132 protein-coding genes, 1 pseudogene, 4 riboswitches and 1 other annotated feature (1 of these 138 running past the window's edge) are annotated in these 115,343 nt (G+C 35.4%); of the genes and pseudogenes, 47 read left to right on the top strand and 86 right to left on the bottom strand.

Annotated elements, in window-relative coordinates; genetic code table 11:
* A protein-coding gene (locus AC2CGR_RS18085; protein WP_000804871.1) for a YkyB family protein crosses the window boundary here: on the top strand, positions 1-231 show its 3' portion. Its footprint begins 228 nt before the window's first position; the window shows 231 of its 459 coding nt (coding positions 229-459); the start codon falls outside the window, past its left edge; it ends in the stop codon at positions 229-231.
* Positions 232-262: 31 nt separating this feature from the next.
* Here AC2CGR_RS18085 and AC2CGR_RS18080 read toward each other — a convergent pair whose 3' ends face one another.
* Entirely contained in the window at positions 263-925 is a 663-nt protein-coding gene (locus AC2CGR_RS18080; RefSeq protein WP_000922488.1) for a YkyA family protein, read from the bottom strand.
* A gap of 654 nt (positions 926-1,579) precedes the next feature.
* On the bottom strand, positions 1,580-2,221 hold the full coding sequence (locus AC2CGR_RS18075) for a diguanylate cyclase domain-containing protein (protein ID WP_087966219.1): 642 nt from the start codon (positions 2,219-2,221) through the stop codon (positions 1,580-1,582).
* A gap of 164 nt (positions 2,222-2,385) precedes the next feature.
* Between AC2CGR_RS18075 and AC2CGR_RS18070 the strand changes: the two genes are divergently transcribed.
* Positions 2,386-2,619, top strand: coding sequence for an SPP1 phage holin family protein (locus AC2CGR_RS18070; protein ID WP_033691462.1), 234 nt, complete (start codon positions 2,386-2,388; stop codon positions 2,617-2,619).
* Positions 2,620-2,650: 31 nt separating this feature from the next.
* Here the strand turns inward: AC2CGR_RS18070 and AC2CGR_RS18065 are convergent, their stop codons facing one another.
* On the bottom strand, positions 2,651-3,151 hold the full coding sequence (locus tag AC2CGR_RS18065; RefSeq protein ID WP_000708182.1) for a hypothetical protein: 501 nt from the start codon (positions 3,149-3,151) through the stop codon (positions 2,651-2,653).
* Between the two features lie 427 nt (positions 3,152-3,578).
* Here AC2CGR_RS18065 and AC2CGR_RS18060 point away from each other — a divergent pair, with 427 nt between their 5' ends.
* The 3 genes from AC2CGR_RS18060 to metE all read left to right on the top strand — a co-directional run bounded on the left by AC2CGR_RS18060 (position 3,579) and on the right by metE (position 8,725).
* Positions 3,579-5,120 carry an MDR family MFS transporter gene (locus tag AC2CGR_RS18060; RefSeq protein WP_087966216.1) on the top strand — a complete coding sequence of 514 codons (1,542 nt, stop codon included), beginning with the start codon at positions 3,579-3,581 and terminating at the stop codon, positions 5,118-5,120.
* A 91-nt stretch (positions 5,121-5,211) separates the two neighbouring features.
* Positions 5,212-5,769: a PadR family transcriptional regulator gene (locus AC2CGR_RS18055; RefSeq protein WP_087966214.1), complete on the top strand. Its 558-nt coding sequence runs from the start codon at positions 5,212-5,214 to the stop codon at positions 5,767-5,769.
* 351 nt (positions 5,770-6,120) lie between these two features.
* Positions 6,121-6,308: riboswitch (cobalamin riboswitch) on the top strand.
* A 128-nt stretch (positions 6,309-6,436) separates the two neighbouring features.
* A complete protein-coding gene (metE, locus tag AC2CGR_RS18050) occupies positions 6,437-8,725 on the top strand; it encodes a 5-methyltetrahydropteroyltriglutamate--homocysteine S-methyltransferase (protein WP_087966212.1) in 2,289 nt (762 codons plus the stop codon).
* A gap of 37 nt (positions 8,726-8,762) precedes the next feature.
* Here the strand turns inward: metE and comJ are convergent, their stop codons facing one another.
* Together comJ and nucA are read right to left on the bottom strand one after the other, a co-directional pair.
* The gene (comJ, locus tag AC2CGR_RS18045) at positions 8,763-9,152 is read right to left on the bottom strand and encodes a competence protein ComJ (protein ID WP_087966210.1); all 390 of its coding nucleotides are present in this window, start codon (positions 9,150-9,152) and stop codon (positions 8,763-8,765) included.
* 36 nt (positions 9,153-9,188) lie between these two features.
* Entirely contained in the window at positions 9,189-9,623 is a 435-nt protein-coding gene (gene nucA / locus AC2CGR_RS18040) for a DNA-entry nuclease (RefSeq protein WP_000811502.1), read from the bottom strand.
* A gap of 236 nt (positions 9,624-9,859) precedes the next feature.
* Between nucA and AC2CGR_RS18035 the strand changes: the two genes are divergently transcribed.
* Positions 9,860-10,609 carry a DUF3967 domain-containing protein gene (locus AC2CGR_RS18035; protein WP_000388464.1) on the top strand — a complete coding sequence of 250 codons (750 nt, stop codon included), beginning with the start codon at positions 9,860-9,862 and terminating at the stop codon, positions 10,607-10,609.
* 53 nt (positions 10,610-10,662) lie between these two features.
* On the opposite strand, the gene kinB is transcribed toward AC2CGR_RS18035, so the two are convergent.
* Positions 10,663-11,937 carry a sporulation sensor histidine kinase KinB gene (kinB, locus tag AC2CGR_RS18030; protein ID WP_000420393.1) on the bottom strand — a complete coding sequence of 425 codons (1,275 nt, stop codon included), beginning with the start codon at positions 11,935-11,937 and terminating at the stop codon, positions 10,663-10,665.
* Positions 11,938-12,246: 309 nt separating this feature from the next.
* On the opposite strand from kinB, the gene AC2CGR_RS18025 reads away from it, so the two are divergent.
* The gene (locus tag AC2CGR_RS18025) at positions 12,247-12,447 is read left to right on the top strand and encodes a hypothetical protein (RefSeq protein ID WP_000929285.1); all 201 of its coding nucleotides are present in this window, start codon (positions 12,247-12,249) and stop codon (positions 12,445-12,447) included.
* A gap of 123 nt (positions 12,448-12,570) precedes the next feature.
* Positions 12,571-13,728, top strand: a complete 1,158-nt coding sequence (locus AC2CGR_RS18020) for an aminotransferase A (RefSeq protein ID WP_087966208.1) — start codon at positions 12,571-12,573, stop codon at positions 13,726-13,728.
* 19 nt (positions 13,729-13,747) lie between these two features.
* Here AC2CGR_RS18020 and malR read toward each other — a convergent pair whose 3' ends face one another.
* The 4 genes from malR to AC2CGR_RS18000 form a co-directional block, all read right to left on the bottom strand.
* Complete coding sequence (malR, locus tag AC2CGR_RS18015; protein ID WP_484481042.1) at positions 13,748-14,770, bottom strand: maltose operon transcriptional repressor MalR; 1,023 nt, start codon at positions 14,768-14,770, stop codon at positions 13,748-13,750.
* A 279-nt stretch (positions 14,771-15,049) separates the two neighbouring features.
* On the bottom strand, positions 15,050-15,892 hold the full coding sequence (malD, locus tag AC2CGR_RS18010; RefSeq protein WP_001022608.1) for a maltosaccharide ABC transporter permease MalD: 843 nt from the start codon (positions 15,890-15,892) through the stop codon (positions 15,050-15,052).
* The gene (gene malC / locus AC2CGR_RS18005; RefSeq protein ID WP_001194989.1) at positions 15,893-17,194 is read right to left on the bottom strand and encodes a maltosaccharide ABC transporter permease MalC; all 1,302 of its coding nucleotides are present in this window, start codon (positions 17,192-17,194) and stop codon (positions 15,893-15,895) included.
* A gap of 65 nt (positions 17,195-17,259) precedes the next feature.
* Entirely contained in the window at positions 17,260-18,519 is a 1,260-nt protein-coding gene (locus AC2CGR_RS18000; RefSeq protein ID WP_000709918.1) for an extracellular solute-binding protein, read from the bottom strand.
* A 324-nt stretch (positions 18,520-18,843) separates the two neighbouring features.
* Between AC2CGR_RS18000 and AC2CGR_RS17995 the strand changes: the two genes are divergently transcribed.
* On the top strand, positions 18,844-20,604 hold the full coding sequence (locus tag AC2CGR_RS17995; protein WP_087966204.1) for an alpha-glycosidase: 1,761 nt from the start codon (positions 18,844-18,846) through the stop codon (positions 20,602-20,604).
* 40 nt (positions 20,605-20,644) lie between these two features.
* Here the strand turns inward: AC2CGR_RS17995 and malL are convergent, their stop codons facing one another.
* Complete coding sequence (gene malL, locus AC2CGR_RS17990; protein ID WP_087966202.1) at positions 20,645-22,321, bottom strand: oligo-1,6-glucosidase; 1,677 nt, start codon at positions 22,319-22,321, stop codon at positions 20,645-20,647.
* Between the two features lie 262 nt (positions 22,322-22,583).
* On the opposite strand from malL, the gene AC2CGR_RS17985 reads away from it, so the two are divergent.
* Entirely contained in the window at positions 22,584-23,684 is a 1,101-nt protein-coding gene (locus AC2CGR_RS17985) for an ABC transporter ATP-binding protein (protein ID WP_087966200.1), read from the top strand.
* A gap of 55 nt (positions 23,685-23,739) precedes the next feature.
* Here the strand turns inward: AC2CGR_RS17985 and AC2CGR_RS17980 are convergent, their stop codons facing one another.
* From AC2CGR_RS17980 to AC2CGR_RS17970, 3 genes are all read right to left on the bottom strand, one after another.
* Entirely contained in the window at positions 23,740-24,249 is a 510-nt protein-coding gene (locus AC2CGR_RS17980) for an SDR family NAD(P)-dependent oxidoreductase (protein WP_000218421.1), read from the bottom strand.
* Positions 24,250-24,313: 64 nt separating this feature from the next.
* A complete protein-coding gene (locus tag AC2CGR_RS17975; RefSeq protein ID WP_000145657.1) occupies positions 24,314-24,412 on the bottom strand; it encodes a hypothetical protein in 99 nt (32 codons plus the stop codon).
* 174 nt (positions 24,413-24,586) lie between these two features.
* Positions 24,587-25,042, bottom strand: a complete 456-nt coding sequence (locus tag AC2CGR_RS17970) for an RDD family protein (RefSeq protein ID WP_000769094.1) — start codon at positions 25,040-25,042, stop codon at positions 24,587-24,589.
* A 131-nt stretch (positions 25,043-25,173) separates the two neighbouring features.
* Between AC2CGR_RS17970 and AC2CGR_RS17965 the strand changes: the two genes are divergently transcribed.
* A complete protein-coding gene (locus AC2CGR_RS17965; RefSeq protein WP_087966198.1) occupies positions 25,174-25,605 on the top strand; it encodes a DUF3997 domain-containing protein in 432 nt (143 codons plus the stop codon).
* A gap of 46 nt (positions 25,606-25,651) precedes the next feature.
* Here the strand turns inward: AC2CGR_RS17965 and AC2CGR_RS17960 are convergent, their stop codons facing one another.
* Complete coding sequence (locus AC2CGR_RS17960) at positions 25,652-26,416, bottom strand: hypothetical protein (RefSeq protein WP_270184831.1); 765 nt, start codon at positions 26,414-26,416, stop codon at positions 25,652-25,654.
* Positions 26,417-26,453: 37 nt separating this feature from the next.
* On the bottom strand, positions 26,454-27,182 hold the full coding sequence (locus AC2CGR_RS17955) for a DUF4184 family protein (protein ID WP_087966196.1): 729 nt from the start codon (positions 27,180-27,182) through the stop codon (positions 26,454-26,456).
* A 148-nt stretch (positions 27,183-27,330) separates the two neighbouring features.
* Between AC2CGR_RS17955 and AC2CGR_RS17950 the strand changes: the two genes are divergently transcribed.
* Positions 27,331-27,600: a hypothetical protein gene (locus tag AC2CGR_RS17950; protein WP_484481041.1), complete on the top strand. Its 270-nt coding sequence runs from the start codon at positions 27,331-27,333 to the stop codon at positions 27,598-27,600.
* Positions 27,601-27,610: 10 nt separating this feature from the next.
* A complete protein-coding gene (locus tag AC2CGR_RS17945; protein WP_484481040.1) occupies positions 27,611-28,363 on the top strand; it encodes an AAA family ATPase in 753 nt (250 codons plus the stop codon).
* Positions 28,364-28,392: 29 nt separating this feature from the next.
* Here AC2CGR_RS17945 and AC2CGR_RS17940 read toward each other — a convergent pair whose 3' ends face one another.
* From AC2CGR_RS17940 to AC2CGR_RS17930, 3 genes are all read right to left on the bottom strand, one after another.
* On the bottom strand, positions 28,393-29,568 hold the full coding sequence (locus AC2CGR_RS17940) for an acetyl-CoA C-acetyltransferase (RefSeq protein WP_002194058.1): 1,176 nt from the start codon (positions 29,566-29,568) through the stop codon (positions 28,393-28,395).
* Positions 29,569-29,707: 139 nt separating this feature from the next.
* Entirely contained in the window at positions 29,708-30,157 is a 450-nt protein-coding gene (locus tag AC2CGR_RS17935) for an NUDIX hydrolase (protein WP_484481039.1), read from the bottom strand.
* 108 nt (positions 30,158-30,265) lie between these two features.
* Positions 30,266-30,559 (bottom strand): DUF3928 family protein, encoded by a 294-nt coding sequence (locus AC2CGR_RS17930; protein ID WP_484481038.1) that lies wholly within the window; start codon positions 30,557-30,559, stop codon positions 30,266-30,268.
* 174 nt (positions 30,560-30,733) lie between these two features.
* On the opposite strand from AC2CGR_RS17930, the gene AC2CGR_RS17925 reads away from it, so the two are divergent.
* Complete coding sequence (locus AC2CGR_RS17925; RefSeq protein WP_029439798.1) at positions 30,734-31,351, top strand: ImmA/IrrE family metallo-endopeptidase; 618 nt, start codon at positions 30,734-30,736, stop codon at positions 31,349-31,351.
* 15 nt (positions 31,352-31,366) lie between these two features.
* On the opposite strand, the pseudogene AC2CGR_RS17920 reads toward AC2CGR_RS17925, so the two are convergent.
* The 4 genes and pseudogenes from AC2CGR_RS17920 to AC2CGR_RS17905 form a co-directional block, all read right to left on the bottom strand.
* A pseudogene (locus AC2CGR_RS17920) lies at positions 31,367-31,577 on the bottom strand (DNA-binding protein).
* 55 nt (positions 31,578-31,632) lie between these two features.
* Positions 31,633-32,394, bottom strand: a complete 762-nt coding sequence (locus AC2CGR_RS17915) for a DUF1129 domain-containing protein (protein ID WP_484481037.1) — start codon at positions 32,392-32,394, stop codon at positions 31,633-31,635.
* Between the two features lie 16 nt (positions 32,395-32,410).
* Positions 32,411-33,175: a DUF1129 domain-containing protein gene (locus tag AC2CGR_RS17910; RefSeq protein ID WP_484481036.1), complete on the bottom strand. Its 765-nt coding sequence runs from the start codon at positions 33,173-33,175 to the stop codon at positions 32,411-32,413.
* On the bottom strand, positions 33,175-33,507 hold the full coding sequence (locus AC2CGR_RS17905; protein WP_000107970.1) for a PadR family transcriptional regulator: 333 nt from the start codon (positions 33,505-33,507) through the stop codon (positions 33,175-33,177). Before AC2CGR_RS17905 ends, AC2CGR_RS17910 begins: the two co-directional genes overlap by 1 nt.
* A gap of 195 nt (positions 33,508-33,702) precedes the next feature.
* On the opposite strand from AC2CGR_RS17905, the gene AC2CGR_RS17900 reads away from it, so the two are divergent.
* Positions 33,703-34,479: a 3-hydroxybutyrate dehydrogenase gene (locus tag AC2CGR_RS17900; protein WP_029439801.1), complete on the top strand. Its 777-nt coding sequence runs from the start codon at positions 33,703-33,705 to the stop codon at positions 34,477-34,479.
* 30 nt (positions 34,480-34,509) lie between these two features.
* Here the strand turns inward: AC2CGR_RS17900 and AC2CGR_RS17895 are convergent, their stop codons facing one another.
* The 4 genes from AC2CGR_RS17895 to AC2CGR_RS17880 all read right to left on the bottom strand — a co-directional run bounded on the left by AC2CGR_RS17895 (position 34,510) and on the right by AC2CGR_RS17880 (position 38,148).
* The gene (locus AC2CGR_RS17895) at positions 34,510-34,671 is read right to left on the bottom strand and encodes a YvrJ family protein (protein ID WP_000393331.1); all 162 of its coding nucleotides are present in this window, start codon (positions 34,669-34,671) and stop codon (positions 34,510-34,512) included.
* Between the two features lie 74 nt (positions 34,672-34,745).
* Positions 34,746-35,801: an S-methyl-5-thioribose-1-phosphate isomerase gene (gene mtnA / locus AC2CGR_RS17890; RefSeq protein WP_087966188.1), complete on the bottom strand. Its 1,056-nt coding sequence runs from the start codon at positions 35,799-35,801 to the stop codon at positions 34,746-34,748.
* Positions 35,798-36,979: an S-methyl-5-thioribose kinase gene (gene mtnK / locus AC2CGR_RS17885; protein WP_484481035.1), complete on the bottom strand. Its 1,182-nt coding sequence runs from the start codon at positions 36,977-36,979 to the stop codon at positions 35,798-35,800. Before mtnK ends, mtnA begins: the two co-directional genes overlap by 4 nt.
* Positions 36,980-37,070: 91 nt before the next feature.
* A riboswitch (SAM riboswitch) is annotated at positions 37,071-37,212 on the bottom strand.
* A 72-nt stretch (positions 37,213-37,284) separates the two neighbouring features.
* Positions 37,285-38,148 (bottom strand): carbon-nitrogen family hydrolase, encoded by an 864-nt coding sequence (locus AC2CGR_RS17880; protein ID WP_029439804.1) that lies wholly within the window; start codon positions 38,146-38,148, stop codon positions 37,285-37,287.
* Between the two features lie 14 nt (positions 38,149-38,162).
* Between AC2CGR_RS17880 and AC2CGR_RS17875 the strand changes: the two genes are divergently transcribed.
* The 6 genes from AC2CGR_RS17875 (at position 38,163) to AC2CGR_RS17850 (ending at position 43,181) form a co-directional block, all read left to right on the top strand.
* On the top strand, positions 38,163-39,341 hold the full coding sequence (locus tag AC2CGR_RS17875) for a pyridoxal phosphate-dependent aminotransferase (protein ID WP_270184825.1): 1,179 nt from the start codon (positions 38,163-38,165) through the stop codon (positions 39,339-39,341).
* A gap of 64 nt (positions 39,342-39,405) precedes the next feature.
* A riboswitch (SAM riboswitch) is annotated at positions 39,406-39,511 on the top strand.
* 64 nt (positions 39,512-39,575) lie between these two features.
* A complete protein-coding gene (gene mtnW / locus AC2CGR_RS17870; RefSeq protein ID WP_087966184.1) occupies positions 39,576-40,820 on the top strand; it encodes a 2,3-diketo-5-methylthiopentyl-1-phosphate enolase in 1,245 nt (414 codons plus the stop codon).
* Complete coding sequence (gene mtnX, locus AC2CGR_RS17865; RefSeq protein WP_087966182.1) at positions 40,817-41,476, top strand: 2-hydroxy-3-keto-5-methylthiopentenyl-1-phosphate phosphatase; 660 nt, start codon at positions 40,817-40,819, stop codon at positions 41,474-41,476. Before mtnW ends, mtnX begins: the two co-directional genes overlap by 4 nt.
* Positions 41,473-42,111, top strand: a complete 639-nt coding sequence (locus tag AC2CGR_RS17860) for a methylthioribulose 1-phosphate dehydratase (protein ID WP_000811331.1) — start codon at positions 41,473-41,475, stop codon at positions 42,109-42,111. The genes mtnX and AC2CGR_RS17860 overlap by 4 nt, the downstream gene beginning before the upstream one ends.
* Positions 42,089-42,601 carry a 1,2-dihydroxy-3-keto-5-methylthiopentene dioxygenase gene (locus AC2CGR_RS17855; RefSeq protein ID WP_000057309.1) on the top strand — a complete coding sequence of 171 codons (513 nt, stop codon included), beginning with the start codon at positions 42,089-42,091 and terminating at the stop codon, positions 42,599-42,601. Before AC2CGR_RS17860 ends, AC2CGR_RS17855 begins: the two co-directional genes overlap by 23 nt.
* Before the next feature lie 304 nt (positions 42,602-42,905).
* On the top strand, positions 42,906-43,181 hold the full coding sequence (locus tag AC2CGR_RS17850; RefSeq protein WP_000054653.1) for a hypothetical protein: 276 nt from the start codon (positions 42,906-42,908) through the stop codon (positions 43,179-43,181).
* 50 nt (positions 43,182-43,231) lie between these two features.
* Here the strand turns inward: AC2CGR_RS17850 and AC2CGR_RS17845 are convergent, their stop codons facing one another.
* The 4 genes from AC2CGR_RS17845 to AC2CGR_RS17830 all read right to left on the bottom strand — a co-directional run bounded on the left by AC2CGR_RS17845 (position 43,232) and on the right by AC2CGR_RS17830 (position 46,972).
* On the bottom strand, positions 43,232-43,564 hold the full coding sequence (locus tag AC2CGR_RS17845; RefSeq protein ID WP_000365614.1) for a DUF3909 family protein: 333 nt from the start codon (positions 43,562-43,564) through the stop codon (positions 43,232-43,234).
* A gap of 5 nt (positions 43,565-43,569) precedes the next feature.
* Complete coding sequence (locus tag AC2CGR_RS17840) at positions 43,570-44,448, bottom strand: NAD(P)-dependent oxidoreductase (protein ID WP_087966180.1); 879 nt, start codon at positions 44,446-44,448, stop codon at positions 43,570-43,572.
* Between the two features lie 4 nt (positions 44,449-44,452).
* A complete protein-coding gene (locus AC2CGR_RS17835; protein WP_484481077.1) occupies positions 44,453-45,574 on the bottom strand; it encodes a serine hydrolase domain-containing protein in 1,122 nt (373 codons plus the stop codon).
* 105 nt (positions 45,575-45,679) lie between these two features.
* Positions 45,680-46,972: a GGDEF domain-containing protein gene (locus tag AC2CGR_RS17830; protein ID WP_131100687.1), complete on the bottom strand. Its 1,293-nt coding sequence runs from the start codon at positions 46,970-46,972 to the stop codon at positions 45,680-45,682.
* Between the two features lie 329 nt (positions 46,973-47,301).
* On the opposite strand from AC2CGR_RS17830, the gene AC2CGR_RS17825 reads away from it, so the two are divergent.
* The 3 genes from AC2CGR_RS17825 to AC2CGR_RS17815 all read left to right on the top strand — a co-directional run bounded on the left by AC2CGR_RS17825 (position 47,302) and on the right by AC2CGR_RS17815 (position 48,935).
* A complete protein-coding gene (locus tag AC2CGR_RS17825) occupies positions 47,302-47,919 on the top strand; it encodes a nitroreductase family protein (protein ID WP_000180385.1) in 618 nt (205 codons plus the stop codon).
* 235 nt (positions 47,920-48,154) lie between these two features.
* Complete coding sequence (locus AC2CGR_RS17820; protein WP_000100487.1) at positions 48,155-48,373, top strand: hypothetical protein; 219 nt, start codon at positions 48,155-48,157, stop codon at positions 48,371-48,373.
* A gap of 196 nt (positions 48,374-48,569) precedes the next feature.
* On the top strand, positions 48,570-48,935 hold the full coding sequence (locus tag AC2CGR_RS17815; protein ID WP_042514713.1) for a DUF3915 domain-containing protein: 366 nt from the start codon (positions 48,570-48,572) through the stop codon (positions 48,933-48,935).
* A gap of 97 nt (positions 48,936-49,032) precedes the next feature.
* On the opposite strand, the gene ptsP is transcribed toward AC2CGR_RS17815, so the two are convergent.
* The 4 genes from ptsP to glcT all read right to left on the bottom strand — a co-directional run bounded on the left by ptsP (position 49,033) and on the right by glcT (position 54,395).
* Complete coding sequence (gene ptsP / locus AC2CGR_RS17810) at positions 49,033-50,745, bottom strand: phosphoenolpyruvate--protein phosphotransferase (protein WP_000174221.1); 1,713 nt, start codon at positions 50,743-50,745, stop codon at positions 49,033-49,035.
* Positions 50,745-51,008: a phosphocarrier protein HPr gene (gene ptsH / locus AC2CGR_RS17805; protein ID WP_000411079.1), complete on the bottom strand. Its 264-nt coding sequence runs from the start codon at positions 51,006-51,008 to the stop codon at positions 50,745-50,747. The genes ptsP and ptsH overlap by 1 nt, the downstream gene beginning before the upstream one ends.
* A gap of 135 nt (positions 51,009-51,143) precedes the next feature.
* Positions 51,144-53,207: a PTS glucose transporter subunit IIABC gene (gene ptsG, locus AC2CGR_RS17800; protein ID WP_131100689.1), complete on the bottom strand. Its 2,064-nt coding sequence runs from the start codon at positions 53,205-53,207 to the stop codon at positions 51,144-51,146.
* Positions 53,208-53,546: 339 nt separating this feature from the next.
* On the bottom strand, positions 53,547-54,395 hold the full coding sequence (gene glcT / locus AC2CGR_RS17795; RefSeq protein ID WP_000073866.1) for a glucose PTS transporter transcription antiterminator GlcT: 849 nt from the start codon (positions 54,393-54,395) through the stop codon (positions 53,547-53,549).
* 165 nt (positions 54,396-54,560) lie between these two features.
* Here glcT and AC2CGR_RS17790 point away from each other — a divergent pair, with 165 nt between their 5' ends.
* A complete protein-coding gene (locus AC2CGR_RS17790) occupies positions 54,561-55,367 on the top strand; it encodes a Cof-type HAD-IIB family hydrolase (RefSeq protein WP_042875481.1) in 807 nt (268 codons plus the stop codon).
* Positions 55,368-55,437: 70 nt separating this feature from the next.
* On the opposite strand, the gene phnF is transcribed toward AC2CGR_RS17790, so the two are convergent.
* The 6 genes from phnF to scpA all read right to left on the bottom strand — a co-directional run bounded on the left by phnF (position 55,438) and on the right by scpA (position 60,698).
* Positions 55,438-56,169: a phosphonate metabolism transcriptional regulator PhnF gene (phnF, locus tag AC2CGR_RS17785; protein WP_002194085.1), complete on the bottom strand. Its 732-nt coding sequence runs from the start codon at positions 56,167-56,169 to the stop codon at positions 55,438-55,440.
* Positions 56,099-56,887: a glucosamine-6-phosphate deaminase gene (nagB, locus tag AC2CGR_RS17780; RefSeq protein ID WP_001024206.1), complete on the bottom strand. Its 789-nt coding sequence runs from the start codon at positions 56,885-56,887 to the stop codon at positions 56,099-56,101. The genes phnF and nagB overlap by 71 nt, the downstream gene beginning before the upstream one ends.
* A gap of 4 nt (positions 56,888-56,891) precedes the next feature.
* Positions 56,892-58,034: an N-acetylglucosamine-6-phosphate deacetylase gene (gene nagA / locus AC2CGR_RS17775; protein WP_087966479.1), complete on the bottom strand. Its 1,143-nt coding sequence runs from the start codon at positions 58,032-58,034 to the stop codon at positions 56,892-56,894.
* A 208-nt stretch (positions 58,035-58,242) separates the two neighbouring features.
* On the bottom strand, positions 58,243-59,145 hold the full coding sequence (locus AC2CGR_RS17770; RefSeq protein WP_087966172.1) for a ComEC/Rec2 family competence protein: 903 nt from the start codon (positions 59,143-59,145) through the stop codon (positions 58,243-58,245).
* 78 nt (positions 59,146-59,223) lie between these two features.
* On the bottom strand, positions 59,224-59,796 hold the full coding sequence (scpB, locus tag AC2CGR_RS17765) for a segregation/condensation protein ScpB (RefSeq protein WP_087966169.1): 573 nt from the start codon (positions 59,794-59,796) through the stop codon (positions 59,224-59,226).
* Positions 59,797-59,954: 158 nt separating this feature from the next.
* Positions 59,955-60,698 (bottom strand): segregation/condensation protein A, encoded by a 744-nt coding sequence (scpA, locus tag AC2CGR_RS17760; RefSeq protein ID WP_001199758.1) that lies wholly within the window; start codon positions 60,696-60,698, stop codon positions 59,955-59,957.
* 169 nt (positions 60,699-60,867) lie between these two features.
* Here scpA and AC2CGR_RS17755 point away from each other — a divergent pair, with 169 nt between their 5' ends.
* Together AC2CGR_RS17755 and AC2CGR_RS17750 are read left to right on the top strand one after the other, a co-directional pair.
* The gene (locus AC2CGR_RS17755; protein WP_000510194.1) at positions 60,868-60,963 is read left to right on the top strand and encodes a YjcZ family sporulation protein; all 96 of its coding nucleotides are present in this window, start codon (positions 60,868-60,870) and stop codon (positions 60,961-60,963) included.
* A gap of 98 nt (positions 60,964-61,061) precedes the next feature.
* Positions 61,062-61,580 carry a DUF309 domain-containing protein gene (locus tag AC2CGR_RS17750; RefSeq protein ID WP_087966167.1) on the top strand — a complete coding sequence of 173 codons (519 nt, stop codon included), beginning with the start codon at positions 61,062-61,064 and terminating at the stop codon, positions 61,578-61,580.
* A 20-nt stretch (positions 61,581-61,600) separates the two neighbouring features.
* Here AC2CGR_RS17750 and ribT read toward each other — a convergent pair whose 3' ends face one another.
* The 3 genes from ribT to AC2CGR_RS17735 form a co-directional block, all read right to left on the bottom strand.
* A complete protein-coding gene (gene ribT / locus AC2CGR_RS17745; RefSeq protein ID WP_000908397.1) occupies positions 61,601-61,969 on the bottom strand; it encodes a GNAT family N-acetyltransferase RibT in 369 nt (122 codons plus the stop codon).
* 68 nt (positions 61,970-62,037) lie between these two features.
* A complete protein-coding gene (locus AC2CGR_RS17740; RefSeq protein WP_033677996.1) occupies positions 62,038-62,220 on the bottom strand; it encodes a hypothetical protein in 183 nt (60 codons plus the stop codon).
* Positions 62,221-62,438: 218 nt separating this feature from the next.
* On the bottom strand, positions 62,439-62,876 hold the full coding sequence (locus AC2CGR_RS17735) for a peptidylprolyl isomerase (RefSeq protein ID WP_000853783.1): 438 nt from the start codon (positions 62,874-62,876) through the stop codon (positions 62,439-62,441).
* A 187-nt stretch (positions 62,877-63,063) separates the two neighbouring features.
* Between AC2CGR_RS17735 and AC2CGR_RS17730 the strand changes: the two genes are divergently transcribed.
* Positions 63,064-63,930, top strand: a complete 867-nt coding sequence (locus tag AC2CGR_RS17730) for a DUF1002 domain-containing protein (protein ID WP_000850502.1) — start codon at positions 63,064-63,066, stop codon at positions 63,928-63,930.
* Positions 63,931-63,961: 31 nt separating this feature from the next.
* On the opposite strand, the gene AC2CGR_RS17725 is transcribed toward AC2CGR_RS17730, so the two are convergent.
* The 14 genes from AC2CGR_RS17725 to dacF form a co-directional block, all read right to left on the bottom strand.
* The gene (locus AC2CGR_RS17725; protein ID WP_131100691.1) at positions 63,962-64,765 is read right to left on the bottom strand and encodes a Cof-type HAD-IIB family hydrolase; all 804 of its coding nucleotides are present in this window, start codon (positions 64,763-64,765) and stop codon (positions 63,962-63,964) included.
* Positions 64,766-64,862: 97 nt separating this feature from the next.
* A complete protein-coding gene (gene spoVAF / locus AC2CGR_RS17720) occupies positions 64,863-66,335 on the bottom strand; it encodes a spore germination protein SpoVAF (RefSeq protein WP_087966164.1) in 1,473 nt (490 codons plus the stop codon).
* A complete protein-coding gene (spoVAEA, locus tag AC2CGR_RS17715; protein WP_029439814.1) occupies positions 66,322-66,891 on the bottom strand; it encodes a stage V sporulation protein SpoVABEA in 570 nt (189 codons plus the stop codon). Before spoVAEA ends, spoVAF begins: the two co-directional genes overlap by 14 nt.
* Positions 66,892-66,896: 5 nt before the next feature.
* Complete coding sequence (spoVAE, locus tag AC2CGR_RS17710; RefSeq protein ID WP_029439815.1) at positions 66,897-67,247, bottom strand: stage V sporulation protein AE; 351 nt, start codon at positions 67,245-67,247, stop codon at positions 66,897-66,899.
* Positions 67,248-67,250: 3 nt separating this feature from the next.
* Positions 67,251-68,267: a stage V sporulation protein AD gene (spoVAD, locus tag AC2CGR_RS17705; protein ID WP_087966162.1), complete on the bottom strand. Its 1,017-nt coding sequence runs from the start codon at positions 68,265-68,267 to the stop codon at positions 67,251-67,253.
* A 13-nt stretch (positions 68,268-68,280) separates the two neighbouring features.
* Entirely contained in the window at positions 68,281-68,739 is a 459-nt protein-coding gene (spoVAC, locus tag AC2CGR_RS17700; protein WP_061658850.1) for a stage V sporulation protein AC, read from the bottom strand.
* A 14-nt stretch (positions 68,740-68,753) separates the two neighbouring features.
* Positions 68,754-69,170: a stage V sporulation protein SpoVAB gene (gene spoVAB, locus AC2CGR_RS17695; RefSeq protein ID WP_000572939.1), complete on the bottom strand. Its 417-nt coding sequence runs from the start codon at positions 69,168-69,170 to the stop codon at positions 68,754-68,756.
* Positions 69,163-69,783 (bottom strand): stage V sporulation protein SpoVAA, encoded by a 621-nt coding sequence (gene spoVAA, locus AC2CGR_RS17690; RefSeq protein WP_087966158.1) that lies wholly within the window; start codon positions 69,781-69,783, stop codon positions 69,163-69,165. The genes spoVAB and spoVAA overlap by 8 nt, the downstream gene beginning before the upstream one ends.
* A gap of 116 nt (positions 69,784-69,899) precedes the next feature.
* Positions 69,900-69,998, bottom strand: a complete 99-nt coding sequence (locus tag AC2CGR_RS17685) for a methionine/alanine import family NSS transporter small subunit (RefSeq protein ID WP_000016827.1) — start codon at positions 69,996-69,998, stop codon at positions 69,900-69,902.
* Entirely contained in the window at positions 69,998-71,524 is a 1,527-nt protein-coding gene (locus AC2CGR_RS17680; protein ID WP_087966156.1) for a sodium-dependent transporter, read from the bottom strand. The genes AC2CGR_RS17685 and AC2CGR_RS17680 overlap by 1 nt, the downstream gene beginning before the upstream one ends.
* Before the next feature lie 133 nt (positions 71,525-71,657).
* On the bottom strand, positions 71,658-72,416 hold the full coding sequence (gene sigF, locus AC2CGR_RS17675; RefSeq protein ID WP_087966154.1) for an RNA polymerase sporulation sigma factor SigF: 759 nt from the start codon (positions 72,414-72,416) through the stop codon (positions 71,658-71,660).
* Between the two features lie 12 nt (positions 72,417-72,428).
* The gene (gene spoIIAB / locus AC2CGR_RS17670; protein WP_001243399.1) at positions 72,429-72,869 is read right to left on the bottom strand and encodes an anti-sigma F factor; all 441 of its coding nucleotides are present in this window, start codon (positions 72,867-72,869) and stop codon (positions 72,429-72,431) included.
* On the bottom strand, positions 72,870-73,220 hold the full coding sequence (gene spoIIAA / locus AC2CGR_RS17665) for an anti-sigma F factor antagonist (RefSeq protein WP_000059133.1): 351 nt from the start codon (positions 73,218-73,220) through the stop codon (positions 72,870-72,872).
* 170 nt (positions 73,221-73,390) lie between these two features.
* Positions 73,391-74,581 carry a serine-type D-Ala-D-Ala carboxypeptidase DacF gene (gene dacF / locus AC2CGR_RS17660; RefSeq protein ID WP_000831992.1) on the bottom strand — a complete coding sequence of 397 codons (1,191 nt, stop codon included), beginning with the start codon at positions 74,579-74,581 and terminating at the stop codon, positions 73,391-73,393.
* 166 nt (positions 74,582-74,747) lie between these two features.
* Between dacF and AC2CGR_RS17655 the strand changes: the two genes are divergently transcribed.
* Genes AC2CGR_RS17655 through AC2CGR_RS17640 form a run of 4 tightly spaced genes read left to right on the top strand, consistent with a single transcriptional unit; the run spans position 74,748 to position 78,145 of the window.
* Positions 74,748-75,167 (top strand): GntR family transcriptional regulator, encoded by a 420-nt coding sequence (locus tag AC2CGR_RS17655; RefSeq protein WP_087966152.1) that lies wholly within the window; start codon positions 74,748-74,750, stop codon positions 75,165-75,167.
* Positions 75,133-76,014: an ABC transporter ATP-binding protein gene (locus tag AC2CGR_RS17650; protein ID WP_087966151.1), complete on the top strand. Its 882-nt coding sequence runs from the start codon at positions 75,133-75,135 to the stop codon at positions 76,012-76,014. Before AC2CGR_RS17655 ends, AC2CGR_RS17650 begins: the two co-directional genes overlap by 35 nt.
* Positions 76,004-77,068, top strand: coding sequence for an ABC transporter permease subunit (locus AC2CGR_RS17645; protein ID WP_087966149.1), 1,065 nt, complete (start codon positions 76,004-76,006; stop codon positions 77,066-77,068). The genes AC2CGR_RS17650 and AC2CGR_RS17645 overlap by 11 nt, the downstream gene beginning before the upstream one ends.
* Before the next feature lie 12 nt (positions 77,069-77,080).
* A complete protein-coding gene (locus AC2CGR_RS17640) occupies positions 77,081-78,145 on the top strand; it encodes an ABC transporter permease subunit (protein WP_131100695.1) in 1,065 nt (354 codons plus the stop codon).
* Positions 78,146-78,169: 24 nt separating this feature from the next.
* Here AC2CGR_RS17640 and AC2CGR_RS17635 read toward each other — a convergent pair whose 3' ends face one another.
* Both AC2CGR_RS17635 and AC2CGR_RS17630 read right to left on the bottom strand, forming a co-directional pair.
* Positions 78,170-78,715 carry a hypothetical protein gene (locus tag AC2CGR_RS17635; RefSeq protein WP_073543118.1) on the bottom strand — a complete coding sequence of 182 codons (546 nt, stop codon included), beginning with the start codon at positions 78,713-78,715 and terminating at the stop codon, positions 78,170-78,172.
* A 102-nt stretch (positions 78,716-78,817) separates the two neighbouring features.
* The gene (locus AC2CGR_RS17630; RefSeq protein WP_001003315.1) at positions 78,818-79,237 is read right to left on the bottom strand and encodes a MarR family winged helix-turn-helix transcriptional regulator; all 420 of its coding nucleotides are present in this window, start codon (positions 79,235-79,237) and stop codon (positions 78,818-78,820) included.
* Between the two features lie 159 nt (positions 79,238-79,396).
* On the opposite strand from AC2CGR_RS17630, the gene AC2CGR_RS17625 reads away from it, so the two are divergent.
* Positions 79,397-80,068, top strand: coding sequence for an SIMPL domain-containing protein (locus AC2CGR_RS17625; RefSeq protein ID WP_131100697.1), 672 nt, complete (start codon positions 79,397-79,399; stop codon positions 80,066-80,068).
* Positions 80,069-80,202: 134 nt separating this feature from the next.
* Positions 80,203-81,492 (top strand): NCS2 family permease, encoded by a 1,290-nt coding sequence (locus AC2CGR_RS17620; RefSeq protein ID WP_000676248.1) that lies wholly within the window; start codon positions 80,203-80,205, stop codon positions 81,490-81,492.
* 36 nt (positions 81,493-81,528) lie between these two features.
* Here the strand turns inward: AC2CGR_RS17620 and corA are convergent, their stop codons facing one another.
* From corA to spoIIM, 9 genes are all read right to left on the bottom strand, one after another.
* Entirely contained in the window at positions 81,529-82,491 is a 963-nt protein-coding gene (gene corA, locus AC2CGR_RS17615; protein ID WP_001976329.1) for a magnesium/cobalt transporter CorA, read from the bottom strand.
* A gap of 62 nt (positions 82,492-82,553) precedes the next feature.
* A complete protein-coding gene (locus AC2CGR_RS17610; RefSeq protein ID WP_001243082.1) occupies positions 82,554-83,858 on the bottom strand; it encodes a pyrimidine-nucleoside phosphorylase in 1,305 nt (434 codons plus the stop codon).
* A gap of 7 nt (positions 83,859-83,865) precedes the next feature.
* Entirely contained in the window at positions 83,866-84,687 is an 822-nt protein-coding gene (locus AC2CGR_RS17605) for a purine-nucleoside phosphorylase (protein WP_001078446.1), read from the bottom strand.
* Positions 84,688-84,699: 12 nt separating this feature from the next.
* Positions 84,700-85,884 carry a phosphopentomutase gene (gene deoB, locus AC2CGR_RS17600; protein ID WP_001046083.1) on the bottom strand — a complete coding sequence of 395 codons (1,185 nt, stop codon included), beginning with the start codon at positions 85,882-85,884 and terminating at the stop codon, positions 84,700-84,702.
* Between the two features lie 427 nt (positions 85,885-86,311).
* Positions 86,312-87,055 carry a FixH family protein gene (locus AC2CGR_RS17595; protein ID WP_001993299.1) on the bottom strand — a complete coding sequence of 248 codons (744 nt, stop codon included), beginning with the start codon at positions 87,053-87,055 and terminating at the stop codon, positions 86,312-86,314.
* Positions 87,056-87,199: 144 nt separating this feature from the next.
* On the bottom strand, positions 87,200-88,090 hold the full coding sequence (gene xerD, locus AC2CGR_RS17590) for a site-specific tyrosine recombinase XerD (RefSeq protein WP_000390084.1): 891 nt from the start codon (positions 88,088-88,090) through the stop codon (positions 87,200-87,202).
* A 6-nt stretch (positions 88,091-88,096) separates the two neighbouring features.
* Entirely contained in the window at positions 88,097-88,327 is a 231-nt protein-coding gene (locus AC2CGR_RS17585) for a YqzK family protein (protein WP_001250432.1), read from the bottom strand.
* A gap of 103 nt (positions 88,328-88,430) precedes the next feature.
* The gene (gene fur, locus AC2CGR_RS17580) at positions 88,431-88,886 is read right to left on the bottom strand and encodes a ferric iron uptake transcriptional regulator (RefSeq protein ID WP_000392655.1); all 456 of its coding nucleotides are present in this window, start codon (positions 88,884-88,886) and stop codon (positions 88,431-88,433) included.
* A 106-nt stretch (positions 88,887-88,992) separates the two neighbouring features.
* On the bottom strand, positions 88,993-89,610 hold the full coding sequence (gene spoIIM, locus AC2CGR_RS17575; protein WP_223290733.1) for a stage II sporulation protein M: 618 nt from the start codon (positions 89,608-89,610) through the stop codon (positions 88,993-88,995).
* A gap of 155 nt (positions 89,611-89,765) precedes the next feature.
* Between spoIIM and AC2CGR_RS17570 the strand changes: the two genes are divergently transcribed.
* On the top strand, positions 89,766-90,317 hold the full coding sequence (locus AC2CGR_RS17570; RefSeq protein WP_000803488.1) for a GNAT family N-acetyltransferase: 552 nt from the start codon (positions 89,766-89,768) through the stop codon (positions 90,315-90,317).
* Positions 90,318-90,341: 24 nt separating this feature from the next.
* Here AC2CGR_RS17570 and AC2CGR_RS17565 read toward each other — a convergent pair whose 3' ends face one another.
* On the bottom strand, positions 90,342-90,881 hold the full coding sequence (locus tag AC2CGR_RS17565; protein WP_000067036.1) for an NUDIX hydrolase: 540 nt from the start codon (positions 90,879-90,881) through the stop codon (positions 90,342-90,344).
* A 74-nt stretch (positions 90,882-90,955) separates the two neighbouring features.
* Between AC2CGR_RS17565 and mciZ the strand changes: the two genes are divergently transcribed.
* Positions 90,956-91,090 (top strand): Z-ring formation inhibitor MciZ, encoded by a 135-nt coding sequence (gene mciZ / locus AC2CGR_RS17560; RefSeq protein ID WP_000870297.1) that lies wholly within the window; start codon positions 90,956-90,958, stop codon positions 91,088-91,090.
* A 200-nt stretch (positions 91,091-91,290) separates the two neighbouring features.
* Positions 91,291-92,205: an aldo/keto reductase gene (gene lolS / locus AC2CGR_RS17555; protein WP_484481034.1), complete on the top strand. Its 915-nt coding sequence runs from the start codon at positions 91,291-91,293 to the stop codon at positions 92,203-92,205.
* Between the two features lie 29 nt (positions 92,206-92,234).
* Here the strand turns inward: lolS and AC2CGR_RS17550 are convergent, their stop codons facing one another.
* The 3 genes from AC2CGR_RS17550 to AC2CGR_RS17540 form a co-directional block, all read right to left on the bottom strand.
* Positions 92,235-93,062 carry an aldo/keto reductase gene (locus AC2CGR_RS17550; protein ID WP_484481033.1) on the bottom strand — a complete coding sequence of 276 codons (828 nt, stop codon included), beginning with the start codon at positions 93,060-93,062 and terminating at the stop codon, positions 92,235-92,237.
* A gap of 132 nt (positions 93,063-93,194) precedes the next feature.
* Positions 93,195-93,719, bottom strand: coding sequence for a GrpB family protein (locus AC2CGR_RS17545; protein ID WP_061401500.1), 525 nt, complete (start codon positions 93,717-93,719; stop codon positions 93,195-93,197).
* 69 nt (positions 93,720-93,788) lie between these two features.
* The gene (locus AC2CGR_RS17540) at positions 93,789-94,052 is read right to left on the bottom strand and encodes a YqkE family protein (protein WP_000727551.1); all 264 of its coding nucleotides are present in this window, start codon (positions 94,050-94,052) and stop codon (positions 93,789-93,791) included.
* A 201-nt stretch (positions 94,053-94,253) separates the two neighbouring features.
* Here AC2CGR_RS17540 and AC2CGR_RS17535 point away from each other — a divergent pair, with 201 nt between their 5' ends.
* On the top strand, positions 94,254-95,843 hold the full coding sequence (locus tag AC2CGR_RS17535; RefSeq protein ID WP_484481032.1) for a bifunctional metallophosphatase/5'-nucleotidase: 1,590 nt from the start codon (positions 94,254-94,256) through the stop codon (positions 95,841-95,843).
* Positions 95,844-95,971: 128 nt separating this feature from the next.
* Here AC2CGR_RS17535 and AC2CGR_RS17530 read toward each other — a convergent pair whose 3' ends face one another.
* Positions 95,972-96,448 (bottom strand): ribbon-helix-helix domain-containing protein, encoded by a 477-nt coding sequence (locus AC2CGR_RS17530; RefSeq protein ID WP_000151912.1) that lies wholly within the window; start codon positions 96,446-96,448, stop codon positions 95,972-95,974.
* 121 nt (positions 96,449-96,569) lie between these two features.
* On the opposite strand from AC2CGR_RS17530, the gene AC2CGR_RS17525 reads away from it, so the two are divergent.
* Complete coding sequence (locus AC2CGR_RS17525) at positions 96,570-97,568, top strand: alpha/beta fold hydrolase (RefSeq protein ID WP_484481031.1); 999 nt, start codon at positions 96,570-96,572, stop codon at positions 97,566-97,568.
* Between the two features lie 131 nt (positions 97,569-97,699).
* The gene (locus AC2CGR_RS17520) at positions 97,700-99,019 is read left to right on the top strand and encodes a Na+/H+ antiporter family protein (protein WP_000994832.1); all 1,320 of its coding nucleotides are present in this window, start codon (positions 97,700-97,702) and stop codon (positions 99,017-99,019) included.
* A 23-nt stretch (positions 99,020-99,042) separates the two neighbouring features.
* On the opposite strand, the gene AC2CGR_RS17515 is transcribed toward AC2CGR_RS17520, so the two are convergent.
* Complete coding sequence (locus tag AC2CGR_RS17515) at positions 99,043-99,906, bottom strand: LacI family DNA-binding transcriptional regulator (RefSeq protein ID WP_087966138.1); 864 nt, start codon at positions 99,904-99,906, stop codon at positions 99,043-99,045.
* Positions 99,907-100,005: 99 nt separating this feature from the next.
* Positions 100,006-100,488 (bottom strand): GNAT family N-acetyltransferase, encoded by a 483-nt coding sequence (locus AC2CGR_RS17510; protein ID WP_087966137.1) that lies wholly within the window; start codon positions 100,486-100,488, stop codon positions 100,006-100,008.
* 81 nt (positions 100,489-100,569) lie between these two features.
* Here AC2CGR_RS17510 and AC2CGR_RS17505 point away from each other — a divergent pair, with 81 nt between their 5' ends.
* Complete coding sequence (locus AC2CGR_RS17505) at positions 100,570-101,493, top strand: alpha/beta hydrolase (protein ID WP_029439839.1); 924 nt, start codon at positions 100,570-100,572, stop codon at positions 101,491-101,493.
* 10 nt (positions 101,494-101,503) lie between these two features.
* Here the strand turns inward: AC2CGR_RS17505 and AC2CGR_RS17500 are convergent, their stop codons facing one another.
* Entirely contained in the window at positions 101,504-101,749 is a 246-nt protein-coding gene (locus AC2CGR_RS17500; protein WP_000360810.1) for a DUF2552 family protein, read from the bottom strand.
* A gap of 139 nt (positions 101,750-101,888) precedes the next feature.
* On the opposite strand from AC2CGR_RS17500, the gene AC2CGR_RS17495 reads away from it, so the two are divergent.
* The 5 genes from AC2CGR_RS17495 (at position 101,889) to ribH (ending at position 106,162) form a co-directional block, all read left to right on the top strand.
* Complete coding sequence (locus AC2CGR_RS17495) at positions 101,889-102,095, top strand: CDGSH iron-sulfur domain-containing protein (protein ID WP_001151582.1); 207 nt, start codon at positions 101,889-101,891, stop codon at positions 102,093-102,095.
* A 190-nt stretch (positions 102,096-102,285) separates the two neighbouring features.
* A riboswitch (FMN riboswitch) is annotated at positions 102,286-102,429 on the top strand.
* Positions 102,430-102,737: 308 nt separating this feature from the next.
* Positions 102,738-103,850, top strand: coding sequence for a bifunctional diaminohydroxyphosphoribosylaminopyrimidine deaminase/5-amino-6-(5-phosphoribosylamino)uracil reductase RibD (gene ribD / locus AC2CGR_RS17490; protein WP_087966133.1), 1,113 nt, complete (start codon positions 102,738-102,740; stop codon positions 103,848-103,850).
* The gene (gene ribE, locus AC2CGR_RS17485; RefSeq protein ID WP_087966131.1) at positions 103,832-104,476 is read left to right on the top strand and encodes a riboflavin synthase subunit alpha; all 645 of its coding nucleotides are present in this window, start codon (positions 103,832-103,834) and stop codon (positions 104,474-104,476) included. Before ribD ends, ribE begins: the two co-directional genes overlap by 19 nt.
* Before the next feature lie 12 nt (positions 104,477-104,488).
* Positions 104,489-105,682, top strand: coding sequence for a bifunctional 3,4-dihydroxy-2-butanone 4-phosphate synthase/GTP cyclohydrolase II (gene ribBA / locus AC2CGR_RS17480; protein ID WP_087966128.1), 1,194 nt, complete (start codon positions 104,489-104,491; stop codon positions 105,680-105,682).
* 18 nt (positions 105,683-105,700) lie between these two features.
* Positions 105,701-106,162 carry a 6,7-dimethyl-8-ribityllumazine synthase gene (ribH, locus tag AC2CGR_RS17475; RefSeq protein ID WP_029439843.1) on the top strand — a complete coding sequence of 154 codons (462 nt, stop codon included), beginning with the start codon at positions 105,701-105,703 and terminating at the stop codon, positions 106,160-106,162.
* Positions 106,163-106,187: 25 nt separating this feature from the next.
* Here the strand turns inward: ribH and AC2CGR_RS17470 are convergent, their stop codons facing one another.
* The 8 genes from AC2CGR_RS17470 to AC2CGR_RS17435 form a co-directional block, all read right to left on the bottom strand.
* A complete protein-coding gene (locus AC2CGR_RS17470; RefSeq protein ID WP_000549778.1) occupies positions 106,188-106,508 on the bottom strand; it encodes a hypothetical protein in 321 nt (106 codons plus the stop codon).
* A gap of 180 nt (positions 106,509-106,688) precedes the next feature.
* The gene (bioB, locus tag AC2CGR_RS17465; RefSeq protein ID WP_087966125.1) at positions 106,689-107,687 is read right to left on the bottom strand and encodes a biotin synthase; all 999 of its coding nucleotides are present in this window, start codon (positions 107,685-107,687) and stop codon (positions 106,689-106,691) included.
* Position 107,688: 1 nt separating this feature from the next.
* Positions 107,689-108,498, bottom strand: coding sequence for a malonyl-ACP O-methyltransferase BioC (gene bioC / locus AC2CGR_RS17460; RefSeq protein WP_087966123.1), 810 nt, complete (start codon positions 108,496-108,498; stop codon positions 107,689-107,691).
* Entirely contained in the window at positions 108,464-109,204 is a 741-nt protein-coding gene (locus AC2CGR_RS17455; protein WP_087966122.1) for an alpha/beta fold hydrolase, read from the bottom strand. The genes bioC and AC2CGR_RS17455 overlap by 35 nt, the downstream gene beginning before the upstream one ends.
* On the bottom strand, positions 109,201-110,388 hold the full coding sequence (gene bioF / locus AC2CGR_RS17450) for an 8-amino-7-oxononanoate synthase (protein ID WP_484481030.1): 1,188 nt from the start codon (positions 110,386-110,388) through the stop codon (positions 109,201-109,203). Before bioF ends, AC2CGR_RS17455 begins: the two co-directional genes overlap by 4 nt.
* Positions 110,354-111,082, bottom strand: coding sequence for an ATP-dependent dethiobiotin synthetase BioD (gene bioD / locus AC2CGR_RS17445; RefSeq protein ID WP_484481029.1), 729 nt, complete (start codon positions 111,080-111,082; stop codon positions 110,354-110,356). The genes bioF and bioD overlap by 35 nt, the downstream gene beginning before the upstream one ends.
* A complete protein-coding gene (gene bioA / locus AC2CGR_RS17440; RefSeq protein WP_087966116.1) occupies positions 111,082-112,470 on the bottom strand; it encodes an adenosylmethionine--8-amino-7-oxononanoate transaminase in 1,389 nt (462 codons plus the stop codon). Before bioA ends, bioD begins: the two co-directional genes overlap by 1 nt.
* A gap of 122 nt (positions 112,471-112,592) precedes the next feature.
* Positions 112,593-112,949: a hypothetical protein gene (locus AC2CGR_RS17435; protein WP_131100701.1), complete on the bottom strand. Its 357-nt coding sequence runs from the start codon at positions 112,947-112,949 to the stop codon at positions 112,593-112,595.
* Between the two features lie 140 nt (positions 112,950-113,089).
* Positions 113,090-113,310, top strand: a binding site (T-box leader).
* Positions 113,311-113,587: 277 nt separating this feature from the next.
* Here AC2CGR_RS17435 and nhaC point away from each other — a divergent pair.
* The gene (gene nhaC / locus AC2CGR_RS17430) at positions 113,588-114,961 is read left to right on the top strand and encodes a Na+/H+ antiporter NhaC (protein WP_131100703.1); all 1,374 of its coding nucleotides are present in this window, start codon (positions 113,588-113,590) and stop codon (positions 114,959-114,961) included.
* 49 nt (positions 114,962-115,010) lie between these two features.
* Here the strand turns inward: nhaC and AC2CGR_RS17425 are convergent.
* Positions 115,011-115,343, bottom strand: a 333-nt coding sequence (locus tag AC2CGR_RS17425) for an LPXTG cell wall anchor domain-containing protein (RefSeq protein ID WP_484481028.1), incomplete at its 5' end; no start/stop codon positions are given.

Genomic DNA, 115,343 nt, shown 5'->3' with positions numbered 1-115,343 from the left:
CTTATACGTTTAGGTGATTACTTTTTCCATATTCCTCCTACAAAAGAAGATTTTCGAATCCTACCACATCTTGGTCATCTTGAATCCTCCTATCGAAACCCGAAAACAACCTTATCTTTAACAGTAGCAAAAAAAACACTTCAAGATTATATTGGTCCTGAAGCGCTAAAACAAGAAAAAAAATTAAGTGAACCTGTCCCATGGTATAGTCGTACTTATACAAAAAAATAAAACAGTTTGGCCAATTGTAGGCCAAACTGTTTTATTTTTTCTCTTCTTTAATTTTAATATTTGCTTGTTTATAAAAAGCTATTTTTTCTGTATTATAAGATTTCGTAAATTCATTAAACTTGTCTTTTTCTGATTCAATATCCTTATAAGACTGATTTACTACTTTTACTTTTTCACTAATATCTTTTAATTTTGTACCTTTATCTTGTAACATTGTATATAATTCTTTTTCTTGTTTTAACGATTTATTATAGCTGTCATACATTTTGTTAAATGAATCATGTCGTTTCTCATATGTGCTTTTCACTTTATCTGCTTGATCTTTTAATTTGTTATCTTCAATTTTCTTCACATATTTATCTGCTGATTTCACTTCTTCTTGTGCCTTATTTAAAGATTCTTTTTCTTTTTTAAGCACTTTTTCTCGTTCATCTGTATTTTTCATTGCTTGGTTCAGTTTTTCCTTAACAGTTTGATTATTATCTTTTCCTTCTTGAACAATCTGGTTATATAATTCTTGTCCCTCTTTCTCTAGAGTTTCAAGTTTTTTTGCATCTTCAAACATTGTTTTTTCTTGCTTTGCAGCATTTTCAAATGCAACATATAATTCCTCTTCTGGTTTCGGTCCGAAACAACCAGCTAGTAATGTCATTGATAATGCAGTTACAATTGCTAATTTACTATATTTCAACATCTTTTTCCTCCTACTTATATACGATCATCGTGTAAAAAGCTATGAAATTATATATCCTTCTATAAACTAAACTCCACACTCGCACCTTTTTTACGAAAATCATTCATATTGTTTATAATGCTTGTACAAATTGTATTACTTGAAATTACATTTTCCGTTTTTGAACTAAATAGCAGTTTCATATCCATCTGTTACTTGGCATTTTTTAAAACCTATTCATACTATGTATTACATAAAAGTACAACGGAATTCATCACAACCATAATAATTTGAAAAACAACAGTAATCATTCACCTGATAAAAGATGTTCGTTGTTCTCTCACGTCTATCATTCTATCATTCCCTTTCCCGCTTTCTATCAAATAATCTCTTTGTTCATTTTACACAGTATAAATGCTATCTTGCAACAACTTACAATTATTCTTGCCATTCCCTAAAAAGGAAAAGTGTAGAGTATGCTTTCCTCTACACTTTTAAAATGAAACACATTGTGCAAAATGCATTGACACATCCATCATAATTATATGCCTATTTCATATATTTTTAAAGACTTTTATTACAAAAGAAGTTCTTTTTGTAATAAAAGTCAAAAAAATGTTACAATCAAAACTTCTTCATATCATATTTCTTCAAATCAAAGTTTTACTTATTTCCTTACGAATTTCTATGCTGGTACAATTGATTTTGTGCCTTTCTTAACAATTCTTCAAACGTTTTTCCTTCTATTGGATAACTAGCAGCTCCAAATAATAGAGTCATACTTAACAAGCCATTTTCTATTTCACTTTCAATATTTTTCATTAATCTGTTTGTTATTGTCGACTTTTCATGTCCGTTATCAATCGCCACAATAACATACTTATTTTCATCCCACTTCGTAACGACATCACCTTTACGAACTGTCTTTACAATCGTACTCTCCAATTTTTGTACTAACACCTCCATTTTTTTTTCCTGCACTGTTTCTTTTAGTCCTTTCCATTCTTTCACAGAAAGAATATACACTGTAATATTATGAGAATCCCGTTCTGATAAAGCAGCTACTTTCTCAAAAAAATCAACTACAAAATCATTACTTGCCATTCCTCCTACTTCCGTATCCATACGCCCACTCGCTCTTTTATCATACCAATGTCCAAAATAATAGCTGAGTATCATTTGCAATATATAAATAATAAAGACGGTATAAAATGATCGCGAATCCAGTTTTGTAATTACATCCTGAAGCGCAATCCATTCTGTAACTGCCACTGTATTCCCAAGTAATAATCCACTAATTTTTCCTTTATGTTTCATACTTTTCCTCCCTTCTATACCAATATATGTTTCTATAACAATTATGTTTTTCTACAAAATAAAAAATGTACATATTGAGTGTACATTTCTACTTAAGCTTGTCTACCATTTCTATTCTATTTCATATATATACTATATATCGTTTTAGAAAGGTGGTGACCTATATGCTACAAAAAGAGAATCTATCAGATATTATACGTTTACTAGCGGGGTTTCTGTTATCGTTAAAATTACTATTTAATTCTTTCGGAGTGAACTTTATTTCAAACGATCAAATTGACGCTATTGTAAATGTTGTTTCCTTTCTTTTCATTCTATATTTTGGTTATAAAAATAATTATGTAGGAAAAAAAGGAATCGAGCAAAAAAAAGTACTCAAAAAGCACAATCTTCACTAAAAAAGGAACCTTTCATACAGGTTCCTTTTTATCATTGTCGCACCACAACTTCATTTGTTTGCAGTGGACCATATGATACTCCGTTATATTGAAATGTATATGTAGCCTGAAATAATGCGTTTTTAAGTGCTTTATCTTTATTCGCTTTTATTTTACAAATTAATTCTACCTTCTCATCCGGTAATAAATTATCGATTCTCCACCTTACAAGCTGAAACAGAAACTCGCTCATCCCCTTATCAGCCTTTAATGAATTTGGGATATAGGCAAAATAATCTCGAATCATATGACTTACTACAACTCGTGAAATCATTTCCATTCCTTTGTTTTCAACTTCAATTCGAATAATAAGTATGTCGTTTACATCATAGGTCAGTTCATATGAAAATTTTTCTTTATACATACTACGGATTTGTAATGTAACTGCTACGTTAGGACATTCGTTTTCCTTTTTTGAGCCATCAATCCATAATACCGGTTGTAGCGGTATTGAACGCCTTCCTTGATCCGAAATTCGTTTCCATATTTTCATAATAATATTCACCCCATTTCAGATGCATCATATCCATACGACCTTATTCTGCCTCTCTACACAATATTAATAAAGCTTGTTACAAAACGATATATAGTTATTACTCTTCCTTTTATCCTATTCGACAATAGAAAGAAAAAACCATTTTTCATCTGTTAACAGACGGTATTCTTACTGAAATATTTTTTTACAATTTCCTTCTTTGACTTTATACCAATACTAAGTATCACTCACTCTTTCGCTGTCCATACAACAGAATATTTTGACGGAAGAAAAAGTTTGCCTTTTAGTCAAATTTGACTATAATATTCTTTATGGCTTTGTCAGTGCACTTGTGTAAATTGATTTAAAAAAACTATACTTTTAATTTTTATGCTCTGCACTCAAAACTTAATATAGTTTACTTATTATTAAAGGAGGGTTATCTTTGGAATCTCAATTATTAAAAAAAGACTCCAACAAGACAAAATTTGTTGTTGCTGGTTTACTACTCGGTATTTTAATGGCGGCAATGGATAATACAATCGTTGCAACGGCAATGGCAACAATCGTTGGAGACCTAGGAGGATTTGACAAGTTCGTTTGGGTCACGTCTGCATATATGGTAGCAACAATGGCAGGGATGCCTATCTTCGGAAAACTTTCTGATATGTACGGACGGAAACGCTTTTATATTGGTGGCCTTATTCTTTTCTTGTTCGGTTCTGCACTTTGCGGAACAGCATCTAGTATTGAGCAGCTAAGTATTTATAGAGCAATTCAAGGAATTGGTGGCGGAGCTCTTATGCCTATCGCCTTCACAATTATGTACGATATATTCCCACCAGAAAAGCGCGGAAAAATGACAGGGCTATTCGGTGCTGTTTTCGGGACATCTAGTGTATTTGGTCCTTTATTAGGTGCGTATATTACAGACTATATAAGTTGGCACTGGGTCTTCTATATTAATATTCCATTAGGACTTATCTCCTTCTTCTTCATTACGAAATACTACAGTGAATCTCTAGAATTTAGAAAACAAAAAATTGATTGGGCTGGCGCTATTACACTTGTTATTAGTATCGTTTGCTTAATGTTCGCCTTAGAACTTGGTGGTAAAGAATACGCATGGAATTCCACTGTAATTATCGGCTTATTTACAACAGTTGTTATTATGCTTATTATTTTCTTCTTCGTAGAACGAAAAGCAACCGAGCCTATCATTTCTTTCCATCTATTTAAAAAACCTTTATTCGCAGCTAGCCAAGGCGTTGCCTTTTTCTATGGTGCCGCTTTTATCATCTGTACAGTTTATATCCCAATCTTCGTTCAAGGTGTTCTCGGCGGTTCAGCCTCAAATGCTGGATTAATTTTAACACCTATGATGGTTGGCTCTGTAATTGGAAGTCAAACAGGTGGACAGTTAGCTTCTCGAACAAGTTATCGTAACATTATGATGGCATCTGGAGTTTTCTTCGTTCTTGGTATTTATTTACTAAGCACTTTAACAATGGACACACCACGCCTACTCGTAACACTATTTATGGTTCTCGCTGGACTTGGTGTTGGTTTCTCGTTCTCAGTTTTAAGTATGTCTTCGATTCACAAATTAGAAATGAGAGACCGTGGTTCAGCTACATCAACAAACTCATTTTTCCGTTCACTCGGTATGACTCTTGGTGTAACGATTTTCGGTACCATTCAAAATCACATTTTTACAGATAAACTAAACACTCTCTTCCCTCCTGAACTAGCAAAATTAGCTCCAAAGGGTGGAGACACAAGTTTCTTATTATCACCAGGTGCTACCGATAAAATACCAGCTGAAATATTAACTGGTATTAAAGAAGCTCTAGCTACCTCTATTGCCAGTACATTCTTCTGGGCACTGATCCCAGCTGTACTAAGTATTATTTGCATTTTACTTATGGGAAATGAGCGTCTTTTTACAGGACCAAAAACGAAACAAAAACAAAAGCAGGTAAGCTAATATATAGAAAAGAAACGGCATATCCCTTTATGAAAACGGATATGCCGTTTATAATATGTATAAAGTTTTTATATATAGGAGTTGAGACAGCATGAGCATGAAATTAGTCATTCTCGGCTTGCTACTCGAAGGAGATAAACATCCATATGAAGTGCAACACATCATGAAAGAACGACAAATGGACTGTTACATTAAATATGCAAAAGGATCACTTTACTATGCCTTCGAGCAATTAGAGAAACAAGGGGCAATTCGTGTTACAACTATTGTTCGAGATACAAATAGACCAGATAAAACAATTTTTCATATAACAGATGAAGGTAAACGGTTATTTCACACGTTACTATTAAAACAATTCGAGGCAAAAAATCAAATATATAAACCAATTTATTCGGCACTCTCTTTCGCGCATTTTGGTGATAATCAAGAGTTAATTCCCATTTTAGAAAAAAAGAAAAATGATACCGTTCAATATTTACATAAAATGCAAACTATTTATGATTGTAGCAAAGGACAAATTCCACGTGCACAACTATATATTTTACAAAGCGTTATTGAACATATTACAGTTGAATTGCAATGGTTAAACACCCTTCTTACAGATGCAGTTGCAGGGCGACTTTCAGAAATTGATATAGATGAGGATTAAACTTACAAAAAAGAAACTGTAAAATGACAATATAGTTATTTTATTTCAAAGTCTAAAACAAGTATAACCCCATTCTAATTTAGGATGGGGTTATACTTGTTTAATTTTCTATATAAGATGAACCGATTATTTAATAACATAACTGGCGTCTTATCTATGACAGGTACTCTTTTCTTTGTAAATTTATTCGCACTTTATTTCAATTCCCCTCATTTTTCTTCGTTTTATAAAAGTTAGAAAAATCAAAAAAATCAAAATAAAAAACTTTAGAATTTTCTTATTTTAAAACAGTAGACAAAATTCCAAAAATTGTGTTAGAATTTGTTTCAATATCATATCGCTTGTTAAATTCCTTTCAAAAGGAAAATGGGTACACGGACATTATGTTTCGTGTTTAAAAGGGAAGCTTGGTGAAACTCCAACACGGTCCCGCCACTGTAAATGCTGAGATTTCTTTTTGATGCCACTGTGAAAACGGGAAGGTGAAAGAAATTATATGAAGCACAAGTCAGGAGACCTGCCTGTTTTAACAACACTGATAGATTCACGGATGATGATGAGGTGTTAAAACAAAAAGGAAGGCTTATTTTCTATGCCTTTATACTTTTTGTTATAGGTATTTCCTAGTAAACGGAAATGCTTACTTTCAATTAGGGAGGAATTTGAAATGGCAATTCAAACAAGTAACTTAGGTTATCCACGTATCGGACTACAACGAGAGTGGAAAAAAACATTGGAAGCTTTTTGGTCCAATAAAATCAATGAAGAACAATTTTTAACAACAATGAAAGAGATTCGCCTTCAACACGTTAAAGCACAGCAAGAAAAAGGGATTGAACTTATTCCAATTGGCGACTTTACATATTATGATCACGTTTTGGATACTGCTTATATGCTAGGATTTATCCCATCACGTTTTTCTCAGTTTACATCTTACCTTGATGTATATTTCGCAATGGCGCGTGGCTCTAAAGATCACGTAGCTTCCGAAATGACAAAATGGTTTAACACAAACTATCATTATATCGTTCCTGAATATGAAGAGGGATTACAAATCTCTTTAAAAGATAATCGTCCACTTCGCTTATACGAAGAGGCAAAACAAGAATTAGGAGTAGATGGAAAACCTGTTATTTTAGGACCATATACTTTCTTGAAATTAGCTAAAGGCTATACACAAGAACAATTTGCTACGATTTTAAAACAGTTAGTTGCACCTTACGTACAACTGCTTTCAGAACTACATGCTGCGGGTGCACAAGTCATTCAAGTTGATGAACCGATTTTCGCTTCTTTAACGAAAGAAGAAGTTCAACAAGCAAAAGAAATTTATGAAGCTATTCGTAAAGAAGTTCCACATGCGACTCTTCTTTTACAAACATATTTTGATAGTGTAGAAGAAAACTATGAAGATATTATTACATTCCCAGTATCAGGTATTGGATTAGATTTCATTCATGGTAAAGAAGGTAATCTACATGCTATTTCAAAACATGGATTCCCAGCTGATAAAACTTTAGCTGTTGGTTGTATAGATGGCCGTAACATTTGGAGAGCCGATCTTGATGAAGTTCTTACGTTATTTACAACGTTACAAAAACAAGTCCAAACGAAAGATTTCATCGTTCAGCCTTCTTGTAGCTTATTGCATACGCCAATCGATAAAACAGAAGAAACTCACTTATCGACTGAGCTATTTGATGCGTTGGCATTTGCAAATCAAAAATTGGAAGAGTTAGTTCTTATTCATTCCGCTCTAACTCAAGGTACAGAAAGCATTCGTAATGAGCTGGAAACATATCGAAACGTACATCATACAATTCGTTCATCTGCTGCACGTAACCGAGAAGATGTCAAAGCAGCACGAACAGCACTAAAAGAAGAAGATTTTTCACGTCCTCTTCCATTTGAAAAACGATATGAATTACAACAAGTTGCCCTGAAGTTACCGTTGTTACCAACAACGACTATCGGTAGCTTCCCGCAAACAACTGAAGTTCGCCAAACGCGAAAAGAATGGCGTAACGGTGTTATTTCAAATGAACAATATGAACAATTTATTGAAAAAGAGACAGAAAAATGGATTCGTTACCAAGAAGAAATCGGTCTCGATGTTCTTGTGCATGGTGAATTTGAAAGAACTGACATGGTTGAATATTTTGGTGAGCGCCTTGCTGGTTTCTCATTCACTAAAAACGGTTGGGTACAATCATACGGTTCCCGCTGCGTAAAACCACCTGTTATTTATGGTGATGTAGCCTTTATTAACGGAATGACTATTAAAGAAACTGTTTATGCACAAAGCTTAACAGAGAAAGTTGTAAAAGGAATGTTAACTGGACCTGTTACGATTTTAAATTGGTCCTTCGTTCGAAATGACATTCCAAGAAAAGAAGTTTCATATCAAATTGCATTAGCTCTTCGTCATGAAATTGAACTACTTGAATCTTCTGGAATTCGAGTAATTCAAGTCGATGAACCAGCACTTCGTGAAGGAATGCCACTAAAAGAAAAAGATTGGGACGCTTATATTGAATGGGCAGTACAATCCTTCCTTTTAGCAACTTCTTCTGTAGCAAATGAAACACAAATTCATACTCATATGTGTTACAGTAACTTCGAAGATATTGTTGATGCGATTCGCGCATTAGATGCAGATGTGATTTCTATCGAAACATCAAGAAGTCACGGTGAATTTATTGATACATTAAAACATACAACATATGAAAAAGGCATCGGTCTAGGTGTATATGATATTCATAGCCCACGTGTACCGAGTAAAGATGAAATGTATAAAATCGTAGAACAATCTTTAGAAGTATGCGATCCTAAATATTTCTGGATTAATCCTGATTGTGGTTTAAAAACGAGAAGAACAGAAGAAGTTATTCCAGCTTTAGAGCACATGGTGCAAGCGGCAAAAGACGCTCGTTCCCTACTAAAAACAAACGCATAACAAAAATGGGTTATCCTCAAAAAGGATAGCCCATTTTTTATTCTTTACTTTCAAAAAAGAATTCGTATTGTATTTTATATAATTCATCATCCGTTGGTTCTTCAAGAGGCGTTGCTTGTAAGACAACTGTATACTCACCATTTGGAATAGGGATTTGAAATTTATTTGAAAGAATACTTGTTACAACGATACATTCATTTTCAACTGTAAAAGGAACTGTAACCGTTCTAACCACTTCTTCTTTCTCAATATGTTTCCCGCAAGTTACTTTTATTTCACAAGTATAATCAGAAAGTGCTTCAAAAATAACAGTTCCATCCGCCTTCGCATAACCTCTTTCAAAATCTTCATCCGTCCAGTCAACGTAAGGCTGGTCACCATCATAGTTCATCAACATTAATTGCGAATACGAAATTGTTAACTCCATCGTTCCCCTTCTCCTTCATTATGAAATATACAACTACTACTTTACGTCAAATTTCACACGCGTACCATCCGGGTATTTATCTAGCTTATTTCCTACCCAAGACCCTGCTCCACGGTTATCTGCTGGACTTATATATTCAATGTGTGCTCCTTTTCCGCCTTCTTTACACATCGCCATTGGCCATTCATCACGATCATACCCTTTTTTTGATGGGTATGGAGCTAACGATAATTTTCTTCTATCCGCAGCACCACCACGGTCGATTGTACACACTTCCGAATGTCCTTCTTTTATAGCATCCGTAATATGTTTCCCTGTCTCTGGATATCGCTCTTTCGGAAATTCTAGAACTTGATCATATGCATTTGTTTTTTTAATACTTGTTTCCTCTGGAACAAGTACTTCATAAACCGCTACTACAATAGAAAGAATTGCAATAATTGAAATGATAATACCTTTTAATTGCTTCATGTATACCTCCATGCTTCTACCAGTTTCTTTTCCTCAGTTATTATAACAAACTTCTCCTGTATATGTTTTCAGACATTATTTTAGTTCTTCTTCGCTATTCCGCCAAAAACTCTCATTTTTCTTCACCTTTTCACTAATGCTGTAGAAAACTAATAACCTTCCGACATTCTTTTTCAAAGGAAGTCCTCATAAAAGATTGAAATGATATATACGATACTTTTTGGGGAGGAAATATCATGGAAGCTACCTATAAAACGAAAGATGTCACGAATAAAACAGGCATCCCAAAACATATAGTCCGCAAATATAGTCAACTGTTAGAGGAACATGGTTATATGATTTCCAAAACAGCTGATGCTCGTATTTATAAACTTGATGATTTAAAACTATTGAAATCTATACATGAAAGAGCTGCTACATTGCAGGAAGATATTTCAGAAACAATACCAATCATTTTAAAAGAAAAAGAAGCCCCACCTGTACCAGTTATACAAGATAAGCAAGAAATACAACCGAAAGAAAAAGAAGATGGGCGTAACTTCGAGGAATTCATGTTAAAACTTGAAATGCTCGCTCAATTAAATGAAGCCATTATTCATCAAAATTCTACCCTTATTACCCAAAATCGTTTAAAAGATGAAAAGCTAGATGAGTTGATGCAACAAGTTTATGTAAAAGAAGGCTCCCAAGAAAAAATGCTACAAGAGTTAGTAGATCATGCCGCTCAAACAGATGCCCTGCAAAAAGAAAAGATGGACTTATTAATGAATCATATGTATAAACGAGAATCTAAGCAAGAAGAAAAAATGAATAAACTCGTAAATCAAATTTATAATAAAGATAGCAACCGTGATGCACAACTTATGCAAGTAATTCGCGAAATTCAAGAAACAAAAAGATTAGTCGCCGCTTCAAAAGAACAAAGCTTTTTCCAATCATTTAGAAGTTTATTTAGCCGAACAAAACAAGAAAAAACAACTGAATAACATAATATATTTTTTCTAATATAAAATAAAAAGTTACCTTCTATCGGTAACTTTTATTCCTTATTTCTTACAGCTGGCAATATAATAATCGCTTCAGTTCCTTTCCCACTTTCGCTTTTATATTCCAGCGTACCATTATGCGCTTGTAAAATACTAAATGTTACCATTAGCCCTAATCCTGTCCCTTTTTCTTTTAAAGAATAATACGGTTGTCCGAGCCTTGCTAACTGTTCTTTCGTCATCCCAACACCACTATCTTTAACTCTTATTACAATCGTTTCATCTTTTTGCATAGCAGTTACTTTTAAATATCCTTTATTTCCTTGAATTGCTTCAATACCATTTTTAACAACATTCATAATAGCTTGCTTCAATTTCGTTTTATCACCGATCGTATAAAGACTTTCAGAAATCTCAACTTGCAAATATACACCTTGCATCGCTGCAAATGATGACATAAGAGTTGTCATTTCTATTAATTGAGCGGATAAGCAAATATGTTCTTTTTTCTCAATTTGTGGTCTTGCTAAATTTAAATAATCTGAAATAATTTGTTCTGCCCGGTCCAATTCAGCTAATACGAGACGCATATAATCCTTATTCTTCACATCTTCCGTACTTTCTAGCAATTGAATAAAACCACGAACAACAGTGAGCGGATTTCGAACTTCATGTGCAACACTTGCTGCTAACTCACTTACAATATTAAGTTTCTCTGACTTTTGCATCTCTGTACGTAGTATTGCATTTTCATTTAAATATTCTGTTAAGTACACCTGAAATACCATTGTCATAACCATAATAAGCGAAGCAAATATATATCCGCTATATAAGTGCGAAACATATGGTGTAAACCCCGTTTCTAACAGAACGTTAATCATGCCAATCACTAAAGAAACAAGTACGTACAATGATGAAATCATAAATGCTAAAATTAGCTTCTTATCCCTTGAAAATAGAGACCATTTCTTTGATAAAAATAATGGAACTATCAATAGAAATATTACTTCTATGACTGGAAGAAGATTTATGCCCTTTAGCGCCCATTCATAGGCAACAAAAATAACGGCCGGGACTAAACCAACAATCCCACCATATAGAAAACCACTAACAATCGGGATTGGGTGAAAGTTATACCCACAAACGTCCCCAAAACAAATAGAGTATGTCATAGAGAGAACGAGTGTAATGCTAGATAAAAACATAATAAAGTAGCGGTTCGGCTTCGGAGGCATTTCTTGATAACGATTTAAACGAATCGCTTCGTATAAAAATAGTGGCAAAATAATGATGGCAATTTGGATCATTAAATCACGGATAAGCTCCATAGCCTCTCATCCCCTATATGTATTTTGATATGATTATATCATTTTACGGGTTTATTTGTTTTAAAATTTTGATTTTTCTTAACACATTTGTTAATTCTTTGTTAACAACGCATAATAATTGTTACAGATTTTCGAAATGAATGTAAACCCTGTACCAAATTTCTGCCCGGCAGTATACAATGAATACGGATTAGAAAGAAAATAAAAAATACTTCATAAGACGGACAACTATAGCAAAATACAGCATATAATCCATACTATCTATGTTTACAAATAAGTGATCATTATTTTAGTAGGAGGAAGATAAATATGGCGGGTACTACACTTGTTTTAAAAGAAGAAAATTTGGTCGTTCTAGAAAATGTTGAAAAATCAGTATATGAAGAGTTACAACATAAAACAGGAGAAGAAAATTGCACATGCGCTGTGAATGAATCAGTTGTTCACCTTGGCAAAGTATCCTCTGTACTTTGGAATGAAGATGAAATAGATTGGGAGTACGGATATTAAAAAGTCGCTTACAGCGGCTTTTTTTCTATTATCTCTCTCTTTCTACATACCATATACGCAAGCGAAATCATAGAAAATATGTTAAAATGAACTTAATTTTCAAACGGAAGAAAGGGAGATACAATGGAACAATTCATTAACCCTAGAGTGAAGGACATCCAAATTTCTGGAATCCGTCAATTCTCTAATATGATTCAAAACTATGATAATCTTATCTCTTTAACAATTGGACAACCTGATTTTCCTACACCTTCTCTCGTAAAAGAAGCGGCAAAACGGGCTATTACAGAAAATTATACAAGCTATACACATAACGCTGGTTTACTAGAATTACGCAAGGCAGCTTGTAACTTTGTAAAAGATAACTACGATTTACATTATTCACCTGAAAACGAAACCATCGTTACAATCGGTGCTAGTGAAGCAATTGATGTTGCATTTCGAACGATTTTAGAGCCAGGAACAGAAGTCATTTTACCTGCCCCTATTTATCCAGGGTACGAGCCAATTATTCGATTATGCGGCGCAACACCTATTTTTATCGATGTTCGTGAAACTGGCTTCCGTTTAACAGCCGAAGCACTGGAAAAGGCAATTACAGAAAAAACAAGATGCGTCGTACTGCCGTATCCTTCTAATCCAACTGGTGTAACTTTATCAAAAGAAGAACTACAGGATATTGTAGATGTTTTAAAAGATAAAAATATTTTCGTCCTTTCTGATGAAATTTATAGCGAACTTGTATATGAACAAACACATGCATCGATCGCTCATTTCCCAGAAATGCGCGAAAAGTCTATCGTCATTAACGGTTTATCAAAATCACATTCTATGACTGGCTGGCGTATTGGTCTATTATTCGCACCAAGCTATTTAGCTGGGCATATATTAAAAGTTCATCAATATAACGTAACGTGCGCTACTTCAATCGCTCAATATGCTGCAATTGAAGCATTAACAGCTGCTAAAGATGCACCAAAAATGATGCGTCATCAATACAAAAAACGCCGTGATTACGTATATAATAGACTCATTCAAATGGGCTTAACAGTTGAAAAGCCAACAGGTGCATTTTATTTATTCCCATATGTTGGCCATTTAACATCTTCATCATTTGATTTTGCACTTGATCTTGTCAAAGAAGCTGGACTTGCCGTCGTTCCTGGAACAGCATTCTCTGAATATGGTGAAGGCTACCTTCGCTTATCCTATGCATATAGTATTGAAACTTTAAAAGAAGGCTGTGACCGTTTAGAAGCCTTTCTACAACAAAAAAGCTAAGAGTTAAACTCTTAGCTTTTTATGCATAATGATCGCAAGTTTGACGCTTCAGTAATTTATGCGGAATAATGATACACTTTGCAGTAGACTCCGCATTCTCTACTTTATCAACTAAAGCTTTTGCTGCCTCATATCCTAGCTGATATATATTCACGTCAACTGTTGAAAGCGGAGGACTCGCAATTTCTGATAATAAAGCATTATTAAAGCTTACAATTGAAACATCCTTCGGTACAACGAATCCTTTTTTAGAAAGTGCACTTAGCACACCAAGTCCAATCAAGTCATCCGTTGCCATAATTGATGTCGGTGGTTGCTGTAGCCCCATTAATTCCTCCACGGCTTGTTGACCACTTTCTCTTGAAAAATCAAAATGTAAAATATACTCTTTCGGCAATACAATGTCTGCTAATTTTAAAGCATCACTCATACCAGCCAAACGATCTCTCGTCACAAGTAAATCTGATCCACCGCCGATGAACGCGATTTGTTTATGACCTAATGAAATCAAATATTCTGCTACTTCTCTTGCAGCTGTATAATTGTCATTATCTACATATGTAATTTCTTCTTTACGATCATACGGTTTCCCAATTAATACGAACGGGAAATTTTGTTTATGTAAATATTGAATAATCCGATCATTCTCTCTTGAATATAAAAGAATAATGCCACCAATTTGGCGCCCCTGCACCATCTTTACAACACCATTAAAAATTTCATCTTCCGTTTCACCTGTCGACATATAAAGTGCATACCCTTCCACATGTGCAAATGAACTAATCCCTCTTATAACTTCTGGGAAAAACGGATTTTGAAAAGCTTTACTTGCAGAACTTGGCATAACAAGGCCAAGTGTTTTTGTTGTTTGGTTAGCTAGGTTTCTTGCGTTTAAATTAGGATGATACCCTAGTTCACTCATTATTTTGCGAACACGACGCTTTGTTTTTTCACTTATACTTGGATTATCAGCAATTACACGAGAAACGGTAGATGGTGCTACATTCGCCTTCTTCGCCACATCTTTAATTGTAACTGTCATAAAAATCCCCTCCTTTCACTTCTCTGCCATTTTATATATTTTCATCTTGCACCTGTTGCAAGTAATAGGGGAAGTTATAAACTTTCATTGATTCTATCTTGTAAAACCTATCATATTCTCCCTCTCCATGTATTGTAAGGGATATAGCTCTTTTTTCCTATACTATAATATACTATTTATTTCACTTCTTTTCATATATGATGTCAAATCTCTTTTCATCTCCCTATAAAATGTTTTATAGGGAGATGAAAAGAAAAATGGGACATAATGTCCCATTTTTCATCCTTTCGTACCTCCAGCAGTTAAACCAGAGATAAAGTATTTTTGTAGTGATAGGAATAAAATTGAAATTGGGATTGCAATCAATACCGAACCCGCTGCAAACGTTGTAAATTCGTTACCAAATTTCTTCGCTACCATTTCATATAACCCAACTGCTAACGTATAATTTTCTGGTGTGCGCAAAATAATACTCGCTAATATGAAATCTGTAAATGGACCAATGAAAGTGAATAACGCTACAACTGCTACGATTGGTTTTGCAAGTGGCATAATGATTTGCCAAAAAATACGGAAATGTCCTGCTCCATCCATACGAGCTGACTCATCCAATTCTTTCGGTATCGTATCAAAATACCCTTTCATAAGCCATGTATTCATTGGAATTGCCCCGCCTACATAAATTAAAATTAATGCAAGGTGCGTATCAATTAATCCTGTTAACTGAGCTAATACGTATAGAGCGATTAACGCTGCAAAGTTTGGAATCATTTGCAAAATTAAAAATGTTAATAAACCATTTTTTCTTCCAACAAAACGGTATCTCGAAAATGCATAAGCAGTAAAACTAATTGCTAACACTGAGAAAATCATCGTTAAAACACTTACTTTTAATGTGTTTTTATACCATAGTAAATAATTACTATTCTCTAAATCTAATAACTTACGATAATGATCTAACGTTGCATTTTGCGGAATAATACTTGATCCAGATAAACTATCACCCGGATTAAACGATGAGCCAATAATCCATAATAATGGATAGAAAATGATGGCACACATTACGAAAATAACGAGATAACTTAATGAGAGACGTAACATCTTTTGTCTTTTAATATTCATTTACATCATATCCTCTTCTTGGAATGATTTTGTTCTCTTAAATTGCCATAACGCCACTGTAATAACGATTAACGATAAGATCATTGTAAGAGCTGCCGCCTTGCCGTACTGCGCCGAAGTCATCGTTAACTTATAAATCCATGAAATTAAAATATCTGTTCCACCTGCGTCTTGTCCAGCTACAGCAGGACCCCCGCCGTTAAATAGATAGATGATACTAAAGTTATTAAAGTTAAACGTATATTGCGTAATTAATATTGGTGCTGTTGCATATAGAACAAGTGGCAATGTAATTTTACGAAACTGTTGCCAAGCTGTAGCTCCATCTACTGTAGCCGCTTCGTATAATTCCCCTGGAATCGATTGCAGTATACCTGTTGTCATTGCAAAGACGAACGGGAATCCAAGCCACGTTTGAATCATAATTAAAGCAATCTTCGCCCAAAATGGATCTGTCATCCAAGCAATCTTTTCAATCCCGAATAAAGCTAATACTTGATTGTTAATTGCTCCAAATGTTTCATTAAACATACCAGAGAAAACAAGAATAGATACAAATGCTGGGACCGCCCACGGTAAAATGAAGATTGTTCGAATAATCGCCTTCCCTTTAATACCAGGCTGATTTACGATAATCGCTAAGAAAATACCAAGCGCAACTTGTAATGTCGTTGCAACGAATGTCCAGATGACAGTCCAAGAAAATACACTTAAAAACGTTTCTCTCCACATCGGTAATGTAAAGATATCAATAAAGTTTTTAAATCCTACCCAATCTACTAATTTAGCTGGAGGAGAATGATATAAATCATAGTTCGTAAATCCAATTAAAATTACGAAAATGATTGGAAATACAACTACAAAGATAAGTAATAAAAACCCTGGTGAAACCATTAAATATGGAAAACCTTGATCTAGTAAATTACGGTATTGCTCTTTTACAGAGTTTAACGGTGTTCCTATATCACGTTTCTTCCCGTTTTGGTATGCATCATATAAATTAAATGCATATATTCCGAGTCCGAACACGATGACTATGAGTGCCAAGATTCCTTCTACTAATAAAAAGACAGAATGGTCACGTGGAACTTCTGTACCAAGCGTTACAATTCCCCATAATCCCATATTTAATAAATCAGCAAAGGCTACAATAAATGAACCTGTTAATACTAGAAAAATAAGACCTTTTACAAATTGTTTATTATACATTTGGCCCACGCCTGGAATGATTGATAACATGGTTGCCATTTTCCTATGTTTTGAACCGTTTAAGCCGTTTGCTGGTTCCATAGATGTTTGCATGTTCCTTCCCCCTTTTTTCTTGGGAGAGAATTCGTGCCTCCCATATTAGAGGCACGAATTTCACCTTATTTTTTCTTACTATGATTTGCCTCAATATTACCTTTAATTTGCTTCACTGCATTATCAAGTGCTGCTTTTGGTGCCTCTTTATCCGTAACAACTAATTGAAGCGCATCTCCAGCTGGTTTCCATACTTCTTGCATTTCTGGAATGTTTGGCATTGGAATTCCATTTTCAGATTGTGTTGCAACTGCTTTTGCAGCTTCGTTATCTTTAATAATTGGATCTTCCATTACTGCTTTTACTGGAGGAATTTCTTTTGTCTTCTCAAATCGAATTTTTGCGTTTTCTTCATTCGTTACCCATTCAGTGAACTTTGTAGCTAAATCATTTTGTTTAGAGAAACTTGTTACATGCCATCCTTTAACCCCAACAAACGTTTTCATTGGTTGACCATTTGGTAATTTCGGCATTGGAGCAACACCATAATCAATTCCGTTCTTTTCCATTGCTTGGAACGCCCAAGGGCCGTTCATGATAGATGCTGCTTTTCCTTCATTAAATAGTCCATCAGCAGCAGGTCCACCAGATTCACCGATAATACCTTTCGGGAATAACTTTTCTTTGTACCATTTTTGAAGATACTCAGCACCTTGTACTGCTCCGCTATTATTTAATCCAACATCACTTGCATTTGGCTTTCCATCTTTTTCACCAAACACATAACCACCCATACCTGCCATGAATGCATTAGCAAAGTAGAAGTTATCTCCTAATGCTAAAAATCCGTACTTTCCATCTTTCGTAAATTCTTTTGAGAAGTTAAACAGCTCGTCCATCGTTTCTGGCGCTTTTGGCATTAGTTTTTTATTGTAAATAAAGACTGGTGTCTCAATTGCTTTTGGTAAACCATATAATTTTCCGTTATATGTCTGTGCTTCTATTGATGAATCAGTAAATTTACTCTTTACAGCATCATCAGCTTTCACTTCAGAAAGTAAACCTTCTGTTACTGCATTTCCGATTTGATCATGTGGCAATGTTACAACATCTGGTCCCGTCCCCGCTGGTCCATCAAGGCGTAACTTCTTCACTTGATCTGTCATTTGCATTTCAACAACTTTTACTTTTACTTTATATTTTTCCTCAAAGCTTTTCACTGCTGGTTCTAAACCAACACCTTTTTTATCATCTTCCCAAACGAGTAGATCGTAATCTTTCTTTGCTTTACTTTCTTCTTTTTTCCCTGAATCTTTCGGTCCACATGCAGATAACATACCAATTGATAATGCTGAAACCGTTAATAATGATAATGCTTTCTTCATCCCAAAAACCTCCCTGAATTGTATATGTACCTTATTAATTGAAAACGTTTGCATTGAATAGTTTAATAGAAGCGCAAACCATATATCAATCTATGAAAACGTTTGCGCTATTTGTCTATCATTATACATTCTTTTATTCATTTTGCAAATATTAATTTTAAAAATATTATTACTATACTCTTTGTACATTGACTTTATATGAAATGAATACTACTCTTATAAGCAATATTAAAGCTATGCAAAAGGCAATCGTTTGCAACATATGCTTTATTATTATACTTAAGGGAACAATATGCATAGAGATAGTAAAGGGGGATTTTTTATATGCTTAAAGAAGCCATCTATCATAGGCCAAAAGATAATTATGCATACGCTTACGATGAAAAAACGATTCACATCCGAATACGTACGAAAAGAAACGATGTTCAAAGCACCACTCTTATTTATGGTGATCCTTATGAATGGACAGACGGGAAGTGGATTTCTTCAAGTACACCGATGAAAAAAACTGGTTCTACTGCATTGTTTGATTATTGGTCCATTTCCATCGAGCCGAAATTTAAGCGCTTACGTTATGGATTTGAATTAAAAGCGGAGACAGAAACGCTTATTTATGCAGAACGTGGATTTTTTCCCAGCATTCCAAATGATGACGTTGGTAACTTTTTCTGTTTTCCATTTATTCATGCAAATGATGTATTCAAAGCACCTTCCTGGATTAAAGATACTGTTTGGTATCAAATTTTCCCAGAACGGTTCGCTAATGGAGATCGTACGCTGAATCCAGAAAACACCCTTCCTTGGGGCAGTGCTGAACCAACTCCAACTAACTTTTTCGGCGGAGATTTTGCTGGTATTATCCAAAACCTCGATTACCTTGTTAAACTTGGAATTTCGGGAATATATTTCACACCTATTTTCAAAGCACATTCAAACCATAAATATGACACAATTGACTACATGGAAATCGATCCGCAATTTGGCACAAAAGAAACATTCAAAGAACTCGTTGAGGCATGTCATACACACGGTATAAAAGTAATGCTCGATGCCGTATTCAATCATAGTGGATACTTTTTCGATAAATTTCAAGACGTACTAGAAAATGGTGAACAGTCAGCATATAAAGATTGGTTCCATATTCATGAGTTCCCAATTAGAACTGAGCCACTCCCGAATTATGATACTTTCGCGTTTACACCGTATATGCCGAAATTAAACACAGCACACCCGGATGTAAAAGAATACTTACTTGAAGTAGGGCGTTATTGGGTAAAAGAATTCAATATAGACGGTTGGCGCCTTGATGTAGCAAATGAAGTCGATCATAAATTTTGGAGAGAGTTCCGAAGTGAGATAAAAGCATTAAATTCTGAAGTATATATTTTAGGAGAAATTTGGCACGATGCACTTCCCTGGCTACAAGGGGATCAATTTGATGCTGTAATGAGCTATCCTGTTACAAACGCTCTATTGTCTTACTTTGCTAATGATTCCATTAAGGCAAATGAATTTATGAAACAAATTATAGAATCTCTACATTCCTACTCTATGAATGTAAATGAAGCAGCATTTCATTTATTAGACAGCCATGATACACCAAGAATATTGACAACATGTAACGGAGATAAAAATAAGTTAAAGTTACTTTATGTATTCCACCTTTCTTTCATCGGCTCCCCTTGTATTTATTATGGAGACGAAATTGGTATGGACGGCGGTATGGACCCAGATTGCCGCAAATGTATGGTTTGGGATACGAAAGAACAAGATCATCTATTATTTACACATGTACGAACATTAATTTCGTTACGAAAGCAATATAAAGCATTTGGAGGACATGGTACTTTCCAATTCATTGAGGCAAATGATGAACATAATTATATTTCTTATACAAAAACATATGAAGATGAAACTATCTTTTTCGTTTTAAATCCAACTAATAGTGATATTACAACTTCACTGCCTCTCCATGTTACTGGAAAGAAAATCATTAATATTTATACAAACGAAGAATTTTCAGCGGAAGCAAGCGTATTACAAGTTACACTTCCTCCATATGGATTCTCCATATTAAAATGGTAACCAAAAAAATCCTTATACCAAAGTGGTATAAGGATTTTTCTTATTTCAATTTGAATACCATTGCTTCGTACGGACGTAATGTCATGTTATCTATCGGTCCATTCTCTACATCGTAATTGTGTATGAATAACTCTGCTTCACTATAACTAATGTCCTCAGGCAATTCAAATACACATTCTTCCGCAGTAAAGTTTGCAATAACAAGAAGTTTTTCTTCTCCATACGTTCTTACATATGCAAAAATAGATGGATTATTCTCCAATATTAAATCATATGATCCATACACAATGATCTCATTATTTTTGCGTAACTCAATTAATTTTTTATAGTAATAAAAAATTGAATCTTTATTTTGGATCGCTTGTTTCACATTGATTTCTTTATAGTTAGGGTTTACCGTAATCCAAGGCTCACCTATTGTGAATCCAGCATGATCTTTATCATCCCACTGCATCGGTGTTCTAGCATTATCTCTTCCTTTTATATAAATTGACTGCATCACTTTATCTATATTTTCACCGCGCTCTATCACTTTTTCCTTATACATATTTAATGTTTCAATATCTCGATATTCATCAATCGATTCAAATCGAACGTTTGTCATTCCGATTTCTTCTCCTTGATAAATATACGGTGTTCCTTTCATCATATGAAGCACCGTCGCTAACATTTTCGCAGATTCAATGCGATACATTCCATCATTACCAAAACGAGATACAACACGAGGCTGATCATGGTTATTCCAATACAGACTATTCCAGCCTGTATGTTCTAATGCTTTTTGCCACTTCGTTAAATTCTCTTTTAAAGTAAGGAGTGAACATGGTTTTACATCCCATTTCCCGCCTTCCCCTGAATCTAAATCCATATGTTCAAATTGGAATACCATCTGCAGTTCTTTTCGTTCTTCCCCGGTATACAATTTTGCTTCTTCTGTCGTTACACCAGGCATTTCACCAACCGTCATAATATCATAATGAGACAATACTTCTTCATTCATTTCATGTAAATATTTATGAATGTTTGGACCGTTCATAAAATGCTTATGACCTGAAACATACCCCTCTTCTTCTGTTTCAACAGCTGGTAATCCCTCTTCTTTAGAAATAAAATTAATAACATCCATACGGAAGCCATCAATTCCTTTTTCTAACCAAAACTTCATCATTTCATAAACATCTTGTCTTACCTTTTCATTATCCCAATTTAAATCTGGCTGTTTTTTAGAAAACAGATGTAAATAATATTCATCTGTCATTTCATCATACTGCCATGCAGATCCGCTAAACGCTGCTCCCCAGTTATTCGGCTCTTTTCCTTCTTTTCCAGGGCGCCATATATAGTAATCCCTATATTTATTATCTTTTGATTTACGTGATTCAATAAACCAATTATGTTCATCAGAAGTATGATTAACAACTAAGTCCATCATAAGTTTCATATTACGTTCATGCATTTCATGTAATAGCTCATCCCAATCTTCCATTGTTCCGAACTCATTCATAATTTTACAATAATCACTTATATCATAACCATTATCGTCATTTGGAGATTCATAGACTGGCGATAACCAAATTACATCAATCCCTAATTCTTTTAAGTAATCTAACTTTGAAATAATACCGCGAAGATCCCCGATACCATCACCGTTGCTATCCATAAAGCTACGAGGATAAATTTGATATACTACGCTTTCTTTCCACCACTGTTTTTCCATTATGCTACCCCATTTCATTCATAATTCGATTTTCTCTTTTTTAAGGCGCAAACGTTTTCATTAATGAATGATAACAGATTCTATCTTAATTTAAAATAGCGCTTACAACTTTTATTCTTATTTTTCTAAGAAAACACATGAAAATTACTAATATTCCTCCAATAAATGAAAACGTTTTATTTTTTTGTTTATTTTTTAAATCTATTCGTTTATAATAAACTCAAAGAAAACGTTTGCATAATTATTTCTAGGGGGAAATACCATGGCAGAACTAAAATTAGAAAACATTTATAAAATATATGATAATAACGTAACAGCTGTAACAGACTTCAATTTACACATTCAAGATAAAGAATTCATCGTATTTGTCGGTCCTTCTGGATGCGGAAAATCTACAACATTACGAATGGTGGCTGGACTTGAAGATATTTCAAAAGGAGAGTTTTCAATTGATGGTAAGCTAATGAATGATGTCCCTCCAAAAGATCGCGATATCGCAATGGTCTTCCAAAACTATGCCCTATATCCACATATGAGTGTGTATGATAATATGGCATTTGGATTAAAACTTAGAAAAATACCAAAAGATGAAATTGATCGTCGTGTGAAAGATGCAGCAAAAATTTTAGGACTGGAACAATATTTAGATAGAAAACCGAAAGCTTTATCCGGTGGACAACGCCAACGTGTTGCGTTAGGGAGAGCAATCGTTCGAGACGCAAAAGTGTTCTTAATGGACGAGCCTTTATCTAACTTAGATGCTAAATTACGTGTTGCAATGCGCTCAGAAATTTCTAAGTTACACCACCGCCTTGGAACGACAACAATTTATGTAACGCATGATCAAACTGAAGCGATGACAATGGCTTCTCGTCTTGTTGTTATGAAAGACGGAAAAATTCAACAAATCGGTACTCCAAAAGAAGTATATGAAACACCTGAAAATATTTTCGTTGGTGGATTTATCGGCTCTCCAGCGATGAATTTCTTCCGTGGTAAATTAACTGAAACCGATTTCGTTATAGACAATGCAATAAAAATTAAAGTAACTGAAGGAAAAATGAAGATGTTACGTGAACAAGGCTATGTAAATAAAGACATTGTTTTAGGAATTCGTCCCGAAGATATTCATGATGAACTATTATTTTTAGAAGCTTCACAATCTACTGCCTTTACAACAAACATAGAAGTTGCTGAGTTATTAGGTGCTGAATCTATTTTATATATGAAACTTGGAAATCAAGATTTTGCAGCACGTGTTGATGCAAGACATACATTCTCACCTGGTGACCAAATTAAACTAGCATTTGATATGAATAAAGCACATTTCTTTAATAGTCAGACCGAACAACGCATTCGTTAAAAAATAATTTTCATACAAAAAAACCGTCCACATATATTGAGGGCGGTTTTCATTATTATACGAGGGCTTCTACTGTATGAAATGATTGTCCTTTTGTGCCAATAATACCGAAAATCGGTAAGTCACTCAGCACCACTTCTTCTTGCTGTTTCATAAAAGATGACGTTAATTGTTTTATCTCTATCCATACGTCATTAATACAAAGTACATTGGAATCGTTCTCTTGTTGGCGTGAAAAAATAGAATCTATTTTATACAAACCAGCATTTTGAAAAAGCATATCAATGCGACTGAATGCATTCAAAGTAACACTGATAACGCGTTGCCAATCTCCTTGTTTTTCCATATCATAGGATACAAAAAGTGCTTCTCCGCCTAGATTCGTAATTTCCTCCACTGTTGCTTGTCCACTTTCTTGATCGATGTCCGTCACAATTACTTTTGCGCCTTGTTTAGCCAACAAAAGAGCTGTATTACGTCCAATACCGATGCCACCGCCAGTTACGATGGCAACTTTTCCTGCAAGCTTCATTTTCATTACCCCTTCTATAAGTCTTACCGTCATTCAGTATACTCCTTTATGAGATTAGTCTGCAAGCAAGAAAAGTTGCTCATTTATTTGTAAGCGATTACTTTTTTACTCCTTCTTTTTTCTTACTATTACGCTGATCGAACACTAAACCGATGAAAATTAAAATCCCCCAAAAGATTACGCTACCTCCAGTCATTTCAATTTCCCCCTTATTATATAAAGATATGATTTTAATTATTATAACATTTTCTTAATTTTCAATCTATTGAACCCGAAAATGACATAGATTAACTTGTTCCTTATTATATATCCATTAAAATATATTTGTATAATAAAGAAAGACCTTTTTATATAAAAAGGTCTTTCTTTATTATACAAGACTTATCACTTTCGTTTTTGTAATTAAATCCTGAAAACCACAATTATCTTTACGGAATAACATCATATATACGTTACATAATATCGGAATTCCAAGTAGTAATATGTTCGGTAATAACAATACAAAAAATCGTATCGTTAATGTTTGTAATGTTAACTTTTCACTCTGCAATGAAATTAATTTTATTCTCGTTACCTTTTTACCAAGTGTAACACCGTTCCAAATAAAGGGTAGCAAAATAAAATATATCGCCATTAATATAAAAACTACTACGAGATCATATCTATAATCTCCAAAACTAATATTAAAACGATTAAAAATAGCACTATAATTTCCAGTCATAACAGCTACTACTGCACCATACATAACCGAGATTAAAAACATGTCAATTAGGGAAGCACCTATGCGATTCATTACAAGCGCTGGACGATGCATCTTTAACTTCATTTTATGTCGACTCCTTCATATCCTTCTTTACCCGTCTCATCGTACCACTTCTAAAAAATATTGTAAACTAGCGTTTCTCGTACTTTTCTTGTACAATGTGTTACAACAGCATTATAAAGGAGGCTCCCATATTGAAAAAATGGATAATCCTATTCGTCGCATTCCTATTAGCCGGTTGTGCTGGAAATACAAATCATATCTCTTATACGATTAACGATGAATACGAACTCATACGTACTTCTGGAAATGCATTTGAACTTTTCCCCACGCAAGATGCTGTATACGCCACACAATACATTCCTGCAAAAATTACAGACATAGCTTGGGATGATAAATACATTATTGCAAAACAAACCGAGGAAAAGTCAGATCCAAATAACCCTGACGCAGCGATTGCAAATAAAAAAAGTGAGTATTATTGGATTATTGACGTAAAACATAATAAACGTTTTGGTCCCTATAATGAAAAGCAATTTCATGAACAAAAAGATGCTTTTAAAATTAAGGTTCCTTTTCAAAGTGTAGATGCATACATAAAAGAACACAAAAAACAGTCAGCCTAATATTGTAAGTGCTGACTGTTTTTTCTTACATGTTTTTAAAAACATCTTACTCAGAAAGTGAAATATGAAAAGTTTGTGGCTCTTTTACCCCATCTTGCGCTTCTGCATCTCCTGCCACTGCGTTATCTGTTGTAAACTTAATATCCTTTACCTTTTCTTTTCCATCATCAAGTATTAAGCCGATAATACCCTCTCTCGTTTCACCAGGCTTATAGTCTTCTCTTGATACATTTTTTGTACCAACGAGTGTATCTTCATCATATAAAAAGTTTTGCGTTGCTACTTTAAAATGTTGCTTATCATTAATCACCACATCATTCATAGAGAAAAATTGCATATTTTTATTCCCGCTATTTTCCACCTTATATGTAATTTCAACGTAACGAATCGTATCACTAATCTCTGTTCCACTTAGCGATGCATATAACTCCGCATCTTCTTGATTTACTTTATCTCCTAATCTACGTTTTACTTCTTCAGGAGTTAATGCCGTATATACTTTTAATGTATTTTTTGCATCTTTACTCATCTGTGATAAAGAGATTACTTTCACATCTTGTACGTGAATTTTCATTGGTGCTACTTCAAATGTTTGATTCACTGAATGAATCTGCTCTAACTTAAAAGTACCCCATCCAGTTTCTTTCACTTTTTGTCCTACTTTTTTCAGCTCACGCCCACCATATTCTTTCGTCTCAGTAATAGATTCTTTCTTCTTCGGTTCAACTTTCTTTTCTTCTTGATGGAAGCAACCACTTAACATAAGAAGAAAACTACATAAAACAAAAATACTTTTCCATGCTTTCATCATTTAATTTCTCCTAACACTATCATTCATGAATATAAAATTAGTCCCTTGCTTTGTAAACGATAGAAACAATAAGAAGTCCACAAAACGAACTTGTCAGTCCAGATACTATTATACCCCCTATTTGGAAAATATGAAAATAGGGATCTACGAATGCGTGAACGATAAATATAAGAGCTGCCACAATGATTGCCGAAACCCAATACTTCCTTTTTTCTGAAGCTATAATCATATCTTTCCCTGTTTCATCTTTATACTTCCATAGTACGTATAATAGTAATAATAAACCAACACATGTACTTCCGTGTTGCATATATTTATACACTGGGATACTATGTAATTCTCTTTGTAAAAATGTTATTTTCATAACAAAGTAGCCCGTATTATGAGTAAACGCATCCCAGATGACATGCGTGAGCATACCAAATAATGCAGAATAGCAAAATACAAACAAATCCTTCCATGTATGAAGCCCCCACCTCTCATCTATTGCATATGTATAGTAGCCAGCAAATGGTTTAGGTAAATGCGTTATAAACGACTTTTTTAAAATGTAATGATACATATATGCGAGCAGAAATACAAGTGGTAAATTTAAATACAAGAACCCAAGCCATGTATGGCCAATAATACCATACGGTCTAAAATATAAAAAATATTCAAAATCAGGCGCCATACTCCCTAATATAAGAGCCGTTACTGAAATATATTGAGAACGCTTCTTCACAAATGGAAGAACTGCTGCTGGATGTGCAAATGTAAACGGCATGTTTTAGCTCCTTTTCAGAATTACAATAGAATACATACTATCATAACGACATGAATAATCTCCATGCAATATTTATTTTCACATTGGAATATGATAGTTTAAATGATATAATCCACATAAAATATTCAGAAAATAAGGAGGGGTTCATGTGTCATTAACACTTGTCTTTTTTCTTGTTCTGTTTACCTTGTTTTTAAGTACATACATTGGCTTCTATCTATGGAAGCACTACAAAATTATAAAATATATACCTGCTCTCGTTGGTTTTATAAGCATTCTTTTTATTTTCATATGGAAGAGAATGACTTACGGCTGGGAAGGTCTTGGTTTTGGCGCACTTCAATATACAATACTATTTGCAAATTGTCTTACCCTTGTATTTGCTGCTTTTTTAGAATCAAAATCCGTTATGAATTGAGGTTTATATATTGATTGACGTACCCTTTTTACAAAATGTCACATTAAAAAAAGAAAATATCCCTAGTTTTTCCGCATATCCTTATTGCTTACCCGCTATTCGAACATTACAATCACTAGCTTTCCATCCAAATGTAACATTCATTATTGGAGAAAACGGAACAGGTAAATCAACATTACTTGAAGGAATTGCAATTGCGTTAGGTTTTAATGCAGAAGGTGGAACGAAAAATTTCCGCTTTAGCACAAACGATTCACATTCATCTTTACATGAATACCTTCGAATTTCCAAAAGTTTCAATACACCAAACGACGGTTTCTTTCTTCGTGCTGAATCATTTTATAACGTTGCTTCTTATATAGATGAAATAGATGCCGATAGAGAAGCACGTGGGAATCCAGTTATCAATTCCTATGGTGGTATCTCATTACACGAACAATCACATGGTGAGTCATTCTTCTCCTTATTTATGAATCGTTTTTCAGGACAAGGTCTATATATTTTAGATGAGCCCGAGGCCGCTCTATCACCGATGAGACAACTTTCTATGCTCATTCGAATGCACGAACTAGCGGAACAAGGTTCACAATTTGTTATCGCGACGCATTCTCCTATTTTAATGGCTTATCTCGAATCCACTATATACTCTTTAACACAAGAAGGGATTCACGAATCCACATTAGAAGAAACTGAGCATTATCAAACGACGAAACTTTTCTTTGAAAATCGTGATCGATTATTCCATCATCTATTTGAGTCGTAAAAAAAGAAGCAGCAATAGCTGCTTCTTTTTTATAGTGCTTCTATAAATAATGCTACCCCGATACCGCCACCGACGCATAAAGAGGCAATTCCTTTTTCTAACCCACGTCTTTTTAATTCGTGAATTAAACTTACTGTAATACGAGCCCCTGTACAACCAATTGGATGCCCAAGTCCTACGCCACTACCGTTTACGTTCACTTTTTCACGGTCTAAGCCTAATTCTTTCTCTACAGCTAAATATTGAGCCGCGAAAGCTTCATTAATTTCAAGTAAATCTGCATCTTCTAATGACCAATCTACTTTTTCTAATCCTTTACGAATTGCTGGTGCTGGTCCAATACCCATAATTTTCGGATCTACTCCAGCTACTGAATATCCAACAATTCTAGCTAACGGTTGTAAGCCTTTTTCTTTCGCTTTTTCTTCGCTCATTAATACTAGAACCGCGCTTCCGTCATTCAGGCCAGATGCATTCCCTGCAGTTACTGAACCGTCTTTACGGAAAGCTGGTTTTAATCCAGCTAATTTTTCTGCTGTAATATCAGCACGTGGATGTTCATCCTTCGAAAATACTACTTCTTTTCTACGTTCTTTTATTGTAATAGGAACAATTTGATCGTCAAAGTATCCAGACTCGATTGCCTTCAGTGCCAATGTATGACTGCGAAGCGCAACTTCATCTTGTTCCTCTCTTGTAATTTCATATTGTTCAACTAAATTTTCCGCTGTTTCCCCCATCATAATATGATGAATCGGATCTTCTAACACTTCCCACACCGTATCACGAATTTCTCCGTGTTGTAGGCGTTGTCCCCAGCGGTGTTGTTTCAATGCATAAGGGCTTGAACTCATTGCTTCTACTCCACCTGCAATAACAACATCACTTACACCTAATTGAATTTGCATTGCAGCTGACATAATTGCTTGCATACCTGAAGAACATTGGCGTTGGATTGTATAACCCGTAACTGTGTCAGGAAATCCTGCCGCTAATGCAGCCGTTCTCGCCGTATTTGCTTCATCAGTTCTTTGAATACAATGACCTAAAATCACTTCATCAACTTCGTGTGGTTCTACCCCGCCTCGTTTTACAGCTTCCTGAAGTACAGGAACAGCTAATTCTACTGGCGTTACATTTTTTAGCGCTCCCCCAAAAGTTCCAATTGGTGAACGAACTGCAGCTGTAATAACAACATTATGCATTTTGCACTTGCCCCTCTCTTATGTACCCTAGTCAGTTTTTAGGTGAAATTCCATAAGATGTATGTCTACATCTATCATACTATAAACATACTAAAAAATCAAAATATTTAATATAATAAAAATAGAAGGAATTAACCTTCTATTCTGTTAATGCGTATAGGAATTTTTGTAAAATCTTCTCTGTTGTTTTATTCAAATTCGGCAACTTATCTACCGGAAAATATTGGAGTTGTAATCCTTCATGGTCAAGCCTTAATTCTCCACTCACATGATGCCCCTGATACAGATGAATGACATTAAAAATTTCATCTCCATTTGGATATTGGAAGTACACTTCTTTTCCCGAAAGAACCCCGATAAATTGCATAATTTTCGCATTTAGTCCCGTCTCTTCAAACAGTTCTCTACGAGCAGTTTCTTCTGTCGTTTCTCCTAGCTCCATCGCTCCACCAGGTACACCCCAATCATATGTATCTGAACGATATTGAAGCAACACTTCTTGATTATCATTTAAAATAATAATTGCTGACCCTACTAGAATAAGCGGCTTTGTACCAACGACTTTTCGTAACTCTTCAATATACCCCAATATGTAAACTCTCCTTTCCTCACCCTTCCTTATCATAACAAAATTTTTCTCCTTTTGTTGATGTAATTTTAAAGAAAAAAAGGAAGCTTTCGCCTCCTTTTTTCACCTTTATTTCTTAAAACTTTCATATTTTACAGCTTCAAAAGCGTCTTCAATTTCATCATTTCGATAATGGACATATGTAAAACGTCCTAGTTCTACTAATCTTGCTATTTCTTGTAACGCTTTATGCTGATCATATGTTTCCTCCAGCTTAATATGTACATAAAATTTCATTAAAGGATGTTCATATAAAGGTTCTCCCACCTCTACATATACATCTTCCACCCCTTGTACAACTCTTACATAACTTGCAAATTGATAAAGAGCTTCTCTGTCTGAAACGATTTTTAATGTATACATATATTCTCCCCCTTTTCTTTACTATATCAAAAAGATGATCACACTACGTTATAGAACTATGAAATTTTTTCGACTTGTCATCTATATATTCAATAAAGAAGGCGTTTATCCATACATGACATCTTTTCCCCACATATATTATAGGAAGAACTTTTTTCAGTTGAGGTGTTCCTTATGGATCCATACGTCAATATATGTATTTGCATTACTCCCGGCGCCGATATTTCTGATGACCGCATTGCAAAAGATTTAGCTGTTGCAGAATCAATTTGGCACCCGATTACATTTCAAATTCAAGAAGTAATTATTTTAAATGAACTTTTCCGTTTTTCTGACCGTGAAATTAGTTATAAAAATTCTATTCAAAGTCAGGAAAAATTAGCATCCTTTTTCCAAACTTGTGTAAATGAAGCTCCTGAATGCGACCTTTACATTTGTTATATTGGTAGTGATTATTTCAAAGAAACAGCAGTAATTGCCTGCGCTTACTCTTTAGCAAAACAGCAACAACTTACAGGATATATCGTTTTAACAAACTCGGCTGCTCCTATGAAAAATATATATACGCTCGCTCACGAAATCGGTCATATTTTATTTACAAGACGTGTTCACGGAAAACTTACTCACGCAGATCCTCATTCCCCAACTGGCTCGGAGCACCATCCTTCTCCAACCAATCTTATGTATCCGATAGTCCCGCGCCCTGAAAATGTTCCTATTCAGTCTCTATTGACGAACGAACAAAAAACACTCTCTTTACAAAGCTCTTTATTGCAAAGAAAAAAACAGTAACGACTTTGTTACTGTTTAAAACAATATATTCCAATCAATAAACCAAATTCCGGCTGCAACGGATGCAAATATACAACTAAACATAAATACAATTACTCTAAAAATCTCTATATAATATTTCTTTGGAAATAATTTTTTGCATATCCAAAGCAGCCCTTTACCTTTTAAACCGAAGAACAAAACATAACCCAAAAATCGCTAAACCTAAAAATACAATAGACAATATACCTTAAAATATACTTTGCATATTAGTTCTCCTCTTAATAAAAATTAGAATTCAACTAATTTACACTTTTTCTCTCTTCAATTTTTAAAGACCATCTCATTAATCCATATATACTTCCATACATAAGTAAGATCTTTGCAATTCCCCAAAATACATTTCTTTCTTCTAAGTCTTTAAATAAGAACATAATCGCAAGAGGAACAATTAGTACCGCAACACCCATCCAACCAAGAACATATACTTCACCAATAAGAAGTAATAAAAATATAATTACTGCTAATATATATGTCTGCATTGTCGACGATTGTAAAATTGGCGTCCCATACCATTTATTCATAAACATTAATAACACTAATAATAAAATAGGTATCATTACTATTACATAAATAATTCCAAACTCTACTAATTTACTTTTAAAAGAAGACATTCTAAACGCAAAGATCGTTCCAATAATTGTAATAATTAAAACGATAGGATAACCAATTAACTGTACATTTGTTAACGTAAATTGTTGATTCGGATTTCCAAATAAAATATTGGTTAGTAACCAATACCCACCAATACCAATAATCATTCCTAAAACACTCTTTATACTCCCGCCTTTATCCTTCTCCATCTCTTTCACTAATTCTTCCGCATACTCTTTTGGCGAATCACCAAATATATCACTTACCGTCTTTCCCTCTTTCTCACCTTCTATTAAATGAAGTTCTGCATCTGCTAGAAAGGCGTCCACATCTTCTTCTTTAATTCCTTTCGTTATTAAATACACTTTCGTATCGATTAAAAACTTTTCCCCTTCTTTAGAAATCTTCATAATAATCCCTCCCTTATTAAACCGTTTCTCTTCTATTCGTCTTCATCATAATTTCAAGGAAAATTAAAATAAACAAACTTCCGTATAAACATATAATTTGAAATAACATTGGAACAAGGTCTTCTGATGTAAATGTTTTAAACACTAACATAATCGAAAGTGGAATGATTAAATATAAGTTTTTAAACCATCCATTAAAATATATATTTATTGCTACTGTAATGATGAAAATACCACCGGCTAATATATAACTTTGCATTTGGGTGAATATAAACATTTTTGTAGGATAAATCACATCTAATATCGTTACAGCCCCTATTAGAAACATTGGTGCGATTATGACTAAAGACCACATAACAAACCATGTTTTTGTAAAACTTGTTACGAAGGTCATTTTGCGAAGTAGAAAATTAGGACCTATCACAACTAAAATCAATGACAAACTATATCCAACACACTGAATAAGTGACATCTGTAATAATCCGTTATTCACTATTAGGATAGAAGCAATAATCCAAAACGATACGATATTCATTACTGTAAAACCAATTTGCTTCCACGTTTCCTGTCTATCCCTTTCCATCACTTTTACAAGTTCATTTGCATATTCTTTCGGTGAGCTTCCGAAAATTTCTTCTACACTTTTCCCATCACTCTCACCTTCTATTAAATGAAGTTCTGCGTCTTCGATAAAGCTTTCAATATCGCTTTCTTTCACACTATTTGCAGTCAAAAACAATCTCATATCTAATAAAAATTTTCGTGCTTCATTTGATAGCATTATTTTCTTCTCCCCTTCCCTTCAAGTAGACGTTCCACACTACTTTGCATCGCTTCCCAGCGATCCATAAATTCATCCAGTGCATCTTCGCCATTTTCTGTTAACGTATAATACTTCCGTTTTGGACCAGATGGGGATTCTTTCATTACACTTGTTATGAATCCTTCCTTTTGCATTCGTATTAATAACGGATAAATACTTCCTTCACTCGCCATTGTAAAGCCATACTTTGCTAGCTTCTCACTCATTTCATAACCGTATATTTCACCTTCAGAAATAATAGCAAGTAAGCATCCTTCTAAAATCCCTTTCAGCATTTGACTTGTCGACATAATTCAAATCCTCCCACTATCTTGTTTCACAAGATAGATAAGCGTAAGTATCTTGCTTTACAAAATAGTATAGCAGAGACTATTTTGCAAAACAAGATAGCTAACAATATTTTTCCAAATCTTTGCAGGATTTTTATTATCCACTCTCTAAATAGAGCAATATGAGAACTTTATTACGAAGGGATGTTTTTCATCATGGTTACAAATCGAGTTGTTTTTTTAACAGGTGCTGCAAGTGGTATTGGTTATGAAATGGGAAAAGCTTTTGCAAAAGAAGGTGCAAAAGTCGTTATTACCGATCGTCTTGAAGAACGTGCAATAGAAGCTGCTGAACAAATACAGGAAGAAGGCTATCAAGCTATCGGTTTAAAATGTGATGTTACATCTGAAGAAGAAATTACAGCTGCAATTTCTCAAACAGTTAATCATTTCGGTTCATTACATATATTAATTAACAACGCAGGAATGCAACATGTTTCGCCAATTGAAGATTTTCCAACCGAAAAATTTGAGCTACTCATTAAAATTATGCAAATCGCTCCTTTTATCGCAATTAAACATGCCTTTCCCATTATGAAAAAACAAAAATATGGCCGGATTATTAATGTCGCTTCCATTAATGGCCTCGTTGGATTCGCAGGGAAATCCGCCTATAATAGTGCCAAACATGGCGTAATTGGATTAACAAAAGTGGCTGCTTTAGAAGGCGCTACGCATGGTATTACTGTAAATGCACTTTGTCCTGGTTATGTCGATACCCCTCTTGTACGTAACCAACTACAAGACTTAGCTACTACACGAAATGTACCACTTGAAAATGTTTTGGAGGAAGTCATTTATCCACTTGTACCACAAAAACGCTTATTACAAGTACAAGAAATCGCTGATTATGCAATGTTTTTAGCGAGTGAAAAAGCTAAAGGTATAACCGGGCAAGCTGTCGTTATCGATGGTGGTTATACTGCTCAATAAAAAATAAAGTTTGCTCACGAAGAGCAAACTTTATTTTTTATCGCGAGGATCGTCATACTGTAGTAATTGCCGCGGCAACTTTTCTATTGCAACAATTACCCCATCTAATTTGCTTTCAATTCGATGGAGTAAATATAATGTTACAACAATTGGAAACCCTACATTACCTATCATCTTGATCCACTCTTCCATTCTTTTCGCCTCCTTCCATTATATAAATAAGAGAAAAGAACACATTTAGGCATAAAAAAACAAGCTATTATGTATTAGCTTGTTTTTTCAAACAATGATTCAATTTCTCGTTTATAATCTCCACGTATAATACCTTTCTCAGTAATAATACCTGTAATTAATTCATTCGGCGTTACGTCAAATGCAGGGTTAAAAACATCAGTTCCAACTGGTGCCACTTGTTTTCCAAAAATTTTCGTAACTTCTGTTTCGTCTCTTTCTTCAATAACAATTTCAGCACCTGTTTGTTTCGTAATATCAAATGTAGATAACGGAGCTGCCACGTAGAACGGGATACCGAAGTACTTTGCTAATATAGCTAAATTCATTGTTCCGATTTTATTTGCTGTATCTCCATTTGCAACAATTCGGTCCGCTCCTACGATAATTGCATTTATTTCTTTCGTTTGAATAGCATGAGCTGCTGTATTATCTGTAATAAGTGTTACATCAATATGTGCCTGTTTTAATTCCCAGGTCGTTAAGCGTCCGCCTTGTAAAACTGGTCTCGTTTCACATGCATATGCATGTAAATGTACACCTTTTTCTTTCCCAATATAAAACGGTGCTAGTGCAGTACCATATCTAGCAGTTGCGATACTGCCAGCGTTACAAATTGTTAAAATGTTATCACCATCTTTAAAACATGATAATGCATGTTCTCCAATACTCCGGCATACTGCTTCATCTTCTTGCTGAATAAGAAGCGCTTCTTCTTCTAATATTTTTTGTGCTTCTTTTATTGTAGTAATTTCTCGGATGGATTCTCTCATACGATCGATTGCCCAGAATAAATTGACTGCTGTTGGGCGTGATGTCCCTAAATAGTTACAGTCTCTATTAAACTTCTTTTGAAATTCTTCGATATGTAAAGTATTATATTTTTTCGCTGCAAGCGCCAAGCCAAATGCAGCTACAATGCCAATTGCCGGTGCTCCGCGTACTTCTAACATGACAATACTTTTCCATACCTCTTCAATTGTCGTTAATGTTTTGTATTCTGTGCTATGGGGCAACTTTGTTTGATTTAATATTGCAATAGCATCCCCTTTCCAACTGACAGACCTCGGAATCGCAACAATTGTACTCATGCTTTTACCCCTCCAGAAACTGTCTGTTGGAATAATGATCGGAACAGTTGAATATCAGCGTTCTTAGATTCATATTTTATTAGTTCTTTACCTAAGGATAACGCTTGTTTCTTAGCTTGAATTCTTGTTTCTTTATTTTCTATTTCATCTAAATCTGCTACATGAGCTAAACCAATTGTTCTACGAATCACTTCACATCCGGCAAATCCAACAGCATCAGTAAAGATATTTTGCAAAATAATTGGTAACCATTGTTTTTCTTTCGTATATGCTTCTACACCTTCTCCAATCCATAACCTCGTAAAAGTTTCTACAAAATAACTCCACGTCTTCTCTATATGGAAAAATTGTACACTTCTCTGTTCTTCTTCTCTAGATAGAGCATTTAATAATAGATTTGCAATAAATTGACCGATGTCAAATCCAAGTGGACCGTACGTTGCAAATTCTGGGTCAATTACTTTCGTTTCAGAAGGTGATGAAAAAATACTTCCAGTATGTAAATCTCCATGAATAAGTGCCTCTTTTCTTGTTAAAAATTTATATTTATATTGAGCCACTTTTAGTTTTAGAGTTTTATCACTCCAAAGTTCATCAACAGCCAATTGTAACTCCGGCTCATAATCATTCGTATCGTAATGGCCAAACGGATCTGTAAACACTAAATCTTCTGTAATTTTGCAAAGGTCTGGATTTACAAATGTACCTTCTAGTACCCTTTTCTCTTCTGACTGTAAACCAAAATCTGAAGTATAAAATAAAACATTCGCTAGAAAACGGCCAATATGTTGGGATAAAAGTGGATATTCTTCTCCGTCCATTAATCCTTTTCTTGTAATTGTTAGTCTTGATAAGTCCTCTATTACTGTAACTGCTAACTCTTCATCATGACTGTGCACTACCGGAACATAATCTGGTACATACTTCGCAAAAATTTGTAATGCCTTGCTTTCAATCGTTGCTCTTTTTATAGATAACGGCCAGCTTTCACCAACTACTTTCGCATACGGCAGTGCCTGTTTTATTATAATAGACTTCTCTCCATCATCTAATTTGAACACGTAATTTAAATTTCCATCTCCAATTTCATGACAAACTACATTTGCTTTCTTTTCAAAATAACCGTGTTCTTTCGCATATTGTATAGCTGTTGTTTCAGTTAATGCATAATATCCCATCGTCTTCTCCCCCTTTTTTATTTTCAGAGGTTTTTCTGACGTAGAAAAACCTCTTTCCACTAAGAAAGAGGTTTGAAGTTTATCTTCTCCCCTCTTATCTGCCAGAAAGTTTTACTTTCTGCTGGAATTAGCACCGTGCCTTTTGGCGTCATAAACGCCCCATTTCACAATGGTATTACGGTCGGTTGCTGGGCTTCATCGGGCCAAATCCCTCCACCTGCTCTTGATAAGAGTTGTATAATTTTTTAGAATTTTTAACTTTATGTTGAAGACTATACCAAGAATAAAAATCACTTGTCAACATTTTATTTGTATAATTCTGGACGTCGATCTGCAAAAACTGGAATTCCTTTGCGTACGTCTTTAATCTTCTCGAATGTAAGCTCTCCAAATAGAATTGTTTCTTCTTCATTCGCTTCTACAACAACTTCGCCCCAAGGATCGACAATTAAAGAATGGCCGGCAAACTCATTATTCGGATCCTTCCCTGCCCTATTACATGCTACAACATAACACTGATTTTCAACTGCTCTTGCTTGTAATAGTAAACGCCAATGTGCTAAACGAACTAATGGCCATTCAGCTACAACAAATAAAACTTTTGCACCTTTAGCAGTATGAACGCGCATCCACTCCGGAAAACGAATATCATAGCAAATGGTGCCGGCGCACTCTACATCATCTAACTTAAATTCACCAGTACTATTTCCAGCGATTAAATATTTATGTTCATCCATAAGCTGAAATAAATGCACTTTACTATATTCATTGACTAGTTCTCCTTTATTCGTTACAACATACATTGTATTTGTAACACCTTGCTCCGTTTGCTTTGCTATAGAACCACCAACAATATGTACACCATATTGTTTCGACCATTCTATCAACTTTTCTTTCGTTTCCAATCCATCCCTATCTGCAATTTCAGAAAGTCTCGTTAAATCATAACCTGTTGTCCATAGTTCTGGTAAGACGATAACATCTGGTCTTTCCTTCATCGCTTCGCTTATTTTATTTTTAGCATTCTCAATATTTTTTTCTACATCTCCAAAGACAATATCCATCTGAATACATGCGACCTTCATTTTTTCAGCCCCATTCTCATTTTTTTCTTTACAAAATACTGGAAAGATTATATCATTTGTCACTAGAATTGTAACAACTTTCAAAAGAGGTGGAAAGTATGAAATTATTTCAACCTTCTGAGATAGTAACATCATTGCCAACACAATTTTTCGCTTCACTTGTTGCAAAAGTTAACAAAGTCGTTGCAGCTGGTCACGATGTTATTAATCTAGGTCAAGGTAATCCAGATCAACCAACACCACAGCATATCGTAAAAGCTTTGCAAGATGCTGCAGAAAAGACCATTCATCATAAATATCCGCCATTTCGCGGACATGAAAGCTTAAAAGAAGCCGTGGCAACATTCTATCAACGTGAATATGATGTAGTAGTAAATCCGAAAACTGAAGTTGCTATATTGTTTGGTGGAAAGGCTGGATTAGTAGAATTACCAATTTGTTTTACAAATCCTGGTGATACGATTCTCGTTCCAGATCCAGGCTATCCAGATTATTTATCAGGAGTTGCTTTAGCAAAAGCACAATTTGAAACAATGCCGCTTATTGCAGAAAATAACTTTTTACCAAATTATACGAAAATTGATGACTCTATTGCCGAGCGTGCAAAATTAATGTTTTTAAACTATCCAAATAACCCTACAGGTGCTACTGCATCAAAAGATTTTTTTGATGAAACGATTCAATTTGCTAATAAACACAATATATTAGTTGTTCATGATTTTGCTTATGGTGCTATAGGGTTCGATGGTCAAAAGCCAGTTAGTTTCTTACAAGCAGACGGTGCCAAAGATACAGGAATCGAAATTTACACATTATCGAAAACTTTTAATATGGCTGGCTGGCGCATCGCTTTTGCTGTAGGGAATGAAAGTGTGATTGAAACAATTAACCTATTACAAGATCATATGTATGTTAGCATCTTTGGTGCAGTTCAAGATGCTGCCCGCGAAGCACTATTAAGTTCACAGTCTTGCGTAATAGACCTTGTAAATAGTTATGAATCTCGAAGAAACGCTCTTATTTCTGCTTGTCACTCAATTGGTTGGAATGTAGATATTCCAACCGGATCATTCTTTGCATGGCTTCCTGTTCCAAAAGGATATACCTCTGAGCAATTTTCTGATATTTTACTAGAAAAAGCACACGTTGCAGTTGCTCCTGGTGTTGGATTTGGTGAGCATGGCGAAGGGTATGTCCGTGTTGGTCTCTTGCATACAGAAGATAGATTACGAGAAGCCATTAATCGAATTGATAAATTAAATTTTTTCAAAAAGTAATTGACAACATGAAAAATATCTGACAAAATTCAGTTATCTTAAAAATTTAAACATTTCTAAATACTTCTTATCAAGAGCAGGTGGAGGGACGAGCCCGACGAAACCCGGCAACCGATCTACAATTGTAGACACGGTGCTAATTCTCGCAGCATTACGCTGACAGATAAGGAGCTGGTTGTAAAAAAACCTCTCCTTAGCTGAGAGGTTTTTTTATTTAACTAGGAGGTTATAACAATGAGCGGAATTATAGCGACGTATTTAATCCATGATGATTCACATAACTTAGAAAAAAAAGCTGAGCAAATTGCACTCGGTTTAACAATTGGCTCTTGGACTCATTTGCCACACTTATTGCAAGAACAATTAAAGCAGCATAAAGGCAACGTCATTCATGTTGAGGAATTAGCTGAACATGAACATACCAATTCGTATTTACGTAAAAAAGTAAAACGCGGAATTATTAAAATCGAATATCCGTTATTAAACTTCAGTCCAGATTTACCAGCAATTTTAACGACTACATTTGGAAAGCTATCCCTTGATGGCGAAGTAAAATTAATTGACTTAACTTTTTCAGACGAGTTAAAAAAACATTTTCCTGGTCCAAAATTTGGGATAGATGGTATTCGAAATCTTTTACAAGTGCATGATCGTCCCCTTTTAATGAGTATTTTTAAAGGAATGATTGGACGAAATATTGGGTATTTAAAAACGCAATTACGCGATCAAGCAATTGGTGGTGTAGATATAGTAAAAGATGATGAAATATTATTTGAAAATGCATTAACACCACTTACGAAACGCATTGTATCTGGAAAAGAAGTTTTACAATCCGTATATGAAACATACGGACATAAAACGTTATATGCCGTAAATTTAACAGGACGAACTTTTGATTTAAAAGAAAATGCAAAACGTGCAGTGCAAGCTGGAGCTGATATTCTATTATTTAACGTATTTGCTTACGGACTAGATGTACTACAATCACTTGCAGAAGATGATGAAATCCCAGTTCCTATTATGGCACACCCTGCTGTAAGTGGTGCTTATTCAGCATCCAAGTTATATGGAGTTTCATCTCCATTATTACTCGGAAAACTACTCCGTTATGCTGGGGCTGACTTTTCATTATTCCCATCTCCATACGGAAGTGTTGCGCTAGAAAAAGAGGAAGCTCTTGCTATCTCAAAATATTTAACTGAAGACGATGTATTTTTCAAGAAGAGCTTTTCTGTTCCGTCTGCTGGTATTCATCCTGGTTTCGTTCCCTTTATTGTACGAGATTTCGGTAAAAATGTTGTTATTAATGCTGGTGGCGGGATACATGGACATCCAAATGGAGCGCAGGGCGGCGGTAAAGCTTTCCGTGCTGCAATTGATGCTAGTTTGCAAAATAAACCACTCCATGAAGTAGATGACATAAATTTGCATAGTGCACTACAAATATGGGGAAACCCCTCTCATGAGGTGAGATTATGAGTATTCAAGTATTTTGTGATTTCGATGGCACGATTACAAATAATGATAACATTATGTCCATTATGGAAAAATTTGCACCACCAGAAGCTGAAGAAGTAAAGAATAGAATTTTATCACAGGAGCTATCTATTCAAGAAGGTGTTTCTCAATTATTTCAATTCATACCTACTAATCTGCACGATGAGATTATTCAATTTTTAATAGAGACTGCTGAAATCCGTAATGGTTTTCATGAATTTATACAATTTGTAAATGAAAATAATATTTCCTTTTATGTTATATCAGGTGGAATGGATTTCTTCGTCTATCCACTCTTACAAGGACTCATTCCAAAAGAGCAAATTTACTGTAATGAAACAGATTTTTCAAATGAATACATTACAGTGAATTGGCCTCACCCTTGTGATCATCATTGTCAAAATCATTGCGGATTATGTAAATCATCACTCATCCGTAAATTAAGTGATACGAATGACTTCCATATTGTAATTGGAGATTCAATTACTGATTTACAAGCTGCGAAACAAGCGGATAAAGTGTTCGCTCGTGATTTCCTTATTACAAAATGTGAAGAAAATCATATTTCTTATACACCATTTGAATCGTTTCACGATGTTCAAGCTGAATTAAAACATTTGTTGGAGGTGAAATTATGAAACAACTTTTTCGTCAATGGTATGACTTAAGCGAGATAAAAAAAGAATTAACGACACGAAATTGGTTTCCAGCAACGAGTGGTAATATTTCTATAAAGGTTAGTCATGAACCACTCACTTTTCTCATTACAGCAAGTGGTAAAGATAAAACAAAAACGACTCCAGATGATTTTCTATTAGTAGATCATCTAGGGGTACCCGTATTAGAGACTGAATTACGTCCTTCAGCAGAAACAATTTTGCATACACATATTTATAACAATACGAATGCCGGGTGCGTCCTTCATGTTCATACAACCGATAATAATGTCATCACAAATTTATATAGCGATGCAGTCACACTTCAAAATCAAGAAATTATTAAAGCTCTCGATATTTGGGAAGAAGGTGCAACAATAAACATTCCTATTATCGAAAACCATGCCCATATCCCAACGCTTGGAGAAAACTTCCGAAAACATATACAAGGAGATTCGGGAGCAGTATTGATCCGTAACCATGGTATTACCGTATGGGGCCGAGATAGCTTTGATGCAAAGAAAAGATTAGAAGCTTATGAGTTTTTATTCCAATTTCATATAAAACTATTATCAATTCAAGGAGGCGTTTCTAATGGCGCAAATTCGTATTCATGAAGTAAATACTCGCATTGAAAATGAAGTGGAAGTATCTAAATTTCTACAAGAGGAAGGTGTTTTATATGAGAAATGGAATATTTCTAAACTTCCTCCTCATTTAAATGAAAATTATTCGTTAACAGATGAAAACAAGGCTGAAATATTAGCTGTGTTTTCAAAAGAAATTGCTGATGTTTCAGCACGCCGAGGTTATAAAGCACATGATGTAATTTCACTTTCAAATAGCACACCTAACCTTGACGAACTATTAATTAATTTCCAAAAAGAGCACCATCATACTGATGATGAAGTTCGCTTTATTGTTAGTGGTCATGGCATCTTTGCCATTGAAGGAAAAGATGGGACATTCTTTGACGTTGAACTTGAGCCAGGCGATCTCATATCTGTTCCTGAAAATGCAAGACATTATTTTACCTTGCAAGATGATCGTCAAGTTGTAGCTATTCGTATTTTTGTTACAACTGAAGGTTGGGTTCCAATCTATTAAGGTAGTTAGTTGAATAAAAGGTCTTGGGCCCCCTTTTCCAACCTTTTATTCACTCTACATATATACATCCTCCTATGGAACAGGCTTATTTCAAAAATGAAATAAGCCTGATTTTTTATGGTCTAACCGTATTATTCCTTCTTTTAAGCACAATCTCTCCCTTCAATTTTCCAAGTATATTTATTAATATTTTTTGAACATTTATTGAACTTTTTTTGAACTTTTTCTGAAAATTCTGTTTTATATATGATATACTACAATTAACTAAAAAGGAAAAGAAAATCGCAAACAGAGGGGGATAATCATGAGTTTACTTATCGCACTTATACTAGGAGTTATGTGTGGAGCACTTCCTGTTATTTTAGGAGCTATTATGGAAGAGTTAGAAGTTGGTGTTTTAGGTTTTGTTGCATCTTGTGTAAGCGCTTTACTTTTTGGTTTGTTCGGTGCTATTCCTGTTTCAATTCTGTGTGCATTTTATATAATACGCCATGCTCGTGCAAAACAATTCGGTCCTAATCACATCGCGCAAGTTATTCCATTCCCAATTGAACGATGCCGCCGTGCTTCTAGCTTATAATTATAAAATTAAATATACCTAAATAAATAAAAGTCCTCAAATGAGGACTTTTATTTATTTTCTTCTAGAAATTGAAACAATTCTTGTAGATGCAAAGCGTCTTCACTATAGCTAACAGATACATGATATATACCGTCAATCTCCGCTTCCATGTAAAGGTCAACTCCATCTCGATCATATTTCAATGCCAAATAAAATTCCATTTCTTCTAGCATCTTTTTTGAAGTTCGAATAACGTAATGCCCTTTCTCATCTCTTCCATATTCAAAATTCGGTTCAAAATCATATTTTTGTTTAAAAGCTTCTTTTTGCTTTTCATTAATTTGTATACATGTTGCTCGTTGTACAGTATCAATCATCTCATCAAATTTTTGAAGATCCATCTCATTTACCCCCTTACGTATTTTTTGTATAACACTTGTGTTCCGCTATTCTCTTCCCCATCTTTTATTAGCTCTTCATACAATTCCTTCGCCAAACTTAAACCTGGTACTGGTAATTGTAATTTTTCAGCCTCATCTAACGCAATCTTCATATCTTTCATAAAATGCTTTACATAAAACCCTGGCTCAAAATCTCCCTTTAACATTCGAGGAGCCAAATTACTTAATGACCAGCTACCTGCTGCACCCGTTGAAATGCTCTCTAACACTTTATCTGGATCCAGTCCAGCTTTTTTCGCGTAAGCAACAGCTTCACATACACCAATCATATTGGAAGCAATTGCAATTTGATTGCACATTTTTGTATGTTGTCCACTCCCAGCTGGTCCTTGCAACTGAATATTTGTTCCTAACTTTTCAAATAACGGTAAACATCTATCATATATTTCTTTTTCTCCACCGACCATAATTGCGAGTCTTGCTTCTTTCGCACCAACGTCTCCTCCAGATACAGGTGCATCTAACGTATATACATTCTTACTTTTACCAGTTTCATTAATACGTTTTGCCAATGTTGGTGTAGATGTCGTGAAATCAATTGCAATTGTACCTTCATTTGCATTCTCCAAAATTCCATCTATCCCAAAGTACACTTCTTCCACATCATGTGGATACCCAACCATAGTCATTACAACATCCACTTGCTTTACTAACTCTTTCGGTGTATCACACCAATTTGCACCATCTTGTACTAAAGAGTCAGTCTTCGCTTTCGTTCTATTATATACATATACTGTATGACCACCTTGCATTAAATGACGCACCATACTTTTTCCCATTACTCCAATACCGATGAAACCTATTGATACATTTTTATGTTCCATTTTCTCATCCCCTTTGTTCTAATAAATCACTTACCATCTTTCGGAACTCATTATTAAAATCATCATCTATACTATTTTTCACATTTGAAAATAAAATAACAAAAGTGCCTTTTTCTTTATTAAAATTATTGAAAGTGTTCCAACCAGATAGTACACCATGATTATGAAAATAATCCGGATATATGTAAAAACTAAATGCATATTTTCGTTCTGTTGAAGGTGAAAACATCGCTTGTATACTTTGTTCAGAAAGAAGTTTCCCATTTATAATCGCTTCGTCTAATTTCTTCATATCACCAACTGTCGTATACATCTCACCGCATCCGTATAACCACTCCATTAACAATTTTTGTGCAGGTTCAAGTACATTCTCTTTCTTTACATATCCTTTAGTAAAATGCTGATCTCCCTGAGCCATATTTCCCATACCAGATTCATGCATTTCTGCTTTAGTAAATATATTTTCTTTTATGTAATCTCCTAAAGATTTTTTTGATATGCTTTCTATAATATAGGCAAGTACCATATAATTATAATCTGTATATCTCCAACCTGCGCCTGGTGGAAATTCTAATGTTTTACTTCCAATCCAATTTACTAAATTTTTACGAGAAGCGGCATTCACTTTCCCTTTTCCGCTTTCTGGTAAACCTGATGTGTGTGTTAACAAATGATATAAGGTGATATTTTTATCTACCGGAAAAGAGTGAATATATTTATTTACATTGTCTTGGATATTTAGTTTCCCTTGTTCTTGCAGCTGTAAAATAGATGTGGCCACGACTGTTTTCGTAATAGAACCGATACGATATTTGGTTTGAGGCGTATTTTCTATCTTATTTTGAACATCAGCATACCCATATCCTTTATTCAATATAACATGCTCTTTATCTGTCACTAAAACTGTTCCATTAAATTGCTTTCCTATTAAATATTGATCTAATTTTTGAGATATACTAGCATAATCAATTTGCTGTTCTTCTTTTTTTTCTATATTCTCTTGTACTTCTGATTCAATAGTAGGATTCACCTTAGTTGTTAATGCAGTGCTTTCCTTTATATTGGGATTATAGAGAAAATAGTATACTCCACCACAAACTACAATAGACAGCGAAGCCATCGTCATTATTTTTTTCACCCTGTTGTTCCTCCATAATTCCTTCGTTCAAAATCCCCCCTACATTCTATTATCAAACAATAAAAAAAAATCGCAACAATTTGTTGCGAAAAATCACTTTTTTTCTTTTCTATATACACACACTTGATTTTTTCCATTTTTTTTCGCTTCATATAATGCAATATCCGCTCGTTGCATTAATTCTTCTCTTGTAATCCCTTTTTCATATAATGCAACTCCAAAGCTCGCTGTTAATTTCGAAATTCCTGAGAATTGCTTTGTTTCAATGAAAAATCGTAATGATTCCGCAACCTGAAAGGCTTCCTTTTCTACTGTATTCGTTACTAATATAATAAATTCTTCTCCTCCCCACCTTGCAAACACATGTTGCTGCTCCACTTTAGATTTCATAAGCTCTGCAAGCTGAATCAATGCTAAGTCACCAAAATCATGGCCATACGTGTCATTTACTGCTTTAAAATTATCTATATCAAATAAAATAAGTGCTATTTTTTCATTATTGCGCATCGCATTATCCCATTCTGCCTCGAGTATTTGTTGGAATTTCAAACGATTATAAATCTCTGTTAACGAATCTATCATAGCAAGCCTTTCTTGTTCTTGATAGATTTCATCTAATTCTGTAATCTCTGTACACTTCACAATAAATCTTGATAAATCTTCTGGTAATGGTGTCGCACGCAATAAAAAAGTTGACACTTCCCCTTCATAGTTGGACATCTTAATTCTTCTATCATATGATAATGTATCATCTAACCATGTTATATCATGAGTTGTTGAATAGTATCCATTTTCTCTAATAAGATGTTCAGCAAATACTAAATGTTGCTCACGATAAGCAAACAAATTTTCATATCCGAAAAACTCTAAAAAATTTGTATTACAATCAACAATCTCATCGTCTTCTACTATAAATAATAGATCATTTCGAAAATCAAACATCGTTTGAAGTAATTCTTGTTGCAAACTTACTTGTCGCACTAAAGAAAGCTGATATAAACTTTTATTCACTTCCTCTAACACCATTTGCGGAGTCACAGGGGCTATCACAATATTACGTATTCCTAACGTAAGCACCTCTGTAAACTCGCTTGTTATTTGTTGATCCCAAATGACAATAAATGTACTCTGTGGATTATACATATTCCTTATATATTTTATTTGAGAAAAATCTGTTACATACATAATTACAATATGTGGTTTAGTCCTCTGAAACAATACTTCTCCTTCTTCAAAACTATTTGCTATAAACATACATTTTGGATGAATATTTTCTATCGTTTGTTGATGTGTGCATCCATTTTCTATATAAAGGACATTTAACTGAAGATCTTGTAATACATTTTGGAAAACCGTATTCTCTAATAAAAAATGTAGTATGTTCATCACTAGTCTTCACTCACTTCATATATCTTGTTCTACTGAATTCCTCACAAACATTTTATAAAAAACTGTTCTTTAAAAGCTTTACTGAGTGAGGGATACATGTTAACAAGCTAATTGAGAATGTTCTCTTCGTTTTTCACTCTATAAATTCCTTTTTTAGTGTATGATTATAGGAATTGTATCGTTTGTATGAATGCCCTAGCTTTCGCTTTAAAACTTGACAATTAAAATAAATATATTATATTCTTAAATTCGATAACTTACAAAATGTAAGTAGAATATATTACATGTATTTTTCATTATTTGATATGTAATTTGGAGGATATATAATGACAAACGACAACTTTTTTAATGTTCTATATGAACGCACATCTACACGTGCATTCAACCCAGAGAAAGAAATTTCATCTACAGAGTTACACGAGATTTTAAAGGGAGCTGCTCAAGCACCTTCTGCTTGGAACTTACAACACTGGAAATTCCTTGTATTCCAAGGTGAAGATGTACAAAAACGATTACATCCAATTGCTTATAACCAGCAACAAATTCTTGATGCCTCTGCTGTAGTCGCTATTTTAGGTGATTTAGAAGCTTATAAAAACGTTGAACCTGTTTACGGTCCAATTGTAGAACAAGGGTTTATGAAAGAAGAAGCAAAAGAGCGCTTAGCTAAAAATATTGAGTCTGCATATGCTCGTGAGCAATTCCCGAGAGATGCAGCCTTTTCAAATGCATCTTTAGCAGCAATGCAACTTATGCTTGCAGCTAAAGCAACCGGCTGGGATACTTGTGCGATTGGTGGTTTCAACCCACAAGCACTTACAGAAGAATTCAATGTTTCATCTCGCTACGTACCAATTATGCTTATTACAATTGGTGAATCGACTTTAAAAGGCCATCCTGCACCACGAATGAGCGTAGAACAAGTGAGTGAATGGGCAAAATAATAAAAAACGAAGGTAATTTCATTACCTTCGTTTTTTTATGTTCTGTCACACATCCGTAATATTACAATGTATTATTCGACAACTACATATAAAAAAACAGTAAATTTTATGCTGTTTTCATACACAAAAATGACGTTTCGTGTCGAATTTTGTTAAAGTATCGAAATATAACCGTGTGTTTTTGTTACAATTATGATACAATGATAACAAATAGATAACAAGAGAGGGATTTTCATTGAGTTCATACGGAAGCTTTATTGCACTTTTATGTTACATAGTAACTGTACTGCTTCTATATTTTATTGGCGATGCTGCAAATATTTCAGTATTACAATTTCCAAAAGAAGAAGCATTCCAATTAGAATCAGAAAAACATACTGCACGATCCATTGTACCGCTACTCTTAGCTCTTCCTGTATATATCATCGTTTTATATAAAAGCAAAAAAGTGTAAAGGCTACCTATTTCATTCATTTCGGTGGTCCTTACACTTTTTTGTGATATCTATCCTATTTTAAACATCATCCCGTAATAAACACCCAGCTAGTCATTTAAAATGAGAAAATCCCCTAGAAAAAATTCCACTCTCTGTCCAGTCACTCACTACCGAACTTACATAGATTATAAGTGTGAAGGGGGTGATGAGGATTATGTTTGGATCATTTGGATGCTGTGATAACTTTAGAGACTGTCATCATCATGAAAGAGAGTGCAGACATCATGAGAAAGAAAAAGAGAAAGAAGTAGTTAGACCACAACAACCAGCTGTATGTAACGTACTTGCTAGCATTTCAGTTGGAACAGAGCTTTCTCTTTTAAGCATTAGAGGTAACGGCACTTTCAACAATGTAATTTTTGAAGGTTTCGCTAATGGTGTTGCTCTTTTCTCTGCTTTAGCTCGTAATAACAAAGATAACAAAGATAACAATAAAGACGATAAGAACAATCAAAACCGTAATACTTTTACTGGTATTTTACGTGTATGCCCAACTGATATCGTTGCTATCGCTATCTAATTCTGTTCCTTATCCTCTATAGTAAGAAAATAAGATTTACTTTTCTCATAGAAAAAACCTGAGACCGATTTCAAATCGACTCAGGTTTTTTTATTGATTATATGCTTTTAACTAGTTCAACAACTTCTTCAGCAGTTGACATCATTAATGCTTTTTCTGCTAATGTTTCCATTTCTGCTTTTGACAACTTGCTTAGTTGTGTTCTTGCAGGAAGAATAGATGTTGCACTCATACTGAACTCATCTAAACCTAATCCTAATAATAATGGGATAGCAAGTGAATCGCCCGCCATCTCACCACACATACCAGCCCATTTGCCTTCTTTATGAGCAGCATCGATAACCATTTTTACAAGACGTAAAATAGATGGGTTATATGGTTGGTATAAGTAAGATACTTGTTCGTTCATACGGTCTGCAGCCATTGTGTATTGAATTAAGTCGTTTGTTCCGATAGAGAAGAAATCAACTTCTTTTGCGAATTGATCTGCTAATACTGCTGAAGCTGGGATTTCAACCATCATACCAACTTCAATAGAATCAGAAACAGTTGTACCCGCTTCTACAAGTTTCGCTTTCTCTTCTAATAAGATCGCTTTCGCTTGACGGAACTCATCAAGAGTTGCGATCATTGGGAACATAATTTTTAAGTTACCGTATACGCTAGCACGAAGTAATGCACGAAGTTGTGTACGGAACACATCTTGCTCATCAAGACATAAGCGAATTGCACGGTATCCTAAGAATGGATTCATTTCTTTTGGTAAATGTAAGTATGGAAGCTCTTTATCTCCACCGATGTCAAGTGTACGAACAACAACAGGTTGACCTTCTTTTACACCTTCAAGAACTGCTTTATACGCTTCGAACTGCTCTTCTTCTGTTGGAAGATTGTCACGGCCCATGTATAAGAATTCTGTGCGGTATAAACCAACGCCTTCTCCGCCATTATCGATAATACCTTGTACATCATTTGGTGTTCCGATATTTGCAACAAGCTCAACGTGATGTCCATCACTTGTTACAGTAGCTTGGTCTTTTAATTTTGCCCATTCAGCTTTTTGCTCTTCAAATTTCGCTTTCTTTTCTTCAAACGAGCGAAGAGTTTCTTCTGATGGATTAACAATTACTTCTCCATCTAAACCATCGATGATTACGATATCGCCGTTTTGGATTTTCTCCATAACAACTTTTGTACCAACAACAGCTGGAATTTCCATAGAACGAGCCATAATTGCAGAGTGAGATGTACGTCCGCCAATATCAGTAGTAAAACCTTTTGCATACTTACGGTTTAACTGAGCTGTATCAGATGGTGTTAAATCTTCAGCAATAATGATTACTTCTTCAGAAATTGTACCAGGATTTGAGAAGTTAATGCCTAGTAAATGCGCAAGAACACGTTTTGTTACGTCACGAATGTCCGCAGCACGTTCTTTCATATATTCGTTATCCATGTTTTCAAACATAGAAATAAACATTGATGCAACTTCATCCATTGCAAATTCAGCATTTACTTTTTCGCTATTTACTTTATCTTTTACTGGGTTTACTAGTTCTGGATCATTTAACACTAATAAATGTGCTTCAAAGATCGCAGCTTTGTCAGCACCTAGCTCAGCAAAAGCGTGGTCCTTAATAGCTTCTAATTCAGTTTTTGCTTTCTCAAGCGCAGCTTCTAAGCGTGCAATTTCTGCAGCTTCGTTTGTAATTGATTTCTTTTCGATGTTAAATTCAGGATTTTCAAGTCTGAAAGCCTTTGCAATAGCAATCCCACTTGATGCAGCGATCCCTTGAATGTTAAGAGTCATTATTCTCCTAATCCTTCGTTTTTCATAGTTTCTTCGATAGCTGCTAGTGCTTGAGCTGCATCATCACCATTTGCAGTGATTTTAATTTCCGCGCCTTGTTGAATACCTAAAGACATAACGCCCATGATTGATTTTAAGTTAACGTTCTTTCCGTTATACTCTAAGTTAATGTCAGAACCAAATTTGCTTGCAGTGTTTACAAGTAAAGTTGCTGGACGAGCATGAATTCCTGAGTCGCTAGTTACTTTAAAGATTTTTTCCATGATAATTTATCTCCTTTAAATTACAGTATTTTTTAGTTGTATAGACGTGAGTACTACATCATCTATTGTATATAATAGGCGATGTTCGGTCAACCACATCGCCTATTATAATTATAAACATTTTGCGTCAAATTCCTACTGAATGTCAATAATAGCGTTTTCGCCCTTCTTAACATTTCCATCTTTTTTCAATTCGACTTGTTCGCCTTGTTGTAAATTCGTAAATACAATTGGTGTAATGATAGATGGCGCATTTTCTTTTACAAATGCAAGATCTACTTTTAATAACGGTTGTCCTTGTTTCACTTTGTCACCTTGTGCTACAAGTGCTTCAAAACCTTCACCATTTAATTTTACAGTATCAATACCAAAGTGGATTAAAATTTCTTTTCCACCTTCAGATTGAATACCAATTGCATGCTTTGTAGGGAATACATTGACAATTTCACCGTTAACTGGAGAAACTACTGTTCCTTCTGTTGGCTCAATTGCAAATCCGTCTCCCATCATTTTTCCTGAGAATACTTGATCAGGTACTTCTGTAATCGGTAGAATTTTCCCTTCAATTGGTGAAACGATTGTTTCGTTTTCATCAACTTTTTGAGGAGCTTCTTCTACTTTTACAGGCTCTTCTTTTTCAACATGAGGTGTACGACCTGACATAATATCATGAATTTGTGATTTTAGTGTGTCAGATTTCGGTCCGAAAATAGCTTGAATGTTATTTCCAACTTCAAGTACACCAGCTGCTCCAAGCTCTTTTAAGCGATCTTTGTTTACATTCTTTTGTTCGTTAACTTGAACACGTAAACGAGTAATACAAGCGTCTAAAGAAGCAATGTTTTCTTTACCACCAAGTGCTACTAATACTTCACGAGGAAGTTCACCAGCTTCTGCTTTTCCTGCACCTTCATTAGCATTTGCTACTTCACGACCAGGTGTTTTTAAATCCCATTTACGGATTGCAAATCGGAATCCGAAGTAGTAAATAACTGCTAGTACAAGACCAACAACAATTACCCACCACCATGCTGTACGGCCTGGTAATACACCGAATAACATAAAGTCGATTAAACCACCAGAGAATGTCATACCAATTTTAACACCTAAAATTTGCATTGTCATAAATGATAGACCAGCGAATACGGCATGAATTCCGAATAGTACTGGTGCTACGAATAAGAATGAAAATTCAAGTGGTTCTGTAATACCTGTTAAGAAAGATGTTAATGCAGCAGAACCTAAAATACCAGCTGCTAATTTTTTATTTTCTGGACGTGCTTCATGGTACATTGCTAAAGCTGCTGCTGGAAGACCGAACATCATGAACGGATACTTACCAGTTGTAAATGTACCTGCTGTTAATTCTACACCGTCTTTTAACTGTGCCATAAAGATTTTTTGGTCACCACGGATTAATTCGCCAGCTGCATTTGTATACTGACCGAATTCGAACCAGAACGGTGAATAGAAAATGTGATGTAATCCAAATGGAATTAATGAACGTTCAATTAAACCGAATATGAATGCCGCTAATGTTCTATTTGCATCAATCATTTGATGTGAGAACGTATTTAAGCCACCTTGAATGTATGGCCAAACGAAGCACATGATAATACCTACTACTAAAGAGAATGTTGCAGTTGCGATCGGTACGAAACGCTTACCTGCGAAGAAACCTAAGTATGATGGTAATTCAATGTTGAAGTATTTATTATAGCAATATGCCGCTACTATACCGACGATAATACCACCAAACACTCCAGTTTGTAGCGTTGGAATTCCTAATACGTTTGCATATGCTGGATCCGTAAATCCAATTTTCACTGGATCTGCTCCAGAACTTGTTACTTTCACTAGCTTATCTACTTCTAAGAACACACTCATCGTTTTGTTCATAATTAAGTAGCCGACGAATGCTGCTAAACCAGCTACGCCATCTCCACCAGCTAAACCAATTGCTACCCCAACTGCGAATAATAATGCAAGGTTAGCGAAGATAATATCACCAGATTGTTCCATAATTTTTGCTACCATTACGAACCAATCTGCTTTTAAAGCAGGAATAACATTTGTTAACTGTGGATTTTGAAATGCATTACCAAATCCAAGTAAAATACCTGCTGCCGGTAAAATCGCTACTGGAAGCATAAGCGCTTTTCCGACTTTTTGAAGAACACCAAAGATCTTCTTAAACATGGAAACCCTTCCTCTCTTATCTATATTGATACCTTCCGACAAACGCCAAAAAGGCATGAGGAAAAAAAGATAGAACGATAGCTATACAAAGGGTAGTATATCCCTTTCTCTAGCTTACATTCCTTACTTTTCTCCACTCATGCCTGATCGAATCAGTAACACGTGTCAAAAATAGGTTTACTTATAAGTTCACTATAATTAAGGCAAACGTTTTCGTTACTTACCTTAATGTGTTTGTCGAAAATTGTATAACTTTGCAATAGTTATTATACATAACTATTGTAAGCGATTCAATGATTTTTTTTAACGTTTTCATTTTAGACAAAAATATATGACTTTTTACACATGCTCTGCCTTCACTAAGCGTTGCAGGTGCATCGTTAAATATATGCTCTCTGCTTCATAAACAGGAAGTTGCAATTCTTTTTGCATGACCTTAACTAGCTTCCAAGCTAAATTATAACAGACAGGATATTCCGCCTTTAATAAATCAGCAAAACTTTGTGATTCCTCTACTTTCTCCCCTTTTTTCACCCGTTCAATAGCATATTGCAAATGACGGATAAGGCGTAAATAGTGAATACTTTCTTGATCTAATGTAATTTGTAAGTTTGTCTCAATTAAAGATACAAGCTGTGCAATGAGACGGGAGTTTTGATTAACTGAAGATAAATCTGAATTTGTAAGTGAACTGTAAATATGGAGTGCAATAAACCCAATTTCTCCTTCTGGCAATGTAATTTGCAAACGAGAATTTAAAAGGTTTACAACACCTTCAGCAATTTTATATTCCTCTGGATAGAGCATTTTCGTTTCAACTAAAAAAGGATTATCAATTGTAAGTCCTTGTTTTAAACGCTTAATCGCAAAAGAAATATGATCTGTTAAAGCGATATGAATATGTTCATTTAATGGTGATTTTGCTTTTTCTTGAATATAGAACATAATATCATTCATTAATTCAATTAATTTTTCACTCACATGTGGAACTAACAGTTTGTATTGTTCACGATCACGTTCATTTTTTAGAACAAACATTTTTTCAATTTGTTCTTGCTCCAATACATCTTTCGCTTTTTTCCCAAATCCAATTCCTTTACCAATCACTACTACTTCCTCGTGTTCAGGATGGCTAGCAATAATGACATTATTATTTAAAACTTTTTTAATTTCTAGATAATTACTCATATAACACCACCCTCGTCCTTAAATAGCCTGCTTTTATGTTACAGAACATTCTTCTTTGTCGTCAATGTAAAACATCTACCATTTCATAAAAATTCATTTTTTAGACATGTTTATATATGATGCGTATAATGTAAGAGCAACTGTACATAGAAAGGAGATAACAACATGATTAAAATGTTTGTAAGTGATATCGACGGTACAATGATGCAACACGGAGGTTTAATTGACGAACAAGATATTGTAGCACTTCGTAGTCTCGCTGAGCAAAATGTTATTCTTTGTTTCGCTTCTGGCCGACTTGATAATGAAATTGCAGACTTAATGAAAGCTGTAAATACAAATTTCCATCGCATTAGTGTTAATGGTGTTTTTGTATATACAAATGAAAATAAGCAGCTATTATCTGCAACTTTTGATTCCAGCATTCTTCCTGAGTTGTTAGACATGACGAATGAAGATCCTTATTTCCGTTATGTTAGTGATGAACATAATTACTACATTGAAGAGAAAACACCGTTTATTCATGAACTTGAGCAACAAGTAACGATGACTTCTGTTGAAGAACCAAATTTATTACAGAAAATAGATGATACAATTTTTCCAAATAAAATTTCTGTCGGTGGAACAAAGGAGAGCTTACAACTCCTTCAGAAAAAAATTGATGAAAAATTCCATGGAAAAGTTAGTACCTTCATTTCAGCAGAACAATGTTTAGATGTAATGCCACCTAATATTAGTAAAGGTTCTGCTATTTCTGTTTTATTAAAAGAGTTTCAATTACAACCAGAGGAAGTTGCTTGCATAGGGGATTCTTATAATGATATTCCAATGTTTTCTTTAACTCCTCACAGTTTTGCTATGGCTCAAGCAGATGACGCAGTAAAAGAACACGCTCACTATGTAGTAAATTCAGTTAAAGATGCTGTTAACCACGTAATTGCTCATAATAAAAATACGACTCACTCCTTGTAAGGATGAGTCGTATTTTTTCTTTACATGTTAAACAATTTGACATTTACTGTACTTCACAAACTGAAATATATTATTTGTTACGTGCGATGTTTGTAATAAACTTATAACGATCCCCACGATAAATACATTTCACATACTCTAACGGTACTTCACCTTCTGAATATGACCATTGACGCATTACAAGCACTGGCGCCTTTTTAGGAATATGCAGATGTTCCGCTTCATTATCCGTTGCAATTGAAGCTTCAATTGATTGAGTAGCGCTAACAAGTTTAAAGCCCAGTTTTTTCTCTAAATGTTCATATAAAGATTGTTGCAATATTTCTTCGTTAATATCTTTTACAAGAGCTGGCGACAAATATGTCGTCTCAAAAGCAATCGGCTCATCATCAGCTAAGCGAATACGCCTCACTTCATAAACCGACTCTCCCTCCTGTATTCTCAGCCGGTCTGCTATTTTCGCAGTAGCTGGAACTAGGCGGAAACTTAGTAATTGACTACTTGGGTTCATCCCACGAGAAATCATATCTTCTGTGAATCCTGTCATTCCTTGCAATTTTTGTTCCACTTTCGGAAGTTGGACAAACGTACCGATTCCACGTTTCCGATATAAATAACCTTGTTCCACTAAATTATTAATCGCCTGTCTGATTGTCATACGACTCACTTCGAACTTATCGCAAAGTTCATTCTCAGATGGGATTTTATCTCCCGGCTTCCATTCGCCGTCCTCAATTAGCTGTTTCACCCACTCTTGAATCTGATAATAGATCGGAAATGGTGAATACTTGTCGATGTTCATCAGCAATCGCCTCACTGCATAAAGATAGAGCTTCTTGATCAGCGATTACGGTTACATTCGGATGACGTTGTAAAACTGTAGCAGGACACGCTTCACTATATGCACCTTGCAATAATTCTTTAACAGCTTCTGCCTTTTTAGAACCCATAGCAACAAGTAGAATTTGTTTCGCTTTCATAATGCTTCCAATTCCCATTGTAATTGCATGAGTTGGCACATCTTCTTCTTTTTCGAAGAAGCGAAGGTTTGCTTGGCGTGTAGATTCTGTTAATTCAACAATGTTTGTTGGAGAATTAAACGGTGTTCCTGGTTCGTTAAATCCGATGTGACCGTTTTCACCGATTCCAAGAATCTGTAGGTCAACTGGGTTAGCAGCTAGAATGCCCTCGTAACGTTTGCACTCTTCCTCTAAATCACTTGCCATCCCGTTTGGTACATAAGTTTGTTTAAATGGAAGATGATCAAACAACTGTTCTTGCATGAAATAGTGATAGCTGTTTTTATCTTCATGTGGTAAATTTACGTACTCATCTAAGTTTACAGTGGTTACACGGCTTGTATCAAGTTTATTTTTTCGCATTTCTGCATAAATACCTAATGGAGAGCTTCCTGTAGCCATTCCTAATGTTGGATTTTCTTTTGTTTTTACAACTTCTTCAATTAATTTATAACCTGCTTCTGCTAGTTCTTCTGGAGTTTTTACAACAAGAATATTCATTTAATTACTTCCCTTCCTTCATATGAATTCCTAAACGAACCGTATCATATACATGTAAATCTTCATTCATCACAACAAAGTCTGCATCTTTTCCTACCGCTAATGCACCTTTATTATTTAATCCAAACTCTTCTGCTTGGTTCACTGATGTCATTAGTACTGCATCTTCGATTGAACAACCTGTAAATTCAATTACGTTTCGGAAAGCTTGATCCATTTTTAGAATACTACCAGCTAACGTTCCATCTTCTAATCGAGCACTACCATCTTTTACATGTACTGGCTGTCCGCCAAGCTCATATAACCCATCTTCAAGACCTTTTGCACGCATTGCGTCAGTAATAACACTTACTTTTTTCGGTCCTTTTAATTTATATGCTAATTTCACCATATCAGGGTGAATGTGAATACCATCTGTAATTACTTCAACCATTACCTCTGGATTTAATAACACATGACCAACAACTCCTGGTTCACGGTGATGTAATCCACGCATTTGATTGTATAAATGCGTTGCATGTGTAATGTTTCTATTTTTTAGTTGCGCATCAATTGCATCTGTATGCCCCATTGTGCCGACAACACCAGTTTCAGCAAGATACTGCTCAAACTCTAACGCTCCTTCTTCTTCAGGTGCGTATGTTACTAATTTAATTAGATTTCCGCTTGCTTCCTGCCATTGTTTAAATTGTTCAATATTCGCAGGAACAATATGTTCAAGTGGTTGTGCACCTGCACGTTTTTTTGAAACATACGGTCCTTCTAAGTGAATATATTCGAAATGTGCTCCTTTTTCTTTCGCTTCCTTCGCAGCATGTAGTGCTGCTTCGATTGCTTCTGGAGCTTGTGTCATTGTTGTTGGGAAGTAAGTTGTAACTCCTTCTTTTAACATTTCTTTCCCTAGAGTTACTAACCCATCGCTATTTGCATCCATCGCATCAATATCGTATCCACCATGAATATGAACATCAATCATACCTGGAATCACAATCTTCCCTGCCGCATCTAAAACAGTTTCATTTTCTTGTGATACATATTGAGCCATCAAACCAATTTCTTTAATTGTTTCTGCGTAACGAATAAATCCATTTTCTACTACTTCTTGACCTGTATAAATTTTGGCATTGATGACAACTTGCGTTTTCATTTTCATCGATCCTTTCCCATGAAATACCTACTTGTTATTATTACCTTATTCGCCTAATTCCATCTTAATATATGCACGAGTAGTTGTCTATACATTCTAATGAAATTTCCTCTTTGCTTAACAAAAAGGAAGCTTTGTACGTCTCTCACAATTATAATATATGTTATTCATTTTTTCCAAAAAGGAACTATATCATCTAACGTATGAATCACTTAAGTAATGGCATTAATCCGCTAGACCCTATTGTAATATGTTCGCCGTCTGTTTCCATTTCTACTGTACGTCTATTTGTTCCATACATCATTATACCACGCTGTTTTAATCGTCTCACTACACTTTGATGCGGATGTCCATACGGATTTCGGCTACCATAAGAAAGAATTGCGAACTGTGGTTCTACCTTCTTTATAAACCTTTCACTTGTTGAAGTATATGAGCCATGATGTCCCACCTTTAACACATCTGCATGTACATCAAATTGCTTTAATATTTCCGTTTCCGTCCGCACATCTGCATCACCCATTAGTAAAAAATCTGCCTTACCATACCGAACCTTTAATACAATTGAAGATTCATTATTTTCATCTTTGGACTTCCCATTGTTCAATACTTGTATGGAAACATGCGGATCTAGCGGTATGTATTGGCCCTCTTTTACTAAAATGAAAGGGATTCCCCTTTTCTTTATGTTATTTCGATACGTATGATAAGTAAGAGAACTATATGTTTTTCCACTATCTAATATAAGTGATACCGGCATTTGCTCTACAATCGGAATGAGCCCTCCAATATGATCCATGTCAGGATGAGTACTGACGATAGCATCTAAATGGTTAATTCCTTTTTCAATTAGCTTTTGGATGATAACCTCACCAGCTTCATAAGGTCCTCCATCAATTAACATCGTTTGTCCATTTGGCAATGTAATAAGTGTTGCATCACCTTGTCCAACTTTTAAGAAACTCACTTTCATTTTACCAAAATGTTGCCGCTGCATATGTAAAGGAGACGCAGTATGAATAGACATCATATACCTTTTAGCCGATGTACTATTTAAAGAAAAGCATAACAAAACAGAAACTAATAACAAAACACTCCGTATACCTCTCATAACTCGTCTCCTTTTTTCAATTAGTATGGCACGGTATATAATTGATATACAAAAAAAGCTTAGCAAAATGCTAAGCTTTTATTTCGATATCTCTTGTAAAGAACCGAAGAATAAATCCGCTTCATTCATTTGTTCGTTTTCTTCAGAAAGCGAAGGTAAATCATCTAATGTTTTTAATCCAAACGTGTCCAAAAATTCTTTCGTCGTTCCATATAAAATAGGACGCCCAGGTCCTTCTGCTCTTCCCATTTCTTTTATAAGTAAGTGTGACACTAACGTTTGTAACGCCTTATCGGTTTTTACCCCTCTAATCTCTTCCATTTCAGTTCTTGTAATGGGTTGACGATATGCAACAATCGCTAACGTTTCTAGCGCTGCCTGAGAGAGTGAAGCAGCTGTTGGGATATCTATTAGTTTTTGATAGTACGACGCATGTTCTTTCTTTGTAGCAAAACGATATACTTTTGCATACTGTACAATTTGCAAACCGCGGTGTGCACCTTCACATTCTTTTTGCATTTCTTCTAAAATATTGATTACTTCGTTTCCTTCAATTTCAAGGACTTTTGCTATTTGTTCAGGATAAATCCCTTCATCACCAGAAACAAATAAAAGCCCTTCAATGATTGATTTCTGTTCTGTTCTATCCATTTTACGAGCTCCTTCCTCCTATTTTCTCCATAAAAATACACATCAAAAAACCGAATCACAATCAATGCGTTCGGTTCAATATTTTTTCTCTTGTTCCAAACGATACATTCAAACCTAGCATGAGATATAATATTTCTATCCCATTTTCCATACTAACTCTATGCAGATTTAGTATAGCTTGATACGAAAATTTCATCAAAATTATGTTCTTGTTCAATTATGATTTGTTGATTTTTCATAAGCTCAAGAACCGCTAAAAATGTTACAACCATTATTTCCCGTTCATCATCAACAAACAAATCATAAAAACTTTGACGACCACCTTGTATTTCTAACTGCTTTAAAATATCAGTCATGCGCTGTTCAATTGGTATTTCTTGACGAGTAATACGTGTTGTCACAGGCTTCTTTGCTTTTTTACGGCGCATTAATTTTTGAAATGCCGCTAGCATATCATATAACGTAACATCAAGAGGCAAGTTTGTCTCCTCTTCTTGTTGCAACGATGTAAAATCAATTGGCGGACGTGTATATAGCTGTGCTCTTTCTTGTTCTCTTTCTTTTAGTTCAGTAGCAACTTGCTTATATTTCTTATATTCAATTAACCTCTCCATCAATTCTTGACGAGGATCATCTATAAAGTCATCACCGTTATCAAGTACATCTTCTTCATGTTTCGGCAACAACATTTTACTTTTAATTTGCAATAACGTTGCAGCCATTACCAAATACTCACTTGCAACATCTAATTGTAGTTCTTTCATCGTATGAACATAAGATAAATATTGCTCTGTAATTTCCGCTACAGGAATATTATATATATCAATTTCATAACGATGTATTAAATGTAACAATAAATCTAAAGGCCCTTCAAAAGCCTCTACTTTAAAATTATACTGCACAAAGCATCCCACCACATTTTTTCTATAACAACATAAGTATAGAGCATACTCATGTTCTATCCAACCTTTTTAAGAAATTTAATTAAAAATAGACCTATGCCTATGGCATCATGCCCACCACTTCATATGATAACAGTGTAGTAAGAACAATGTAGGAGGTCAAAAAACTATGGGTCACGTTGATTGCGGTTTTAGCGGTGGGTTCGCATTACTTGTTGTATTGTTTATTTTACTAATTATTGTAGGAGCAGCTTGCTTCTGCTAATATGAACAATAACGGCTAGGGAGAAATTCCCTAGTCGTTTATTGTTCATATTTCTATGATAAACTTATATTTATAACCGTTAGATAGGGGCGAAGAAAATGTATCCTACCGAATACATACAGTTTTTAATTCATTTTCACGGAGATTATGATTATTTTGAATGCCACGAAATACTGGAAGAATATTGGAAAACAAAACCAAGAGGAAATCGTGATAATTATTTAGTCGGCCTCATTCAAATTGCAGTTTCTTTATACCATCACAGACGCTCTAACTGGAATGGCGCAGAGAAGATGATGAAAAGCGCCATAACGATTTTAGAAAAAAACAGTGCACATTTACTTCGTTTAGGAATAAATGAGGCACAACTTCTATTCTTGCTCAAAGATAAATTGCAATCTATCCAGAAAGAAGAAGGTTTTACACCGTTATTTTTACCATTGTCGGATACAACATTAGAAAAGCACTGCATAGAATTATGTCAGAAACAAAACCTTCCTTGGAAAGACGTGGATGCTACTTCTAGTGAATATATAATACATAAACACACATTACGTGATCGAACTGAAGTCATTGCTGAACGAAACGAACAATTACAAAAAAGAAAGCAGAGATAATAAACTACTTATCTCTGCTTTCACGAATGTATATTTTGTTCAAGCCCTTTACACTTTTTGCAAAAACTTGCTGTTTGCTCGTTTCCGCAAATTGTAAACTCAAGAAATTTACTCTTTAATTCTTGAACCATCTTCGTCCCAATACCCATATGACGGTGAGACGGGTTCACACTCAAATGCTGAATTTCCAAAACTTGATTCTCTTTTTTTACAATCCCCATTATCCCAACAAAATCTTCGTTTTGTTTCCACAAATACAATTGCCAATCATCCTTTGCTTCATAATCTTTCATAGTCAATTGTAATGTTTTCACATCTTTTTCAGTTGGCATAAATGAAAGAAGCCCCATTGCAATCTTTTCATAACTTTTTTTAAAACGAATTAACATAACCCTTATCCCTTCTTACAAAAGTTACAAACTATTAAATCCCCTCAATCACTCTTTTCATATCACATTCATTTTACAATATTTTCAACAGAGTGAGAAGAGCTTAAAACAACTTGATAATCATACAAAGCGAAAAGAAGAAAGTCAAATATACGTTTCATTACTATTTTTTCTAAGTAGATAAAAGAAGAAACGCTGTTATATGAAAGTGAAAAGAAACATCCACCACTCATTATCACTTCACTATTCATCACCTTAGAACAGGTGAATTCTAGCAAAATTAATATAATAAAAAATCTTTATTGAAACATGTAATCTAATGTATTCTATGTAATTTGTTAAAATTTTGTTCTCATAAGCGACATATTTTCACTACAATCACATTACTACTTGTATCATGTACCGTAAATGAAATACCCATTCCTATTAAAAATAAAAAAGAGAGCAATAGCTCTCTTTTCTCATTAACTTATTCTTCCCAAACTTTAACTTCTTTCATTACATCACCTTGACGCATGTTTAATACTGTTTCGATACCGCTTGTTGCTTTACCAAATACAGTATGTACACCATCTAAGTGTGGCTGTGGCTCATGAACGATAAAGAATTGGCTACCGCCTGTGTTACGGCCAGCATGAGCCATAGAAAGTGATCCTACAAGGTGTCTATGAGGATTTCCATCAGTTTCACATGGGATAGAGTAACCTGGGCCACCTGCACCTGTTCCTGTTGGATCTCCACCTTGGCTTACGAAGCCAGGAATAACGCGGTGGAATGTCACACCATCATAAAATCCTTGCTCTGCTAGTTTTTTAAAGTTTTCTACTGTTTTTGGTGCCTCTTCTGGGAAAAATTCTAAATCGATTTTTTCACCATTTTCCATTAATATGTATCCTAAAGTTTTCATACGTATATGTCTCCTTTCAACTATCTCAGCACTATATTACCACATTCATGACTAGAAACAAAAAGAATCCGACAATCTACATACTTCTTTTTTGAAATGTGGAAAAAGCTAGGTGACAAATAAAAAATATATACTATAATAACTGTGTTGCCCGAAAATTTTAGAAAGAGAAAGGGAGCGATTTTTCGTGAAAACGAAATTACTAGCTCTGCTATTAGCTGTAGCAGTATTTATTATGCCAACAGCTTCGTTTGCAGACATCATCGAAGGAGAATCAATTGTTACACTAGGAGAAAACTTGTCTGAACAACAAAAACAAGATCTGTTAAAAGAAATGAAAGCACCAAAAGATGCTACAATCATTACTGTGTCTAATGCGGAAGAACATAAATTTCTAGAAGGGATTGTTCCAAAAGCGCAAATTGGTACGAGAGCAATTTCCTCTTCTATGATCACATACACAAAGCCAGGTTCTGGTCTTATTGTACGTTCAAAAAACATTAATTCAATAACAGATGCAATGTATACAAACGCACTTATTACAGCTGGTGTGAAAGATGCAGAAATTCAAATTACTGCACCATTTAAAGTTTCTGGAACTGCTGCTTTAACTGGTTTAATGAAAGCCTATGAAACAACATCAAACAAAGCAATTCCTGAGGAAGTAAAAAAAGTAGCCAATGAAGAAATGGTGCAAACATCCCAGCTCGGCGATAAAATTGGTGAAGAAAAAGCAGTTCAACTTGTTGCAAAAATTAAAGAAGAAATTGCCAAAGAGCAGCCAAAAACGACTGAAGATTTACGTTCATTAATAAAAAAAATTGCGGATCAACTTGGTATTACATTAACGGATGAACAGTTAGATAACTTAGTTGCGCTATTTGATAAAATGAAAAATCTTAATATCGATTGGAATCAAGTTGGCAGTCAGTTAAATAAAGCAAAAGAACACGTTTCTGCCTTTTTAGGATCTGAAGAAGGGCAAAGTTTCCTAGATAAAGTTAAAGATTTCTTCTCAAGTATCATTGATTTTGTTAAATCGTTATTCAAGTAAAAAGAAGCTCGTCACTGACGAGCTTCTTTTTTTATACAAGTAATGGCAATTTCATAATAGCTTCTTCAACCGAACGAACTATATGATTTGCCTTCTCCTTCACATATGGATGAGCATGATGCAGAGTGAATGAATGCGGGGTTACTTCAAACATAGAAATATCATTGAAAGAATCTCCAATGCATGCAACTTCATTTGCTTCAATTTGCAAATGTTCCATGAGTCGTCTTAAAGCGCTCCCTTTACTTACTCCCCTTGGCATAATGTCAACATAGCGTTTACCAGACATAAAAACTTCGGCTTCGTTCTGAAATGTATCTCGTAATTCTTGATCTAATGCTTCAATTGTCTCTTCTTCCCCAAAAACAAACAATTTCGCAGGATGTACAGTTTTACCAAATTCCTCTTCTAATGCTTCTATTTCAGCAATATGCACGCCCATATACGTTTCAAAATTATGATGATGTTCATTTTTTCTTTTTGTATACCGTTGCTCATTTGCACAAACAATATCTGCTAGTCCCTTTTTATGGATATATCGATATATTTCCTGGGCAATCCCATCTTCAAAACTTGATTCATGAAATATTTTCCCATCCGGTAGTAACATCGTCGCTCCATTTAAACTCGTTGTGTAATATGGGAATTCAAACCTATTTACAACTTCATCAATTCGGTGGGTAAAGCGGCCTGAGGCAAAACAAATATTTGTCCCTTTTTCAGCTAACCAACAAATTGCACGTTCATCTTCTTTTTGCATATGATTCACATTGTAAACGAGCGTGTCATCTAAATCACTTACAAATAATTTAATCATGTCCTCTTCCCCTTCCATACACAATATCTACTCTAAGTGTACACAAAAAATGTTTGATTTTTGTTAAAAAATAATAAATTTTCGCTAAAAAAAATAAACGGGGGTATAATCCCGTTTATTTTTGTCTTTTTACATTTTGAGGTCTTACAATACTTGGTCGTACTTTTAAACTAGACATCGTTGGGCGAAGTAAAATCTTTGTTAATGCGCCCCAATCAAATGGTAAAAATGGCCATAAGTATGGTGTTTGTAAACTCTTAATCGATGTTAAGAATAAAATTAATATCGTCATACCTATTACAAAGCCCATCTCATGGAAGAGACCTGTTAAAATAATAACAAATAATTTTCCAACCTTATTCCCTAGCCCTAATTCATAACTCGGTGTTGCATATGCACCGATCATAGAAACTGCTACATACAAAATAACTTCTGGTACAAACAAACCTACATCGATTGCTATTTGACCAATTAATATGGCAGAAATTAATCCTGCTGCAGACGATAACGGCGTTGGAGTATGAATGGCTGCCATCCTTAAAAATTCAAGTCCTACTTCTGCCATTATCACCTGTAATAAAATTGGTAAATGTGTCATCTTAGTCGGTCCAATAAAAGCAAGATTTGCCGGTAAAAGAGTTGGATCAAATACAAACACTAACCAAAACGGTAGTAAAAACAAGGAGAATAAGACACCTAAAAAGCGTACCCAACGTAAAAATGTTCCGACAGCTGGATTTTGTCTAAACTCTTCTGCATGCTGTAAATGATGAAAATATGTTGTTGGCGTAATCATAGCACTCGGTGATGTATCAACTAGTACTAGAACATGTCCTTCTAATAAATGATTTGCTGCTACATCCGGTCTTTCTGTATATCGAATAAGCGGGAATGGATTATAGCTTTGCTTTACAACAAATTCTTCCACTGTTTTATCCGCCATCGTAATGCCATCGACATCGATGTTATTTAATTCTTGTTTTATGATCTTTACTAAATCTGGATTTGCAACATCTTGTACATATGTAATACAAACATCCGTTTGCGATCGATCCCCTACTCGAATAATTTCATTTCGAAGACGTGGATCTCGAATTCTCCTACGAATTAACGCTGTATTTACAACGATATTTTCAACAAATCCATCCCTTGCACCGCGTACTACTTTTTCAGTATCTGGCTCTGTCGGTGTTCGCCCTGGATAGCTACGAACATCTATCGCAAACGCTTCTGTTTCGCCTTCCACAAATATAATAATAAGTCCTGATAACGCTTGAACCATTACTTCATCCATCGTTTTCACTTTACTTACTTGCTGATGAATTAAACGATTCTCTAAAAGCTTTACAGTATCTTCTTCAACATCCCTTATTTCATTTGTATCCACAGCTTCTTCTAAAATAGGAATGATATAATTTGTATCACAAAGTCCATTTACAAATAACACAGCAATTTCTTTATTCAAAATTTGAAATTTACGAATACCAACATCAAATGTAACGCCTAATCCAACTGTTTGTTTTAAATAATTTTCATTGTCACTTATGAAAGTTGAAATAGGGATATCTATTTTTTTAGGCTTCGTCATAAAACCCACTCCTTTCCAAAATTAACTGAATGGCTTTTTTCGTAATTGGTGAGCCTCTCTCCCATTCATCATTTCCACACATCTTACCAATATCACCAACGCCAACAATGACGGGAACATTCAAATCATCTAAACAATAAATTGTATCTCCGCTAATTCTGCCAATTTCACCATCTGGAAGTCCAAATTTATCAACACCATATTCCGTTAAATTCCCGTTCCGATCTACGCTTACATCTACACGTGCCCATTCCCAATGGTGTGTATTAGACGCTACTGCCAAAATCCCAAGTACATCAATTTGTTTATGCGTAGCTACATATTTTAAAGCCTTTTCACCAGACCCTTCTCCAATAAATCCACTGTCATCAAACATGACAAACACAGGGTCATATGGCGTTTGCATAATAAGCTCAACAACTTTCTTCCCTGTCAATTTGGTTGGATTACTTTGTGATGCTGAAATACACCTTCCCCCAAATTCCTTTGTTAAAAGCTCAATTGTTCGCTTTGCATATTCATCTCCATCTGTGACCAAAATAACCCTTCGTCTCATTTGATTTATCCTTTCGGTTTACATATAAGTGCTATAAAAAATGAAAATAATATTGCTGCAGAAATGCCTGCAGACGTTAAACTAAACATACCCATACCAATCCCTATATATCCGTGTTTTTCTGCTGCATGCATTGCTCCATGTAATAGGGAATGTCCAAAACTTGTAATAGGAACTGTCGCCCCAGCACCAGCAAACTTTATAAGCTTATCGTACAATCCAAATCCATCTAAAACTGCTCCTATAACTACAAAGGTAGCCATTAAATGGGCTGGTGTTAACTTTGCGAAATCTAACAATACTTGTCCAACTACACAAATAGCGCCTCCTACAAGAAATGCATATATAAAATCCACAATTCACTCTCCCTTCACTCTCTCAAATACGACACCATGTGCAATTGTTGGAATGGTTTCTTTCTGCTGCATCATCATCGGGCTTAATAACGCACCAGTAGCAACGACAAAAATTCGTTGTAAATTCCCTTTTTCCATCTCACTTAATAAATGACCGTATGTGACAACAGCTGAACAAGCACAACCACTACCACCAGCAAATACTTCTTCTTGACCCGAATCATAAATCATTAATCCGCAATCATTATATATATGCCCAATATCATAACCTTCTTCCAGTAACAGTTGTTTCGCGATTGGTGTTCCAATAGCTGATAAATCACCGGTAACAATCAAATCATAATCATTGGCACTTCTCTTCAAATCTTCAAAATGCTGCTGAATTGTATGAGCTGCAGCAGGTGCCATCGCCGATCCCATATCTAACGGATTCGCAATTCCTAAATCTTGCACTTTTCCAATCGTAGCCGCTGTAATTTTAATAGCACTTTTTTCTTTACTAATTAATATGGATCCCGCACCTGTAACAGTGGAATTGGCTGTTCCTGGTTTTTGTCCCCCATACTCTGTTGGATAACGAAACTGTCTTTCAGCTGTTGCATTATGACTGCTTACTGTTGCTAAAACACGGTTTGCGAATCCGCCGTCTATAAAGGCTGATCCAACTGCTAAAGTCTCCATCGAAGTCGCACAAGCACTAAACATCCCTAAAAAAGGGATTCCCCACTTACGCGCAACGTAATTTGCTGTTACTGTTTGATTTAATAAGTCGCCCGCTAAAAAGAAATCAATTTGTGATGTTTCTACATTTCCTTTTTGCATGACTTGTTGAATAGAATCTGACATTAATCTTCGTTCAGCCAGCTCCCAGTTTTCCTCTCCGCAATGTAAATCATCATATGAAATATCAAAATCCTTCCCAAGAGGGCCTTCAGCTTCTTTCGGACCGACAGCAGTACCGGTTGCATTTACATAAATGTCATTTTGAAATACCCACGTTTGCTTTCCTGTCAACCTCATACTAGCCCCTCCTTTAGGACATCAAAATTTGAAATGTATATCTTATTAATCCAATAATGTATGCCCCAACAACCCCAAAAACGATTACACTTCCCGCTAGCTTAAACATGTTTGTAGCAACCCCAAGCACAATTCCTTCACTTTTATGCTCTAGCGCAGCACTCGCCATAGAATTCGCAAATCCCGTAACAGGTACGGCCGATCCTGCTCCAGCAAATTGACCGATTTTATCATATACACCACAACCTGTTAAAATCGCCGATAATAGTACAAGAGTTGCAACTGTTGGGTTTCCTGCCTCTTGTTCACTGAAATGAAAATAATGTATATAAAATTTCATCAATACTTCCCCGATTGTACAAATGAGTCCACCTACAAGAAATGCCTTAACACAATTAATAAAATAATTTGGTTTCGGATGGTATTCCTTCACTCTATTTACGTAATCATCCTTTAGTTTTCGTCCTGTCATTTATATATTTCCTCCTACTTTACGAAATAAATCCAGTGAAACAACGAGCCTATTACTTTTCCAAGTACAAGAGCAACGAGCAAAACAACAATTTTCCCCTCTACCCCTACTCGTTTCGCTAAAATAGGTAAAACATTTAACACTTCTGTTAATGCGGCAGCGAGCATTCCAATGAATGTGCCGCAAAATATGCCTAATATAACAAGCCAATATTGCGACGTTTGAAATGTAATATTTTTCAAACTACACCAAGCTCCTGTTAACGTACCTGCAATAACTGCCCACTCAAAATATTGAATGTGCTTTCCACTTCTCGTTAATTGAGCTAGACGAGGGATTATACCAAGTACAGCTAAAAACGCGACATATCCGCTACCTACTGCAATTCCTCCTGCTAAGCCGATTAAAATAACAAACCCAGATTCAATCATCGGCAAGTTGTTTCATATTATCCTTGTTTTCATGAACAATTACATATTGGTCAAGTGACTGCTGGTATTGGAACATCTCCACTTCTAACGGACTCGGCTCTTCATTAATACGCTTTTGGAATACATGATTAAAAAATAAAACCATACCTAACCCAAGACCTAATGAATAAGGAATTTGAAATAGAAGTGGTTGCGCCTTAAATTCTCCCGTAATCATGTAATATAATCGTTGGTGCACTTGTTGCATACTTACATCTTCATGGAAATAAATAATCGCAAGGGCCGCTCCAATAAAAAGTAACAACCATACAAGTCCGAAGAAAATCGGATGTACTTTCTTTTTTTCATATATAATTTCAACAAGAGTTTGTCCAGAACCGATTAAATTAATTTGTATATGGGCCGCTTTTTGCCTAATAATCTCAATAATTTTCATAACATCAATTACAACATGCGTCTTATCATGCGCTGTTATTTTGTAAACTACCTCATCCTGTAACGACTGAACTACCAGAGCATCTCCGGCAAGTTGAGCAACATCACCGAGCTTTACTTCATACGTAGGAGAAACTTTTAATCGATTACGCATTTTAATATAAATTGTTTGTTCCAATTTCTATTCACCTCTTCACTCTTCCTCGTAGTTGTAGTATGGTTATTGAATTTTTTTCTAATACAATTTTTTCATAAAAAAACATCTGTACCATTTCGGTACAGATGTTTTTTAGTTTATGTCTTTTTCTTAAATAAATTTGCAATACTTAATGCGAGCCCTCCCCAAATGACTACTATTCCAATAACCATCATCATAATCGCTGATCCACTCATTATGAAACACCCCGATCTTTCCATTCTTTTTCAAGCTTAGCAGAATCTGAATGTATTTGTGCATTCCATTTCTTTAAACTAATGATTAACGCAACGATAAGGAACGCTGCTGCAATTGACCAACCATACGTTACGACAAACTCCGTTGAATAATCTCCATAGTTCTTTTTAATATTTTGGATTGTACCATCAATTAACATGTACCCTAACATAAGCGGAGTAATAACGAGTAAACTCACTCTCCAAAACGTCCCTAACTTAATATCAGATACGAAGTTTGCGTGGTTTTGATAAACTGGTAAACGACGTAAAATGAGTCCTATCGTAACTACTTCCGCTAACGCAATCGTAATTAATCCGAAGTTATTAGCGAAGTAATCGACAACATCTAGGAACATAAGACCGCCACGTGTCGCAAAAACAAGAGAAACTAGTACGAGAAGCGTCCCCATAATTCCAATTGTTTTTTGGCGGCTTAAGCTAAACTTTTCAGATACGGCAGCAAAACATACTTCCGCAAGCGAAATGAGGGATGTAATCCCAGCAACCGTTAATGATAAGAAAAATAATACGCCAAATAAAGGTGACATTGGTAATTCATTAATAATTTGCGGGAATACTACGAACGCAAGCCCTACACCAGCACTTGCCACTTTATCAACCGGTACTCCCATATTGTTTGCCATAAATCCAAGAGCTGCAAAGACCCCAATCCCTGCTAATAATTCAAACCCTGAGTTGGCAAAGCCCGTAATAAATGCATTATTTGTTGTATCTGAGTTTTTCGGTAAATAACTAGAATACGTAATCATAATTCCAAATGCTAAAGATAAACTAAAGAAGATTTGACCGTAAGCAGCAAGCCATACTTTCCCATCAAAAATACGACTCCAATCTGGTTTAAAGAATGCATCTAATCCTTGCATCGCACCTTCCATTGTCACTGCACGAACTACGATAATAAGGAACATAACAACTAATAAAGGGATGAAAATACGGTTAACAACTTCGATTCCTTTTTTAACTCCTTTGAATGCAACACCAAGCACAATAATCCAAACGAGAGCTAACGGAATTAACACTTCTGGTACAAGCCCTCCAAATTGTCCTGGCTTATCTGCAACCTGTAAATACTCTTTAAATAAAAATGATTGCGTGTCTTTCCCCCATGCTCCAGTAATTGCAAAGTACGTATACGAAATAGACCAAGCAATAATTACTGCATAATATGTTGAAACGATAAATGTTACGCACATTTGCCACCATCCAATGAATTCAGCACGCGGATGAATACGGAAGAACGTAAGTGGCGCTGAACCACGATGACGATGCCCAAGAGCAAATTCAAACGCTAATAATGAAATACCAGTCGTTAATAATGCGAATAAGTACGGTAAAAAGAATGCGCCGCCTCCATTTTCATACGCTGTATAAGGAAAACGCCATATGTTTCCTAATCCAACGGCAGAGCCGACTGCTGCGAAAATAAATCCAGCCCTCGTTCCCCATTGTTGCCTCGTTTCCATATTTCCTTCCTCCTTTGTGACAAGTTCATACTTGGATTATATTTTAAATTTACTGAATTATCAATAAATTCTGTTAATTTTTACGAAAGTTTACAATCTCCTCCTATTAAAGGCATAAAAAAAGATCGAATAGCTATTCATCTATTCGATCTTTCATCTGTTTTAATATTTTCTTTTCAAGTCTTGAAACTTGTACTTGCGAAATGCCTATTCGCTCCGCTACTTCCGATTGAGTTTGGTCTTTATAGTAGCGTAAATATACGATTAAACGTTCTCGCTCGTCTAGTTCTCTAATTGCTTCTTTTAAAGCAATTTTATCGAACCATTTCGTTTCGGATTGATCTGCAATTTGATCTAAAATAGTGATCGGATCCCCATCGTTTTCATACACCGTTTCATGTATAGATGAAGGAGCACGACTCGCTTCTTGCGCCAGAACCACTTCCTCTGGCGTTAGTTCTAACGCTTCCGCTACTTCATTAATCGTTGGAGCTCTTCCAAATTCTTTCGAAAGCTCGTCTCTCATCTTTCGTATTTTATTTCCTGTTTCTTTTAAAGATCTACTTACTTTCACTGATCCATCATCACGTAAAAATCGCTGTATTTCGCCAATAATCATTGGAACTGCATATGTTGAAAATTTCACGTCGAAAGATAAATCAAATTTATCTACCGATTTTAAGAGCCCAATACATCCAATTTGAAATAAATCGTCCGGTTCGTATCCTCGATTAAGAAAACGCTGCACAACCGACCATACGAGACGCATATTGCTTTGAACGATTGTATCTCTCGCTTGTTGATTTCCATCTTGACTTTGTTGAATTAACGCTTTTAGCTCGTGGTCCTTTAACTGAGGTTTCTTCTTCTCATTTTTGACCTCTATGTCCATAGGCTATTCTCCTTAATTGCATAGAGCGTTACTATTTGATAAGTATTTTGTCAAATGGATTGTTGTCCCGAAAGATTCGTTTGAAATAACTTCTACTTCATCCATAAAATTTTCCATGATAGTAAATCCCATTCCGGAACGCTCTAATTCAGGTTTAGTTGTAAAAAGGGGTTGTCTCGCTTCATCTAAATCAAAGATGCCAATCCCTTCATCTCGAATCGTGAGTTTCACCATTGCTTCTTCCAAAATTACAGAAATATAAACAACACCTTCTGCATTTCCTTCGTACCCATGAATAATTGCATTCGTAACCGCTTCTGACACAACTGTTTTAATCTCTGTAAGTTCTTCCATCGTAGGATCTAGTTGCGCAATAAAAGCAGCTACTGTAACGCGAGCGAACGATTCATTTTGACTTAATGCTGAAAATTGAAGGTTCATTTCATTTCTCATTTATGCCACCCCCAACGTCGCGAGCGCATGCGCTTCACTTTCTTCTAAGCGAACAATTTTAAATAAGCCCGACATTTCAAATAAACGCTTAACAGGCGGTGAAATTGCACAAACAACCATTTCTCCACCTAATCCCTTTACATGCTTATATCGGCCTAATATAACACCTAAACCAGAACTATCCATAAACGATAAGTTCTCTAGGCTCAAAACAATATGATGAACACCATGTGTCTCAATCATATCTGTTACTTTCGTTCGCAACTCTTCAGCAGTATGATGATCTAATTCACCCGCTAGTCTCACACATAGGACGTCACGTTTTACTTCTAATTGCATGGAAAGACTCACACGATTTCCTCCTTATGCTCAAACTTTACTCATTTACATACATAAAGATTTTCGTGATACAACATAAGAATCCTTCCTACTGACAAAAGAAGAACTATTTCGCCATAAAGTGAAACCATTCAGCAATTATTTACTTACATACGAATAGAAAAGCGGCAAAATGTTTGCCGCTATTTTGATGTTGAAAACATCCCAAAACTTCTTTTAAATAACTCCCACCAGCTCGCTGCAGCAACATCTTCTTTTGCTACAATTGTTTGTTTTAATAAAACATCTTTATCTTTTTTAATTACAAGTGTACCAAGTGCATCGCCCTTTTTAATCGGCGCTTTCACTTTCTTTTCAGCAATTACCTCTTGCTTTACCTTGTCCATATTTTCGCCCTTCTTCATAAGAAGAGATACATTGTCTGACGCAACTAAATCTACTTTTTCTTTTTTCCCTTTTCCTACTTGGACAGTCTTAATTTTTTCGCCTCGTGTATACAATTTCTTTGTCATATATTGACCAAATGCGTAGTCAAGAAGCTTCGTTACTTGATTGTTCCGTTCTTTCGATGTAGGTGCTCCCATAACAACTGAAATAACACGCATCCCATTCTTTTCAGCCGATGCTGTTAAACAATATTTTGCTTCTGTCGTAAAGCCCGTTTTTACACCATCTACTCCCGGATAAAAACGTACTAACTTATTCGTATTAACGAGCCAAAACTTCTTATCCGTATCTTCACGTAAATAGTCTTCATATTTTCCTGTGTATTTGCGAATAAGTGGATATTTCATCAATTCTTTTGCCATTATAGCCATATCATTCGCTGTGGAATAATGGTCTTTAGCCGGAAGACCTGTCGGATTTTGAAAATGAGTATTTTTCAGTCCTAAATCTTTCGCTTTTTTGTTCATCATATTTACAAAACCTTCTTCTGAACCAGCAATATGCTCCGCTACTGCAACAGACGCATCATTTCCAGATGCAATGGCAATACCCTTTAGCATTTCATTTACGGTCATCTCTTCTCCAGGCTCTAAAAAGATTTGTGATCCACCCATTGAAGCTGCATGCTCACTTGCTCTCACTTTATCGGTCAGTTTTAATTTTCCTTTTTCAACTTGTTCCATAATTAATAGCATTGTCATAATCTTCGTCATACTAGCAGGTGGTAACTTCTCATTTGGATTTTTATCAAACAAAACTTTACCTGTATCTTGTTCAATTACAATTGCTGATGACGCTTGTTCCGCTAACTTCGGCGTTGTTTCTTCTGTTTTCTCCTGCTTCGTCTTCTCAGATTGTGCGAAACTAACTGAAGTACCAGAAAGCAATAACATGAAACAAACAAGTATTCCAAAAACTCGCTTCATGACTAACCCTCCATTCTATATCAAACCTATTTTTTCCAATTCTTCATTTTTTAATACCATATTTTTCTAACATTTTCGGTTGACAAACACATTCATCACCTTTATTGTATTAAGTGTATTACATTAAGTAGTACACTTAATACATGTCAGAAAGGAGACATTGCTCTTGCATATTCAACTTGATCCAAGAAGCAACACTCCGATATGGGAACAAATTGTTCAAAATATAAAAGAACTCGTATTGAAGAACATATTAGCTCCAAGTGACAAACTTCCTTCTGTACGCGAACTCGCTTCTTTACTCGTTATCAATCCAAATACAGTGAGTAAAGCGTATCAAGAGTTAGAGCGACAAGGGATTATTGAAACATTACGAGGAAAAGGAACATTTGTATCCCAATCGATTACCCCAACATTAGACGAAAGGAAAATCGCTATGGTTGAAAAGCAATTCCATCAATTACTATTAGAAGCCTCTTATCTTGGTGTTACGAAAGATAAAATTCATGATTGGATAGATTCATACTATAAAGAGATTGGAGGAAATACAGATGCTGAAAGTGACAAGCCTGAAGAAAACAATTGATAATCAAACGATTTTAGACGATGTTTCTTTCACATTACAAAGAGGGAGTATCATCGGATTACTCGGAAGAAACGGTGCGGGGAAAACAACTTTATTGCGAACGATGGTCGGTATTTTAGACCCTGATGCAGGGACCGTTACATATGAAGATACAAACATTCATCAGTGTCCTGAAATAAAGCAAAAAATCGTATATGTTCCGGATTCTACTAACATATTGAACGGATATACGGTAAAAGAAATTGTAAAGTTTTATAAAGCCGTTTATACCGCCTTTGATGAAGCATATTTCTATGACCTGTTAGAACGTTTTAACTTACCAAACAAACGAATTCGTAGCTATTCAAAAGGAATGAAAGCACTGCTTGCCATCATTTTAGCCGTTTCTACAAAAGCAGAATATATCATTTTAGATGAACCGACAAACGGACTTGATCCTATCGTGAAAAGGCAAATTTTACAGTTTCTCGTAGGAGAAGTTGCAGAAAAAGAGATTACCATTTTCATCTCCACTCACCATTTAGATGAAGTGGAACAAATTGCAGATACAATCATTATATTAAAAGGCCATACTATATCTTCTATTACATCACTAGATGATGCAAAATCACGATTTGCTAAAATCCAAGTAGCTTACGAACGTTCATTACCTCAAAAACTAGAAAACTTAAGCAATATTAAAATATTAAATCAAACAGGAAAAGTATATACAATCTTAATTGAGGGAAATGTGGCTACAACACTGGAGAAGTTTTATAAAGAACAACCTATACTCATTGAAGAATTAACAATGTCACTTGAAGATGTCTTCGTTACGACACTGGAGGAGGATGGGTATGTTTCATAAGGCGTTGTGGATGTGGAATTGGAAGCGCGGGAAATATGCTGTGTTGCTATTCTTCTTTAGTTCGCTTTATCTTTTATCTCTCGGATACTATAGAAGTGCTCAGATGGAACTCGATAAATATTACGGATTACAAGAAAAAGGGAAACAGTATTATTATTTTTATGCCTTTTCTTCAGGAGAAGGTAATAGTTTTTGGTTAACTGTTCTTATCATTGCCTTAGCCTGTTTATTAATGGGGTGGGAGCGTAGTAACCATTCTAATAGCACACTTATGGCAATGCCTTTTAATAGAAAAGATATTTTATTATCTAAATGGGCTTTCGGTTCATTCTGGATTATAGGGTCGCTCCTTGTAAATTGGATCCTTATGTATGTTATTTATAGAACAACAATCCATTTTGATTATCAATCATTTAGCCCCTTTAATCGATACTTTCTTTATGCAATTGTTTCTTATGTAGCAGTATACACAGCTGCATTATGCATCGGTACTTTTACTGGAAGTGTTGTTTCACAGCTTGTTTTTTGTATTCCGTGGTTACTAGCGGGAGTTACATTTACTACGTTATTATACACTTTCACAATAAACCATTTAAATGCCATGGATACTAGAAATCCAAATTTTTATAAACAACTTTATGAAATCAATCAAAAAACGAATATAGTTGCACCAATTAAGCACTTTTCTATCACTTATCAGTATGATCCAGAATCTCGTAAGATTGAGAATAACCCAACTACTTTAAGAGATCCAGCATCTCATATATATTATTCAGCCAAATCAATGTTAGTCCCTATTTTCTATACGATATTTTATTTACTACTTGGGATATATTTATATACACGATCGCCAAATGAAAACAGTCAGAAGATATTTATTTTCCAAAAGCATTTACGAATATGGGTATGGGGAACAACACTATATTTCGCTTTACTTGGTGGCTATAAAATATACAGTTTAAATTTCTTGTTTAGTTACTATATTGGTATATTTGCCGCTGGAATAATCACATATTTTATACTATCACGCCTAACAAATTATAAAGTTTTTTAAAGGAGGGATCCTATGTTTCAAAAAGCATTATGGCTCAGAACGTATCAACAAAGTAAATATGTTGTATGGCTATTGTGGCTCAGCAGTTTCTATAATCTATCCTATATGTACTATATGACCTCCATTGAACAACAACAATATTTACAGATGGACAAAGCGTGGAACTATATATATCATTACTACTTTAATTTAACACTTTTAAAACCTGTCATGTTGTTGGGTAGTATACTTATCGTTCTAGCCTGTACGTTAATTGGGTGGGAAAGGCAAAATAACGCTAGCGACTTGTTATGGTCTATGCCCTTTAAACGTTCGCACCTCTATATAACAAAATGGTTGTTTGGAATCTGCAATATTGTAGCAATTGTCGTTTTAAACTGGGGATTGTTTGCCATTATGAAAAAAACAACTTTTCATAATAAATATCAAATCTTTTCCCCATTCCATACGTACTTTTTATACATGTTGATTGTGCTAATTGCTATTTATACGCTTGCATTATGTATAGGAACGATTGCTGGAAATATCGTATCCCAAGGAATTATCACTGCCATTATAATCGTTTTTCCATTCTTACTTCCCTCTCTTATCGTAGGGGTAATTAGTGTTCATTCAAACGCAGATGGGGAAAAGATTCATACTAAAATAAACAATATGACGGAAAAGATACGTATTTCTAGCCCAGCAGAAGAATTTAATATTGTATTTAATTACAATCCACAACGTGCTTACACCGATCCTAAAGGAGGTCATCATGATGAACCAAATTTTTCATACATTCCTTCAGCTAAAACATTGATTGGACCTATTGCACATATTATTCTTTTATTACCACTTGGTATATATTTATATGTCCGTTCAGTCAATGAGCGAAATGGTAACTACTTATTATATCCAAAACTGCAAAAAGTAGTATTGACTTGTGCAATTTTCTTTGGTGGGACCATCGGAGGTTTAATGTTAAGTGGCGCGCAGTCATTGTCCAGCTTTTACATCGGATTTTTGGTGACTAGTTTCATTACGTATTTCTTCCTACCTAAAATATTAAAATGGAAAGTCTCTTGGAATTTCAAATAAAATAACCTCCTCTTGATGAGGAGGTTATTTTACATTCTCTCTTCTTTTCCCATATTCTTTTTCTTGCTTCGTTCCAAACCCATCACCATTTGCCACGATTTGATCTGTTGGAGCAACTATACTTTCAGCAATTCTCCATTCTCCCCCTTGTTGAATAAACACTTGCATAAAATAATTCATACCATTTAACTGATATGGATTTTCTTTTTTCACTTCATAGCGAGCTGCAACATAATACACTTGCACATTCTCAGCCTCAAACTTAGAAATATATTGCGATAATCTCGGGATATACTGTGACGCTTTCTGAAGTGGCAGTTGTTTTACTTTTACAAGAGAAGACTTTGTTACATTGCTTATCGTATCTTCATGCCGAATGTTATCACTATGATGAAATAAAATAGCATTCTGCATTGAGCGAATCCATAGTTTTGAATATAAAACAGGTTGCTTATTTGAAATATGTTGTAATTCTTTCTGAACGACTTGTAGAGGCGTTGCGGCATCCGCGAATTGATGAAAGCAGAATAAACTTCCAATCATAATGAAAAGCATAGAAATACGTTTCATAATTTTTCACTCCGATTCTTTTTAATTAAAGTATTGGAGTTTCAAAATGTTTTTATTCAAAAGAAAAAGGATAGGAAAGCTTTCGCTTCCTATCCTCATTTATTATAATACGCGGCCAAATAGCTCTAACACCATTTCTATTTCTTGGTCGCTCCAACCTTTAAATCTCTCTTTATAATATTCTTTTCGTACAGCTTCTAGTTTTTCAGTTACTTCTCTTCCGTGCTCTGTAATTTCTAAGTACACAATACGACGATCTGAATTAGAACGTTTTCTTTCTACTAATCCTTTTCGTACGAGACGATCTGTAACAGCTGTAATATGACTGGAGGTTACGTTTACTTCACTCGCAATTTGCGAAGCCATCTGTGGACTGTTTAAAAATAACGCGCGTAATACAGAAAATTCATTATATGGCATATGTTCTGCAAAACGTGTATTAATATCATTTTGTAATAAACGTATCATCTTTCGAAATGATCCGGATAACTCTAAAATCAGTGTTTCTCTTTTTTCGTTCACTAGCCTCGTCCCTTTTTTATCATATTTACACATATTATAATCTATAAATACCCTTGTTGTATATCCTTTCTTTCCTCAACATTCTCATTTATGTAACTTTTTTCATATAAATTTCTTTTTTGTTCACACATATACATATAAAAAGGATGGTGATGGAAAATGCAGGGTGGAATGAATCCTTATTTACACAATGTACGCACAGCTAACACTGGTAAAGAAGCGACTATTACTGTACAAGGTGAAGGTGTTATCAAAGCGAAACCAAATGTTGTTATACTAACACTTGGCATTCGAACTGATAGTAAAAATGTGAAACAAGCGCAAGAAGAAAATGCAGTACAATCAAAACAATTGCTGGATGCACTTAAACAGCTTGGTATTGCTGATAAAGATATAGAAACGATTTCTTATACGATCACTCCTCAATACGAGTATGTAAATGATAAAGCATTACTACAAGGATATCGTGTGGAACATTTGTATGAAATTACCGTTTTAAATGTACAAAAAGCAGGGGAAGTATATGATATAGCCGTTTCAAATGGAGCAAACGTAGCAAAAGGTTTACGGTTTCGAATATCTCACCCAAATAAATATTATGAGCAAGCTCTCATTCAAGCCCTGCAACAAGCTATAGAAAAAGCTCGTGCTATTGCGAGTACATACAATTTAAACATTAATCCTGTTCCACTCTCATTCGTTGAAGAATCAGCTCAATTACCAAGGGAAGTCGCGTCCTATGCTACTTTACATGCACAAGCATCTCCTCCCATTCAATCGGGAGAATTAGAAATCATTTCTACAATACGAGCGATTTTTACGTATTTATAAATAATTTCATTTATAAGTAAACGTTATCATTTTCCTTGTTGTAAAAACATGATGTTCTGATATAATAAAGGACGGTGAGCTCTTACAAAAGAGATATCACGGGTGGGAGAGGGATATGAAAAAGAAGGTTTAACATGAAAGGAATACTTGAAAGAACATTTAAATTAGGTTTACACGAAACATCACCAAAACAAGAAGTTTTAGCTGGAGTTACGTCATTTTTCACAATCGTATATATTATGATTGTAAATGCATCCATTTTATCCGATGCTGGCATTCCTCTTGAAGCTGGAATTTTAGCAACTGTTTTCAGTTCATTTGTCGGATGTCTGCTCATGGCATTTTGGGCAAATGCACCTGCTATTCTTGTCCCTGGTATGGGTGTAAATGCATTCTTCACGTACACTGCTGTGCATACGCTCGGATTAACTTGGCAGGAAGCATTAGCAGCTGTCTTCATCTCTGGTATTATTTTTGCAATTGCTGCGTTTACACCAATCGCTCGCGTGCTTTCAGTATCGATTCCAAAATCATTAAAGGAAGCTATTACTGTCGGTATCGGATTGTTTTTAGCGTTTATCGGATTGCAAAAAGGTGGTTTAGTCGTTTCGAATCCAAATACTGCTGTTGCAATGGGTAAATTAAGTAACCCTGTCGTTCTTGCGACCGTGCTTACTCTTATCGTTGCACTTGTGCTATTTATTCGTAACGTACGTGGAAACTTTTTATGGACGATTGCAATAGGAACTGGTATTGCATGGCTATTTGGCCTTGTTGATACAAGTCAAATCGGAAATAGTTCATTCTCATTCGCTAATTACGGCGATGTGTTTGGAGCTATGTCATTTGGCAAACTTTCTTCCTTACCGTTTTGGATTGCAACATTCTCCTTAAGCATGGTGCTTATTTTTGAGAACATGGGACTATTGCACGGTTTATTAGAAGATGACCGTAAATTCCCACGTGCTTACCAAGCCAATGCAATTTCAGCAATGACATGTGGTCTATTTGGCACAAGCCCTACCGTATCAACAGTAGAGAGTGCCGCAGGTATTACTGCAGGCGGTAAGACAGGTCTGACGTCTATCGTTACAGGGTTATTATTCTTTGCATCACTGTTTGCACTTCCGTTTGTCAAACTAATTCCTGATAGTGCCATTGCACCAATCTTAATTATTATTGGCGGCCTGATGATTACAAGCATTCAACAAATTCCTCTGAACGATTTTTCAGAAGGATTTCCAGCGTTCTTAATTATCGTCATGATCCCGCTCACATATAGTATCGCTGATGGCATTGCGTTCGGATTTATTGCTTATCCTATCTTAAAAGTTGCTCTTGGAAAGCGTAAAGAAGTCGCACCGTCTATGTATATCATTACATGCTTATTCTTAGCCATGTTCGTATTACATGCTATTGGTTAAGTAAAAAACACCGAGGAATTTCCCTCGGTGTTTTTTTTATTTAAACCATCCTTTTTTATAAAACCAAGCCATCATGCCGCCGCCAATTAGTGCCATAATAAGTAAACAAATAAAATAACTATATTGTCCACCAAGCTCTGGCATATGCGTAAAGTTCATTCCGTATACTCCCGCAATAAATGTTAATGGCATGAAAATAGTCGAGAATACAGTTAGTGTTTTCATAATGTTATTCATATGATGCGAGTTTAATGAAAAGTAACTATCTCGAATATCTGCTGTTAACTCCCGGCTTGCTTCAATCATTTCGGTCAGTTTAAGCAAATGATCATGTATATCTTTAAAATAAATTTCATGATCACTTATACCGTAAAAACGAGTCGAATTTAAAATACGATACAATAAATCACGCATCGGAATAATTGTACGTCTTAACTTCGATAGATCTGCACGTATATCAAATACTTCTTCTAGTACACTTCCTGCCGTCTCACCCGTTAAATTATCATCAATTGCATTTAAATGATCCTCAATGTAATAGACAGGCGCAAAATAGTCATCTACAATTTGATCGATAATTGTATGTGCTACGTGTAAAGGACTATTTTTAATACGCTTCTTTTCTCCAAGTGTTTTCCATACTCTTTCAATTGCATTGTTATGAGAAAAATGGAAAGAAACAATATAACGATCACTAATAAATAAATCAATCTCGTGCGGTTCTAATCCATCCTCACCAAATGCATGAAGAACTAAAAAGTTATATCCATCATAAAAATCAACTTTTGGTCTCTGTACATATTCTATACAGTCTTCTATTGCAAGGGGATGGAACTTAAAATGATCTTGCAAAATGTATGTATATTCTTCTTTCGTTGGCTTATATAAATCTAGCCAATACCATACAATATGGTCTTTCTTTGTTTCCTCTAGCGAAACATCATATAATACTTCATCTGTTTTTGTTATTGCACAAATTCTAATCATAATTTCACCCATTATTATTATAAACAAAAAATAGCAAAAAAAGCCAAGGAGAAATACTCCCTGGCCCTTCTTTATTATTCAGTAACGATTCCATGCACTAATGTTGGTGCATCTACATGCTCTTTAGAGATTTTCATGTTCTCATAAATTTTTGCTTTTACATCTTCCACATTTTCACGGTTTGCGTAAATGGTAACAAGGGATTCACCTTTTTTCACGCTTTCCCCTACTTTTTTGCGAAGCATTAAACCAACTGCTAAATCAATTTCAGATTCCTTCGTCGCACGTCCTGCTCCTAAAAGCATTGCTGCTGTTCCAATTTCATCTGCAACGATTTCTGATACATAACCGTCTTCCTTCGCTTCCACTTCAACTTTAAACTGTGCTTGTGGTAATTTAGAAGGATCATCAACAACAGATGCATCTCCGCCTTGCGCTGATAAGAACGTTTTAAATGATTCTAGCGCTTTACCGTTGTTCATTACTTCAATTAATTTCTCACGTGCATCTTCTAAAGATGAAGCTTGTCCAGCAAGGTATACCATTTGACTTCCAAGCGTTAAACATAACTCTTCTAAATCTTTCGGTCCTTTACCTTGTAATGTATCAATTGCTTCTTGTACTTCAAGTGCGTTACCAATCGCCTCACCAAGTGGTTGACTCATATCCGAAATAACAGCCATCGTATTACGACCAACGTTATTCCCAATGCGTACCATTGCTTCTGCTAAACGTTTTGCATCTTCATCTGTTTTCATAAATGCACCTGCTCCAGTTTTTACATCAAGAACAATTGCATCTGCACCAGCAGCAATTTTTTTACTCATAATTGAGCTTGCAATAAGCGGAATTGAGTTTACTGTTGCCGTTACATCACGAAGTGCATACAATTTTTTATCCGCAGGTGTTAAGTTTCCACTTTGACCAATAACTGCGATTTTGTTTTCATTTACAAGACGCATGAATTCATCATTTTCGATTTCAACATGGAATCCTGGAACTGCTTCTAATTTATCAATTGTACCACCAGTATGTCCTAGACCACGTCCAGACATTTTTGCAACCGGTACACCTAAAGCGGCTACTAATGGACCTAATACAAGTGTTGTTGTATCACCAACACCACCTGTGGAGTGCTTATCTACTTTTACTCCTTCAATAGCCGATAAGTCGATTGTATCACCGCTATTTACCATTGCCATCGTTAAATCAGCACGTTCTTGATCGTTCATATCTTGGAAGAAAATTGCCATTGCAAGTGAACTTACTTGATAATCAGGAATATCACCATTTGTATATCCTTCAACAATAAAGTTAATTTCTTCTGTCGTTAATGCATGTCCGTCACGTTTTTTTGCAATTAGGTCCACCATTCTCATTGTGAGGTCACCCCTTCATTTGTTTTACGATTGCTTTTACTAATGCTAAGAAGTTAGCTTTAACACGTTCTGTCGTTTCGATTACTTCATCGTGGTGAAGTGGCTGATCTAAAATACCAGCTGCCATATTTGAAATACAAGAAATACCAAGTACTTTCATACCAGCGTGACGCGCTACAATTACTTCAGGTACTGTTGACATACCAACTGCATCTCCACCAAGTGTACGAAGCATACGAATTTCAGCAGGTGTTTCATATACAGGACCTGTCATTCCAACGTATACACCTTCTTGTACTTTAATATTTAAGTCTGCTGCAACTTGTTTTGCCATTTCGCGAAGCTCTACTGTATATGATGTAGACATATCAGGGAAACGTACACCCATTTCAGAATCATTTGGTCCGATTAATGGATTTGTACCCATGAAGTTAATGTGATCTGAAATTAACATAAGATCGCCTGGTTCGAATGATGTATTTACACCACCAGCTGCATTTGTTACAACAACTGTTTCTACCCCTAGTTCTTTCATAACACGAACTGGGAATGTTACTTTTTGCATATCGTATCCTTCATAGAAGTGGAAACGTCCTTGCATTGCTACTACTGTTACACCTTGAAGTGTACCGAATACTAGTTGACCTGCATGGCCTTCTACAGTTGAAACTGGGAATTCAGGGATTTCACTGTAAGGTACTGTTACTGCGTTCTCGATTTCATCTGCTAATACACCTAGTCCAGATCCAAGGATTAGTCCTACTTGTGGTGTCTCTTGAAATTTCTCTTTTAAGTATGAAGCTGATTTTGTAATAAGTTCACGATTCATTTGTTTATCCCCCTATTTCTTTAGCTCGTTTAAGAAGCTTGTTCCGTATTCTGGCATTTTCACACCGAAGTTTTCTGCTACAGTTGCACCAATATCAGCAAATGTTTGACGAAGTGGTAATTCTTGTCCGCCTTCTTTCATGCTTGGGCTATATGCTAATAACGGTACATATTCACGTGTATGATCAGTACCATGATGAACTGGGTCATTACCGTGGTCTGCTGTAATTAATAATAGATCATCTTCTTTTAGTTTTTCGAATACTTCTGGAAGACGTGCATCATATTCTTGCAGAGCTTCTCCGTATCCTTGTGGGTCACGACGGTGACCGAATAGCGCATCAAAGTCAACTAAGTTTAAGAAGCTAAGACCTGTAAAGTCCATATTTAATGTATCTACAAGCTTATCCATTCCATCCATGTTAGACTTCGTGCGAAGTGATTCAGTTACCCCCTCACCATCATAGATGTCAGAGATTTTACCTATAGCAATCACATCATAATCACTATCTTTTAATTCATTCATTACTGTACGGCCGAATGGTTTTAATGCATAGTCATGACGGTTCGGTGTACGTGTAAAGTTTCCAGGCTCACCAACGAATGGACGAGCGATAACGCGGCCTACCATGTACTTCTCGTCTAACGTTAATTCACGTGCAATTTTACAAATTTTATATAACTCATCAAGCGGCACTACTTCTTCGTGTGCTGCGATTTGTAATACGCTATCGGCAGAAGTGTAAACAATTAAAGAGCCTGTTTCCATTTGTTCTTGACCAAGTTCATCAAGAATTTCAGTTCCAGAAGCTGGTTTATTACCGATGATTTTACGGCCTGTTTTTTCTTCTAATTCATCAAGTAATTCTTTTGGAAATCCTTCTGGGAACACTTGGAATGGTGTATCAATGTAAAGACCCATGATCTCCCAGTGACCTGTCATTGTGTCTTTACCAGTAGATTTCTCTTGCATTTTTGTATAATATCCAAGTGGTTTCTCTACTTTAGAGATGCCTTTCATTTCACGAATGTTACCAAGACCTAATTTCACCATGTTAGGCATTTGTAACCCATTCATATGCTCAGCAATGTGACCAATTGTGTCAGATCCTAAATCACCAAATTGTTCAGCATCTGGTGCTTCACCGATTCCAACAGAGTCCATTACGACTAGGAATATACGTTTATATTTATTCATAACTGCGACCTCCTATAAGTTCAGTTCTACTTCTTGTAGTATGTTCAAAACGCTATAAAGTGAAACTGTTCTCCATAAGAATTATCTTTCGTTCTCATTATCAAACAGTACTTCTTTAAATCATTCTCTAACCTATTTCGTTTACCTTGAAACGACTCAAAAACATTTCTAGTTTTTTCTAAGTCAGATGTCAGACATCTGATACTGATATCATAACATGTTTACGCTTTCTTTTTAATACATTTTCGTAGAATTTCTCATTTTCTTCACACTTCTATTGTAATCCATTATGCACAGAAGTGCTAATCATTTTATGATTTATTTCTTCGTATAAAGTGAAATTTTAATCAGTGGCGGTTTTGTTCTTTCCCACAGATCATTTTCAGGATAAAAATAAAAAAAAGCAGCTCTAAAGAGCTACCTTTTTTTATTTTACTTCTACCGTTTCTTCTTTATGTTCATGCAATTCGCCTTTTTTAACATGAACTTTCACTTTGTAAGAACCCTTTTCTTTGAAAGTATGTTTCGTTTCATACTCCCCTTTATTTCCTTCTTTTGCTGGAATGAATTCGTGTTTTTCAACACCATCTTTCCAAATCTCAAGTTGTACTTCAGCACCAGTTAACGCTTCTTCCTTTTGTTTTAAATGAACTTTCATTGTTGATTCAGCATTTGCTTTGATGTCACCAGCCATAAGGTGAATCATTGTATCGCTTTTATGATCGCCATGTCCTGCACCGTGATCACTATTTTCTTTTTTTGCATCTTCTACTTTCGCATTTCCTACAGCCACTTTTACTTCTGGCATAACATGCATTTCACGCGCATTTGTGTGAGCGATAATATGGTATACGCCATCCGTCTCAAACGTTTTCTCTACAGCATAAACACCTTTTCCTTTATGCTTACCTTCTAGCATCTCGTGCTTTTCGTCGCCAGCTTTCCAAATTTCAAACTTTACATCATCAGCATCTGTTACTTTTTCTTTTCCTTGTGTAACAAGTGCTTGTACTTCTGTTTTTTCACCTGGTTTAATTTCTTTCGGATTTGTTTGAACTGCTACTTTTACAGCTTCCAGTTTCTGTTCTTTTTTCGGTTCTTCTTTGTTTGTATTACAGCCAGCCAATGCTAGCATCGCGATAAATAAAGTCATAATAAGTTTTTTCATCATCATTTCCTCCTTCATACTTTATTTAGTATAGAGGAAAAACATTGTAATATTCTAGTCTTCTGCTGAAAACAATGTACGAAATGTTTGTGAAGTTTCTGTGAAGTACGATAGCCTTTTAAATCTATGAAAAAAAGAGCATAGTACCTATGCTCTCGGATGAAACTGTTTATATACATCTTTTAATCTAGTTTTTGAAACATGCGTATAAATTTGTGTCGTTGAAATATCTGCATGTCCAAGCATTTCTTGCACAGCACGCAAGTCTGCTCCATTTTCTAATAAATGCGTTGCAAAAGAATGGCGCAACGTATGAGGTGTAAGCTCTTTTTCAATATTTGCTTCTTTCGCTAATCGTTTTAAAATTTTCCAAAATCCTTGTCTTGATAATCGATTTCCATGATGGTTTAAAAAGAGTGCATCTACTACTTTTTTCCCCATCAATTCTCTTCTTCCCTTTTCAATATACTTTTGAATCGCTTCCGTCGCTAAGCTTCCTAGTGGAATAATTCTTTCTTTATTCCCTTTCCCTATGCAACGAACAAATCCCATCGTTAAATGTACATCTTCTAAATTTAATGCAATTAATTCTGAAACACGAAGTCCTGTTGCATACAATAACTCTAGCATCGCTTTATCACGAACCCCAAAAGCACTCGTCATTTTTGGTGTCTGAAGTAACGCCTCTACTTCATCAACTGACAATACTTTCGGTAATTTCCGTTCGCCTTGCGGCGTTTCAATATGTACGGATGGATCGTGCTCTACTGCTCGTTCACGAAGTAAAAATTGGTGAAACGAACGAATCGATGCAATATGACGTGCTAATGTTTTCGAAGATTTTCCGTTTTCTTTTAAGTGCTGCAGAAAATTAACAATGTGTAAGCGTGTCACTTCGTGAAAGCTTTTCGCTTGTTCTACATTTTGCAAATACTTTACATAACTTTTCAAATCACGTTCATAAGATACTACAGTATTTTTCGCTAGCCCTTTTTCGACAACCATATAATGAATAAAATCTTTTAATTGATCTTCCAATCTACACTACTCCCCATTTTCATAGAAAAACATCATTCTATTTACGAAAGCATCCTTTGCCGGCTCTTCATTCCCTGATACTTTTTCTACAGTCTCTTCTTTTGGCTTTTCATAACGATGATAGCTTTCATATTCTTCATTTATCCATAGTATAGCGAAATAAAACAAAATCGTACAACTTGTAAATAATAAAAATACTTTTATCCCATCAAAAGTTAATTTTAAAGCTCGGCGCATTGTAAATTCCTCCAAAATATAAGTTATTACAACATATGCCAAGCTTTCACCAATTTATACCTTATTCAAATAAAAAACCTCTTCCTAGTTAAATAGGAAAAGGTTATTTTTCATCCGTTTCATTTTCTTGACAATTTTTACAAATCCCATGGAATGTTAAACGATGATCCTTCACCTTAAAGCTCCAGTCATGTTCTACTTTCCTTTCCACTTCACCAAGTAAATCTTCTTGTATTTCTTGTACAGCACCACATTGTGTACAAATCAAATGATGGTGGAAACGCTGCGCACCTTCTTGGCGTAAGTCATAGCGTGAAACACCGTCTCCGAAGTTAATCTTATCGACAACTTTTAACTCAGATAATAGTTCTAAAGTTCGATAGACGGTTGCTAATCCGATCTCTGGCGACTTTTCTTTTACAAGGAGGTAAACATCTTCTGCGCTTAAATGATCTTCTTCATTTTCTAGCAGCACACGAACTGTTGCTTCACGTTGCGGTGTTAATTTGTAGCTCGCTGCATGTAATTGCTTCTTAATTCGTTCAATTCTTTCTTCCATTCGGTACTACTCCCTCCTCGCCACTCTTACACCATTATATCAGAAGAAGGGCTTCTGTCAAAAGAAAAACAATAAAAACAAATTGATAATTATTCTCATAAAGTATTTATTGTTTATTAATAGCCTCAACGACTTCTTTCATTAAAACTGGTGATGCATAAGCCTCTACACTAGAAGCAAGAGCCAACACCGCTCCAATTACAAGAAAGAAGCATGTATAACGGATCAATAATGGTAATAGCGGCTCAGTTATTTTCCGGATAAATTGATGCCTAATCATGCGCAAGGAAAAACTTGCGGCAATTGTTGTCATAACGAGAAATACTGGGATAATAATGAGGTTTTGCGGCAATACAGAAACAAATGCTAATAATAATCCATTCCATCCATGCTGACTTACTAAAAAACCTACTGTAAATCCGACAACTACTCCTTTTGCAAATAATAAAATAAAAATAAGTGGCAATCCAATAATCGAAATCCCTAAAATCCAAATAAATCCAATGTATTTTAATTGTGAAAAGTAACTTTCTCGAAACATTTCGCCTGCAATAGCAAATTCTCCTTTAGAAACTTGTCCAAAAAAACGTTGCAAATAAAATGATAAATCTTGTTTTTGATTTAATTGTAAACTATTTACAAGAATCGCTCCAAATATTACTCCCATCAGTAACAAAACAGCGTTAAATATATATAATGAAGAGTTTTCCTGTATGTGAGACATTACACGGTCTTGCCAAGTTTTTCTCCACATTTTTCTTCCCTCCGTTCACACTCTTACTAAAAATGTATGAAAGAAAGAAAAAAGTATGACGAATTAACATTGAAATTCCGCTCTACTTTGCTAAACTAAAAAGTAGAGAATAGGAGGGATTTCTCTTGAAACCATTATTATTAGATTTTCCAACATTATTTCAAACTGAACGCTTACAAGTTCGTAAGCCATTTCCAGGTGATGGTGCAGAAGTGTATGAAGCAATCCAAGCTTCTCTAGAAGACTTAGTACCGTGGATGCCAATTAACGCTGAAACAGAAGAAAGTGCTGAAGAAATCGTTCGTAACGCTCACGGACAATTTTTACTTCGTGAAACACTTGATTTTCACTTATACGATAAAGTATCTGGTACATTCATTGGAGCTATAACGCTAAAGCCTGAAAACTGGGATATTCCAAAGTTTTCACTTCACTTCTGGTTACATAGCGCTTATACGAAACAAGGCTATATGACCGAAGCTATTAAAGGTGCCATTCAATTTGCCTTTGATAAACTAAGTGCTAGAAGAATTGAAATTCGTATTGATGCAACAAATACAAATGCATGTAACCTAGCAGAACGTTTAGAATTTATTCTAGAAGGTACAATGGAAAATGATTTCATAGCACCAGATGGTAGCTTACGTGATGCACGTGTATATGCAAAAATTAATTAAAAAACACTCGCCTTTGGCGAGTGTTTATTTTTGTAGTTGTAAATATTGTACTGCAAACATCGTCTTCGCATCATGAATACGAAGATCTTTCATAAGAGTATTCGCTTCTTCTAATGATACTTCCATCAATTCCACAAACTCATCTTCATCTAACGCAGCTTTATTTTCTTTTTTCGTCAAACCTGTCGCTTTATATACATATAAAATTTCATCTGCAAATCCTGGAGATGTATAGAAAGAAGTAATAAGCTCCATATTTTCACACACATAACCAGTTTCCTCTTCTAATTCACGTACTGCTGTCACCTCAGGCTTCTCACCAGGTTCTAACTTGCCAGCCGGAATTTCTATAATCGCCTTTTCAAGCGCTTTACGATACTGCTCAACAAGCACAATTTTCCCCTCATCAGTAATAGCAATAATAGCAACTGCACCAGGGTGATTTACAATTTCACGTTTACTCATTGCTCCATTTGGTAATACTACATCATCAACACGAACTTTTATAACTCTACCATCAAAAATCGGCTCAGTTTTTACTGTTCTCTCTGCAAGATTACTCATACTACTTCATCTCCCTGTTCTATTTCCTATTCTTTCCTCATACATTTTACCACATTGAAAGGAGCGTGATAGAAATGAAAGTTTATATTTTACCAAATCGCGTCACTTTAGTCGGAAAAGCATGGCAAATTCGCCATAAGCTAAAACAATATGGCAAAGAGTATACAACTGTACAAGAGTGGATTACAGCAAATAAAGTGAAACTTTAATCAGTGGGGGTTTTCTTCATCCCCCACTGATTATTAGCCCTCACCAATCGGACTTTTATGGGCAGTTGATCTCCCACCTAACTTCTTTGCTCTCGCTGAATTTTGAGGTGGGGGTCTTACTGCCCATTAAAGCGGGATAAAAAGTAAACGTTTGTCAACCTCTTTTCCCTTTCGTACAATAAAGGTAAGGAGGTTGACCTATGAAAAAACGTCAATTAGGAAACTCAGATTTATTTGTGACAGAAATGGGACTTGGCTGTATGTCCCTTGGTACGTCTGAAACAGAAGCCTTGCGTATTATCGATGAAGCAATCGATTTAGGAATCAATTTTTTTGATACAGCAGATTTATATGATTATGGATTAAATGAAGAATTTGTTGGAAAAGCCTTAAAAGGAAAACGAGACCAAATTGTTCTTACAACGAAGGTTGGAAATCGATGGACAGAAGAAAAAAACGGTTGGTCTTGGGATCCTTCTAAAAATTACATAAAGGCTGAAGTGAAAGAAAGTTTACGTAGACTTCAAACTGATTATATTGATCTTTATCAACTTCACGGCGGGACGATTGAAGATCCTATAGATGAAGTAATTGAAGCCTTTGAAGAATTAAAAAAAGAAGGTATCATTCGCCATTACGGTATTTCTTCTATACGTCCAAATGTCATCCGTGAGTATGCAAAACGTTCAAATATCGTTAGTGTACTAATGGAATATAGCCTTTTGAATCGTCGCCCTGAAGAATGGTTCCCGCTTCTTAATGAACAGCAAATTAGCGTCATTGCTCGCGGACCACTTGCAAAAGGAATTCTAACTGACAACAATGCAAGAAAGATAGATAGAGTAAAAGAAAAGGATTACCTTTCTTATTCTTACGATGAATTATATGAGACACTCGCGAGTGTAAAAGAATTAATCAGGGAAAGCTCTTTAACAGGAACAGCTATTCAATATTGCTTACATAACGAAACTGTTGCAGCTGTTATACCTGGTGCAAGCTCTATTGGGCAATTGCAAGAAAATGTACAAGCTAGTAAACAAACAAAGTTAACAACAGCAGAATATATACAGCTTCAGCAAATTACGAAATGTGATACGTACGCTTTACATCGTTAAAAAGACGCTACCATACTGGTAGCGTCTTTTTATAACGTATCATATTTATCAGGATTCGTTCCTACATGTAAATTACGATTTAACGTATTAATTTGAGTCATCTCTTCTTCCGTTAGTGAAAAGTCAAAGATAGAAAAATTCTCCTGAATGCGAGATGGTGTAACAGATTTAGGAATCGTCACAATCCCACTTTGAATATCCCACCTTAATATAACTTGCGCAGATGTTTTTTCATATTTAGTAGCAATAGCCTGAATAATTGGGTGCTGAAATACTTCGCCGCCTCTCATTAATGGGCTCCATGCTTCCATTTGAATTTGCTCACCTTGACAGAAATTACGCAATTCAAATTGTGTTAACATCGGATGAAGTTCCACTTGGTTTACCATCGGCTTTACTTTGCAATTTGGTAATAGCAGTTCTAAATGATGTTTATGGAAATTAGAAACGCCAATCGCGCGCACTTTACCTTCTTCATACAGTTTTTCTAACGCTCGGTACGTATCAATATACTTCCCTCTTATTGGCCAATGTATTAAATATAAATCTACATAGTCCATTTGTAATTTTTTTAAGCTTTTCTCAAACGCCTCAAGTGTTTCCTCGTATCCTTGATCGTCATTCCAAACTTTTGTTGTAATAAAGATGTCTTCTCTCGGAATCCCTGATTCACGAACCGCTTCTCCGACACCGCTTTCATTTTCATATACAGTTGCTGTATCAATCGAGCGGTATCCAACTTCTAACGCTGTTTTTACTGCTTGTTTTACTTCGTCGCCTTCTTTCGCTTTATAAACGCCTAAACCAATCATCGGCATTTTTACGCCATTATGAAGTGTAGTTGTTGGAATGTGCACAGTCGTCTCCCTTTCATTATTACATTTTTTATAAGCCATCACTTTATTTGAACAAGATTCAACAAAAAAGTCAAAACATATGTACAGTTTACATAATAAATTTATACACATTCATCAATAATACGAATTCATTCATTCATTCACGTTATTTTCTATCCATTTCTTCGCTTTTTCATCAATATTACGTACAAACTCAGTTTTCCCTTCCGAATATAACGCACCATCATATGTATACTTTTCAGCTAATTCTTTCTTTAAAGTTGCATAAGCCTCGGCTTCTTCACAATGAGCCATCATATAATCACGAAATGCTAAATGCCTTACTATCTCAGGATCTCCTTTTTCAAACACATGTAAGTGATACGAACGTTTTTCCTCCGTTCCATGAATAAAATAGCGGCGTCTTGAAATACCATTCTCCCCTTTTGCGATGTAACCAAGCTTTTCAAAACATTCATTCCAATGATCTACTCTGTCGATACTCTCCACTTCCATAATCATATCTATAATTGGTTTAGCTGCCAGTCCCGGCACTGACGTACTTCCAATATGATGCATTTTCACCGTTTCTGGCATCGCTGCTTTTAATCTTTCAGCCTCTATTTGAAATTTTTCCCCCCAATGATTTTCATGCGGAACAACTACAATTTTTCTCATTCTAACTCCCCTTTTCTTACAAGCTCGTCAAAAAAATGATCAGCGTTATTTCACTGATCATTTTCGTTATTATTTAAAGTCTTTCCAAGTAAGGTTACTTTCACTTAACAGTTCTTCAAATGATTTATTCTTTTCACGTTCTTTTTGTTCTTGACGCTTTCTTTCCAGTTCTGCTGCCTCTTTTTTCTCTTCTCTCACTTGCAACTCTTTCTTCTTATTTTTTAATTGCTGCATAAGTGAATCGTTTAATTGATCACCTAATGTAAGAGATTCTTTCTTTGGTTGATTCATTTGCGATTGTCTTTGCATTTGTCTTTGTTTCTTTTTCTTCATGCTGCTCACCTTTTACTTTTTTCTCCATTATAGTAGATACACCATGAAATCGACAACAAAAAAGGAGCGTTACTCTATTATTCACTTTTTGTAAATATGTTAATTTTTCGAAAAAACTAAATTTTTATATAGATATAATCCTATGAATCTATTAAAATTATGTCGTATGATGTCAGATTATAAAAAAAGGAGAATTATATTATGTGGAAGAAAATTATTCCTACTGTTGCCGTTTTAAGTACCATTACTTTTTCAAGCGTATTTGCCGCTCCCCCATCTCAGACTCCAGCCGAACAAAACCGCTACATAGACGTACAAATGCTTGGTATTAATGATTTCCATGGACAACTAGATACTATTAAAAAAATTAATAACAAAGAAGCTGGTGGTGCTGATTACTTAGCTACTTATTTAAAAGAACGTAAAAAGCAAAATCCTAATACACTTCTCGTACATGCTGGCGATATTGTCGGAGCTAGTCCACCAGTTTCAGCGTTGTTACAGGACGAACCAACGATTGAATTTTTAAATGACTTAAAGTTTGATGTTGGTACAATTGGAAACCACGAATTTGATGAAGGTATCGATGAAATGAAACGCCTCATTTACGGTGGATATCACGAAAAAACAGGCAATTTCAAAGGAGCTAACTTCCCTTATGTCGCTGCAAACTTCTATAATAAATCCACTGGTCGCTTATTTTTACCGCCATTTACTGTAAAAATGGTAAACGGTGTGCCTATAGGATTCATTGGCGTCGTTACAACTGATACACCAAATGTCGTGATGCCTACTATGCTTAAAAATGTAGAAATCACTGACGAGGTAGAGGCAATTAATAAATCAGCGCAACAATTAAAACGTCTCGGTGTTAAATCCATTGTTGTCCTTGCTCATGTTGGCGGAACAACAGATGAGTCTGGTGTGACAAATGGAGACCTTACTCGAATTGCAAATGAAACAGATCCGGAAGTTGATGTTATCTTCGGTGGGCATAGTCACACGTATGTAAATGGTACTGTAAATAATAAACTAATCGTCCAAGCGAACTCTTACGGAACAGCTTTCTCAGACGTAGATGTAACAATTGATCGTAAAACAAAAGATATTGTAAAGAAAAAAGCTGAAGTTGTTACAACATACCATGAAGGTGTAGAACCTGATAAACAAGTAAAGAAAAAACTAGATCAATATAAAGAAAAAATCGCACCACTTGTAAATGAAGTTGTCGGAAAATCTACAGCACCTATCGACCGTAAACAAAATGATGCTGGTGAGTCCACTCTTGGAAATTTAGTTGCCGATGCCCAGCGCCAAACGATGCAAACTCAAATCGCACTTATGAATCCGGGCGGCATTCGTAATGACTTAGATGCTGGCGATATTACATGGGGCGAATTATACGGCATTCAGCCTTTTGGAAACCAATTAATTAAAGTAGATTTAACAGGCCAAGATATTCGCGACATTTTAAATCAACAATGGCAAAAAGGTACGACGAGAATGCTTCAAATTTCAGGTATTCAATATACGTGGGATGCAAATAAACCAAACGGTGAAAAAGTTACAAATATACGTTTAACAAACGGAGAAGAATTATCTCCATCTAAAACGTATAGCGTAGTTGCAAATGCTTTCTTAGCTTCTGGCGGTGATGGATTTGTATCATTTAAAAATGGTAAAAATGCAGAAACTGGTCCAAACGACTTTGAAGCGCTAGTTGATTACGTAAAACAATTAAAAGAACCTATTCAGCCAATTATCGATGGTAGAATTCAAAAAACAAATTAAGTACACTCATAATAAACAACCTTAATTTTTCATCGTAAAAGATACACACGGACCTTTTATTTTATCCGTCATATATGTGAAACCTAAAAAGGATACTCGTTCTTACAATGAACATAGTATCCTTTTCTTTAGTTATCAAAATGTGATGTGTTGTTAAAATCATATTGTTGTAAAAATTGTTGTAACGCCTCTTCTACAAGTTTAGATTTTTGAATTCCTTTCGATTCTGATATAACGTCTAGTTTTGCTAATATTTCTTTATTAATAGAAAAGGTACGTTTCTTTTTTTCTGTACTTATATTCATAATGGGCGCAATTACTTCTTCTCTCTTTCTTAATAACTCATAAATACTTTGTAATTGTTCATAAATTAATAGTTGATAATCCGTTTTCGCATATTGAAGGGCTGTCGCTTCTTGGAGTTGTAAGTGACGCGGTTCTTCTCCATCTCCTACAAAAATACGCTTTTTCTGTTCTCCATCATATTCGTATCCAATCAATCTTAATTTCTTCGATAATGTATACGGGCTTATTTCAAGACGTTTTGCTATAATAGCGATGGATTCACGCCTATTTAAACAATCGATAATTTCTCCAATCGTCACAATTTCCCTCCTCCCGTGTTGAAATAACACTAGTATGGTATGTTACAATGATTTCCTAACAGTATATGCAAAACGAATAGCCTGTGCGATTCATACGATTTTAGAAAAGGAGGTTTTCAATATGCTTTTACGTAGCTATACCCCGCAGTTCTATAATGAAAATAAACAACTCATTCCTAATAGTATCGCTACGATGGAAAGCGTTATGATTAACAACCGAAAACAAACTCTCCTTATGCGCGGGCAAAACGTAGAGCAGCCTATTTTATTATGCTGTCACGGTGGACCGGGCATGGCACAAATCGGATTTATTCGTCATTTTCAAAAAGAATTGGAGAAACACTTCATCGTAATTAATTGGGATCAGCGCGGGGCAGGTAAATCCTTTTCAATGAAAGATTTCGGAGCAAATTTTACAATCGAACAATTCATTTCCGATGCAAAAGAAGTGATTCAATATGTACTTAAAAAGTTCAGTAAACAGAAACTATTTCTCGCTGGTCATTCTTGGGGAAGCATTATGGGACTTAACATAGCACACCGATATCCACAATATATCGAGGCTTATATCGGTATTGGGCAGATTGTACATATGAAACAAAACGAAGAATTGCTATATCAGCATTTAATTCGTTCCGCCAAAAAACATGATCATAAAAAAGCATTAGCGTCTCTTTTAAAATTAGGAAAACCACCATTTTTAGATACGAGACGTCTCATTATTCAAAGAAAGTGGCTTGGCACATTCGGAGGTGCAATCCAAAACGGATCTTCCTTTTCTTTCATACGAAAAGGCTTCTTTTCTCCCGAATATACACTATTAGATTGGTTCAAGTTTCTCGCAGGAAATTTAAAATCTGGCGTTTTATGGGAAGAAATGTTGACAATCGATTTCTTTTCTTCTATTACGAGTTTATCTATTCCAGTTTATTTTTGTTCTGGTCGCTATGATTATCAAACTCCTTATGCACTCGTTCAGGAATATTGTGATGTGATAGAAGCACCTATAAAAAAGATGATTTGGTTCCCAAATTCAGCACATTCTCCCGATTTAGAAGAACCAGAATTATTCGCTCGTTCTTTACAATCAATTAAACAAGAGCTAGCTTTTCACCATTAGTAACAAAAGGCTCTTTTACATTTCATAGAAAACAATTTATAATAATATGTCGCAACTATGTATAAATATAGCAAGGTGCTTCATATTTACTTGCCTTAACACAATAAAATTTTGGGGAGATTACATTTATTATGAATGCTGTACTCGTTGCAGTAGCAGTTATGCTATTGCTTAGTTTGTTACGTGTCCAGGTCATTGTCGCCATCATTGTTGGAGCTTTAACAGGCGGGATTATCGGCGGACTCGGTATTTCAGAAACGATTAACACTTTTACAACTGGTCTTGGAAACAGCGCTCCAATCGCTTTAAGTTATGCAATGCTTGGCGGTTTCGCTATTTCTCTTTCCAAAACAGGACTTCCAGATGCCATGATTCAAACGGCATTAAAATGGATTGGCAATGAACAAGACACGAAAAAACAAGTTTATTCTAAAATACTTATTCTATTCATCATTTTAACGATGGCTTGTTTTTCACAAAATGTGATTCCGGTTCATATCGCTTTCATCCCCATCTTAATTCCAGCACTTTTAAAAGTATTAAATGAGCTGAAAGTGGATCGTAGACTTGTTACATGTATTATTACATTCGGATTGATTACTCCTTATATGTGGGTTCCAGCAGGGTTCGGAAAAATTTATCACGACGTATTGCAAACAAATGCTGCGCAAAGTGGTCTTACATTTGATGTCGCACTTATTCCAAAAGCAATGACCATTCCAGCAATCGGTATGATTATCGGATTATGTGTGGCAGTATTTATTACGTACCGAAAACCTCGTACGTATGAAACAGAACAAATTCATACTACTGAAAATGAAATCGTTCCCTATACAAAACGAAGCATTACTTTCGGGCTAGTATCTATCTTAGCTACATTAACTGTTCAATTAGCAACAGAATCAATGATTTTCGGCGCTTTAGCGGGGATTATCGTTTTATCAGTTAGTGGTAGTCTACCTCTTAAAGAAGCAGATGCGATATTAACAAGCGGAATGCGCATGATGTCCTTTATTGGTTTTGTTATGATTGCAGCCGCTGGATTTGGAGCTGTTCTTCGAAAAACAGGACATGTTGAATCTCTGGTGCAAACGAGTGCACATATAATTGGAAATAACAAACCACTCGCTGCATTTCTTATGCTTGTAATTGGACTTCTCGTTACGATGGGAATTGGTTCATCCTTTTCGACCATCCCTATTTTAACAACAATTTTTGTACCTCTTTGCATTCAGCTTGGATTTAGTCCAATGGCTACCATTGCAATTATCGGTACCGCCGGAGCGCTAGGAGATGCAGGATCTCCAGCATCAGATAGTACACTTGGACCAACATCCGGTTTAAACGCTGATGGTCAACACCATCATATATGGGATACATGTGTACCAACTTTTTTACATTACAATATACCGTTACTAATATTCGGCTTTATTGCCGCAATTACATTATAAAAGGTGCGTTTTATACGCACCTTTTACTTTTTTATTTTTCCTTTTAATTGTTGCAACGCTATTTTCCCATTTTCTTCGATACAACTTTCAATTTTCATAAATGACGGCCCTATCCACTCACTGTCTATACTCCCGTTCAGTCCAATAATTTTCAATTTATTCGGTATGCGGATATTTAAATTCTTTGCTGCTCGAATTAATTCAAAAGTAACCTTATCACTTGCAGTTACAATTCCATCTATATACGGATAAGTTTGCAATAATGTAATAAACTGTTTATTCGTATACCCTTGTACACATACTTCTCGATAAGAGATTCCTTCCTCCCAAACAGCGTCTAAAAATCCTGATATGTGATTTTCCATTTCTTCACTATTTTCTCCCTCATCGAAATAAGCAAGAAAATGACAGCCTTTTTCTTTTAATAAAGAAACCGCTCTTTGTCCATTTTCATAATAATTTACATGCGATTTTTTTTCATCAATCACAACAAATGGAAGTGGAATTTCTCCTATATTTTTAAAAACGGACCTTGTCAAAATAACACCTGCAACGTTATTTTCCTTCAACATATGTATATATCTATCTTTATTCTCTATATTACAAACAATGATTTGATATCCTTCTTTATACGCTATTTCCTCAATACAATGTAGCAAAGTGATGTTTGATGGGTTATATAAATTATCTACAAGTAATGCAATTATTGTGGAATTCTCTTTAAATAATGGCTTTGCTGCACTATTTGGCCTATAACGTAATTCCTCAATTGCTTCCTTTACTTGTTTTACTGTGTCCTCATGAACGTATCCTTTTTCATTAATAACTCGTGAAACGGTTGCGACTGAAACACCTGCCAATTTTGCAACATCACGTATAGTTGCCACATCGTCACCCCTTAATATGGTAATAGATTACAATTTTACGGTAACCTAAATTACAATATTCGTCAAGATTAATAACTTATATTTCTGAAAATTGTTACATCATTTTATTAAACGATACTCTAACTGAATCTCATGTAAAATCGGGATATTATCATACCCAATGCGCGGAATTTCTTTCTTTATTTTTCGTGCCTCTTCCGCCGCATTCACATATAAATTCGTCATCACAAAATTACGTTTTTGGTAAAAACGTAACGCATTCATATTATCATTTGTTGTTATAAGCCAAACCTGTCTGCACCGTTCTTCTTCTGCAACTTGTAATACACAATCTACAAGTTTTGTCCCTATTCCTTTTCTTTCTTCAAAGCTATCTAACGATACAATTTCACACGTATTTCCGATTACTTCATACGTTATAATTCCGATTATTCTGTCTTCTGAGAGCGCAACAAATCCTGGCAACTCTTCTAACTGATGCCCCTTACCACGTGAAACCATCAATGAGCTCCCCCAGTTCTCACACATGAACATTCGGATTGTTTCTTTCATCGCTGGCGTAATTTTTTGTATATGCACCATTTCCTATTTCTCCCCTTTTCTATCATTGTGATACAATATAAGTGTATCACATGTAACGGTATTTGGAGGATGAGGTAAAGTATGAAACGTTTTTTTGCAGCATTGTTTACTATACTAGGTGCGATAACTGCCCTTGGGATTTTCTTTACAAATAAAGTGATGTACTTAAAGAAAAAAACAGAGGAAGAAGTACTCGAAAGAGAAACGAAAAAACATTTTCGTATAGAGGATTTTGATGCACTTCATAAAGAAGAAATTCATATTCCTTCGCAATTCGGATATGATCTTCATGGATATTACATTCCTGCTGGTCATTCCAACAAATTTATGGTTTTCTGTCACGGCGTAACTGTAAATAAAATGAACTCTGTAAAATATGCAAGGTTATTTTTAAACAGAGGATATAATGTCGTTATTTACGATCATCGTCGCCATGGTAAGACTGGGGGAAAAACGACAAGCTATGGATACTATGAAAAGCATGATTTAAAATCCGTAGTTGACTGGCTAAAAAGTCGTTTTGGAACAAATATAACACTCGGTATTCATGGTGAATCGATGGGAGCTGCAACACTTCTTCAGTACGCAGGACTTGTAGAAGATGGTGCTGATTTCTATATTGCAGATTGTCCTTTTTCTGATTTCTACGGACAATTACAACATCGTTTAAAGGTTGAATTCCATTTACCGAAATGGCCTTTATTACCTTTAGCCAATGCTTTCTTAAAAGTGCGCGACGGTTATACGATTCGTGAAGTTTCACCAATCGATTGTATAAAAAACATTAACAATCCCGTCCTCTTTATTCATAGTAAAGATGATGATTATATTTTAGCTGATATGACGAAAGCACTATATGAAGCGAAGGAAAACAATAAACAACTTTATATTGCAGAACACGGCGCACACGCTTGCTCTTATAACGAAAATAAAGAAGAGTATGAAGCAGCCGTTGATCAATTTTTAAACTCATATGTAAAAGAAACAAAAAACAGGCTTGCATAAGCCTGTTTTTTTATTGCGCTAAAACGTCTGTAACTTGTTCCATATTTTCAGAAATCCATTGCATTGCATCATCTAGCGTTGGAAATTCTGTCGTTTGAAATGTTACCTCATCTTGCAGTAACCAAACATCCTTTGACTCTTGTCCTACACCAGCAATGGACCAGTGTAACAAACTATATGGATGATTATCATTCAAAAATGATGCCCACGTGCGCTCATTTGCAATATTTCGTAATGTACGTAATTGTTTATCCATCTTTCGTCACCTTACTCTAGTCAGTTATAAAAAACATTATAACACTCTCTTCTCTTCCAAAGAAAGTGCTCTTTTGATATTGTCAAGTACTTCTCTTGATTATATGATGAAAGTAAGCGTTTGGGAAGGAGGGATAGCGTTGGCAAAAGTACAAATTAAAGTAAATGATAATGGCTCTTTTCGCGTTACAGGGGACGTGGAACTAGTCGATTCACAAGGGAATGTATTTCCGGCAAAACCGGCATTTTCTTTATGTCGTTGTGGTTTATCAAAAAATATGCCTTATTGCGATGCTTCGCATAAAGGTAAATTCGAATCTGTTGTTAGAGCACCAGAGGCAGAATAATTTCACATGTGACATGCACATTTTTTTGTGCATGTTTTTTCTTTTTAGCAACTCCGTTATATCCCTTCTCCTTACAACATTTCTAATACTTTTGTCTCCATCCCAGCCTACATATATTTTCACACAATTCTTCACATTCGAATACTTTTTACTAGCCTTTTATTTTTTTTGTGCTATAATTTGAGCAAACAGCATCCTTCGGGGTCGGGTGAAATTCCCAACCGGCGGTGATGAAGTGCAAACTTCTAAGTCCGTGACCCGTTTTCAAATCGAAAACGGTGGATCTAGTGAAATTCTAGGGCCGACAGTATAGTCTGGATGGGAGAAGGATATGTTTTCTAGTAATTTTATATAGCGAATACACTTTTATTTCAGTATGCATATTTTTATAGATTCAATTCAAATCTATATATATGTTTTATTTTGTATACTTTTCTTTCTATGCTGAAATAAAAAGATACGACTAGCGTTTGAAAAATTCGATATTTTGCTAGGCTTCTTCCTTATGCCAAAATATCAATCATCGTTAGGTTTCTTTCCTATACTTTCGTATTCGAACTATATTTCTAGAAATCACGTCTCCCCAACCCCAAGGATATAAAATCCTTGGGGTTTTTTGATTTTTTAGGAGAGGTGAAGAAAATGACAGATCAAGAATATATGAGGATTGCCCTGCAATTAGCAGGAGGAACATCCGGGCAAACAAGTCCAAATCCTATGGTTGGTGCTGTTGTTGTAAAAGACGGAAACATCGTCGGTATGGGAGCCCATTTACGTGCTGGTAAAGAACACGCCGAAGTTCATGCTCTTCATATGGCTGGTGAAAAAGCAAAAGGAGCTACCGTGTATGTAACACTTGAACCATGTAGCCATTTTGGAAAAACACCACCTTGCTGTGATTTACTGTTAAAAAAAGGAGTTAAACGGGTGGTAATTGCTACTCTTGATTGCAATCCTCTCGTTTCTGGTAATGGAAAAAGAAGATTAGAAGAAGCTGGCATCGAAGTAACTACCGGTGTTCTTGAAGCAGAAGCGGTTTTATTAAATCGTTACTTTTTTCACTACATGAAAACGAAACGCCCATTTGTAACAATAAAAACAGCGATGAGCTTAGATGGAAAAACAGCAACTGTAACTGGTGAAAGTAAATGGATCACAGGTGAAGAAGCACGGGCTGATGTTCATCAATATCGCCATACACACGATGCAATTCTTGTTGGAGTAAATACAGTTATAGCTGATAATCCGCATTTAACAACAAGAATTCCTAACGGGGGGCAAAATCCTATACGCGTTATTTTAGATACCCATTTACGAACGCCACCATCTTCTCATGTCATAACAGATTCTTTAGCACCCACATGGATTATGGTTGGCAGGGATGTAAATAAAGAGAAAATAGCTTCTTATGAATCTGAAAATATAACTATATTCCAAATGAAAACGAAACAAATTGAAATTCAAGATGTTTTAGACCTACTCGGTGAAAAACAAATCCTATCTCTTTTCGTTGAGGGTGGTCAAACGGTTCATGCAAATTTCTTACAAACAAAGTATTTCAATGAAATTGTAACTTATATAAGTCCCAAATTAATTGGTGGAAGTAATGCCCCTACTTTATTTGGTGGAAATGGTTTTTCAAAATTACAAGATGCACTTTCCTTGAAAATTCAAGAGATGAAACAAATTGGCGATGATATAAAAATCGTTGCAAATGCTCGAAGTGAGGTGACGAAATGTTTACAGGAATTGTAGAAGAATTAGGAACGATTGCAAACATGCAACAAAGCGGCGAAGCGATGAAGTTAACGATTCATGCCAATAAAATTTTATCAGATGTTCACTTAGGTGATAGCATCGCGGTTAACGGTATTTGCTTAACTGTAACAAGCTTTACACCTACTTCATTTACAGTTGATGCAATGCCCGAAACGATGCAATCAACATCACTTCGCCTGCTCAAATCACACTCTAAAGTAAATTTAGAGCGAGCAATGGCTGCAAACGGACGATTCGGTGGACATTTCGTTTCAGGACATATCGATGGCATCGGAACGATATTAAACAAAAAACAACACTATAATGCCGTCTATTACAAAATAGCTATTTCTGATGAATTGCTACGCTATTGTTTGCATAAAGGGTCCGTTGCTGTTGATGGAACGAGTTTAACAATATTTGATATAGACAAATCTTCCATTACAATTTCACTCATCCCGCACACAGTAAGTGAATCTGTTATCGGAGAAAAGAATGCCGGTGACATCGTAAACATTGAGTGTGACATGATTGGTAAATATATCGAACGCTTTATTTCTAAACCAGTAAAACGAACAGGTTCAATGACCGAAAACTTTTTACAAGAAAACGGATTTCTATAAGGGGGAATCATTATGTTTCATCGTATTGAAGAAGCTCTAGAAGATTTAAAACAAGGAAAAGTCGTGATCGTATGTGATGATGAAAACCGTGAAAATGAAGGCGATTTTATCGCTTTAGCAGAGTATATTACGCCAGAAACAATTAACTTTATGATTACACATGGACGTGGCCTTGTTTGTGTACCAATTACAGAAGGGTACGCAGAACGTCTACAATTAGAACCAATGGTAGCTCATAATACAGATTCGCATCATACTGCATTTACAGTAAGCATTGATCATGTTTCTACAACAACAGGGATTAGCGCGCACGAACGTGCAACTACGATACAAGAATTGTTAAACCCTGCATCAAAAGGTACTGATTTCAATCGTCCTGGACATATCTTTCCATTAATTGCGAAAGAAGGCGGTGTCCTGCGCCGTGCTGGTCATACAGAAGCTGCTGTCGATTTAGCACAGCTTTGCGGAGCAGAACCAGCTGGCGTCATTTGCGAAATTATTAATGAGGACGGTACGATGGCACGCGTACCTGATTTAATACAGTGTGCAAAACAATTTGATATAAAAATGATTACAATAGAAGATTTAATTGCTTATCGCCGCCACAATGAAACATTAGTGACGCGAGAAGTGGAAATTACATTACCTACAGATTTCGGTACTTTCCATGCAATTGGCTATTCTAATTCATTAGATACGAAAGAACATATCGCACTCGTAAAAGGTGATATTTCAACAGGAGAGCCTGTCCTTGTACGCGTTCATTCAGAGTGCTTAACAGGAGATGTATTTGGCTCGTGCCGCTGCGATTGCGGACCACAACTCCATGCTGCACTTGCTCAAATTGAGCGTGAAGGAAAAGGCATTCTTCTTTATATGAGACAAGAAGGACGAGGCATTGGGCTTCTTAATAAGCTCCGCGCTTATAAGTTACAAGAAGAAGGCTTCGATACGGTAGAAGCAAATGAAAAGCTTGGCTTCCCTGCTGATTTGCGTGATTACGGTATTGGCGCTCAAATATTAAAAGATTTAGGTTTACAACATTTACGATTATTAACGAATAATCCAAGAAAAATTGCTGGCTTACAAGGTTACGATTTAGAAGTAATCGAGCGCGTACCGTTGCAAATGCCAGCAAAAGAAGAGAATAAAACGTATTTACAAACGAAAGTAAACAAATTAGGACATTTACTAAACTTATAATTAAAGGAGAGATTTATTATGGTATTCGAAGGTCATTTAGTTGGTACAGGATTAAAAGTTGGGGTTGTTGTTGGACGTTTTAATGAATTTATTACAAGTAAGTTACTTGGCGGCGCTTTAGACGGATTAAAGCGTCACGGTGTAGAAGAAACTGATATCGATATTGCTTGGGTTCCTGGCGCATTTGAAATTCCTTTAATCGCTAAAAAGATGGCTAATAGCGGGAAATATGATGCTGTTATTACGTTAGGCACTGTAATTCGCGGTGCTACAACACATTACGATTACGTTTGTAATGAAGTAGCAAAAGGTGTTGCATCTTTATCACTACAAACAGACATCCCAGTTATTTTCGGTGTATTGACGACAGAAACGATCGAGCAAGCGATTGAACGCGCGGGCACGAAAGCTGGTAATAAAGGCTATGAATCTGCCGTTGCTGCGATTGAAATGGCTCACTTATCAAAACAATGGGCATAAAAAAAGAGGCTGCGGCCTCTTTTTTTTATTTCTTCACTTTTTTCCGTACATCTTTTATTAATTCATCCATTGTTTTTCCTTCTGTTTGTATACGAAGCGTTTGTGCTGTTCTCCATACATTCTCTCTTTTCTTCGCTTCTTCTATAATAGTAATTTCTTTTCGTACTTCCTTTAAATCTTTCCCTTCTGTTTTCAATCCAAAATGTTCAGCTTTTGTTCGAAAATGTTGTTCAATTCGTTGTTGCATCTCTTTTTGTTCAGGATTTTCGGCGGCCTTAACTGGATCAGCACTTATTGCTTTTAGTAAAATGAGACAAGTCATAATCGCTAATATATATTTGTGCATGTAAAATCCTCCAACCCAATATAAATTACATATTTACTATGTACAATTGGTGCTTGGAAAATTCGTCCACCAAAATTCTTTTTTCCACTCAAAATCCACTAGTATCAAACGTTCACAACTATTTATTACATTTTATTTACAAAAAAAGCAAACTCTTTTACAAGCTTGCTTTTTTCTATCTTATAGTGCACACTCTTCAATCTCAAATCCTAAATCTTCAATCATACCCCAGTCTGCAGTCGGTTCTTGTCCAGCTGTCGTTAAGTAGTCTCCAACAAAAATAGAGTTTGCTGCAAATAAACCAATTGGCTGTACAGAACGTAAATTGATTTCGCGTCCTCCTGAAATACGAATTTCTTTCATTGGGTTTACAAAGCGCATCATCGCCAGCACTTTTAAACATTCTACTGGTGTTAGCTCCTTTTGTCCTTCAAGTGGCGTACCCTTTACAGCAACAAGGAAATTACATGGAATTGAATCTGCATCTATACGTTGTAATTCGAATGCGATTTCAGCACGCTCCTCTATTGTTTCCCCCATTCCAAAAATTGCCCCAGAGCATGGTGAAATACCCGCTTGTTTCGCTTTTTGAACTGTATCAACACGATCGTCATACGTATGAGTGGAGCAAATGCTTTCGTAATTATTCGCATGTGTATTTAAGTTGTGGTTATAACGATGTACACCAGCTTCTGCTAAACGTCCTGCTTGATCTTCGTTTAGGAAACCTAAACAACAACAAATCTTCAGATCTGTCGTTTCACGAATCTCCTTAACTGCTCCAATTACGTGATTCACCTCTTTATCTGTCGGGCGACGACCAGATGCTACAATACAATATGTACCCGCTTTACGACGAATTGCTTCGTGTGCTCCTTCTACAATCTTTTCCTGCGTTAGCCATGCATATTTATCAATTGGTGCTTCTGAAATAATCGACTGTGAACAATATCCGCAATCTTCAGGACATAAGCCAGATTTCGTATTAATAATCATATTTAATTTTACTTTCTTACCAAAGTAATGATGGCGAATGATGTAAGCAGCATTCATAATTTCTAAAACTTCTGTCTCATCAGCTTCTAATATCGCTATTGCATCCTCTTTCGTAATCATTTTCTCTTCTACTACGTCATATGCAAGTTTTTTCCAATCCCTTTTTATTTGTACTTGTTTCATTTCATCTCTTCCCCTCTTTTGTTATATGCATAAATAAAGCGTGATACGTCGCCATTATCCCTTCATTTTCCGTGAAGTCTCTTTCGTATATGCGCAGCATCGCACGAAAGAGTGAGGGACTTTGACAATAGGATTCTTCATTACTATTGGTCGCTCCTACTTTTCGAATAGAATGTAGAAACTCCTTAACTTCTGTAAATCTCTCTATGTAACACGTTTCAGAAACATGCACATCCCCTGTTTCTATCTCACATATATGGCGCAACTGATTTTTCGAATAAAAACGTTGCCCAATCGATGTTTCATTTTGTATATTTTTTTCTTCTTTCGCTCGCTGGAACGAAGCATGCAATTCTTGAAATGTTTCCTGTCCAAATGTTGAAAAGAGTAATATCCCATCTATAGACAAATGATGAAATAAATTTCTTATCACTTTTTTTAAATCATTTAGCCATTGAAATGTGGCATTCGAAATAATGACATCATATGTTTCCTCTAGTCGTAACCTTTCGATATCCTCACAATGAAACATTACATTTTTCACATTTTGTCTAGTTTTCGCAACCTCAATCATACTTTCAGCAAAATCAATGGCTGTAATATGTGCCTTCGGAAATAGGTTTGATAATTGCTCTGTAACATATCCTGTCCCGCATCCAAGTTCTAAAATACGTATCGATGAATTTGCACTATATCGCCGATTCAATGTAGAAAGTAATGAATGTGCCATCTTTTTTTGTACATTTGCATATTGATCGTAGGATACAGCTGCCACGTTAAACCGTTTTTGTAGTAACGTTTTGTTGATCATGTCGTATCCCCTCTACAAATTGAATTATCTCATTTACACAATATTCAAAATTCGTTACACATAATGCGTGTCCAGCCTCACTTACTACCTTAAGCATGGCAGTCTCATTCACAGCCATACTACGCGCTGCAGATAATGGACATATTACATCCCGCTCCCCATGAATAAGTAGTATAGGGACTTTAACTTCTTTCAATTCTTCTCTCATATCTGTTTCTATTAAATAATCCAAACCTAATAGTAAAGACTGAATAGAATCACCTTTAAAACGTTTTATCATATCTTCAAACCTTTTATTCTCTTTCAGCTCATTTTTCGTAAACATATTTTCATAAAACCGCTTGAGCGTATCTTCTTTCTTTCTCGCCACATTCTTTTTCAGCCGTTCTACATGCAAAGCATTCCATCCATTACTATAGTCACTTGCATTTGTAAATTTAGCAGTGCCACCAATTAGTACGATACCCTTTGCCTTAATTTTTTTATAAGCTTGAATTACCGCTAACGCTCCTAGTGACCATCCAACTAAAATTACATTGTCATCCTGTGCTATATCTATAATCCGATCCGCAAACTCACTTTGTTCTTTCACATTACGCCAATCAATGCATTGAACAGGATATTCTTTAAAATGCGGAAGTACTAAATCCCAAATATTTTCTTCCATTCCCCATCCAGGGATAAAAATAATCTTCAGCTCTTTCATACGAAAAGCTCCTCTTCTTTCGCAATGTGGATAATTCGGTCAATAGCCCATTTTAAATCAGCTATTGTATGTTGAGATGTAACTGCAAAGCGAATTCGAGAACTATTGATCGGTACAGTTGGCGGACGAATTGCAATAGCTGCAATACCTGCCTCTTGTAACCTTTTGCTAAACCGTAAAGCATTTTCATTTGAACCGACTACAATCGGTACAATATGAGTTGAACTATTCCCTATATTAAATCCAGCGTCTCGTAATTTGCTTCTGAAGTATTCCCCATTTGCTATAAGGTTTTCTCTTCTCTTATGATCTTCTTGTACAATTTCAATTGCTTTTTGCACTGCTCCTAACGTACTTGGTGGTAAAGCTGTAGTAAAAATAAAGCTTCTCATCATGTTTTGTAAATACTCTATATAAATTGCATCACCTGTCAAATACGCACCATAACACCCTAAAGCCTTGCTAAACGTCCCCATATGTATATCAATTTTTTGAGAAAGATCTTTTTCTATATGGGACAACCCTGCTCCATCAATTCCATATATTCCACTCGCATGCGCTTCATCCACTATAATAATTGCCCCATATTTCTCTTTCAGCTGCACTAACTCCCTCAAATACGCAGTATCACCATCCATACTAAAAACCGTATCTGTTACGATTAATTTCCTCTTTTCAGGCGAAGCCATTTTCAACAGCTTCTCTAAATGATCCAAATCATTATGACGATACCTTTTATGCTCTGCCCCGCTTAATATGATTCCATCAACAATACTTGCGTGATTTAACTTATCACTAAAAACAATATCGTGCCGAGAGGCTAAAGAAGATATGGCACCTATATTTGCCGTATACCCACTATTTACGATTAATGCTCTTTCAGTACCTTTCCAGCTGCATATACTTCTCTCTACCTCTTCATACAATGGATAATTTCCTACAACGAGACGAGAGGCAGTCGAACCAGTTCCATATTTTTTTGTACACGTAATAGCAGCTTCTTTTAACCTCACATCTCCAGCTAACCCTAAATAATTATTTGACGCTAAATTTAGCATCCTTTTCTCATCTCGAATAAGCCATGTCTCTGCTGCTTGTTCTGTTACATGCAAATTGCGATACTGCCCTTGCTCATTTAATTGTTGTAATTTAGTTTGAAGATGTGTGCGCCACGGTTGATTCATTTCGGATGAACTCCTCTAATTTTGAAATCATTACATATTCTTTAGTAGATTCCAAGACTACTTCTTTTGTAAACTCACCTTCAAAGAATGGTAATAAGCCTAAAACCGGTACCCCGCTCAGCTCTTCAATCATTACTTTATTTTCTTGTACCCTTTCCATTTCGCATTCTTTGCAGCCAGATAAAATGACACCTGCTACTGTTAAGCCATGTGCCTTTGCATAAGCAATGGTTAAAACTGTATGATTTACTGTTCCTAATGTAGGGCGTGCTACTACAATAAGGGGAAGCTGTAATTCTTTTGCAAAATCAATTACTAAAGCGTCTTCTGTATATGGAACAGCTAGTCCACCTGCACCTTCTACAAGTAGGCTATTAAACTCTTTCGCTCGTTCATTATAGTGGTGAATAATGTCTTTTAACGTGACTGTCCTTCCAGCTCTTTTCATGGCAAGTCTCGGAGCAAGCGGTTCTTCGATAGAATAAGGGCAGATTTCATCTTCTTTTGTTGATACACCTGATAATACTTTTAGCCTTGCTGCATCTCCCTCTGGATTTGATGCAACATGTCCACTTTGCAATGGTTTATATACCCCTACGTTATATCCTAATTCTCTAAATACACCTGCTAATGCACCTGCAACTACAGTTTTCCCCACTTCTGTATCCGTTGCTGTTATAAAAAAACCGCTCATTATTCTCCCTCCGTAACATCCGAGATTGCTTTATATAAAATACGTAACATATCGTCAATCTCATCAATTGTAGAAGCAAGAGGAGGCATAAATACAATTGTATTACCGAGCGGTCGTATAATCATACCCAGCTCTCTTGAGCGTTTACATACTTGAACACCGACTCTCTCTGTCCATTCAAACGCTTCTTTCGTTTCCTTATTCTTCACAAGCTCAATTCCAACCATTAACCCGCACTGACGAATATCCCCTACATGTTTATATGCAAAGAGCGATTCTAATTGCGTCGCAACATATTCTGTTTTTCGTGCCACTTCTTCTATTAAATTTGTTTTCTCGTATAATTCTAGATTCGCAATTGCTACCGCACACCCTAACGGATTCCCTGTATAACTATGACCGTGGAAAAACGTTTTTTGTTCTTCATAGCCTCCTAAAAAGGCATTATAAATTTCATCTGTCGTTACGGTGATTGCAACTGGTAAATATCCGCCCGTTAAACCTTTTCCGGCTGTCAAAATATCCGGCGTTACATTTTCATGTTCACATGCAAACATTTTCCCAGTACGCCCAAACCCAGTCGCTACCTCATCTGTAATAAATAAAACATTATATTTTGTACATAAATTACGTAGCCCTCTTAAGTATCCTTTTGGCATTGTAATCATACCGCCAGCACCTTGCATTAAAGGTTCTACAATAATCGCCGCAATTTCTTCATGTTTATCTTTCAGCAGCTCTTCCATTTCTTCTAAATGTTTTTTTACAATTTCGGCCTTATCATTTCCATAAGGAGAACGATATGTATATGGATAAGGCATTTTAATTGCCTCAAATAAAAGTGAACTATACACTTGGTGAAACAAGTCTATTGCTCCTACTGAAACAGCTCCAATTGTATCACCGTGATACGCTTCTTTTAATGTAACAAATCTTTGTTTCTTCGGTTTTCCTTTATGCTGCCAATATTGAAAGGCCATCTTAATTGCAATTTCAACAGCGCTAGAACCGGAGTCCGAATAGAATACTTTTTTCAAACCTTCTGGCACAACTTCAATTATTTTTTCGGCTAATAAAATAGATGGAACGTTAGCAAGCCCTAACATAGTAGAATGGGCAATTTTATTTAATTGCTCACGAATCGCCTCATCTAGTTCTGGCACTTGATGCCCATGAACATTTAACCAAATAGACGAAACACCGTCCCAATATTCATTTCCATTTACATCGTATAGCTTTCTTCCCTCTCCACGTTCAATAATGACAGGATCTTCTTCTAAATAATCCTTCATTTGTGTAAATGGGTGCCATACATAGGCTTTATTTTTTTCTGATAACTCTTCATATGTATAAGATGGTTTGTCAGTCGTACTCTTGCTAAAAGTCACAATTGTCACCCCTAATGTTAACTAGTTTATAAATATAGTTAACATTAAATCTAAATGACTGTCAATTATTTTTAAATTAAGTAGTTCTTAAAAAAGAACAACCTATCATACGATAAGTTGCTCTACTTTCCATGTTGTATCTTTCCGATTTCTAAAATAATCTCTTCATCCTTTTTTCCTTCTGTATCAATTCCAAGTTGCTTCGCATGCTCAATTAATAAATCATGATGCTGCTCAAATCTAGCCTTATTTACTTCTTTCGTAATTTCTTCTTTTGTTTTTCCATCAGTAGAAACCCCTAGTTTCGTAGCTGCTTTCTCCATCGACTTCTTCTCTTCAGCTTCTTTCGCTTTCTTCACTTCTGACTGCTGTATTTGCTTTTGCTTCGCTTGCTCTGATTCAGCTGCAAAAGCTGTGTAAATGCCAGCACTTCCGCCAATGACTAGTAAGGTGGTAAAAAGAATTATTTTTTTCTTCACTCTTTCCTCCCCTTTCGAATTCATTATAACGCACATTTTTCAGTCTTAAAACCTATCTCCTTTATTTCCCTAAAAAAATATCACATATTTTTATTGACATGTATGATGAATATATGATAAAAATTTAACTAACATCATATGAATCGGCGTTGATAGGATTTAGTAGTATTTCGATTTCTGATTTCAGAGAGCTGGTGGTCGGTGCGAACCAGTACAGAGCGAATTATGAATTACCCCCTGGAGCTTCTTTTACGAAACGTAAGGAGTAGTGAAAGACGGTTATAGACCGTTATGTCTAAAGAGTGGTGAAACGAAACTGTTTCACAATTTAGGGTGGTACCGCGAATTTTTCGTCCCTGCATATATTGCAGGGGCGTTTTTATTTTATTAACGCATATCATACGACCCTTTATTTTGTGATACATTCATTTCACAAGCTAGGGTGGTACCGCGATTTCTTCGTCCCTGCATAATTATATGCAGGGACGTTTTTTTATCCAATCATTTCCGCATTATATTGAGATATGGACAATTACCGGTAATTTGTCACAAAATTCTAAATTTTAGAAGGAAATAAACAATATTGGCGAATTTTATATAAAAAAGAGCTATTTTAGATTACTTAGGAGGGGAAAACAATGGTTTCAAAAATTGAATCTGTTCTTTTAACAATTTTTATCTTTTTCTGCATTGGCTTTAGTGTTATCAAATTAGAAGTTTCACCACACATCCCGATTTTATTTGGCATCGTTCTTTTATTAGCATTTGGATTTATGAAAAAAATTGATTGGTCTACTATGGAAAAAGGAATGATAAGTAGTATTTCAGCTGGTATTCCGTCTATTTTTATTTTCTTACTTGTAGGCGTATTAATTAGTGTTTGGATCGCTGCTGGAACAATTCCAACTTTAATGGTATACGGCTTCCAGCTTGTATCTCCAAAAATTTTCATTCCAACTGTTTTTGTTGTTTGTGCAATTGTTGGAACAAGTATCGGTAGTGCCTTTACAACTGCCGCAACTGTAGGACTTGCCTTTATGGGCATGGGTAGTGCTCTCGGATACGATCCGGCTCTAATCGCTGGTGCAATTATTTCGGGTGCATTCTTTGGAGATAAAATGTCTCCTTTATCTGATACAACAAACTTAGCGCCAGCTGTAACGGGTGTAGATTTATTTGAGCATATTCGTAACATGCTTTGGACAACAATTCCAGCTTTCATTATTGCTTTTATCGCATTTTTCATTTTAGGAAGCGGCACTAGTGGAGAGGTTGACTTCACAAACTTTATTAGCACATTAGAGAAACATGCAACGATTTCTATCGTTACACTTATTCCTATTTTATTACTGTTCCTATTCGCATTTAAAAAAGTTCCAGCAGTTCCAACATTGCTTGCTGGAATTATAGTAGGAATCATTATTCTCTTTATATTTAAACCTAGTACTTCTTTAACTGATTTAATGAAAATTATGCAAGACGGTTACGTTTCTAAAACTGGTATAAAAGATATTGATAGCTTATTATCTCGTGGTGGCCTGCAAAGTATGATGATGTCGATCGCTCTTATCTTCCTAGCTCTTTGTATGGGAGGATTATTACAAGGAATGGGTATTATCACGCAGCTAATGAATATCATCTCTAGCTTCGTAAAAAATAGCACACGCTTAATTATTTCTACTGCTTCAACTGCAATCGGTGTAAACTTTTTACTTGGTGAGCAGTACTTATCCATCGTTTTAACAGGACAAGCATTTGCTAATAAATACGATGAAGTTGGTTTAGAACGTCGTAATTTATCACGAGTACTAGAAGATGCAGGTACAGTTATTAACCCGCTCGTACCATGGGGAGTAAGTGGCGTATTCTTATCGAACGTCCTTGGTGTTCCGACATTTGATTACGTTCCATTCGCAATCTTCTGCTTAGCTTGTCCAGTCGTAACAATTATTGTTGGTTTCACTGGATTTGGCCTGTCATGGAAGAAAGAAAAAGCAGTAACAATTTCATAATATACGAAAAAGGATTACCTTAACCGGTAATCCTTTTTATATTTCTCGATTATTTATTTGCTTTTTTTCTTCTAAATAACAGAAGGAATCCAGCTCCAATAAACGCCAACCCAGCTCCAATTGTAGAAGCAACACTTGTACCTGTTTTCGGTAAATCACGTTCTTCTTTGTTCTCACTTACAGTTGTTGTTTCTTTTGAGTTTTGATTATCTGTTGTAGTTTGTCCAGATCCAGCATTATTACCTTCATCTGTTGACGGTGTTGTTGGATTTCCTCCATTATTTCCTTCACCTGTTGGTGGTGTCGTTGGATTTCCTCCATTATTTCCTTCACCTGTTGGTGGTGTTGTTGGATTTCCTCCATTATTTCCTTCACCTGTTGG

The organism is Bacillus sp. LSHTCR4 (assembly GCF_057197025.1).
The sequence above is the reverse complement of the archived record's forward strand: the minus strand, read 5'-3'. Positions and strand labels throughout refer to the sequence as shown.

Coding starts and splice junctions, on each gene's coding strand:
- AC2CGR_RS18025 (WP_000929285.1), top strand. CDS start 12,247: ATGGCGGGTACTACACTTGTTTTAAAAGAAGAAAATTTGGTCGTTCTA.
- AC2CGR_RS17930 (WP_484481038.1), bottom strand. CDS start 30,559: ATGTATACATTAAAAATCGTTTCAGACAGAGAAGCTCTTTATCAATTT.
- AC2CGR_RS17755 (WP_000510194.1), top strand. CDS start 60,868: ATGGGTCACGTTGATTGCGGTTTTAGCGGTGGGTTCGCATTACTTGTT.
- ribBA (WP_087966128.1), top strand. CDS start 104,489: ATGTTTCATCGTATTGAAGAAGCTCTAGAAGATTTAAAACAAGGAAAA.
- AC2CGR_RS17895 (WP_000393331.1), bottom strand. CDS start 34,671: ATGGAAGAGTGGATCAAGATGATAGGTAATGTAGGGTTTCCAATTGTT.
- AC2CGR_RS17735 (WP_000853783.1), bottom strand. CDS start 62,876: ATGAAAACTTTAGGATACATATTAATGGAAAATGGTGAAAAAATCGAT.
- malR (WP_484481042.1), bottom strand. CDS start 14,770: ATGACAGTTACAATTAAAGATGTGGCGAAGAAGGCGAATGTAGCACCA.
- AC2CGR_RS17510 (WP_087966137.1), bottom strand. CDS start 100,488: ATGGTGCATATACAAAAAATTACGCCAGCGATGAAAGAAACAATCCGA.
- AC2CGR_RS17770 (WP_087966172.1), bottom strand. CDS start 59,145: ATGAGAGGTATACGGAGTGTTTTGTTATTAGTTTCTGTTTTGTTATGC.
- AC2CGR_RS17910 (WP_484481036.1), bottom strand. CDS start 33,175: ATGCTATCAAATGAAGCACGAAAATTTTTATTAGATATGAGATTGTTT.
- mciZ (WP_000870297.1), top strand. CDS start 90,956: ATGAAAGTTTATATTTTACCAAATCGCGTCACTTTAGTCGGAAAAGCA.
- ribH (WP_029439843.1), top strand. CDS start 105,701: ATGGTATTCGAAGGTCATTTAGTTGGTACAGGATTAAAAGTTGGGGTT.
- AC2CGR_RS17470 (WP_000549778.1), bottom strand. CDS start 106,508: ATGCACAAATATATATTAGCGATTATGACTTGTCTCATTTTACTAAAA.
- AC2CGR_RS17565 (WP_000067036.1), bottom strand. CDS start 90,881: ATGAGTAATCTTGCAGAGAGAACAGTAAAAACTGAGCCGATTTTTGAT.
- AC2CGR_RS17645 (WP_087966149.1), top strand. CDS start 76,004: ATGTTTCATAAGGCGTTGTGGATGTGGAATTGGAAGCGCGGGAAATAT.
- AC2CGR_RS17535 (WP_484481032.1), top strand. CDS start 94,254: ATGTGGAAGAAAATTATTCCTACTGTTGCCGTTTTAAGTACCATTACT.
- AC2CGR_RS17545 (WP_061401500.1), bottom strand. CDS start 93,719: ATGAGAAAAATTGTAGTTGTTCCGCATGAAAATCATTGGGGGGAAAAA.
- spoVAD (WP_087966162.1), bottom strand. CDS start 68,267: ATGAGGTTGACAGGAAAGCAAACGTGGGTATTTCAAAATGACATTTAT.
- nucA (WP_000811502.1), bottom strand. CDS start 9,623: ATGAAGCAATTAAAAGGTATTATCATTTCAATTATTGCAATTCTTTCT.
- mtnX (WP_087966182.1), top strand. CDS start 40,817: ATGAGTATTCAAGTATTTTGTGATTTCGATGGCACGATTACAAATAAT.
- AC2CGR_RS17680 (WP_087966156.1), bottom strand. CDS start 71,524: ATGGAAACGAGGCAACAATGGGGAACGAGGGCTGGATTTATTTTCGCA.
- AC2CGR_RS17840 (WP_087966180.1), bottom strand. CDS start 44,448: ATGGAACATAAAAATGTATCAATAGGTTTCATCGGTATTGGAGTAATG.
- AC2CGR_RS18000 (WP_000709918.1), bottom strand. CDS start 18,519: ATGAAGAAAGCATTATCATTATTAACGGTTTCAGCATTATCAATTGGT.
- malC (WP_001194989.1), bottom strand. CDS start 17,194: ATGCAAACATCTATGGAACCAGCAAACGGCTTAAACGGTTCAAAACAT.
- AC2CGR_RS17815 (WP_042514713.1), top strand. CDS start 48,570: ATGTTTGGATCATTTGGATGCTGTGATAACTTTAGAGACTGTCATCAT.
- nhaC (WP_131100703.1), top strand. CDS start 113,588: ATGGTTTCAAAAATTGAATCTGTTCTTTTAACAATTTTTATCTTTTTC.
- AC2CGR_RS18075 (WP_087966219.1), bottom strand. CDS start 2,221: ATGAAACATAAAGGAAAAATTAGTGGATTATTACTTGGGAATACAGTG.
- bioD (WP_484481029.1), bottom strand. CDS start 111,082: ATGAGCGGTTTTTTTATAACAGCAACGGATACAGAAGTGGGGAAAACT.
- AC2CGR_RS17605 (WP_001078446.1), bottom strand. CDS start 84,687: ATGAATCGTGAACTTATTACAAAATCAGCTTCATACTTAAAAGAGAAA.
- AC2CGR_RS17685 (WP_000016827.1), bottom strand. CDS start 69,998: ATGAGTGGATCAGCGATTATGATGATGGTTATTGGAATAGTAGTCATT.
- AC2CGR_RS17640 (WP_131100695.1), top strand. CDS start 77,081: ATGTTTCAAAAAGCATTATGGCTCAGAACGTATCAACAAAGTAAATAT.
- AC2CGR_RS17940 (WP_002194058.1), bottom strand. CDS start 29,568: ATGCATAATGTTGTTATTACAGCTGCAGTTCGTTCACCAATTGGAACT.
- AC2CGR_RS17970 (WP_000769094.1), bottom strand. CDS start 25,042: ATGAAGTTAAAGATGCATCGTCCAGCGCTTGTAATGAATCGCATAGGT.
- AC2CGR_RS17610 (WP_001243082.1), bottom strand. CDS start 83,858: ATGAGAATGGTGGACCTAATTGCAAAAAAACGTGACGGACATGCATTA.
- AC2CGR_RS17955 (WP_087966196.1), bottom strand. CDS start 27,182: ATGCCGTTTACATTTGCACATCCAGCAGCAGTTCTTCCATTTGTGAAG.
- mtnA (WP_087966188.1), bottom strand. CDS start 35,801: ATGAGTACAATTGTTGCGATTCCGAGGTCTGTCAGTTGGAAAGGGGAT.
- AC2CGR_RS17835 (WP_484481077.1), bottom strand. CDS start 45,574: ATGACGATGGCTTCGCTGTCTATTGTAGTTTGTGGTGGAGTATACTAT.
- AC2CGR_RS17740 (WP_033677996.1), bottom strand. CDS start 62,220: ATGAATAGTGAAGTGATAATGAGTGGTGGATGTTTCTTTTCACTTTCA.
- metE (WP_087966212.1), top strand. CDS start 6,437: ATGGCAATTCAAACAAGTAACTTAGGTTATCCACGTATCGGACTACAA.
- AC2CGR_RS17650 (WP_087966151.1), top strand. CDS start 75,133: ATGCTGAAAGTGACAAGCCTGAAGAAAACAATTGATAATCAAACGATT.
- spoVAB (WP_000572939.1), bottom strand. CDS start 69,170: ATGATTGAATCTGGGTTTGTTATTTTAATCGGCTTAGCAGGAGGAATT.
- scpB (WP_087966169.1), bottom strand. CDS start 59,796: ATGGATAGAACAGAACAGAAATCAATCATTGAAGGGCTTTTATTTGTT.
- ptsH (WP_000411079.1), bottom strand. CDS start 51,008: ATGGAAAAAATCTTTAAAGTAACTAGCGACTCAGGAATTCATGCTCGT.
- AC2CGR_RS17620 (WP_000676248.1), top strand. CDS start 80,203: ATGAAAGGAATACTTGAAAGAACATTTAAATTAGGTTTACACGAAACA.
- ribD (WP_087966133.1), top strand. CDS start 102,738: ATGACAGATCAAGAATATATGAGGATTGCCCTGCAATTAGCAGGAGGA.
- AC2CGR_RS17505 (WP_029439839.1), top strand. CDS start 100,570: ATGAAACGTTTTTTTGCAGCATTGTTTACTATACTAGGTGCGATAACT.
- deoB (WP_001046083.1), bottom strand. CDS start 85,884: ATGAATAAATATAAACGTATATTCCTAGTCGTAATGGACTCTGTTGGA.
- bioF (WP_484481030.1), bottom strand. CDS start 110,388: ATGAATCAACCGTGGCGCACACATCTTCAAACTAAATTACAACAATTA.
- bioC (WP_087966123.1), bottom strand. CDS start 108,498: ATGATCAACAAAACGTTACTACAAAAACGGTTTAACGTGGCAGCTGTA.
- AC2CGR_RS17520 (WP_000994832.1), top strand. CDS start 97,700: ATGAATGCTGTACTCGTTGCAGTAGCAGTTATGCTATTGCTTAGTTTG.
- fur (WP_000392655.1), bottom strand. CDS start 88,886: ATGGAAGAAAGAATTGAACGAATTAAGAAGCAATTACATGCAGCGAGC.
- lolS (WP_484481034.1), top strand. CDS start 91,291: ATGAAAAAACGTCAATTAGGAAACTCAGATTTATTTGTGACAGAAATG.
- spoIIM (WP_223290733.1), bottom strand. CDS start 89,610: ATGTCTCACATACAGGAAAACTCTTCATTATATATATTTAACGCTGTT.
- AC2CGR_RS17975 (WP_000145657.1), bottom strand. CDS start 24,412: ATGACTGGAGGTAGCGTAATCTTTTGGGGGATTTTAATTTTCATCGGT.
- kinB (WP_000420393.1), bottom strand. CDS start 11,937: ATGGAGCTTATCCGTGATTTAATGATCCAAATTGCCATCATTATTTTG.
- AC2CGR_RS17915 (WP_484481037.1), bottom strand. CDS start 32,394: ATGAAGATTTCTAAAGAAGGGGAAAAGTTTTTAATCGATACGAAAGTG.
- ptsP (WP_000174221.1), bottom strand. CDS start 50,745: ATGACTCTTAACATTCAAGGGATCGCTGCATCAAGTGGGATTGCTATT.
- AC2CGR_RS17595 (WP_001993299.1), bottom strand. CDS start 87,055: ATGATGAAAAAACTTATTATGACTTTATTTATCGCGATGCTAGCATTG.
- AC2CGR_RS17985 (WP_087966200.1), top strand. CDS start 22,584: ATGGCAGAACTAAAATTAGAAAACATTTATAAAATATATGATAATAAC.
- AC2CGR_RS17900 (WP_029439801.1), top strand. CDS start 33,703: ATGGTTACAAATCGAGTTGTTTTTTTAACAGGTGCTGCAAGTGGTATT.
- AC2CGR_RS18065 (WP_000708182.1), bottom strand. CDS start 3,151: ATGAAAATATGGAAACGAATTTCGGATCAAGGAAGGCGTTCAATACCG.
- AC2CGR_RS17995 (WP_087966204.1), top strand. CDS start 18,844: ATGCTTAAAGAAGCCATCTATCATAGGCCAAAAGATAATTATGCATAC.
- spoVAEA (WP_029439814.1), bottom strand. CDS start 66,891: ATGAGACGAAGGGTTATTTTGGTCACAGATGGAGATGAATATGCAAAG.
- AC2CGR_RS18070 (WP_033691462.1), top strand. CDS start 2,386: ATGCTACAAAAAGAGAATCTATCAGATATTATACGTTTACTAGCGGGG.
- AC2CGR_RS17725 (WP_131100691.1), bottom strand. CDS start 64,765: ATGGAAGGGGAAGAGGACATGATTAAATTATTTGTAAGTGATTTAGAT.
- AC2CGR_RS17850 (WP_000054653.1), top strand. CDS start 42,906: ATGAGTTTACTTATCGCACTTATACTAGGAGTTATGTGTGGAGCACTT.
- AC2CGR_RS17635 (WP_073543118.1), bottom strand. CDS start 78,715: ATGAAACGTATTTCTATGCTTTTCATTATGATTGGAAGTTTATTCTGC.
- dacF (WP_000831992.1), bottom strand. CDS start 74,581: ATGAAGCGAGTTTTTGGAATACTTGTTTGTTTCATGTTATTGCTTTCT.
- phnF (WP_002194085.1), bottom strand. CDS start 56,169: ATGAACATCGACAAGTATTCACCATTTCCGATCTATTATCAGATTCAA.
- AC2CGR_RS17540 (WP_000727551.1), bottom strand. CDS start 94,052: ATGAAGAAAAAGAAACAAAGACAAATGCAAAGACAATCGCAAATGAAT.
- spoIIAB (WP_001243399.1), bottom strand. CDS start 72,869: ATGAGAAATGAAATGAACCTTCAATTTTCAGCATTAAGTCAAAATGAA.
- ribE (WP_087966131.1), top strand. CDS start 103,832: ATGTTTACAGGAATTGTAGAAGAATTAGGAACGATTGCAAACATGCAA.
- AC2CGR_RS17790 (WP_042875481.1), top strand. CDS start 54,561: ATGATTAAAATGTTTGTAAGTGATATCGACGGTACAATGATGCAACAC.
- spoVAF (WP_087966164.1), bottom strand. CDS start 66,335: ATGACGAAGCCTAAAAAAATAGATATCCCTATTTCAACTTTCATAAGT.
- AC2CGR_RS18035 (WP_000388464.1), top strand. CDS start 9,860: ATGGAAGCTACCTATAAAACGAAAGATGTCACGAATAAAACAGGCATC.
- bioB (WP_087966125.1), bottom strand. CDS start 107,687: ATGAAACAAGTACAAATAAAAAGGGATTGGAAAAAACTTGCATATGAC.
- glcT (WP_000073866.1), bottom strand. CDS start 54,395: ATGAGTAATTATCTAGAAATTAAAAAAGTTTTAAATAATAATGTCATT.
- AC2CGR_RS18080 (WP_000922488.1), bottom strand. CDS start 925: ATGTTGAAATATAGTAAATTAGCAATTGTAACTGCATTATCAATGACA.
- nagB (WP_001024206.1), bottom strand. CDS start 56,887: ATGAATATTCTTGTTGTAAAAACTCCAGAAGAACTAGCAGAAGCAGGT.
- AC2CGR_RS17825 (WP_000180385.1), top strand. CDS start 47,302: ATGACAAACGACAACTTTTTTAATGTTCTATATGAACGCACATCTACA.
- AC2CGR_RS17960 (WP_270184831.1), bottom strand. CDS start 26,416: ATGATGAAAGCATGGAAAAGTATTTTTGTTTTATGTAGTTTTCTTCTT.
- AC2CGR_RS17860 (WP_000811331.1), top strand. CDS start 41,473: ATGAAACAACTTTTTCGTCAATGGTATGACTTAAGCGAGATAAAAAAA.
- mtnK (WP_484481035.1), bottom strand. CDS start 36,979: ATGGGATATTATGCATTAACTGAAACAACAGCTATACAATATGCGAAA.
- corA (WP_001976329.1), bottom strand. CDS start 82,491: ATGGGTGAAATTATGATTAGAATTTGTGCAATAACAAAAACAGATGAA.
- sigF (WP_087966154.1), bottom strand. CDS start 72,416: ATGGACATAGAGGTCAAAAATGAGAAGAAGAAACCTCAGTTAAAGGAC.
- AC2CGR_RS18020 (WP_087966208.1), top strand. CDS start 12,571: ATGGAACAATTCATTAACCCTAGAGTGAAGGACATCCAAATTTCTGGA.
- AC2CGR_RS17750 (WP_087966167.1), top strand. CDS start 61,062: ATGTATCCTACCGAATACATACAGTTTTTAATTCATTTTCACGGAGAT.
- AC2CGR_RS17875 (WP_270184825.1), top strand. CDS start 38,163: ATGAAATTATTTCAACCTTCTGAGATAGTAACATCATTGCCAACACAA.
- mtnW (WP_087966184.1), top strand. CDS start 39,576: ATGAGCGGAATTATAGCGACGTATTTAATCCATGATGATTCACATAAC.
- AC2CGR_RS18055 (WP_087966214.1), top strand. CDS start 5,212: ATGAGCATGAAATTAGTCATTCTCGGCTTGCTACTCGAAGGAGATAAA.
- AC2CGR_RS17925 (WP_029439798.1), top strand. CDS start 30,734: ATGGATCCATACGTCAATATATGTATTTGCATTACTCCCGGCGCCGAT.
- comJ (WP_087966210.1), bottom strand. CDS start 9,152: ATGGAGTTAACAATTTCGTATTCGCAATTAATGTTGATGAACTATGAT.
- AC2CGR_RS17525 (WP_484481031.1), top strand. CDS start 96,570: ATGCTTTTACGTAGCTATACCCCGCAGTTCTATAATGAAAATAAACAA.
- AC2CGR_RS17980 (WP_000218421.1), bottom strand. CDS start 24,249: ATGACGGTAAGACTTATAGAAGGGGTAATGAAAATGAAGCTTGCAGGA.
- spoVAC (WP_061658850.1), bottom strand. CDS start 68,739: ATGACAGGACGAAAACTAAAGGATGATTACGTAAATAGAGTGAAGGAA.
- malL (WP_087966202.1), bottom strand. CDS start 22,321: ATGGAAAAACAGTGGTGGAAAGAAAGCGTAGTATATCAAATTTATCCT.
- malD (WP_001022608.1), bottom strand. CDS start 15,892: ATGAATATTAAAAGACAAAAGATGTTACGTCTCTCATTAAGTTATCTC.
- AC2CGR_RS17500 (WP_000360810.1), bottom strand. CDS start 101,749: ATGGATAAACAATTACGTACATTACGAAATATTGCAAATGAGCGCACG.
- AC2CGR_RS17455 (WP_087966122.1), bottom strand. CDS start 109,204: ATGAAAGAGCTGAAGATTATTTTTATCCCTGGATGGGGAATGGAAGAA.
- AC2CGR_RS17855 (WP_000057309.1), top strand. CDS start 42,089: ATGGCGCAAATTCGTATTCATGAAGTAAATACTCGCATTGAAAATGAA.
- AC2CGR_RS17830 (WP_131100687.1), bottom strand. CDS start 46,972: ATGAACATACTACATTTTTTATTAGAGAATACGGTTTTCCAAAATGTA.
- AC2CGR_RS17905 (WP_000107970.1), bottom strand. CDS start 33,507: ATGTCGACAAGTCAAATGCTGAAAGGGATTTTAGAAGGATGCTTACTT.
- ribT (WP_000908397.1), bottom strand. CDS start 61,969: ATGTTAATTCGTTTTAAAAAAAGTTATGAAAAGATTGCAATGGGGCTT.
- AC2CGR_RS17625 (WP_131100697.1), top strand. CDS start 79,397: ATGCAGGGTGGAATGAATCCTTATTTACACAATGTACGCACAGCTAAC.
- AC2CGR_RS17845 (WP_000365614.1), bottom strand. CDS start 43,564: ATGGATCTTCAAAAATTTGATGAGATGATTGATACTGTACAACGAGCA.
- nagA (WP_087966479.1), bottom strand. CDS start 58,034: ATGAAAACGCAAGTTGTCATCAATGCCAAAATTTATACAGGTCAAGAA.
- AC2CGR_RS17585 (WP_001250432.1), bottom strand. CDS start 88,327: ATGCGCCGAGCTTTAAAATTAACTTTTGATGGGATAAAAGTATTTTTA.
- ptsG (WP_131100689.1), bottom strand. CDS start 53,207: ATGTTTAAGAAGATCTTTGGTGTTCTTCAAAAAGTCGGAAAAGCGCTT.